This is a genomic window from Mycobacterium kyogaense (genome assembly GCF_036946525.1).
Lineage (GTDB): Bacteria > Actinomycetota > Actinomycetes > Mycobacteriales > Mycobacteriaceae > Mycobacterium > Mycobacterium kyogaense_A.
In genome coordinates this window covers 1-115,343 of sequence record NZ_JAQIIY010000020.1, presented here as the reverse complement: position 1 = coordinate 115,343, position 115,343 = coordinate 1, and the positions used below count along the sequence as shown (strand labels likewise).

The window sequence follows — 115,343 nt, the reverse complement described above, 5'->3', positions numbered from 1 at the left end:
CGATCCTCGCGGCGGGCGCGCTGATGGTCCCGGTCGGCGGCCCGACCGCCGCGGCAGACCCCGCCGTTCCCGACCCCGCTGCCCCCGGCGCCGCACCGCCCGCGCCGCTGGAACAGCACAACGTGGTCTACCGCGCCCGCGCCGACGGCACCTCGCGAGGCGCCGTGGTCGCCTACAAGCAGGACGACCAGAACGTGAACAGTGCGCAGCCGACCATGCTGCCGGGACAGACGTTCGAGGTGAACACCGTGCTGACCGACCCCAAGCTGGCCGGCATGCAGATCTCGATCCAATGGCCCTACGGGTCCAACCTGCACTGCGAGATCCTCGTCGACGACCAGATCGTGGCGCAGGCCGACCAGTTCATCGCCCCGCGGTTCTTCCGCGTCAAGGACGATCCGCTGTATGGCACGTTGCAGTGCGGCGCCCCCCTCGACATCCCGGTCGGTGGCGAGCCGGCCCCACCCGCGGACCCCGCGGCGGCCGCCGAGTTGCCCGCGCCGCCGCCGTCGACGTAGCCGTCCACAGCGGGGACTTGACCCTCACGGGACGTGAGGCACCAGCCTGGTCGACGTGACGCAGGAGATGGGTGTGGAAGAACTCACCGTCGGTGAGGTCGCGCAGCGGTTCGGCATCACCGTTCGGACGCTGCACCACTACGACGACATCGGGCTGCTGACCCCGGGACGCCGGAACGCCTCGGGGTACCGGGTGTACACACCGGCTGATCTGACGCGGTTGTCCCAGATCATCGTCTACCGACGGCTCGAGATGCCCCTCGAGGAGATCTCAAGGCTGCTGGACGAGGGCGACGAGGTCAGCCACCTGGAGCGTCAACGCGAACGCGTCATGTCCCGGCTCGAGGAGACGAGAGATCTCCTCGATGCCATCGATCAGGCATTGGAGAAAGCAATGGCGAACACCCCCATGACCGACGACGACATGCGCGAGCTGTTCGGGGACGGCTTCGACGACTACCAGGCCGAAGCCGAGCAGAGGTTCGGCGAGTCCGAGGAGTGGAAGGAGTCGCAGCGCCGCGCGAAGTCCTACGGCAAGGAGGACTGGATCCGCATCAAGAACGAGGGCGAGGCAGTGGAGACGGCGCTGTCCGGCGCGTTTCGCGCAGGGCTACCCGCCGACTCCGAAACGGCGATGGATGCTGCCGAGCAGCATCGGCTCCACGTGAACCGGTGGTTCTACGACTGCCCGCCCTCGATGCACCGCACCCTGGGCGACATGTACGTGAGCGACCCGCGCTACGTCGCGCGATACGACGAGTCGTTCGGCCTGCCGGGCCTCGCGGCGTACTGCCGCGCGGCGATCCACGCGAATGCGAACCGAATCGACGGCTGAGCGCTCAGGACTTCGGCTGCCAGCCCGACGCTTCGGCCCACGCCCAGGCGCGGTGGTACGCGTCGGCGAACCACGGCTCCTTGGCATCCGCATAGTCCCCGATGCTCGCGTGGCCCTGCCCGGCGATGCGGCGTTTGAGGTCTAGGTACTCGGCGCGTGCCGCGGGGTCGGCCGTCAGCCAGTCGACGAACAGCAGCGCGAAGCGCTGATTGGGCCAGCCGTCGACCCTCACGTGCACGTTGGTCGGGCGGCCCGGGTCGGCGGAGCAGTAGAGCCTCTTGCCCCACTGCCCGTCGACGCCGGGCTTCGCCGTGTCCTCGGGGATGTCCTTGGGGGTGTCCTCGGTGATCGCCGTGCGGACGTAGCCGGCGCCCAGCAGCGCATCGGCGAGCTCGTCGGCGACGTCCAGCGACGCGACGGTGACCTGGACGTCGATCACGTCCTTGGCGTCCAGGCCCGGTATCGCCGTCGATCCGATGTGGTCCACCCGTGACGCGTGATGCCCGCACGCGGTGCGCAGTCTGGCCAGGATCCGCTGCGCCTGGGCCGGCCAGTCGGGATCCGGCGGTACCAGTCGCGGCTCGGTCGGAGCCGGCCGGCCCGCGCGGAGGTTGTCCGCGAACGGCTGGATGCGCTCATGCCACAGCGTGCGGGCCGCGCCGGCAAGTGCGTCGGCGGTGCCCGAATTGTCCAGCCAGACATCGGCGACGGCCCGCCGGTCCGCCTCGGTGGCCTGTGCCGCGATCCGTGCCCGGGCGTCCTCTTCGGTGAAACCGCGGTGTTCGATGAGCCGCTCGACCCGGACCTCTTCGTCGGCGTGGACGATGATCACCAGCGGGAACAACGGCGCCATGTGAGATTCGACCAGCAGCGGGATGTCCTCGACGATCACCGCGTCGTCGGCCGCGGCGGCGATCAGCTCTGAACGTCGTTGTCCCACAAGCGGATGCACGATCCCGTTCAGCGTCTTGCGTTTCTCGTCGTCGCTGAACGCGATCGCGGCCAGCGCCGGCCGGTTCAGCGAACCGTCGTCGGCGAGGATGTCCTCCCCGAAAGCCTCGACCAGCTTGGCAAGCCCCTCGGTGCCCGGCTCCACCACTTCGCGGGCGATGACGTCGCCGTCGACGACGATTCCGCCGAGTTCGTCGAATGTCGCCGACACCGTCGACTTGCCCGCCCCGATGCCTCCGGTCAGTCCGATTCGCAGCACGTGCCCAGTCTGTCAGGACGACCGTGATCGAACGACGAAGGCCCCGGCTCAGTGAGCCGGGGCCTTCGATCGCGGTACTGAATTACGCGTTGCCGGCCAGCTTCTCGCGCAGCGCGGCGAGCTGCGCATCGCTGGCGAGCGAACCGCCGGTCGACTCCTCCGAGCGGCTGTTCGACGACGAAGACGTCGGACGGGCTGCCTCTTCGGCTTCGGCCGCGGCGAACTTCTCCATCTGCGCGGTGTGCATCTTGTAGCGACGCTCCGCCTCGGCGTACCGGGCCTCCCACTCGTCCCGCTGCTTCTCGAAGCCTTCGAGCCATTCGTTGGTCTCGGCGTCGAAGCCCTCGGGGAAGATGTAGTTGCCCTGGTCGTCGTAGCTGTCGGCCATGCCGTACTTCCAGGCCTCGAACTCTTCGCTGTTGTAGTCCTCGTTGGCCTGCTTGAGGCTCAGCGAGATCCGGCGACGCTCCAGGTCGATGTCGATGACCTTGACCATCGCGTCGTCGCCGACCTGGACCACCTGGTCCGGGACCTCGACGTGGCGCTCGGACAGCTCGGAGATGTGCACCAGACCCTCGATGCCCTCCTCGACGCGGACGAACGCACCGAACGGCACCAGCTTGGTGACCTTGCCCGGCACGATCTGGCCGATCGCGTGGGTGCGGGCGAAGTGGCGCCACGGATCTTCCTGAGTCGCCTTGAGCGACAAGGAGACCCGCTCGCGATCCATGTCGACGTCGAGCACCTCGACGGTGACCTCGTCGCCCACCTGGACCACCTCGGACGGGTGATCGATGTGCTTCCAGGACAGCTCGGAGACGTGCACCAGGCCGTCGACGCCGCCCAGATCGACGAAGGCGCCGAAGTTGACGATCGAGGAGACCACACCCTTGCGGATGGCACCCTTGGTGAGCTGGTTGAGGAACTCGCTGCGCACCTCGGACTGGGTCTGCTCCAGCCAGGCGCGGCGGCTCAGCACCACGTTGTTGCGGTTCTTGTCGAGCTCGATGATCTTGGCCTCGATCTCCTTGCCGATGTACGGCTGCAGATCGCGGACGCGACGCATCTCGACCAGCGACGCGGGCAGGAAGCCGCGCAGGCCGATGTCGAGGATCAGGCCGCCCTTGACGACCTCGATGACGGTGCCCTTGACGGCCTCGTCCTTCTCCTTGAGCTCTTCGATGGTGCCCCAGGCCCGCTCGTACTGAGCGCGCTTCTTGGACAGGATGAGGCGACCTTCTTTGTCCTCCTTGGTGAGGACCAGCGCTTCGACCTCGTCGCCGACGGACACAACCTCATTGGGGTCGACGTCGTGCTTGATCGAGAGTTCGCGGGAAGGGATGACACCTTCGGTCTTGTAGCCGATGTCGAGCAGGACCTCGTCGCGGTCCACCTTGACGATGGTCCCTTCGACGATGTCGCCATCGTTGAAGTATTTGATGGTCTTGTCGATGGCGGCGAGGAAATCCTCCGCGGAGCCGATGTCGTTGAGGGCTACTTGCGGAGACGTGACGGAGGGACTTGGCATGTGGTGGGTTGCTCCGGACAGGTTCAATCGTAGGGACAGAGAGTGTTTTGTTGATCGCACCCGCGAATAGAACGCACAGGTACTGGTCAAGGCTACTCGACGCGGTACACGCAGGACAAACCCGCCCCGTGCAGCCGCTACTGTGCTGGGCGTGACACGCGTTCGCCGGGTCGGCGCACCCCTGGGTCTGCTCATCGCGCTCGGCACCGTCGCCGGCCTCATCGTGATCGTGCTCACCGCCGTCAACCCGGTCGGCACCTCGATCGGTTTCGTGCTCTCGAGCATCGCGATGACCGTGGTGGTGCTGTCCTACCTGTGGCTGGACCGGTGGGAGCCCGAGCCACCCCGCCTGCTGCTCTTCGCCTTCCTCTGGGGCACCTCGGCCGCGGTCGTCATCTCCGCGGTCCTGCAGATCCTGCTCGAGGCCTGGGTGCATCCCGCGGGCTCCGGCGACATCAGCCCGCTGACGCTGGTGGTGGGGGCGCCCGTGACAGAAGAGGCCGCCAAGGGCGTGTTCCTGCTGATCATGATGACCGGCATCCGACGCAACGAACTCAACTCGCTGACCGACTGCCTGGTCTACGCGGGCCTGGTCGGGGCAGGTTTCGCGTGGCTGGAAGACATCCTCTACATCGCCAACGGCGAGTCCGTGGCCGAATCCCTGGTCACCGCGGCACTGCGTCTGATCATGTCGCCGTTCGCCCATTCGCTGTTCACCACGATGACGGCCATCGGGGTCTGGTACGCGCTGCATCGCCGCTCGGCCGCCGGCAAGGCCGGAGTTCTTCTGCTCGGCTACGCGGGCGCGGTCCTGCTCCATGCGATGTGGAACGGCTCGTCGCTGCTCGGGGCGGGCGCCTACTTCGCGGTCTACGCGCTGTGGATGGTGCCCGTGTTCGCGCTGGCGATCACGCTGGCGGTGCGGAGCCGGCGGCGCGAGCAGCACGTGGTGGCGGGCAAGCTCCCCGGAATGGTGGCCGCTGGGCTGGTCAGCCCGAACGAGGCGACCTGGCTGGGGTCGCTGAAGACCCGGAAGCTGGCCGTCGACACGGCGCACCGCTTCGGCGGGAAGCCGGCTGCGACGTCGGTGCGACAGTTCGCGCACCGGGTCGTCGAGCTGGCCTTCGTGCGCGACCGGATCGACCGGGGTTTCGGCGACCAACGCGTGACCGCGCTGCTCCACGAGGAGACCTACGCGCTGTACGCGGCCCGTGCCGGATCGCCCGCGCTACAGCACATGGCGGGTTTCCGGGCGTACTAGAGGTCCGGCGGGCGCCATACTCTGCTGGTGATCCAGCACATCCTCAATTACCTCGGCATCGCCGCCGCCGCGGCCTCCGGCGCCGTCCTCGGCGTCCGCAAGGGGTTCGACGTGTTCGGGATCGCGGCGATGGCGGTGCTGACCGGGGTCGGAGGCGGAGTCCTGCGCGACGTCCTGCTCGACATCGATCCGCCGCAGTCGCTGCAGCGCTGGCCCGATGTCACCGTGTGTCTGGCCGCCGCCGCATTGGCGACGATGTTCGCCCGCACGGTCATCAGATTGCACCATCCGGTGGCGATGCTCGACGCCGTCGGCATGGGCTTCTTCGCCACCTCGGGGGCCGCTCTGGCCGTCGACCACGGCGCCAGCTGGTTCGCCGCGGCGCTGCTCGGCATGGTGTCGGCGCTGGCCGGCACGATCATCCGTGACGTGACGGCCCGGGACGTTCCCGTCGTGATGGGTCCCGACGACATGTACGCGGTCCCGGCGATGCTGGGCTCGGTCATCTACGTCGTCATCGACTACTACGGCCCGCAGTGGATCGGAGTGGCCGTCGGCACGCTGGTGGCGACGCTGCTGCGGCTGGCGGCGATCACCTTCCACTGGCGCCTGCCGACCGGCCCGCGTGAGCTGATCGTGCGCGGAAATCCGCCGGCGTAGTCGCTACGTCTTGAAGTAGACGATTTGGTGCGTGGTGGCCAGCAGCGTGCCCGAACGGCTCCAGATCTCTGCGGACTGATCGAAATAGCCACCGGAGAACCGGTTTGCCGATGCGCAGCCGAGTACGAAATCATCTCCAGCAGAGTCGATTTCGGCGTCGGTAGCGTGGAAATAGGTGGTCAGCGAGATCGTGCCTGCCGGCGTGGGCGCCCCGAGCCGCAGGTAGACCCGCGGATAGAAGATGTCGCTGGCGGCAGTGAGCGCCGCGAAGTCGAGTGGGCGTCCCATGCGATCGCGAGCCCACAGCATCGTGGCCGACGAGTCTGCCGGCGCCGCGCCCTTGGCCGGAGCCGCGCCGTCGATGAAGCGCATGTCGTAGTTGCGGGCCCACGCGATCATCGGCGGTAGCCCCCGCTCCTCCACCTCCTCGGGCGCGGGGACGGGAGGCATGCGCTTCTCGGTATCCGACCACGTGTCGCGCCGGAGGCCGAACACGGCAGTTGCCGTCGTGGTGACGGTCCCGTCCTGGACCAGCTCGACGAACCAATGCTGATTGCTCCGGTTCGTGCGCACGGGTCGCGCGGTGACGTCGAACTCTCCGTCGGCGATGGGTGCCGCGAAGTTGACGGTGAGCGCCAGGGGCGCACCGGCGCGCTCCGGGTGCACTTCGATCGCGCGCAGCAGCACAGCCGCGGTCATGCCGCCGAAGGGACCCACCATGTTCGCCCACGAAGCAGTGGTCTTCCCACGCAGAACCCCTGCGTCGACGGGTTGGAGCCGAACCGACTCGTCGAACGAATGCTCGGCCACGTCGTTGCCTCCTGCTCAGCCCACCACATTATGTAGGTCTGCATATATAGCAGACGCTCAGTGTGCGGCGGCATCCCAGCTGCGGCCGTAGCCGACGGAGACCTCGAGCGGGACGTCGAGCGCATAGGCGCTGCCCATGTGTTCGCGCACCAACGCCTCCAACGCGTCGCGCTCTGCGTCGGCGACCTCGAACAGCAGCTCGTCGTGGACCTGCAGCAGCATGCGTGAGGTCAGCCCGGCATCCGCGATCGCGCGCTCGACATTGATCATCGCGACCTTGATGATGTCGGCGGCGCTCCCCTGGATCGGAGCGTTGAGCGCGGCCCGCTCGGCGGCCTCGCGCACATTGCGGTTGCTGCTGTCGAGCTCGGGGAGATAGCGCCTGCGGCCGAACACCGTCGAGGTGTAGCCGTCCTTGCGAGCCTGATCGACGACGTCACGCAGATAGTCGCGGATCCCGCCGAACCGGTCGAAGTACTGGTCCATCTGCTGTTTGGCCTCTTCGGTGCTGATCTTCAGCTGGGCCGACAGACCGTAGGCGCTCAGCCCGTAGGCCAGGCCGTAGGACATCGCCTTGACGCGGCGCCGCAGGTCCGCCGTCACCTCGTCGATCGGGACGTCGAACGCCCTCGATGCCACGAACGAGTGCAGGTCCTCGCCGGTGTTGAACGCTTCGATCAGCCCCGCGTCCCGGGACAGATGCGCCATGATGCGCATCTCGATCTGGCTGTAGTCGGCCGTCATCAGCTCGCTGTAGCCCGCACCAACGACAAACGCGTCGCGGATCCGGCGGCCTGCTTCGGTGCGGATCGGGATGTTCTGCAGGTTGGGCTCGGTCGAGGACAAGCGGCCGGTGGCGGCGATCGTCTGGTTGAAGGTCGTGTGAATCCGACCATCGCCGGCCACCGAGTTCAGCAGCCCGTCGACGGTCACCTTCAGCCGCGTGGCGTCCCGGTGGGCAAGCAGATGTTGCAGGAACGGGTGGCCGGTCTTGTCGAACAGGGACTGCAGCGCATCGGCGTCGGTGGTGTAGCCGGTCTTGGTGCGCTTGGTCTTCGGCATCTCCAGCTCGTCGAACAGCACCACCTGCAGCTGCTTGGGCGAGCCGAGGTTGATCTGCTTGCCGATCACCGCGTACGCCGCCTCAGCCGCGTCGCGGATCTGCCCGGCGAACTCGCTCTGCAGTTCGGTCAGCATGCCGAGATCGACGGCGATGCCCGCGGTCTCCAGATCGGCGAGCACCCGCTGTACCGGCAGCTCCATGCTGCCCAGCAGTGCCGAGGAGTCGATGCGGGCCAGTTCCTCGTCGAGCGCGTCGGCGAGATCCATCACCGCGCTGGCGCGCAGCAGCAGCGTCTGCACGGCCTGGTCGTCGACGCCGTCACTGTCGTCGAGGAGCGAAAGTTGTTGCTGCTCAGCATTATCGGCCCGCAGCTCACGCTTGAGATAGCGCAGCGAGAGGTCATCGAGGGTGAAGCTGCGCTGGCCGGGCCGCACCAGGTAGGCCGCCAGCGCCGTATCCGAGGTGACGCCTGCCAGCGTCCAGCCGCGGCCCTGCAGGTCGTGGATCGCGAGCTTGGCCTCGTGTAGCGCCTTGGGCTGCGCCGGGTCGGCGAGCCAGGCGGCCAGCGCGGGTTCGTCCTCGGGACTCAGTGCGGCGGTGTCGATGTAGCGGCCGTCGCCGTCGGGGGCGACGAGCGCGAGCGCGGTGGCGTCGCTGTCGAACGCCAGATGATTGCCGACCACCGCGACTCCGAAGCGTCCGCTGTCGGCGCGCTCGGCCAGCCATCCCGCCAGAGTGCCCGGCGCCAGGGCCTCGCCGCGCACCTCGAAACCCTCGTCCACTTCGGGATCAGCCGAAGCCAGCGTGTCGAACAGCCGGTCGCGCAGCACCCGGAACTCGAGGTCGTCGAACAGGCGGTGGATCTGGTCGCGATCCCACGGCTGCATCTTCAGCGTGTCGGGCGTCTGGGGCAGCGGCACGTCCTTCACCAGATCGGTGAGCTCGCGGTTGAGGATGACGTGGGACAGGTTGGCGCGCAACGCGTCTCCGACCTTGCCCTTGACCTTGTCGACGTTGTCGACGAGCTCCTGCAGCGACCCGTACTCGACGATCCACTTCGACGCGGTCTTCTCCCCCACGCCGGGGATACCGGGCAGGTTGTCGCTGGGGTCGCCCCGCAGCGCCGCGAAGTCCGGGTACTGCCTCGGGGTGAGGCCGTACTTCTCGACGACGGCGTCCGGGGTGAATCGCGTCAGCTCGCTGACCCCTTTCCGGGGGTAGAGCACCGTGACGTCGTCGCTGACCAGCTGAAGCGAGTCGCGATCACCGGTGACCACGAGCACCCGGTAGCCCTCGTTCTCGGCCTGGGTGGCCAGCGTGGCGATGATGTCGTCGGCTTCGAACCCCGCCTCGGCCAGCACCGTGATGCCCAGCGCCCCGAGCACCTCCTTGGTGATGTCGATCTGCCCGCGGAACTCGTCCGGCGTGGCCGACCGACCCTCCTTGTACTCCGGGTACTTCTCCTTGCGAAACGTCTGACGGGACACGTCGAAGGCGGCGGCGATGTGGCTGGGCTGCTCGTCCCGGAGCAGGTTGATCAGCATCGCGGTGAAGCCGTACACCGCATTGGTGGTCAGACCGCCCTGGGTCTTGAAGTTCTCCGCTGGCAGGGCGTAGAACGCGCGGAACGCCAGGGAATTGCCGTCCAACAGCATCAGGGTGGGTTTCTGATCGGTCGCCGATGCGGTCTTGGCTGGGCTCACGGCCTTCACTCTAGGCATCGCGGCCGACACGTCGACCGGCGGAATGGACACGCGAGGTCTGGCGCGGCTACAGCGCCGCGCCCTCGCCACGGGGTCTGAGCGCACGCCGCGCCAGCGCGCAGAATGCGCGCGCGGCCGGACCGGCGGCATCGCGGCGCCACGCCCACACCAACCGACCGCGCAGCACCGGTGTCAGCCGCAGGCCATGCAGACCGGCGTCACCGCGCGCCATCGACCGGGGAAGGATCGCGACTCCCATTCCCCGACGGGCCAGCTCGGCCAGCTCGAGCGGATTCGTCGCCTCGAAGCAAATCCGGGGTCGCACGGCGGCCGTCGCGCACGCCTCGTCGAGACGGGACCGCAGGCCCGTCCCGACGGGCAGGGAAATGAGCGGGAATTCGCACAGCTCGGGCAGGGTCAGTGACGCACGGCGTCGCAGCGGATGGTCGGGGGCGACCGCGGCCGCGATGATCTCGTCGGTGATCACCGCGCAATCCAGACCCTCGGGCGTCGCATCGGCGGCGATCGAGACGATCGCCGCGTCGAGCCGGCCATCGGTGAGCTTGTCGAGCAGCACATCGGAGTTGTCCGTGAGCAGGGTGAGCTCCACCTGCGGATGATCGCGGTGAAACTCGGCCATCAGCGCCGCGATGTCCACCGGATGCAAGGTCACCGTGCCGATCGCCACCGAGCCGCGGACGACGTCGGCCACCTCGTCGACCGCATGCTGGGCGGCCCGGACCGCGGCCAGCGCCGCCCTGGCGTGGGGCAGTAGCGCCGCGCCCGCTTCGGTCAGCCGCACCTCGCGGCTCGAGCGCATCAGCAGCTGCTGACCGACTCTGCGCTCCAGGCGACGGATCTGGGCGCTCACCGCGGGTTGTGCGACCCGTTCGCGCTGCGCGGCTCGGGTGAAGCTGCCTTCCTCCACTACGGCGACCAGATATTCGAGCTGGCGTAGCTCCATAAGCATCGATTATACGAGCAAGAACAAAGATGTATTGGACTTATGTACGGGTCGGGATCACGGTGGAGACATGACCACTGCACCCGTCGTGATCGCAGGAGCCGGAATCGGCGGCCTCACCGCCGCGCTGGCACTGCACCAACGCGGCATCGACGCGATCGTCGTCGAGCGCGCCGCACATCTGAAGCCTCTCGGCGTCGGCATCAACCTGCTCCCCCACGCCGTCCGCGAACTCGACGCGCTGGGGCTCCGTCCCGACCTGGAATCGATATCCGTTGCACCGCGAACAATCTCGTACCACGAGAGCAGCGGCAGACAACTGTTCTCCGAGCCCCTCGGACACGGCTGTGGGTACGCGTACCCGCAACGGTCCGTTCACCGCGGGCGACTGCACGACATGCTGCTCACTGCCGTGCGGGAACGACTCGGTGTCGGCGCGATCCACACCGGAACCGCACTCGAAAGCTTCACCCGCACCGAGGACGGTGTCGTGATCCACACCCCTCGCGGCGATCTCCGCGCGGCCCGGCTGATCGGGGCCGACGGCATCCACTCCGTGGTCCGCGCCGCCCTGCATCCAGGACCCGATCCGCTGATGTGGTCCGGGGTCCGGATGTACCGCGGCGCGGCACGGATACCGGCGTTTCTCGACGGCATCACGATGGCGATCGTCTACGGCGACCCGTATCAACTGGTGACGTATCCGATCGGCGACGGACTGGTGAACTGGGTGCTGCTGGCCGACGACGGAGAGCCCGGTCCCCTTCCCGAACACGCGCGGTGGAACCACCCCGCCGACGCTGCGGCGGTCGCCGCTCGTGTCGACGGGTGGCAGCTGGACTGGCTGGACGCCTCGGCTTTGCCTCGGCACAGTGCCGAGGTCTTCGAATACCCGATGATCGACCGAAACCCTCTCTCGCAGTGGGGAGATGATCGGGTCACGTTGCTCGGCGATGCGGCCCACCCGATGTATCCCGTCGGCGCCAACGGAGCCTCTCAGGCAATCGTCGATGCTCGCGTCCTCGCCGACGAGCTCGCTACCGATCCTTCCCACGGCCTGTGTCGCTACGAGGCACGGCGGCGCCCGGAGACCGCGGCAGTCGTGACCGCCAACCGGGACATGCACCGCACGGCCCGCCCGTCACCGGATGCCATCGCCCGAGCCACCGCGACATACCGCAACGCCACAGAGAGGAGCACATCATGACCACCTATGTTCTCGTGCCCGGAATGTGCCACGGCGCATGGTGTTTCGACCAATTGTCGACCTCGCTACGTGAAGCCGACCACCGCGTCGTGGCCGTCACGCTCAGCGGAGTCGCCGAACGCGCCCACGTACTGCGCGGCGGCGTCAACCTCGACACCCACATCACCGACGTCGTCGCCGCCATCGACAACGGAGCTGCCGGCGGCGATCTCGTCCTGGTCGGACACAGTTACGGCGGAATGGTGATCACCGGCGTCGCGGACCGCATCGCCGAACGCGTGGACTCGCTGGTGTTCGTCGACGCAGTGGTCCCCCGCGACGGCGAATCCTGTTGGGATCTGGTCGACGACGACGAACGGCGCTGGTACCTCGGCGTGGACGAAACCGGATTCGGGGTGCCGCCACTCCCCTTCTTCGATTCGCGGGCGACCGCGCACCCGTTGGCATCGGTGCTGCAGCCGCTGCGGTCGCGTGCCGATCTCGGCCGATTCCGCCAGCGCACCTACATCCATGCGCTCGACTGGCCGGGCGAATCCCCCCTGCGCCTGTCCTACGACCGCGTGCGCGAGGACCCGACCTGGATCACCCATGAGCTCGACGGCAAGCACAATCTGATGCGCGACAACCCCGACGAACTGCTCGACATCCTGCTCGCGACGAGCCCTCAGTAGCCTTCGAACACTCGAATTGGAACACGTTTCAGTTTTCTGGTGGAACTGGGTACGCTGACCGCGTGTCAGCATCCACGCAACCCGCCGTCGAAGGCTGGTTCGCCACCGACGGTTCTGGCGAGGCCTACCTCATCGGCGCCAAGTGCCATCAGTGCGGGACCTACGTCTTCCCGCCCCGCGAGAACAACTGTCCCAACCCCGGTTGCGACGGGGACGATCTCGCGCAGGTGCCCCTGTCCCGGCGCGGCACGCTGTGGAGCTACACCGAGAACCGATACGCGCCGCCGCCGCCGTACCCATCGCCGGATCCCTTCGAACCGTTCGCCGTCGCCGCGGTGGAGCTGGCCGACGAAGGACTGATCGTCCTCGGCAAGGTGGTCGAGGGGACGCTGGCCGCCGACCTGAAGGTCGGTATGGAGATGGAGCTCACCACGATGCCGCTCTACGTCGACGACGACGGCACCGAGCGCATCGTGCACGCCTGGAGGATCGCATGAGCCCGGAACCCGTCTACATCCTCGGCGCCGGCATGCACCCCTGGGGCAAGTGGGGACGCGACTTCACCGAATACGGCGTCGTCGCAGCCCGCGCGGCGTTGGCCGAGGCGGGGCTGGACTGGCGCGAGATCCAGCTCGTCGCGGGTGCAGACACCATCCGCAACGGCTATCCCGGCTTCGTCGCCGGCGCGACGTTCGCCCAGAAGCTGGGCTGGAACGGCATTCCCGTCACCTCGAGCTACGCCGCCTGCGCCAGCGGATCGCAGGCGCTGCAGAGCGCCCGCGCGCAGATCCTCGCCGGCCTGTGCGACGTCGCGCTCGTCATCGGCGCCGACACCACGCCGAAGGGTTTCTTCGCCCCGGTCGGTGGCGAACGGAAAAACGATCCAGACTGGCAGCGCTTCCATCTGATCGGCGCGACCAACACCGTCTACTTCGCGTTGCTGGCTCGGCGCCGAATGGATCTCTACGGGGCGACGCTCGAAGACTTCGCGAACGTCAAGGTCAAGAACGCCCGCCACGGCCTGAACAATCCGAACGCGCGCTACCGCAAGGAAGCGTCCGTCGAGGACGTGCTGGCCAGCCCCGTGGTGTCTGATCCGCTGCGGCTGCTCGACATCTGCGCGACCTCCGATGGCGCGGCCGCGATCATCGTGGCCAGCAAGGCGTTCACCGAGAAGCACCTGGGCTCGGTGTCCGGCGTTCCGTCGGTGCGCGCGGTGAGCCTGCAGTCGCCGCAGTACCCGCAGCACCTCCCCGAATTGCCCGACATAGCAACGGATTCCACCGCTGTCGTACCGGGACCCAAGCGAGTGTTCAAGGACCAGATCCTCGACGCCGCGTACGCCGAGGCAGGGATTGGGCCCGAAGATCTCAGCCTCGCCGAGGTCTACGACCTGTCCACCGCGTTGGAACTCGACTGGTACGAGCACCTGGGGCTGTGCAAGAAGGGCGAGGCCGAGCAGCTGCTGCGTAGCGGTGCCACCACGATCGGCGGCCGCATCCCGGTGAACGCCTCCGGCGGCCTGGCGAGCTTCGGCGAGGCCATTCCCGCGCAGGCCATCGCGCAGGTCTGCGAACTCACGTGGCAGCTCAAAGGACAGGCCACCGGACGTCAGGTCGAGGGCGCGACAGTCGGCATCACCGCGAACCAGGGCCTGTTCGGCCACGGCTCGTCTGTCGTCGTCGCCCGCTAGTCGCCCCGTTCGGCGAGCGCGCGTGTTTGCACGCGACACGCCGCGCCATGCTGGCATTGCGCGCGCGCTCGCGGCTGAATGAGCGGGTGGCTGATGTCATTTCGGTGCGGGTCAAGCCCGGCAGCGCCAAGGGGCCGCTCGTCGAGACGGACACCGACGGCACGCTGACGATCTACGTGCGGGAGCGCGCGATCGACGGCAAGGCCAATCAGGCCGTCATCCGGCTGCTTGCCGAGCATCTGGGTGTGCCGCGCAGTCGCGTGACGCTGGCCTCGGGTGCCACCGCGCGGCTCAAGCGCTTCCGCGTCGATTAGCGCGCGGTCACACCGCGTCGAGCGCGCGTGAAATGCCAGCAGGAGCGGCGCGTCGGTGTGCAGACACGCGCTCAGTGTCAGTGTTTTGGTTGCCGCTGCTGCGGTGGTTGGGTTGTTCCGTCTGGTGTCTGGCTCTAGACGAGCGTTTCCGCTCCCTGTCGGGGTTGGACCTTCGAGCATGTTGTCGACACCAGATGGGAAGGACCGACCGGCGTGACTTGATAGGAGCGTGGCATCGCCCCCACTGAGATGTGTCCACCGGCCGGCCCAACCTTCTACCCATCCCTGTCGATGAAAGAAGGCACTGTTGATGATTGTCCTTGGAGCCGACGTCCACAAGCGGACCCACACCTTCGTCGCGGTCGATGAACGAGGCCGCAAGATCGGAGAAAAGGTCGTCCCAGCGACCACGCAGGGGCACCTCGCCGCCCTGGCCTGGGCCACCACCACCTTCGGTGAGGACCTGCTGTGGGGCATCGAAGACTGCCGCAATCTGTCGGCTCGGCTGGAGCGAGACCTGTTGTCGGCCGGGCAGAAGGTGGTGCGGGTGGCACCCAAACTCATGGCTCATGAACGGGCCGCCGCACGCACCCGAGGCAAGTCAGATCCCATTGACGCGCTCGCCGTGGGTCGGGCGGTCCTGCGCCATCCAAACCTTCCCGTCGCAGCCCACGACGAGATTTCCCGCGAACTGAAACTGTTGGTCGATCGCCGCGAAGACCTTGTGGGACAACGCACGGCGACCATCAACAGACTGCTGGGCCGGATCCATGAACTCGACCCCACGCACGCGCCGAAGAAAGCATCGCTGGATCGGGCCAAGACCCAAACCGCCCTCGCCGCGTGGTTGGCCACCCAGGACGGACTGCTCGCCGAGCTGGCCACCGACGAACTCGGCGACATCATCCGACTCACCCTGGCCATCAAAGCCTTCGACGTCCGCATCGGCGACGCAGTCCGTGCGGCCTCACCGCACCTGCTAGCACTACCGGGCTGCGGCGAGCTCACCGCAGCCAAACTCGTCGGCGAAACCGCCGGCATCGCCCGATTCAAAAGCGAAGCCGCCTTCGCCTGCCACAGCGGCACCGCCCCGATACCGGTCTGGTCAGGCAACAACGCCGGAAGAGTACGCCTGAACCGAGCCGGAAACCGGCAACTCAACACCGCCCTGCACCGCATCGCATTGACCCAGATCCGCCTCATCGACAGCCCCGGACACGCCTACTACCGCAAGCGACTCGCCGCCGGCGACTCCACCACAGAGGCTCTCCGCTGCCTCAAAAGGCGCCTCGCACGCGTCGTCTACAACCACCTGCGCGCCGACGAACAAACACGCCCACACACGACACACCTCACCGCCGCTTGACATAGGAGAGATGCTCGCCGAAGGAGGTGAACCCTCAGCTCGCCGAGAAAAGGTCAGGCGACGCCGAGGTAGGCCGCGCGAATACTATCGTCTGCCAACAACTCTCGAGCGTTACCCGACCGGGTGACCTCGCCCGTCTCCAGGATGTAGGCCCGGTCGGAGCGACTGAGCGCCTGTTGCGCGTTCTGCTCGACGAGCAGAACCGTCGTCCCCGTCGAGTTGATCTCGGCGATGATCTTGAAGATCTGCGAGATCACCATCGGCGCCAGGCCCATCGACGGCTCGTCGAGCAGCAGCACCTTGGGCCGTGCCATCAGCGCCCGTCCGATCGCCAGCATCTGCTGCTCACCGCCGGACAGCGTGCCGCCGACCTGAGTCTTGCGCTCCGCGAGCCGCGGGAACGTCTCGAGAATCCAGTCCAACTTCTCGTCGTGCTCGGCCTTGGACCCAAATTTGCGCCCATAGCAACCCATCTCGAGGTTCTCGAGGATCGTCATGCCGGGGAACACACCGCGACCCTCGGGCGCCTGGATCAGGCCGTCGGTGACGCGCCGGTGCGCCTTCACCTTGCTCACGTCCTGCCCGTCGAACCACACCGACCCCGACGTCAGCGGCAACAGTCCCGAGATCGCCCGCATCATCGTGGTCTTGCCGGCGCCATTGGAGCCGAGCAGGGTGACGAGCTCGCCCTCGTGCACCGTCAGCGACACCGAGTGCAGCGCCTTGATCCGGCCGTAGTGCACCACGACGTCGCGGGCCTCCAGCAGCACCGGCCGGGACTCAGCTGAGTTCGTCATCGGGCACTCCCAGGTAGGCGGCGATGACCTTGGGGTCCTCGCGGATCTCGGCCGGCAGTCCGTCGGCGATCTTGCGGCCGAACTCCAGCACCACGATGCGGTCGGTCACCCCCATCACCAGGCGCATGTCGTGCTCGATCAGCAGTACGGTGTACCCGTCGTCGCGGATCTTGCGAATCAGATCGATCAGCGCCGACTTCTCGCTGGGGTTGAACCCGGCCGCGGGCTCGTCGAGGCACAACAGCTTCGGTTCGGTGGCCAGTGCGCGGGCGATCTCGAGCCGCCGCTGATCGCCATAGGAGAGGTTCTTGGCCTTCTCCTCCCCCCGGTGCGCGATACCGACGAAATGGAGCAGGGCTGCCGACCGCTCGATCGCCGAGCGTTCTTCGCGCCGGTGGCGCGGCGACCGGAAGAGCGCACCCGGCACCGACGTCCGGTGCCGCGCGTCGGTCCCGACCATGACGTTCTCCAGCGCGGTCATCTCCCCGAACAGCCTGATGTTCTGGAAGGTGCGGGCGATGCCCCGGCGGGTGATCTGATGCCGCTTGATCCGTCCGAGCACTTCGCCGTCGAACGTCACCGTCCCCGCGGTGGGCCGGTAGACACCCGTGATCGCGTTGAAGCAGGTCGTTTTTCCCGCCCCGTTGGGCCCGATCAGGCCCAGGATCTCGCCGCGACGGATGTCGAACGTCACCGAATCCAACGCGGTCAGGCCGCCGAACTGCACCGTGAGGTCCTTCGTGGCCAGCAGCACCTCGCCCTCGTCGGCAGCGATCTCGCGGTGCACACCGGCCAGGTCCTCGATGCTCATGGCGTCGACTCCTTCCCCGACGGACCGGTTCTGAGCAGATTGCGGGCGGCCTTGCCGTAGGTCAGCAGCTGCTGACGGGCGGGGAAGAAGCCCTGTGGCCGGAAGATCATCAGGACCACGAGCGCCAATCCGAAGAACAGGTATTTCAGGTTGCCCATGTCGATGCCCAGGAAGTGCACGCCCAGAAGGCGATTGGGCAGATAGACGATGATGAACGCACCGAGGATGACACCGAGCTTGTTGCCCTGCCCACCGAGCACGACGGCGCACAGGAACAGCATCGAGTTGATGATGTTGAACGTCGGCGGTGCGACGTACTGCACCTGGCCGGCGTAGAGCGCCCCGGACAGCCCGCCGATCGCGGCACCGATGGTGAACGCCCACAGCTTGAACTTGAAGGTGTTGACGCCCATCACCTCTGCGGCGTCCTCGTCTTCGCGCACCGCGATCCAGGCACGTCCGACGCGGCTGCGTTCGAGATTGCCGACCAGCAGCAGGATGATGACGATCAACAGCAGACCCACCCAGAACCACCAGGTGCCGTAGTTCGCATCGCCGGTGGAGTTCGACACCGAGAACACGCCGCGCGGGTTCTTCTCAGTCTCCAGGATGTGCGGGAAGGCCACCTCGTTGAGGCCGCGGGGCCCGTTGGTGATGTCGGCCAGGTTGTCGGCCAGCAGGCGGATGATCTCGCCGAAACCGAGGGTCACGATGGCCAGGTAGTCGCCGCGCAGGCGCAGCGTGGGGAAGCCGAGGATCAGGCCCGTCAGCGCGGTCACCGCCATCGCCAGCGGGACGCACGACAGCCAGGCCCACGGCTCGCTGAAGAAGCCCGTCGGGCTCATCCTGTTCCACGGACTCTCCGGGCTGGTCAGCAGCGCCACCGTGTAGGCGCCCACCGCGTAGAACCCGACGTACCCGAGGTCGAGCAGACCTGCCTGTCCCACAACGACATTGAGGCCGATCGCGATGATCGCGACCATCGCGAACTGCGCCATCGTGCCGCCGAAGCTGATGCCCGGGGTGTCGATGAACGGCGGGGTGAACAGCGGCGACAGACCCACGCCGAGGAACACGATGACGCCGAACACCCACTTCTGCGGACGGGACAGACCGTCCCACCAGACCGTCACCCTAGAGAGGAAGCCGCTCATGCTCGTGCCTTTCCGAGGCTCTCGCCGAGTATGCCCGTCGGACGTACCAGCAGCACCAGCACCAGCAGCACGAACGCCACCACGTCACGCCACTGGGTACCGAACACCGCCTGGCCGTAGTTCTCCATGATCCCGAGGATCAGACCGCCCAGCAGGGCGCCGCGCAGGTTGCCGATCCCGCCGAGGACGGCGGCCGAGAATGCCTTGATGCCCAGCAGGAAGCCGCCCGAGTAGATGATGCCCTGCGGGACCTTCAGCGTGTAGAGCAGTGCGGCTGCGCCGGCCAGCAGACCGCCGATCAGGAACGTCGTCATGATGATGCGCTCCCGGGACACCCCCATCAGCGTGGCGGTGGTCGGGTCCTGCGCGACAGCCCGGATGCCGCGGCCGAACTTCGTGCGGTTGATCGCGATGTCGGTCAGCACCGCCAGCACCAGCGCCGCGACGATGATGACGATCGTGACGTTGGAGACGGCCACCCCGAAGAACGTGAACTGAGTCTTGGGCTGCACCAACACAATCGGCTGCTGAGCATTGGGCCCGCCGTAGCCCGGGATCAGCTTGGGCAGGATGAACAGCACGAACTGCTGCAGCACGAACGACATACCGATCGCGGTGATGAGGAACGTCAGCGATCGGGCGTGCCGTTTACGCAGCGGCCGGTAGGCGATGAACTCGAGACCGACGGCCGCGCCGCCGGAGATCAGCATCGCGAACAGCATCGCCACGCCGAGATAGACGATGGTCAGCATCACCCCCTTGTTGTAGGCGTTGCCGCTGGGGGTGAAGCCCAGGATCATGTCCAGCGCGAAGTACGCGCCGAACATGCCGAGCATGAAGATCTCGGAGTGGGCGAAGTTGATCAATCGCAGCACCCCGAACACCAGGGTGTAGCCGACCGCCACCAGCGCATAGATGGCGCCCCAGGACAATCCGTCGATCGTGAGCTGCCAGAAGCTGTCGAACAGCGCCCCGACGTTGAAATTGATGTTGGCGGCCAAGAGCATTGGCGTGGCGAACTCCTCGGAGAGTGCAAAACGCGTCCGAGCCGTCGAGCTCGGACGCGTTTCGCGTCAACAGTTACTGAACCTCGTACATCCAGATCAGCGTCGTGGTGAGCTCACCAGCGGGGGTCCACTGGTACTTGCGAGCCACGCCCTGCCCGTCGTAGTTGCGCACGAAGTCGAGCAGCGCAGGCCGTGTGATGGCCCCCGAGTCGATGCCCTTGAGCAGGATCGTGCCCAAGTCGTAGCCCTCGGTGCTGTAGGTGCCGGGCTCCTGGTTGAACTTCTTGGTGTACTCGTCGGCGAACGCCCCGGTGGCCGGACCGCACGGGCAGGACAGCAGAGCGCCCTTGGACGACTCGCCTGCCTGCTTGACGAACTCGGGATCCTTGGTGCCGTCGGCGCTGACGAACTTGCCTTCGAAGCCGCCGTCCTTGAGCTGCTGGATGAACGGTGCCGCCTCGGCGTAGTAGCCGCTGTAGAACACCGAGTCCGGGCCCGCACCCTTGACCTGGGTGACCGCCGCCGAGAAGTCCTTGTCGCCCTTCTTGACCGAGATGTTGCACGCCGCGTCGGCCACCGGGCCGAGCGTGTCGCGGACCGCCTGAGCCAGGCCCAGGCCGTAGTCGGTGCTGTCGTCGACGACGCACACCTTCTTGTTGGCGAGCGTGTTCTTCAGGTAGTTCGCGACCGAGGGACCCTGCACACCGTCGTTGGCCAGACCGCGGAAGAAGGTCTTCCACCCGTTCTCCGACAGCGTCACGTTGGTCGCCGATGCGGTGGCGGCGACGAGACCGGCCTGGTCGAAGACGCCGCCGGTGGCTTTGGTCTCGCCCGAGAACGCCGGCCCGACGAGGCCAATGGTGTACTGGTCGTCGACGATCTGCGGCGCGATGGCCGTGGCCTTCTGCGGGTCGCCTTCGGTGTCGAACGGCTTGAGCTGAACCTGGCAGCCCGGGTTGGCGGAGTTGTGCTTGTCGATCGCCAGCTGCACGCCGTTCTTGATGTTGATGCCGAGCGCCGCGTCGGGGCCGTTGAGCGCCCCGGCCATCGCGATCGACACCGGCGGGCAGGTGGCCTTGCCGTCGCCGGCCGGGTCGGCCGGGGCCGCACCCTCAGCCGCCTTGACCTCTGCGCCGTTCTCGTCGATCTGCACCTTCTCGACGATCTTGAGATTCGCCTGCGCCGCCTGCTCCTCGGGCGCACCCTGGTTGCAGCCGGCCAAGGCCAGCACAATCAGGCTCGCTCCCCCGAGAGCAAATGCATTGCGTGCCACGCGACCGCGCACGTCCCACCTCCGGTTCATGTGTTGATCGACACCGACGTGCCTCCCCCGGACGGCGTTGGCGGCGGTGCTTCGCCGACGACCATAACCAACGCATGGCCGTGGTGCGCGATGTTGAGGAACGCGTTGCACGCATCCGGGGTCTGGATCCGATATCCGGCGGTTCCGGAAACGCAGTCTTAACGGACGGGGTGCTGCTCCGCCGTCATTCCGCGGGTGCGGCGGCCTCTGCGGCCGGCGGGTCGAGCGTCTCGAGGACGACCTCGGCGACGCGCTTCATCGTGGTGCGGCGGTCCATCGCGGCCCGCTGAATCCACTTGAACGCTTCGGGCTCGGTCATGTTCTGCTTGCTCTGCAGCAAACCCTTCGCACGCTCGACCAGCTTCCGGGTCTCCAAGCGGTCGGAGAGGGTCGCGACCTCTTTCTCCAGCTCGGTGATCTCGCTGAACCGGCTCACCGCCACTTCGATGGCGGGGATCAGGTCGGTGATGTTGAACGGCTTGACCAGGTAGGCCATCGCGCCGGCATCTCGCGCGCGCTCGACGAGGTCGCGCTGGCTGAAGGCGGTGAGGATCACGATCGGCGCGATGCGCTTGGCCGCGATCTCGGCGGCGGCGTCGATACCGTCGCGCCGGGGCATCTTGACGTCCATGATCACCAGATCGGGACGCAAGGACTCGGCAAGGTCGACGGCCTCCTGGCCGTCGCCGGCCTCCCCGACGATCTCGTAGCCTTCCTCGCGCAGCATCTCGGCCAGGTCGAGCCGGATCAGCGCCTCGTCCTCCGCGATGAGAACTCGGTGCGGCGCGGCGGCATCTGTCGGGGACGCAGTCATGCCCCACATTCTGTCCGGCGATGCCCGAATGAGCGAGCGCGGGGCCATCCTCTAAGGTGAGAGGCCGCACGGCGCCGCGGCGACGTGCCGAAAGCCCCCGTATCCCAACTGGCAGAGGAAACGGATTCAAAACCCGTCCAGTGTGAGTTCGAATCTCACCGGGGGCACCGGTACAAGAAGCCCCGCCTCCATGACGGAGACGGGGCTTCCCGGGAGAGCTGGAGCGGTCAGCTCTCCGATCCGGCGCTGTTGGTACCGGAGTCCGATGACGAAGGGGCGCCGGCAGTCTCCTGCTTCTCCGGCGCGGTCTCCTTCGTGTCCTTCTTGTCCTTCTTGGTGGTCAGTTTCTTGACCTCGGTCTTGATGCTGTCGCTGAGGTCTTTGAGGACGTTCTTTTTGACCTTCGTGGTGTCGGCGCCGTCGTCGTCGGTGTCCGGCGCGCGGTGCTTGCCCACATAGTCCGACAGCGTCTTGCGCTCGGCGGGCTTCACTGAATCTTGCGAATCATCAATCGGCACACTGACTTTCAGCGTTCCGTTGATGCTCGACGGTGCCGCGTCGGGCAGCGGGATGGTGACGATGCCCGTCTGCCACTTCTTCTTCTCGATCACGTTGTTGCGCTTGTACGCCGAATCGATGATGGGCTTGAGCATCGCGCTCATCTTCGCCAGCTGCGCCGGGTCCGCGCCGGCCTCGAGCATCGGATGCAGCAGCGGCAGGATGGGATCGTTGTACGGGATCAGGATCGTGGTCACCGTGCCGCCGTCGGCGTTCTGCTCGACCTTGTAGCGCATCGGGTCGTTCTCGAAGTCGGTGTTGAAGGCCGCGTCGACGTGAAGCAGATCGGCGCCCTGCATCGCATTGAGGACGGCGAGGATGTTGAACATGTTGTCGGGCATGTCGGCCACGCCGTCGTACTCCGCCGACACCATGTACACGTCGTACGGGGTGACGGGAATGTCTGGGCGGTACTTGACCCCGGCGTAGTAGATGCGGCTCGGCGCCCCGTAGATCATCACGTTCATGTGGTCGGCGTCGGGCACCGTACCGCCGGCCTCCCGCGTCGCCTCGAGCTGCCGGAGTGCCTCGAGTACCGAGGGCGCACCCTTGCTGACCCCACCGATGGTCAGCACGATGTCCGGGTTGTCGGTCTTGGCGGCGACGACCGCGTTGTACAGATTCGTCGCGCCTTCCGGGATTGACTTCGAGAAGTCGGCATCCCCGGGAAACGGAACGCTCACGCGCTGGTCGTAGGGGCGGAAGTACCCCCCGAACGCCGTTTCCATCTGCTCCTCACTGAGGGTGGCGTAGGACCCCTGCCCACCCACCAGCAGCGCCGTCACGCCGTTGCAGCCTTGCTCGGGACACGGAACGACATCTACTGCCTGAGCAACAGGAGCAAATATCAGAGCGCCGACGATGACGCTCCCCGCAATCCGAGTCGAGCGCCTCCTAGCGCGCGAGATAGTGACAGTGTTCCCCATGAAAACCCACCCCCGGTGAAAAAATAGAAATTCTTCCTGACTTGCAGATGTAGGACTTTAACAGCAACAAGTGACGCCGCAACGCAGATTCAGCAAATTTCGACAGCGCGCAACATCACCGCGACCGAACCGGCAGTCCGGTGGACACTCCGGACTCCGCGCTCAGGCGTTATGTGCGAGAAATCGCTATTTCAGCAAGCAAACACCAAAGCCACGCCGCTCCGTGCGGCTGGGCTCCTGCCGTCATGGACGATCGCCGCGGCTGGCACGCTGGTGACGTGCACTCTGTCCGACCGGCGACCGTGCGCCGTGCGGCCGGCCTCCTCGCCCTGGCCGTGGGCATCAGCTATCTGCTGGTCGAGGGGTTCACGGCGGCGCACGTACCCGCGTACAGCTATCTGGAGAACGTCGTGAGCGATCTGGGACGCCCGACCTCACCGCTGTCGTGGTGGATGAATGCCGCGTTCCGGGTGCAGGGCATGGCGTTCGTCGTGACCGCAGCCGCACTGGTCGCAACGTCACGACCGGCGCGCGGTGCGCTGACCTTCACGGTGTTCGCGTGCCTGTACGGGGCTGGGTCGGTCATCGTCGGCCTGATTCCCAGCGGCGGCAGCCAGCAGGCCCAGCTACTCCATGTCGCGGGTGCGACGGCGGCGATCGTCGGAGGCAACCTCGCGCTCCTCGCTGCCGGCGCCGTCGGACTCCCCGACCGCTCACGCACTTCCAGAACACTCGGCTACGGGCTCGGCACGCTCGGCCTCATCGCGGCGTGTGCGCTGATAGGCACCGACCTGCCCCGCGGACTGTCCGAACGGGTAGCGATCTACACGATCATCGCGTGGCAACTGGCAGCAAGCGTGGGCCTGCTCCTCAATAGAGGTCCAACCGACGATCGTCGAGCACGTGGACGTGCTCGGTGATGTTCTTGTCGCGGCTCAGCGACAGATCGAGGTCGGCCATTGCGACGGCCTCGCCCGGCCCCGCCTCGGCCACCACCCAGCCGTCGGCGCCGACGATCGCCGTTCCCTCCGTCCAGGCCTGACCGCGCTCGACACCGGCACGGTCGCACGCCGCGACGGCGACGTGGTTGGTTCGTGCGGTCGACATCGCGGTGATCACCTCACCGGGATGCTCCCCTTCGGGACGGGGGAACAGCGGCCAGTTGACCGGCGCGACGATGAGGTCGGCACCGTCGACGACGGCGCGGCGGGTCAGTTCCGCGAATTCCAGGTCGTAGCACAGCATCACGGCCACCATGCCGTGCCGGGTCTGCACAACAGGTGGCAGATCGCGGCCGGGGGTGAAGATCAGTTTCTCCCGGTCCCACAGGTGGGTCTTGCGGTAGACCGCCGATACGCCGCCCCCGTCGAGCACTGCCGCGCTGTTGTACAGCACGCCGTCGTCGCCCAGTTCGCAAAATCCGAGTGCGACCCACGAATCCTCAGCTGCTGCAGCCCATTCCGCGAACCGGGGATCGTCAGGGGCCTGCGCCACCGAGCGGGCCTCCGCGTCGTCGGCGAGCATGTACCCGGACGTGACCAACTCGGGCAGCACGATGATGTCGGCGCCGGCAGCCCGCGCGTCGGCGATCGCGGTGGCGATGCGTTCGGCATTGCCGTCGAGGTCACCGATCTGCGGATCGATCTGGCAGCACGCGATACCCGTCATTCGAGCAGGCTATCGCTGCGATCGGCGATAAGCTCCGCACCGTGCGCAACGTGCGATCCGTCTGCGTGCCCGAGGTGGCCATCGAAGGGCGCGTGACCTCGCTCAGCCGCCATCGGGCCGAGGCCGTGTCGCGCCGAGTCCGAGTGCTGACCATCGCCGGGTGGATCGCCGCCGCGGTCTCGCTGCTGTTCGGCTCGTTCCAGGTGGTGGTCGGCGGCGCGTACTCGTGGTTGGGCGTGGTCAACATCCTGTGCGGGCTCGCCTTCCTGAGCATCCCGCGGCTTTGCCCGCTCGGCGAGGTCGTCGCGCCCGTGACGTTCGTGGTCTTCGCCTACGTCTCCGTCTCGTTTTTCTGCTACACGATCGGCACGGACTCGGGGCTGCAGTTCTACTTCCTCGTGGCCGCGTCGCTGGTCGTCTTGGTGCTGGGCATCGAACGCATCGCGCTCGCCTCGGCGATTGCCGGTACCGGAGTCGCCCTGATCATCGTGCTCGAGCTGACCGTGCCCAACGATCGCGGTCTGGGGCCGTCGTGGTTCCTGACCGTCGGGTTCGTCTTCTCGGTCGTGTCGTCCGTCGTGATGATCGTGGCGACGCTGTGGTACACGCTGCGCGAGACCGAGCGCGCCGAGCAGGCGATGGAGGCCGAATACGAACGGTCCGAGCGGCTCCTGGCCAACATCCTGCCCGAGACCATCGCTGACAGGCTGAAAGATCCTGCGCGGTCGGTGATCGCCGACAAGTACGACGATGCGTCCATCCTCTTCGCCGACATCGCCGGGTACACCAAGCGCGCCAGCGACACCGCGCCCGCCGAACTCGTCCGATTCCTCGACCGGCTCTACACCGATCTCGATGCGCTGGTCGACAGGCACGGTCTCGAGAAGGTGAAGACCAGCGGTGACTCGTACATGGTCGTCAGCGGCGTGCCGACACCGCGCGCTGACCATCTCGAGGCCCTGGCCGCGCTGGCGCTCGACATGGCCGACGCGGTGTCGGGCCTCACTGATGCGCAGGGCCGCGCGGTCCCGCTGAGAATCGGCATGGCGTGCGGGCCGGTGGTGGCGGGCGTCGTGGGCGCCAGGAAGTTCTTCTACGACGTGTGGGGCGACGCCGTCAACATCGCCTCCCGGATGGAGACCACCGATGTCGAGGGCCGGATCCAGGTGCCCGACGAGGTCTATGAACGGTTGCGGAACCGTTTCGTGCTCGAAGAGCGGGGCCTGGTCGATGTCAAAGGCAAGGGCCCGATGCACACCTGGTATCTGGTGGGACATCGGGCCCCGGCGGTCACACCTTCCGGTTCTCCGACTTGACCAGCCAGGCGAGCTTCTCCAGCCCGTCGATCAGCTGGTGCAGGATGTCGGCGGTGCTGGGGTCCTCGTCGTCGACGGTGTCGTGCACGTCCCGCAGCGTGGTCACGACGGCGTAGATGCGCGTGGTGACGAGGTCGACGACCTCGGCGGTGCTGTGCTCGAAGGCGGGGAACTCCGGCAGCGACGTGGTCGTCGCGACGGTGTCGGACCGGCCGTCGGGCACGGCGTCGAGCGCGCGCATGCGTTCGGCCACCGTGTCGCTGGCTTCGCGCGCGAAGTCGACGACCTCGTCGAGCTGCAGATGCAGGTCGCGGAAGTTGGTGCCGACCACGTTCCAGTGCGCCTGCTTGCCCTGCAGATGCAGTTCGATGACGTCGACGAGCACGCGCTGCAGCGCCTCGGTCAGCGCGGGTGAAGCCTGGAAACCGACGATCTCGGCGTCGGTCCGCCGTGATTGAGACAGTGTGTTCATACCCATGACAACATCTCCTTTTCTGGACTCAATCCAGTCTAGTCTGTGTCGGCGGTCACCTGATCTTGACGCTCTAGCAGCCGCGCGTAACCGGCCCCCCATCCCTAGCAGGATCAGCCCGACGACGATGAACACCGCCACTCGGAACATCCCGTCGAGCGTGCCGAGGTCGAACAGGAAAAGCTTGGCCACCGCGGCACCCACGAGGCCGAGACCGCCGGCGATCGGCACCGACCGGTCGACCCGCGGCAGGCGCACGGCGTGGCCGAGAAGGGCTGCCGCCATCGCGATCCAGCAGATCGTCGCCACCATGTGGCCGGCGTAGAAGCCGCGGCCCTCACCGCCGATCAGCACACCGGCGGTGACGGTGAACGACGTGACCGCGTAGGCGACGGTTCCCACAGCGACCGCAGCCGCGACCGCCCGCTGCGGGCCCGACCACGACCACGCGATCGCGACCGCGGCGATCCCGAGCAGCACACTCGAGACGAGGATCGACGCGCCCGCGGTCTCCCGCGTGGCGACCGCGGACAAGACGGTGCTCGGCGGGGCGTAGGCGAAGTGCATCAGCGCACCGATGCCGGCGAAAAGTCCTGCGGCACAACGAGCGACGATGTCCCGCCGGCCCGCGACCGCCACCACGACAGCCATCGCGAGCAGGATCGGGCCCGCTATCGGTCCGTCGAACGCGACCGTCACCGCGATCAGGGCGGTCACTGCCGACAGCGCCGAGAACACCCGGCGGGCGATGCCCGCGACGCCCGGCAGCTGGTCACCGACCAGCACGATCGCCAACAGGATGCCTGCCAGCGCGGCGATCATCAGCGCGGCCACCACGCGATCGACGACCAACCCGACGCACAGCAGCGGCGTCACCCCCGCCGCGGTCAGCAGCGCGAAGACAGCCGCGCGACGCGAGCCGGGCAGCAAGACCACCGCCGCGACGACGGCCAGAAGCGCAGCGATCGCGCACGCACCGGCGAGCCACAGGTCGTCGCGCCCGTCGATGTGGCGCACCACGAGCGCGAACAGCAGCGGCAGCGTTGCCGCGGCGGTACGCGCCGCATGCAGCCACGCCCAGTCCTTACCCAGTTGCACCGGGAGCGAGGCGGCGGCGAGCGCCAGCATGAAGCCGACCAGCAGCAGGGTGTTTCCGTCGGCGACGACCGGGGCGAGCACCGTCAGTGGAACGAGTACGAGCAGCCCGAGCTGCTGGGAATCCCAGCGGCGGGCCAGCGTCAGGCCCGCACCTCCGACAGCCGAGGCCAACAGCAACCCCACCGCTGCGGGAGCCCATCCGTAGATGGTGGTGACGGCGATGACGTCCATGTAGCCCGCGGCAATTCCCGTGGCCGTCACCGCGATAGCGCCGACTCGACCTCCGGGACGGCCCTGAAGCCGCCACCCCACACCCACCAGCGCGACGGCGAGCACCGCCCCGCCGGCGACGCGGAACTCGGGCGCCAGGATGCCGGCCTGGGCGGCGAGCACCAGAAGAAGCACGACACCGATCAGCGTCACCGCCACCCCGGCGACCGCCAGCAGCTTGCCGATCCAGCCCTCCGAACGTTCCCGGGGAGGAGCCGGGGGTCTCCACGCCGGCGGTGGAGGGGGCATGGGCAGAGGGGCAGGCATGGGTGCAGGCATGGGTGCAGGCGCGTAGACGGGAAGCGCGGGCCGCGGCGGTACAGGCCGCGCCGAGAGAATCCGGTCGAGTTCGGCGAGATCGGCCGAGACCCGGGCCAGCTGCTGCGAGAGCGCCGTGAACTCCGCGGACAGCCGGGCGACGACAGGGGCGTGCGGTTCGGTCATGACGCCATGGTGGCAACTCCGATGCCCCCGGCGGATGAGTACAACTACTCGTCGAGCCCGTGTTCGATCGCATAGCGCGCGAGTTCCACGCGATTGGCCACCTGCAACTTGCGGAATGTGGCCTGCACGTGGTTCTCGACGGTGCGGTGACTCAGCGACAGCGCGGTGGCGATCTGCTTGGCGGTCAACCCCTTGGCGACATAGCGCAGGATCTCGGTTTCCCGCTCGGTCAGGCTCGGCTGCGTGGGGCCCGGTTCGTCGCGGGCGATGCGTCGGTACTCCCCCAGCACCAGACCCGCGAGGCCCGGCGTGAACACCGCCCGCCCCTGCGCCGTTGCCGTCACCGCGTCGGCCAGATCCTGCTTCGACGCACTCTTGACGAGGTAGCCGGTGGCCCCGGCTTTGACGGCCTCCAGCACGTCGTCACGTTCGTCGGACGCCGAGAGCACCAGGATGCGCGAGGACGGTGACACTGCCAGCACCTGCGCTGTGGCCTGAGCGCCATCGCCGTCGGCGAGCCGCATGTCCATCACCACCACCGCGGGACGTACGACGGCGGCGCGGCGCGCCGCGGCCCCCACCCCGTCCGCCGTGGCGACCACGTCGAAACCGTCGTCGGCCAGGTCGCGCGCCACCGCATCGCGCCAGATCGGGTGGTCGTCGACGACCATCACCGTGATCGCGGTACCGTCAGCTCCCATTCGACCCCCATTTCCGGTCCGGTCTGCAATTCTGCGCGGCCGCCCAGCCAATTCAACCGTCCGACAATCGATTTCGCGATACCGATGCGGCCCTCCGCCACGGCTTCGGCGAGCCTTCCGTCACGAATTCCGACACCGTCGTCCCGCACGCTCACCGTCACCGCGTCGCCGAGGTCCTCCAGCAGAACATACGCGCGGGCACCATCGCCGGCGTGCGCCTCGACGTTGTCGAGCGCGTTGCCGACCGCGGCGCTGAGCTCGTCGGCGACCGCGGAGTCGAGCAGCACCGCGTGGGCGGGCACACTCACCGACACCCGATCGGTGGCTCTGCGTCGCAGCATCGCTGCGAGGTCGGCCTGCGCACCGACGACGGCGGCCTCGTCCCCCGTCACCACCAGGCGCCGCAGCGCACGTTCCTGCTCACCGGCCAGCTCGGCCAATTGCGTTGCCTCACCGCCGATCTCATGACCCCGACGAGCCACCAGCGCCAGCACCTGCAGGACGCCGTCGTGCACCTTGCGGGACAGCCGTTCGCGTTCGGAGACCGACGCGGACAATCGGGCGGCCCGTTCCAGTTCGGCGTGCGCGCGCCGCGCGGTCTGCGCGGCCATCCCGACCGCCAGACCCACCGCCAGCTCGATGACGATCGTGGCGTTGCGACTCACGTCGACGTTGACGTACCCCTTGAGCACCGCACTGAGCGACATCACGACCAGACCGGTCAGCATGCCGCCCACCGGACCGAACAGGATGGCGGCCGAGATCGTGGCGTTGGTGGCCCACAACGTCGTCGGCAGCGACTGGTTGTCGGCGATCCACGCATCGGAGGCGACCAGCTCGGTGCACATCACCAGCGCCACCACGACCGCCAACTCGGTCAGCACCCACACCGGGCGGCGGCCGAACCCCTGCAGATAGGCGACCGCACACACCACGCTCCAGCCGACCAGCGCCGCGAACACCACCCAGCCGCCGAGCGGACGGGCCAGCTCGTCATTGACCGCGAGGCCGAAACCCAGCGCGTACAGGCAGCTGAGCAGCCGGAACACCTGGGCAGCCCGCCACAGCGGGGTGACCGGGTCCGGCGCTACATCACCTTGGAGAGAAACGCTTTGGTCCGATCGTGTTGGGGATTGGCCATGATCGTGCGCGGGTCACCCCGCTCGACGACGACGCCGCCGTCCATGAAGGCCAGCTCGTCGGCGACCTCCCGCGCGAACCCCATCTCGTGCGTCACGACCACCATCGTCATGCCCTCGGACGCCAGAGTCTTCATCACGGTAAGGACCTCGCCCACCAGTTCGGGGTCCAGCGCCGAGGTGGGCTCGTCGAACAGCATCAGCTTCGGATCCATCGCCAGCGCGCGGGCGATCGCGACCCGTTGTTGCTGGCCGCCCGACAGCTGTGCCGGGTAGGCGCCGGCCTTGTCGGCCAACCCCACCCGGTCGAGCAATTCCTTGCCACGCTCGGCGGCCTTGGCCTTGTTCATGCCCTTGACCTGGATCGGCGCCTCGATGACGTTGCCCAGCGCCGTGCGGTGCGGGAAGAGGTTGAAGTGCTGGAACACCATGCCGACCTCACGGCGCTGCTTGGCGACGTCGCTGGGCTTCATCTCGTGCAGCTTGCCGCCGCGCTCGTGGTAGCCGACGATCTCGCCGTCGACGTAGAGCCGTCCCGCGGACACCGTCTCGAGGTGGTTGATGCAGCGCAGGAACGTCGACTTGCCGGACCCCGACGGCCCGACGAGAACGAGCACCTGCCCCTTCTGCACCTCGAGGGTGATGCCCTTGAGGACCTTGAGCGCGCCGAAGTCCTTGCACACCAGCTCGGCCTTCACCATCGGCCGGGCTTCCGCTGCTTGCGTCACATCCCACCTGTACTTGCCTGCGCCTTGGCCAGCGCCTCGAGTTGCTTGGTCGTCAGCTTGCGTGACGCGCCGCGGGAGAAGTACCGCTCCAGGTAGAACTGGCCGACCATCAGGATGCTCGTCACGACCAGGTACCAGAACGCGGCCACCATCAGCAGCGGCACGGGTTCGAAGGTACGCGCGGCGATCTCGCGAGCGGTGATCCCGAACAGGTCCAGCGTGAACGGCACGGCCGTCACCAGCGACGTCGTCTTCAGCATGCTGATGACCTCGTTGCCGGTGGGCGGGATGATGACGCGCATGGCCTGTGGGAGCACGGTGCGCCGCATCGCCAGGCCCCACGACATGCCCAGTGCTGTCGACGCCTCGAGCTGGCCCTCGGGAACGCTCGTGATGCCTGCGCGGATGATCTCGGCCATGTAGGCGGCCTCGTTGAGCGCCAGGCCCAGCGTGGCGAGCAGGAACGGGATCGACAGGCTCTGCAGATCGACCTGGAAGAACGACGGGCCGAACGGCACACCCAGCCGCACCTGCTGGTAGATCGTCGGGATCAGGCCCCAGAACACCAGCTGCACGTAGATCGGCGTGCCGCGGAAGACCCACAGGTACACCCACGCCACCCAGCGGAACACCGGGTTGGGCGAGAGCCGCATCACGGCCAGCAGCACGCCCAGGGCGATGGCCAGAACCATCGAGTACACGGTGAGCTGGAGGGTGTTGACCAGCCCGACCGTCAGCACCCGCTGGTCGAACAGATACTCGGCGAACACCGACCAGCGGTAGGCCGGGTTGGTGGCCGCCCCGTAGATGAACAGGCCGGCAAGGATGAGGATGACGGCCGCCGCCACCCACCGCCACGGGTGCTTCAGCGGTACCGCGTCGATGGCTTGCGGCGGCGCGCCGACATCACTCATCAGATTTCGCTTTCGCCTAGGAGACCGCGCCGTTGATCACGGGCTTGTCGATCAGGCCTGCTTCCAGGCCCCAGTTCCCGGCGATCTCCTTGTACTTGCCGTTCTCGATCAGATGCTCGAGAGCCTGCAGCAGCGACTGCGCCAGCGGCGAACCCTTGGCGACGGGCCACCCGTAGGGCGCCGAGTCGAAGGTCTCGCCGGCCTGCTCGAGCTTGCCGTTGGTCTGCTTGATCGCATACAGCGTGACCGGCGAGTCCGCCGACATCGCGTCGGCCTGGCCCAGCACCACCGCGTTGGTAGCCGCATCCTGGCCGTCGAACGGCACGATGCTGATCGCCGGCTTGCCCTCGTCGGTGCACTTCTTGCTCTTGGCCGGCAGCTCGTCGGTCTCCTGGACCGTGGTGGCCTGCACCGCCACCTTCTTGCCGCACGCGTTGTTCGGGTCGACGCCGGCGCCGGGCTTCTGCGCCCAGGCCGTGCCTGCCGAGAAGTAGGTGACGAAGTCGACCGACTGCTCACGCTCCTTGCTGTCGGTGAACGACGACATCCCGACGTTGAAGGTGCCCTGCTGAATCGACGGGATGATCTTGGCGAAGTCGGCTTCGCGGTACTCCGGGGTGAGCCCCAGCGTCCCGGCGATGGCGTTCATCAGGTCGACGTCGAAGCCGACGATCTTGCCGCTCTCGTCCTTGAACTCGTTCGGGGCGTAAGGGATGTTGACGCCGATGACGAGCTTGCCGGAGGACTTGATGGCCTCGGGCACCGTGTTGGCGATCTCCTCGACCTTCTCCGCCGGGGCTGCGCTCGACGTCGAGCTGCCGCCGCCGCCTCCACCGGAGTCGCCGCCGCTGGCACAGCCCGACAACGCCAGGGCACCCGTTGCGGCGAACATCGCCGCGACCCGCCAGATCTTCGTCCGGCGGTCTTGCTTTTCACGCAACACTGTTGCCTCTACTTTCTCTGCGGCATGTCCAGCCAAGGACGTTAACGACCGATGGCCCGGCGCGCAGCGCCGGTAACGGAACAGTAGTAGAGCTGTAACGCTGTAGCAGGGGAACGCGAGCTATCCCAAAACCCGACACCGCTTGTGCCACACTGCGCCCATGGAAACCCCTGCTCCCCCAAGCATGCTTGCGCATTTGTGGAAAACGGCGCTGATTTCGGGCGTCCTCGCGGTGGTTCTCGGCATCTGCGTTCTCGCGTGGCCGGCCATCACCATCGTCGTCGCGGCGATCTTCTTCGGCGCCTACTTGTTGATCTCGGGCATCTGGCAGGTCGTGTTCGCCTTCAGCCTGCACGTGTCGGCCGGCGGACGGGTGCTGCTGTTCGTCAGCGGGGCGGCAGCCCTGATCCTCGCGGTGCTGTGCTTCCGCAGCCTGCAGAACTCGATCCTGCTGCTGGCCATCTGGATCGGCATCGGCTTCATCTTCCGCGGCGTGGCCACGGCCGTCTCGGCGATCAGCGATCCGACGCTGCCGGGACGCGGCTGGGCGATCGTCATCGGCGTGATCAGCCTGATCGCCGGTGTGGTCATGCTCGCGTCGCCATTCGCCTCTCTGGCCACCCTGGCGATGGTGGTCGGCATCTGGTTGGTGGTCCTGGGCGTCTTCGAGGTCGCCTCGGCGATCGGACTACGCAAGGCTGTCGCGCACGGCCCTGAGCACACAGGCCCTCAGACCAAGGTCGAAAGTCCCTAGCCGGCAGATCCCACCTCGCTACTACACTGTGTCGTAGAGTGTGGGTGGACGAGGGAGTGGCGCATGGACGCATTGGACGTGTCGCGGTGGCAGTTCGGGATCACCACCGTCTACCACTTCATCTTCGTCCCGCTCACCATCGGTTTGGCGCCGCTGATCGCCGTCATGCAGACGGTCTGGCACGTCACCGGCAACACGGCCTGGTACCGGCTCACGAAGTTCTTCGGGAAGCTCTTCCTGATCAACTTCGCGATCGGCGTGGCCACCGGCATCGTCCAGGAGTTCCAGTTCGGCATGAACTGGAGCGAGTACTCGAAGTTCGTCGGTGACATCTTCGGCGCGCCACTGGCATTCGAAGGCCTCATCGCGTTCTTCTTCGAATCGACCTTCATCGGTCTGTGGATCTTCGGCTGGAGTCGCCTGCCCCGCGCGCTGCACCTCGCGTGCATCTGGATCGTCGCCTTCGGGGTGAACGCCTCGGCGTTCTTCATCATCGCCGCGAACTCGTTCATGCAGCATCCCGTCGGCGCCAAGTTCAACCCGGAGACCGGCCGTGCCGAGCTGACCGACTTCGTCGCACTGCTGACCAACAACACCGCGATTTGGGCGTTCCTGCACGCCGTCACCGGCGCGTTCCTGACCGCCGGCGCGTTCGTGGCGGGCGTCTCGGCCTGGTTGATGGTGCGCTCGAAGCGCACTGACGGCCCCGCCGACAGCATCGCGATGTACCGGCCCGCCGCGATGCTCGGCTCGGTCGTCGCGATCATCGCGGCCGGCGGCCTGTTCTTCACCGGCGACATCCAGGGCAAGCTGATGTTCGTTCAGCAGCCGATGAAGATGGCCTCGGCCGAATCGTTGTGCCACACCGAGACCGACCCCATGTTCTCGGTCCTCACCGTCGGCACGCACAACAACTGTGACAGCGTGACCCACCTCATCGAGGTGCCCTACGTGCTGCCGTTCCTCGCGGAGAGCAAGTTCAGCGGGGTGACGCTGCAGGGCGTGCAGGATCTGCAGGAGCAGTACCAGGAGAAGTTCGGGCCTGGCGACTACCGGCCCAATCTCTTCGTCACCTACTGGGCGTTCCGCGCGATGATCGGCCTCCTCGCGGTCCCCGTCGCGTTCGCGCTCGTGACGCTGTGGCTGACCCGGCGCGGACGCATTCCCGACCAGCGTTGGTATGGCCGCTTCGGCATCCTGACCATTCCGGCGCCGTTCCTGGCGAACTCGGCCGGCTGGGTGTTCACCGAGATGGGCCGCCAACCGTGGGTGGTGGTGCCCAACCCGACGGGCGATCAGATGGTGCGGATGACGGTGCAGGACGGCGTGTCCGGACATTCCGTGGGGTTGGTGTTGTTCTCCCTGGGCACCTTCACGCTGCTCTACGGCGCGCTGGCGGTGGTCTGGTTCTGGCTGATGCGCCGTTACGTCGTCGAGGGTCCCCAAGAACACGATTCGGAACCGGCCCCGCCCGCTCCGCCGAGTTCCGACGACGTCGCTCCCCTGTCGTTCGCCTACTGAGAGGACGCGAAAACCATGGGACTGCAAGAACTCTGGTTCCTCCTCATCGCGGCGCTGTTCCTCGGCTTCCTGGTCCTGGAAGGCTTCGACTTCGGCGTCGGCATGCTGATGATCCCGTTCGGGGCCGTCGGCCACGGCGATCGCGAAAAGCACCGCCGCGCCGCGCTGAACACCATCGGCCCGGTATGGGACGCCAACGAGGTCTGGTTGATCACCGCCGGCGCGGCGATGTTCGCGGCGTTCCCCGTCTGGTACGCGACGGTGTTCTCCTCGCTCTACCTGCCACTGCTGGCGATCCTGGTCGGCATGATCCTGCGCGTCGTCGGCATCGAATGGCGCGGCAAGATCGACGATCCCCGGTGGCGTGGCTGGGCCGACATCGGCATCGCCGCCGGGTCCTGGCTACCCGCCGTCCTCTGGGGTGTCGCGTTCGCCGTTCTGGTGCAAGGCCTCCCGATCGACGCCGACGGGCGTTCGCAGGCGACACTGACCGACGTCGTCAGTGCCTACACACTGCTCGGCGGGCTGGCGACCGCGTCGCTGTTCGCGTTCTACGGCGCGGTGTTCGTCGCGCTGAAGACCTCCGGCCCGGTGCGCGACGACGCCTTCCGCTTCGCCCGCATCCTGTCCGCCCCCGTGGTCGTGCTCGCCGGCGGCTTCGGGCTGTGGACGCAAGTGGCCCACGGTAAATCGTGGACCTGGTGGGCGTTGGCGGTCGCGGTGGTCGCCTTGCTCGGCGCTGTCGCGCTGATGTGGCGCGGTGAGCGCGAGGGCCGGGCATTCGTCGCGACGATGATCGTCGTCGCCGCAGTCGCGGTGCTGCTCTTCGGCTCGATGTACCCGAACCTGCTGCCCTCCACCCTGAATCCTGACTGGAGCGTGACCATCTACAACGGCTCATCGACGCCGTACACGCTGAAGATCATGAGCTGGGCGTCGCTGACGCTGCTCCCCCTCGTCATGGGATACCAGGCGTGGACGTACTGGGTGTTCCGGCAGCGCATCACGGCCGAGGCCATCCCGGCCTCCATCGGGTTGACGAGGCAGCGGTCCTGACGACGAATTCGCGCGCCCCGATCGATCCGCGGCTGTGGCGGGTCTCGGTGGCGATGCGCCGGTTCCTGGTCGCGACGACGGCGTGTGGAGTGGTGATCGCGGGCGCGACGATCGGATCGGCGGTGTTGCTCGCCGGTCTGGTCGCCCGGATCATCACCGACCCGGCGTCCCGGACGGTCGGGGCGCTGGCCGCCCCGATCGCACTGCTCGCCGCTCTCTGGTTCGTACGGGCCGTGACGCAGTGGCAGCAGGGAAGGCTGGCACAGCACGGCGCCAGCGAGGTCATCGCCGACCTGAGCGATGAGGTGCTGCGCACTGCGACTGCGCTGCCTCCGCGCGAGCTGGCGCACCGCCGCGACGATGCGGCTTCGGTGGTCACGCGTGGACTCGACGGCCTGCGCGTGTATTTCACCGCCTACCTGCCGTCGCTGTTCCTTGCGGCGATCCTGACCCCTGCCACCGTTGCCGTGATCGCGTTCGTGGACTGGCAGGCCGCGGCGATCGTGCTCGTCGCGCTGCCGCTGGTCCCAATCTTCATGATCCTCATCGGCCTGGCCACCGAGGACCGGTCGGCGGCGGCACTGGCTGCGATGACCACGCTGCAGGCCCGGCTTCTCGATCTTGTCGCGGGCCTGCCCACGCTGCGGGCGTTCGGTCGCGCCGAGGGGGCGACCACGAAAGTCGCGGAACTGGGTGCGGCGCATCGGCGTTCGGCGATGGCGACGATGCGGATCGCGTTCCTGTCCGCGCTTGTCCTCGAACTGCTGGCTACCCTCGGCGTGGCTCTGGTCGCGGTCAGCGTCGGCATGCGACTGGTCTACGGCCACATTCCGCTGGCCACCGCGCTGACCGCGCTACTGCTCGCCCCCGAGGTGTTCTGGCCGCTGCGCCGCGTCGGCGCTGCCTTCCACAGCGCGCAGGACGGAAAGACCGCGGTGCAGGCCGCGTTCGCGTTCCTCGACTCCACCCGGCCATCGACAGTCGGCTCTCGCGTCCTCTCCGGCGGCGCGGTCACCATCGCCGTTGACGTACCCGCAATGCTCGCCGAACCGGGCCGGATCACCGTCCTGACAGGACCCAACGGATGCGGCAAGTCGACACTGCTGCACGCCGTGCTCGGACTCGATGAGGCAACGGATAGCCACGTACGGATCAACGATGTCGACGTCGCCGATCTCGAACCCGCGTCGTGGTGGAGCCATGTCGCGTGGCTGGCACACCGCCCCGTCCTGATCCCCGGCACGGTACGCGAGAACCTCGAGCTCTTCGGGCCGCTGTCCGATCTCGAGCACGCCTGTCGTGCAGCGTGTTTCGACGACGTGCTGACCGATCTGCCCGACGGTCTGGACACCGTGGTCGGGCAGAACGGGGTGGGGTTGTCGCTGGGGCAGCGCCAGCGGCTGGGGCTGGCCCGCGCGCTGGGCTCGCCGGCGTCGGTGTTGCTGCTCGACGAGCCCACCGCGCATCTGGACGAGCCGACCGAACGCGCGGTGCTGGAGGCGATTCGTACCCGCGCCGCGGACGGCGCGACAGTCGTCGTGGTCGGGCATCGCGATGCGGTGCTCGCCATCGGCGACACCGTCGTCGACATGGGGGTGCCGGCACATGTGGGTGTATGACCTGTTGCGGCCGCGACTGCCGCGCCTGCTGCTCGCGATCACTTTCGGCGTGCTCTCGCTCGGCAGTGCGCTCGCGCTGGCCGGGGTGTCGGCGTGGTTGATCACCCGCGCGTGGCAGATGCCCCCCGTGCTCGACCTGACGATCGCCGTCGTCGCCGTACGCGCGTTCGGCATCTCCCGCGGGGTGTTCGGTTACTGCGAGCGACTGGCCTCCCATGACACCGCGCTGCGGGCCGCCGCCTCGGCCCGCGAGCGCCTCTTCGCGCGGTTGGCTGCCGCCCCGGACGACGACGTGACCCGAAGTCATAGCGGCGATCTCGTCGCCCGAGTCGGTGCCGGTGTCGACGATGTGGCCGACGTGCTGGTGCGCGCCGTCGTGCCGATGTGCGTCGCCGGCGTCCTCGGGATCGCCGCCGTGGTGACCGTGGGACTGACCTCCCCGATCGCCGCAGCGGTGCTCGCCGCCAGCCTCGTACTTGCCGGCGTGGTTGCTCCGGCCGTAGCCGCGCGCGCCACACGGGACACTGAAACTGTTGTTGCGCAGCATCATTCAGGCCGCGACACCGCAGCGCTCCTCGCACTGGAGCATGCTGCCGAATTGCGGGTCGCCGGCCGGCTGGCCGGCGTCCTCGCTGACGCCGGTGATCAGCAGCGACGCTGGGGCCACGCGATCGACCGGGCGGCCGCACCAGCAGCGGTCGCCGCGGCGGCCCCGGCCGCCGCCACCGGCATCAGCGTGCTCGGGGCTCTGGTCGCAGGACTCGCCCTGGCGGACACCGTCGCTCCGACGACGTTGGCCGTCCTGATGCTGCTGCCGCTCTCGGCGTTCGAGGCGGCAGCGGCCCTACCCGCCGCCGCAGTCGCGCTGACCCGAGCGCGCGTCGCCGCCCGCCGCCTGAGGGCACTCACCGAACCGGGCGATACCGCGCGCCGCCGCCCCGACGTCGCCCCCCTGCACCTCGAACACGGAGACCGCATCGCCGTCGTCGGGCCGAGCGGCTGCGGCAAGACGACCCTGTTGATGCGCTCTGCCGGCACGTTCTTCGCCGAGGACGCCCACCTTTTCGCCACCACGGTGCGCGACAACCTGTTGGTGGCTCGCGGCGACGCGACCGACGCGGAACTGACCGAGGCGCTCACCCGGGTCGGACTCGGGCCCTGGCTCACCGGCCTGCCCGACGGCTTGTCCACGGTGCTCGTCGGAGGCGCGGCCGCGGTGTCGGCCGGGCAGCGCCGACGACTACTGCTGGCGCGCGCGTTGATTTGCGCCGCGCCGACCGTGCTGCTCGACGAGCCCACCGAGCATCTGGATAGCTCCGACGCCGCGACGCTGCTGTCCGACATCCTCGCCCCGTCAGGCATGTTCGGCGCCGAACGCACCGTCGTCGTCGCCACGCATCATCTGCCGGAATCGCTGAACGTCCGGGTAATCTCACCGGCATGAGCGACGCACCTCCCCCTCCGCCGCCGCCGTCGTACGGGCCACCCCCCTACGGACCGCCGCCGCAGTACGGGGGCTACGGCGGTTACGGGGGTTATCCCGGCGGCCCGCCGCCCGCGTCGGCTCCGAAGAACGGATTGGGCACCACCGCACTGATTCTCGCGATCATCGGCGTGGTGCTGTGCTGGTCGATCGCGGGCGGCATCGTGTTGGGACTGAGCGCAGTCATCATCGGATTCATCGCCCGCGGCAGGGTCAAGCGCGGTGAAGCGACCAACGGCGGTGTCGCGATCGCCGGCATCGTGCTCGGTGCGGTCTCCATCATCGCCGCACTGGTGTTCATCCCGATCTACATCGGGCTCTTCGATCAGGTCGGCGGAACCGACTACGTGGACTGCCTGAGCCGCGCCGGCAGCGACAATTCGGCCGTCGAGCAGTGCGCCGAGGACTTCCAGCGGCGCGTCGAAGACCAGTTCTCGGTGACGGTGACGCCTACCCGGTAGTCCGCGACGGGAAGTACTTCACGATCCCCTCCTGCACGACTGTGGCCAGCAGCTGCCCCGACCGGTCGAAGAAGTGCCCGGAGCCCAGGCCGCGCGATTCCGCGGCCACCGGCGAGGTGGTGGAGTACAGCACCCAGTCGTCGAAGTGCACCGGCCGGTGGAACCACACCGAATGGTTGGTCGTGACGGCGAAGATGCGGTCGTGGCCCCAGGACAACCCGTGGGTGGTGATGATCGAATCCAGCACCGTGGTGTCCGATGAGTAGACCAGCGCCGCAGCGTGCAGGACAGGATCGTCGGGCATGGCGCCGCGGGCGGTCATCCAGACGCGGTTGTGCGGCAGCCGATCACCCTTGTCCCGCATGATCCAGGCCGGGTCGTTGGTGTAGCGCCACTCGATCGGCCGCAGCGCGTTGGCGAAGTGCGGGACGACCTCCTCGTAGCCGCCGAGCAGCTCGTCGATCGGGGGGACGTCCAGCGGTTCGGCCACCTCGGGCGCCGTCACCCCGTGCTCGAGTCCCTTGCCGCCGGCCAGGTAGGACACCAGCGCGGTGGTCAGAAGCGCTCCGTCCTGCATGACGTCGACCCGCCGGTTGGCGAAGCGCCGCTCGTCACGCAGGCGCACCACGTGGAACTCGAGATCCTTGTCGGGATCGCCGCCGGCGATGAAGTGCACCGACAGCGTGCTCGGCGGCACGGGATGGGACAGGGTGCGGCCCGCCGCGACGAACGCCTGGGCCATCATCTGCCCGCCGAACGTGCGGACCGGGTTCTTGCTCGGGTGACGTCCGCGGAACGAGTCGTCGCCGACCCTCGTCAGGTCGAGTACTGCCAGCAGTTCATCGAAGTCTGCTGACACGCAACCCCCAGGGTCTAGACGTCGTCCTCGCCGATGCGGTGGACGTGAATGAGATTCGTCGACCCTACTGTGCCGGGAGGCGCACCCGCGACGATGACCACCAGATCACCGCGCTTGTAGCGGCCCAGCTCGAGCATCGACTTGTCCACCTGCCGGATCATGCCGTCCGTGGTCTGGATGTGCGGCACGATGAACGTCTCGGTGCCCCAGGTCAACGCGAGCTGGCTGCGCACCTCGGGCAGCGCGGTGAACGCCAGCACCGGCAGCGGGGTGTGCAGACGGGCCAGCCGGCGCACGGTGTCACCGGACTGGGTGAACGCGACGAGCGCCTTGGCGTCCAGGCGCTCCCCGATATCGCGGGCGGCGTAGGAGATCACGCCGCGCTTGGTGCGTGGGACGTGGGTCAGCGGCGGCGCGGCCACCGAGTTCTCCTCCACCGCGGAGATGATGCGGGCCATGGTGCGCACCGTCTCGAACGGGAACTTGCCGACCGACGTCTCGCCCGAGAGCATCACGGCGTCGGCACCGTCGAGCACCGCGTTGGCGACGTCGGAAGCCTCGGCCCGGGTGGGCCGGGAGTTCTCGATCATCGATTCCAGCATCTGCGTGGCCACGATGACGGGCTTGGCGTTCTCCCGCGCCATCTGGATGGCGCGCTTCTGCACCAGCGGCACCTCTTCGAGTGGCAGCTCGACACCCAGATCGCCGCGGGCGACCATGATCGCGTCGAACGCGAGCACGATGGCCTCGAGGTTGTCGATCGCCTCCGGCTTCTCCAGCTTCGCGATGACCGGGACACGCCGGCCGACCCGGTCCATCACCTCGTGGACGAGTTCGACGTCGGCCGGCGAGCGCACGAACGACAGCGCGACCAGGTCGACACCCAGGCGCAGGGCGAACTCCAGATCTTCGATGTCCTTTTCCGACAGCGGCGGCGCGGAGACGTTCATCCCCGGCAGCGACATCCCCTTGTTGTTGCTGACCTTGCCGCCCTCGGTGACCGTGCAGACCACGTCGTTGCCGTCGATGTGCTCGACCACCAGACCCACGTTGCCGTCGTCGACCAGCACCCGGTTCCCCGGTGCGGCGTCCTGGGCCAGCCGCTTGTAGGTCGTCGACACCCGGTCGTGGGTGCCTTCGCAGTCCTCGACGGTGATGCGCACCGTCTCGCCGTTCTCCCACACCGTCGGGCCGTCGGCGAACCGACCGAGGCGGATCTTGGGGCCCTGCAGGTCGGCGAGGATGCCGACCGCGTGCCCGGTGCTGTCCGAGGCCGCCCGGACACGCTTGTAGTTGGCTTCGTGATCCGGGTAGTCACCGTGGCTGAAGTTCAGCCGGGCGACGTCCATTCCCGCCTCGACGAGCTTGCGGATCGCGTCCTCCGTTGCGGTGGCCGGACCCAGCGTACAGACGATTTTTCCGCGTCTACTCACGGATGCCGAGCATAGTCGTTAATCGATTCAGATGACGGCCAGCGGGAGCGCACCAGGCCTGACCGGCGCGGGAAGGTCGGTCTCACCCATGAGGAAAGCGTCGACCGCGGCGGCGGCACTGCGCCCCTCTGCGATCGCCCACACGATTAGCGACGCTCCCCGATGCGCGTCCCCGCAGACGAACACCCCGGGTGAGTCGGTCTGCCAGTCCTGACCGCAGCGCAGCGTCCCGCGCGGGCTCAGCGTCAGACCGAGGCCGTCGAGCAGCGGCATGTGCTCGACGCCGTCGAACCCGATCGCCAGCAGAGCCAGGTCGCAGCGGATCTCCAGGCTGCCGCCCACCGGGGTGATCTGTCGCCGGCCCGACGCGTCCCGCTCGACCTTGACCTCGGCGATCTCCAGCGCGCGCAGATTGCCCTGTTCGTCACCGAGGAACCGCTGGACGGCGACTTGATAGCGACGGTCCCCGCCCTCGGCGTGCGCCGGGGAGAGTCGGGTGCGCAGGACCACGGGCCACATGGGCCAGGGTGCGCTGGATTCGTCGCGATACTCGGGCGGCTCGGGGTTGTAGTCGAGCTGGGTCACCGACGCCGCACCCTGGCGGTGGGCGGTGCCCAGGCAGTCCGCTCCGGTGTCGCCGCCGCCGATGATCACCACGTGCTTGCCCTCGGCGGAGATCGTGCTGGGACCGTCGCCCTCGCACTCTTTGTTCGCCGGCACCAGATGCTCCATGGCCAGGTGCACGCCCGCCAGATCTCGCCCCTCGACGGTGTTGTCGCGGGCCCGCAGCGCGCCGACGGCGAGCACGACCGCGTGGTACTGAGCACGCAACGCGTCGATGGTCACGTCCACACCGACTTCACACTCGGTGACGAAACGCGTTCCCTCCGCGCGCATCTGGGCCAGCCGCTGATTCAGGGTGGCCTTCTCGAGCTTGTACTCGGGGATGCCGTACCGCATCAGCCCGCCGATGCGGTCGTCGCGTTCGTAGACCGTCACGTCGTGGCCGGCGCGCGTGAGTTGCTGGGCCGCAGCCAATCCGGCCGGTCCGGAACCCACGACCGCGACCCGCTTGCCGGTCGCGATCGCCGCCGGCTGCGGTTCGACGATGCCGTCCATCCACGCCTGGTCGGCGATGGTCTGCTCGATGCGCTTGATCGTCACGCTGCCGCCGGTCTTCTCCTCGGCGATCGACAGCACGCAGGCGACCTCGCACGGGGCGGGACAGAGCCGCCCCGTGAACTCCGGGAAGTTGTTGGTGGCGTGCAGGCGCTCGCTGGCGGCGTCCCAGCGACCGCGCCGCACCAGATCGTTCCACTCGGGGATCAGATTGCCCAGAGGGCAGCCCGCGGTTCCACTGTGACAGAACGGAATTCCACAGTCCATGCAGCGCCGCGCCTGCTGGGACACCTCACCGGCGCGCTCGTGGGGGTCCTGGCGTTCGTAGACCTCCCGCCAGTCACCGACGCGTTCGTCGACGGGTCGCTTGGCGGCGTCGGCCTTCGCGACGTCCAGGAATCCGTACGGATCAGCCACGACTTGCCTCCATGATCGCTGCGTCGACGTCTCTGCCCTCGGCTTTGGCCATCCGGGTGGCTTGGAGCACGCGCTGGTAGTCGCGCGGCATGATCTTGGTGAATTGCGCACTGCGACGGGGCCAATCCGACAGCAGCGACGTCGCGACTGTGCTGCCCGTGTGCCGGGCATGGCAGGCGACGACGTCGCGCAGCCATGCGAGGTCGACGCCGTCCGGCGTTTGCAACTCGACCATGTCGGTGTTCACGCGACGCGGGTTGAGGCCGAGCACGTAGGCGATGCCGCCCGACATGCCGGCGGCCATGTTCCGGCCGATCGGACCCAGAACCACCACCCGTCCCCCGGTCATGTACTCGCACGCGTGATCGCCGACGCCCTCGGTGACCGCCAGCGCCCCGGAGTTACGGGCGGCGAACCGCTCCCCCACCCGTCCGCGCAGGAACACCTCGCCGGAGGTGGCACCGTAGAGCAGGGTGTTGCCGGCGATCACGTTGTCCTCGGGTAGGAACAGCACGTCGTCATCGGGCCGGACGATGATGCGACCGCCCGAAAGACCTTTGCCGACATAGTCGTTCGCGTCACCGATGAGATCGATCGTGACCCCCGGCGGCAGGAACGCGCCGACGCTCTGGCCGGCCGATCCGGTCAGCGTGACATGGATCGTGTCGTCGGGCAGCCCCTCGGCGCCGTAGCGACGGGTGACCTCGCTGCCCAGCAGCGTGCCCACTGTCCGGTTGACGTTACGCACCGGAAGCTCCAGTCGCACCGGGTGGGCATCCTCGAGCGCCCCCTCGCACAGCTGGATCAGCGTCCGGTCGAGCGCTTGTGCCAGCCCGTGGTCCTGGTCGCGCACGCGGCGGCGCTCGGTGTCGGTCGGTGGCACCGCGAAGATCGGGCTCAGATCCAGCCCCTTGCTCTTCCAGTGCGCGACGCCGAGATCGGTGTCGAGCATCTCGGCGTGTCCGACGGCCTCGTCGACGCTGCGGAAGCCGAGTTCGGCGAGGTGCTTGCGGATGTCCTCGGCGATGAACTGGAAGAACGTCTCGACGAACTCGGGCTTGCCGGTGAATCGTGCTCGCAGTTCAGGGTTCTGCGTCGCCACCCCGACGGGGCAGGTGTCGAGGTGGCAGACGCGCATCATGATGCAGCCCGACACCACGAGCGGCGCGGTGGCGAAGCCGAACTCCTCGGCACCCAGCAGCATGGCGACCATCACGTCGCGCGCGGTGCGCATGCCGCCGTCGCACTGCACGGTGATGCGGTCGCGAAGACCGTTGAGCATCAACGTCTGCTGAGTGTCGGCCAGCCCGATCTCCCAGGGCGCCCCGGCGTGCTTGAGGCTTGTCAGCGGCGCCGCGCCGGTCCCGCCGTCGTATCCGGAGATCAGCACGACGTCGGCGTGCGCCTTGGACACGCCCGCGGCGACCGTGCCGACACCCACCGAGCTGACCAGCTTGACGTGGATGCGGGCGTCGGCGTTGGCGTTCTTCAGGTCGTGGATAAGTTGGGCGAGGTCTTCGATCGAGTAGATGTCGTGATGCGGCGGCGGCGAGATGAGCCCCACCCCCGGTGTGGAGTGCCGGGTCTTGGCGATGTTCGGGTACACCTTGTAGCCCGGAAGTTGGCCGCCTTCGCCGGGTTTGGCGCCCTGGGCCATCTTGATCTGGATGTCGGTGGCGTTCACCAGGTAGTCGCTGGTGACGCCGAACCGTCCTGAGGCCACCTGTTTGACCGCGCTGCGGCGCATCGGGTCGTAGAGGCGGTCGGTGTCTTCGCCGCCCTCGCCGCTGTTGGATCTGCCACCGAGGCGGTTCATCGCGACGGCCATCGTCTCGTGCGCTTCGGCCGAGATCGAGCCGTAGCTCATCGCTCCGGTGTTGAACCGCTTGACGATCTCGCTGGCGGGTTCGACCTCGTCGAGCGGAACCGGCGGGCGCGCACCCTCCTTGAATGCGAACAGCCCGCGCAGCGCGCCGCCCTCGCGGGCGAGCCGATTGACCTCCTCGGAGTACTTCTCGAAGACGTCGTAGCGGCCGGTGCGGGTCGAATGCTGCAGCAGGAAAACCACTTCGGGGGTGAACAGGTGCAGCTCCCCCTCGCGACGGAAGGCGTACTCGCCGCCCACCTCCAGGCGGCGGTGCACGCGTTCGGTCGGATTCTCCGGGTACGCGCGGCGGTGCCGCAGCTTGACCTCTTCGGCGATCACGTCGAGTCCGATACCGCCGAGTTGGGTCGGGGTGCCGGTGAAATATTCGTCGATGACCTCTTTGTCGATGCCGACGGCCTCGAACGCTTGCGCGCCGGTGTAGGAAGCCACCGTCGAGATGCCCATCTTGCTCATCACCTTCATCACGCCCTTGCCGAGCGCCTTGAGGTAATTCCTGACCGCGGTGGCGGTCTCGATTCCGGTGAGTTCCCCCTCGCGGATCAGGTCCTCAATGGACTCGAACGCCAGGTAGGGATTGACCGCAGCGGCGCCGAAACCGATCAGCATCGCGATGTGGTGGACCTCGCGGGCGTCGCCGGTCTCGACCACGAGCGCGACGGCGGTGCGCTGCTTGGTGCGCACCAGGTGGTGGTGCACTGCCGACACGGCGAGAAGAGACGGGATCGGCGCCTTGGTGTGGTCGGAGTCCCGATCGGAGATGACCAGCGTCCGAGCGCCTTTGGCGATGGCATCGCAGGCGCGGATGCGGAGATCCTCGAGCGCGTCGGCGAGTCCCTCACCACCGCGCTCGACGCGGTAGAGGGACTTGAGCACGGCGGTGCGCAGCCCGGGATGCTCACCGTCGTCGTTGATGTGGACGATCTTGTTGAGCTCGTCGTTGTCGAGCACCGGCCAGCCCAGGGTGATCTGACGACACGAGGCCGCCGACGGTGCGAGCAGATTCTGCTCGGGACCCATCACACGCGACATCGACGTGACGACCTCTTCGCGGATGGCATCCAATGGAGGGTTGGTCACCTGGGCGAAGAGTTCGACGAAGTAGTCGAAAAGAGACTTGGACCGCTCGGAGAGCACCGCGGCTGGGGTGTCGGTACCCATGGAGCCCAACGGTTCACCACCTGAGGCCGCCATCGGGGTCAGCAGGATGCGCAGGTCTTCCTCGGTGTAGCCGAAGCTGATCTGGCGGCGCACCACCGAATCGTGATTGGGCGCCACGCGGACACGGTCGGGCAGGGTCTTGATGTCGAGCAACCCGGCATGCAGCCATTCGCCGTACGGTTCGGCCGTCGAGAGGTCCTGCTTGATCTCGTCGTCGGAGACGATCCGGCCGGCGCCGGTGTCGATGAGGAACATCTTCCCCGGCTGGAGCCGGCCCTTGGCGACGATCTGCGCCGACGGGACGTCGAGCACGCCGCTCTCACTGGCCAGGATCACCCGATCGTCGATGGTGCGCCACCAGCGACCGGGCCGTAATCCGTTGCGGTCCAACACCGCTCCGACGAGCGTGCCGTCGGTGAACGTGACGCAGGCCGGGCCGTCCCAGGGTTCCATGAGCGAGGCGTGGTACTGCCAGAAGGCACGCTCGGCATCGTCCATCGTGGCGCTGTTCTCCCACGCCTCGGGGATCATCATCAGCACGGCGTGCGGAAGCGCACGGCCGCCGAGGTGGAGGAGTTCGAGCACCTCGTCGAAGGATGCCGAGTCGGAGGCGTCAGGGGTGCAGACCGGGGAGAGCCGGGCGAGGTCACCAGGGATCATCGCGCTGGCGAGCATGGCCTCGCGCGCGTGCATGCGATTGCGGTTGCCGCGCACGGTGTTGATCTCCCCGTTGTGGGCGACGAAACGGAAGGGGTGCGCCAGGGGCCAGGACGGGAAGGTGTTGGTGGAGAAGCGGCTGTGCACGATCGCGATCGCGCTCGCGCAGCGCTCGTCGCGCAGATCCGGAAAGTACTGCGGCAGTTGCAGTGTGGTGAGCATGCCCTTGTAGACCATGGTGCGGCTGGACAGCGACGGGAAGTACACACTGCCCCGCTCGGCGCGCTTGCGGAGGGGGTAAACGCGACGGTCGAGGTCGATTCCGCCGGGGCGCACGCCGTTGTGCTCGGGAGCGGCGACGAAGAGATGCGCCATGTAGGGCATGCAGCCCAGCGCGGTCTGGCCGATTTCGGCACCCTCTGGATCGACGGGCACCTCGCGCCAGCCGAGGATCTCGAGTCCCTCTTCGTCGGCGATCACTTCGATAGCTGCGCGGGCTTCTTCTCGTTCGGCGAGGTCCTGCGGTAGGTAGCAGATGCCGGCCGCAAACGTGTTGTCGCCGTTGGCGTTCGGGGCAGGAAGGTCGAAATCGGTGACCTGGTCGAGCATGTCGACCGGGAGTTGGATCAGGATGCCGGCACCGTCGCCGCTGTTGGGTTCGGCGCCCGCTGCGCCCCGGTGCTCGAGGTGTTCGAGGGCGATCAGGCCGTCGGTGACGATGCCGTGGGAGCGGCGGCCCTGGATATCAGTCACCATGGCCACACCGCAGGAATCCGCCTCGCGGTCGGGGTGGTAGAGGCCTTGGGGTTCGGGCAATGCCGAGAACAGCATGAACGATGCTCCTCGCAGTCCTGATTCATCGTGGTCAGGGACTGCGGCGGCCCGTCGAGCGAGTGTATCAGCGCGGGTGGGGGGCTACCCGGCGAGAACGGTCGGGACGAGCGGGAAACCGGGCAGATTTCGGGCGACGGTCCAGGCGATGGCAGTGACAGCGACGACGACCAACAGGGGTTTGGTCGGCAACGCCTTTCCGCGGGCGCGTCGTCCGACGATGAAGGCCAGCAGGAGCGGTAATCCGATGAGGACATAGGCGTTGTCGACCCACGCCGCGGCGAGATCACCGTGCAGGAGGTCATGGGTCATTCGGAGACCACCGCAGGCTGGGCAGTTCCAGCCGGTGAGCGCCTTGAAGGGGCACGGCGGGAACACGAAGCTCGGGCTGTGCGGGTCACCGAGGCCTATGTAGGCCAGGCTGCCCAGAAGAGCTGCTCCAGTGCCAAGCCCGATGAGCAGGCGATTGTTGCCGGTTCTGCTCGGACTAGGTGCCATCGCGCAGCGGACGCCCGTCCGGGTCGCGCACCTTGTCGGTGAGGATCAGGACCGCGTCGATGATGCCCCAGATGACGGCGCCGATACCGCAGGTGATGAGTCCCACGACCAGCTGTGCGATACCGAGACCGGTGTAGCCGAGGTAGATGCGTCCGATGCCGACCAGCCCGAAGAGCCCGAGCAGCTGGAGCAGGCCTGCCACGACCTTGGACTTCTCCGACAGTGGCTCCCCCGTCATCGGGTGCCGGCCGTAGGGCGCGGAGGGATCCGTGTACGACGGCGGGTATTGCCCCACCGGCGGCGGGAATTGCCCAGGCGGCGGACCGTACTGCTGACCCGGGGGTGGGTAGCCCGGCTGCTGATATGGCGGCGGGTAGGGATTGCCGCTCTCGCTGCCACCGAATTGCGGCTCAGTCATGGCACAAGCATGCCAGACCGGCCCGTCAGAACGGGGGCGGCTCGTATGTCGCGGCGAACCTCGCCTGCCGTTGTCGCTCGAGTTCGGCATCGAGTTCGAGTCGTTGTTGCCGTTCCTGTCTGATGCGCGCTCGGCGATCCTGCTCACGGGTTCGGGTGCGCAGCGGCATCATCGCCTCCCGATCCGCAGACTCCATCGGGGTCACGGTGGTGATCGTCGCCGTCGGTGCGGCCAGACCCGGAAACAGGAGACCTCCGAACGCCTCAGTGACGTACACATGGCCCGTCGGCGACCTCAGCACGATCGACCCATCAGGACGCTGCTCGTCGGACCAGCCGTTGGCACCCGTGAAAAAGGTCTTGATCAAATGGTGCGTACGGCAAAAATGCTTGAGCCCCGACGGATGGGTCAGACCGAACGGCCACGGCGTCGTATGGTCCACATCGCACCCCACCACCCGACGATCACAACCCGGGAAACGACACGTCAAATCCCGCCACTGCAAGAAATCCCGCAGCGCCGCCGACGGCCGATACCCCGGTTCGGCATCCGCGCCGGGAACACGCACCGGCTTGATCTTCGCCGTCTTCGCTATCGTGCGCACCGACTCCGCAGGCAGCACACCGAACCCCGACAGATACCCCGGCCGATCGCTGCCGCCATCGAGCGTCTTCTGCTCAGCCAGCACATGAATCACCACCTGCGCCGCCGACTCCCGCACCGTCGCCGCAGTGCAATCTGCCGACCCGCACTGACACGGCAACGACCCCTCGAGCCGCCCCAGCGCACCAGCCGCTTCCGCACGACGCTGCCGCCTCGACCGAGGATCATTCGGACACACCGAATCAGCAATCAGGTTCAGGCGCTGATCGATGGCATCGGCATCAGCAGCACCGAGCACCCCACTAATCGTTGCCATGCCCGCCGCGTTCGGATGCGGCTCCACCTCGATATAGCGGTTCTCCTCCACAATCGGCGGAACCCGCACTCCCGCCCGATCATGCTCAGCAACCCACATATCGATGCGATCCCGCAGTTTCGGCTTCGACAGGCGCATCCACTTGTGCACCTGAGCAGCCAACGAGCGATCCAGCTCAGCCACCACCTCGTCGAGCACGTTGTCGGTGCGGGTGATGATGATTCCCACCATCCGATAGTCGATGTCCCCCCGGGCGAACACCGCCGCCACCTCCGGCAACCGCTCCCACAGCGACACCGCCTGCCGCACCTGATGAAACGCCCGATCACGACTGATGTTCTGCGCCGCCGACACCTCAGCAGCCACCGCCTCGAACACATCGGTGAACCAGAACTGAGCCTCTTCATAGTCCCGGCACCGCCGCCGATACAGACTCGCCACCGCCCCCAAACGCCGCGCAATCGCCGCCGACTCCGCACGCGCAGCCGCAGCCATCACGTCGATCAACGCCGCAGGCTTTTCCTCGAACATACGTTCGATATTACCGCGATGGGGTGACCGCGTTGACTCATCAGAAATGCGCGCGAGGGGGTGGGTCGTTGCCTCATTGGAAATGCGCGCGTACGTCCAGTGGATGGGGTTGACGTTGGCGCAGCGCAGAGCAATCACCGAGGCGGCCGCGGCCCGCTATCTGCTGGCCCGAAAGGGTGAGAAGACGCGGATCCTTGATGAGTTGTGCGCCAACACCGGCTGGCATCGCAACCATGCCCGCAAGGCGCTGACGGGGGCACTGACACCGAAGATCGTCGGCCCACCCAGACCGCGGCCCGTGACCTACGGGCCCGAGGTCATCGAGGCGTTGATTCAGTGCTGGCAGGTGCTGGGGATGCCGGCCGGCAAACGGTTGGCGCCGATGCTGGGTGAGCTGGTAGCGGTGCTGCGGCACTTCCGGGAACTCACCATCGACGCCGACACCGCCGACCTGCTGGTATCGATGTCAGCGGCCACCATCGATCGGCGCCTGGCACCAGAACGGGCCAAGTATCAGCCTCGGGGACGCATCGGGACCAAACCAGGATCACTGCTCAAAAGCCAGATTCCGGTGCGAACCTGGGCTGAGTGGGACGACGCCACACCCGGATTCGTCGAGATCGACCTGGTCTGGCATGACGGCGGCATTCGGGGCGCAGGGCACGCGTTCACATTGACGGTGACCGATATCGCGACCGGCTGGACCGAGAACCGTTCGGTGCCCGACAGAGCCGCCAAATGCGTGTTGGCAGCACTCAACGAGATCGTGCGCACGATGCCGTTTCCCATCCTTGGGGTCGACAGCGACAACGGATCCGAGTTCATCAACGAGCACCTGTTGGGATGGTGCCAAGGCCGCCAGATCACCTTCACACGGGCACGCCCGGGCAACAAGAATGACGGCTGCCACGTCGAGCAGAAAAACTGGTCAGTGGTCCGCACCACCGTTGGCTACCACCGCTACGACTCTGCTGCAGAACTGTTGCTGCTCAACGAGATCTGGACGCTGCAATCCCGACTAACCAACTACTTCTACCCCCAACAGAAACTGATCTCCAAGACCCGTCACGGAGCCAAGATCTCCAAAAAGCACGACCAAGCCACGACCCCATTCCATCGGGCAGTCGATCACCCCGGCCTCACCGTGGAGCGCATCGTGGCACTGACCCGCACCTACTCCTTGATCAACCCCGCCGCTACCCAACGCCAGCTCCATGCCCTCACCGCCGAGCTGTTCACCCTGGCCACCAGCAAAATCACACCAGGCGCCACACCCCCGATCACCAAGCGCGCACGCTCACGTGAGGCAACGAATCGGCCTACGCGCGCATCTTGACGTGAGGCAACAGGCGACACCCCTCGACGCAGATTTCTGCGCCTGTGGATAACTCGGCGGTGAGTTCAGCGATTCCTGCGGCGGCGAGCCCACTGGAGGACGCGTTGGCCCACCTCGACAGAAAGGCCCGCGGCAGTTGGCCTTTCGGTCGGCTTTGGAGTGGCGGGAGTCTCGGTAGCGGCCCGGCCGTCGCCGCTTTGGGGCTCTGTGGCGTCAGGCTCCTCGGCAGGTTCCGACTCATCGGCAGTCAAGGCCTCAGCGGCGTCCTCACCCTCGACAGCCACCTGGTGGGCAGTTTCCGCATCGCCGACAGCGTCTGCGACCTCGTCGGCATCCACCGAACCAAGACCCGCCTCCGGCTCCGTGGCGTCAGGCTCCTCGGCAGGTTCCGACTCATCGGCAGTCAAGGCCTCAGCGGCGTACTCACTCTCGACGGCCACCTGGTGGGCAGTTTCCGCATCGCCGACAGCGTCTGCGGCCTCGTCGGCATCCACCGAACCAAGACCCGCCTCCGGCTCCGCGGCGTCAGGCTCCGCGACGGGTTCCGATTCCTCGGCAGTCAGCGCCTCAGCAGCGTCCTCACCATCGACGGCCACCTGGTGGGCAACTTCAGCATCGCCGACAGCGTCTGCGGCCTCGTCGGCATCCACCGAACCGAGTCCAGCTTGCGGCTCACCCGACGTAGGCTCCTCGACCGCGTCCGCGGCAGTCAGCGCATCCGCCGCGTCTTCACCTTCGACGGCCACCGCGTGCGCGACCTGGGCCTCACCCACCGCGTCCGCGACCTCGTCAGCATCCACCGACCCGAGACCCGCTTCCGGCTCACCCGACGCAGGCTCCTCGCCCGCGTCAGACCCGTCAGCAGAGTCCGCCTCTCCGTCAGCATCCGACTCGACAGTCTCAGCCTCCGCGGCAGTCAGCGCATCCGCCGCGTCTTCTCCCTCGACAGCCCCCGCGTGGGCGACCTCAGCCTCACCCACCGCCTCCGCGACCTCGTCAGCATCCACCGAACCAAGACCCGCCTCCGGCTCCGTGGCTACAGGCTCCTCATCTGCAGTCAGAGCCTCCGCCGCGTCTTCACCCTCGACGGCAACGGCGTGCGCGACCTCAGCCTCACCCACCGCCTCCGCGGCCTCGTCGGCATCCACCGAACCGAGACCCGCCTCCGGCTCCGTGGCTACAGGCTCCTCATCCGCAGTCAGAGCCTCCGCCGCGTCCTCACCCTCGACGGCAACGGCGTGCGCGACCTCAGCATCACCCACCGCGTCAGCGACCTCCTCGGCATCCACCGAACCGAGACCCGCCTCCGGCTCCGTGGCTACAGGCTCCTCATCCGCAGTCAGAGTCTCCGCCGCGTCCTCACCCTCGACCGCCACAGCGTGCGCGACCTCAGCCTCACCCACCGCGTCCGCGACTTCATCGGTATCCACCGACCCGAGACCAGCCTCCGGATCCGCGGGCTCGTCGGCGGGATCGGTTGGCGCGACCAGCTCGTCGCCATCAGCTACTTCGTCACTGTCGACGGTCTCCAGATCGGCATCACGCTCGGCTGCGACGTCGTCGGCATCCGCTGATTCGGCGACCGACTTCTCGTCGTCCTCGGACGCGACGATCGCCGCCGCGACCACGCCGGTCGTCGACGCGCCCACCGCCACGTCCTTGACCATCTCTTCGGCCCGCGACTCGCTACCGTCCGGCGTCCCACTCAGCGACAGAGGATCTTCACGACCCTTCGGGGCGACCATGATGTAGACGACCGCGGCGACGAACACGAACGTCGACGTGAACGTGTTGATCCGGATGCCGGCGATATGCGTCGCGGCATCACTGCGCATCAGCTCGACCCAGAACCGGCCCACGCAGTAGCCGGCGACATACAGCGCGAAGAGCCGGCCGTGCCCGATCCGGAACCGGCGGTCGACCATGATCAGCGCCGCGAACACCAATAGGTTCCAGATCAATTCGTACAGGAACGTCGGGTGGACTATCTCGATCAGCTGACCGGTCGACACACCGTTCAACGAATCCGGCACACCCGCCGAGTTCACCCGCTCATAGATCTCAAGGCCCCAGGGCAGCGTCGTCTCGCGCCCATAGAGTTCCTGGTTGAAGTAATTGCCCAGCCGTCCGATGGCCTGCGCCAGAATGATTCCCGGCGCTATCGCGTCGCCGAACGCGGGCAGCGGTATTCCCCGCCGCTTGCACGCGATCCACGCCCCGACCGCGCCCAGAGCGACCGCACCCCAGATTCCGAGACCACCGTCCCAGATCCTCAGCGCGGCAGCGAATCCCGCGCCATCCTCACCGAAGTAGGTTCGCCAGTCCGTCATGACGTGGTAGAGCCGGCCACCGATCAAGCCGAACGGCACCGCCCACAACGCGATGTCGTAGATGACGCCCGGCTCCCCGCCGCGCGCCACCCAGCGCCGATCGCCCAGCACCAGCGCCGCCACGATGCCCGCGATGATGAACAGCGCATACGCACGCAACGGGAAGGGGCCGAGATGCCACACCCCTTGCGAAGGACTCGGGATGTATGCCAGCACCGTCGACGTCACGCAGTGACCCTTTGCCTTACCCCGTCAGCCAATTCTTCTGCCAGTGACCGCATCGCCGGGATGCCGTCAGTCAGCGCCGACACCAGCGCCGACCCCACGATCACGCCGTCGGCATACGATCCGATCTGAGCGGCCTGCTCTCGCGAGCGCACCCCCAGACCCACCCCGACCGGAACGTCGGAGAGCTCCTTGATGCGCCGCACCAACTCCGGCGCCGCATTCGACACCGCGTCCCGGGCACCCGTGACACCCATCGTCGACGCCGCGTAGACGAACCCGCGCGACGCATCGACCGTCGCGCTGAGTCGCTCCGGCGTGGATGACGGCGCCACCACGAAGATCCTGTCGAGATCGTGCGCCTCGGAGGCCGCCAGCCACTCGTCTGCCTCGTCGGGAATCAGATCTGGCGTGATCATTCCCAGGCCGCCCGCCGACGCCAGATCACGACTGAATGCATCAACACCCTTGCGCAACACCGGGTTCCAGTACGTCATCACCACCGCGTTGCCGCCGGCCGCGCTGATCGCCTCGACCGCCCGCAGCGTGTCCCGCACCTTCACCCCGCCGCGCAGCGCCACCTCCGTGGCGGCCGCGATGACCGGTCCGTCCATCCCCGGGTCGGAGTAGGCGATGCCGACCTCGATGATGTCGCATCCCGCCTCGACGAGGGCGACCATGGCCGCGATCGAGGTATCCACATCGGGGAATCCGGTCGGCAGATAGCCGATCAGTGCTGACCGACCCTCGTCCCGGCAGGCACCGAAAACGCTTGCCAATCGACTCATTTCGGACCGTCCTCGAACAGACCGAACCACCGCGCCGCGGTCTCGACGTCCTTGTCACCGCGCCCGGACAGGTTCACCAAGATGATCGACCCGGGGCCCAGCTCCGCGCCCAGCTTCAGCGCGCCCGCGACCGCGTGTGCCGACTCGATCGCCGGGATGATGCCCTCGGTGCGACTCAGCAGCGACAGCGCGTCCATTGCCTCGGTGTCGGTGATCGGCTCGTACCGCGCACGGCCGACGTCCTTGAGCAGCGCGTGCTCGGGCCCGACGCCCGGGTAGTCCAAACCCGCTGAGATCGAATGGGATTCGATGGTCTGACCGTCTTCGTCCTGCAGCAGGTACGAGTAGGAGCCCTGGAATGCGCCCGGCGAGCCACCCGTGAAGGTCGCGGCGTGCCGTCCGGTCTCGACACCGTCACCGGCCGCCTCGTAACCGACCAGGCGGACCGCCGGATCGTCGATGAACGCGTGGAAGATGCCGATCGCGTTCGAGCCACCGCCCACGCATGCCACGACCGCGTCGGGCAACCGACCAGCCTGGTCGAGCATCTGGGCGCGCGCCTCGAGGCCGATGACGCGCTGGAAGTCACGGACCATCATTGGGAACGGGTGCGGGCCCGCCGCCGTCCCGAAGGCGTAGTACGTGTTGTCGGCGTTGGTCACCCAGTCGCGGAACGTCTCGTTGATCGCGTCCTTGAGCGTCTTCGAGCCGGACTCGACCGCCACGACCGTGGCACCGAGCAGACGCATCCGTGCGACGTTGAGTGCCTGACGCGCGGTGTCGACCGCACCCATGTAGATCACGCACTCCAGGCCCAGCAGCGCGCACGCGGTCGCCGTCGCGACCCCGTGCTGACCGGCTCCGGTCTCGGCGATGACGCGGGTCTTGCCCATCTGCTTGGCCAGCAGCGCCTGCCCGAGCACGTTGTTAATCTTGTGAGAACCCGTGTGGTTGAGGTCTTCTCGCTTCAGGAAGATCCGCGCACCACCGGCATGCTCGGTCAGTCGCTCCGCCTCGTACACCGGTGAGGGCCGCCCGGTGTAGTGGCGCTGCAACCGATCCAACTCGTCGAGGAATGTCTGGTCCCCGCGAGCCTTCTCGTAGGCGGCGGTCACTTCTTCGATGACGGCCATCAGAGCTTCGGGCACGAAGCGTCCGCCGTACACCCCGAAGTGGCCGCGGGCGTCGGGATCGTGGGAGGTCGGCTCGGCCACTGCGGCGCTGGCGCGCGGCAGTTCCGGTTCCAGGTGGGTGGTCACTTAGCGCGCGGGTTTCGGGCACGACGGATGCGTGCCGGCGGTGACGAGGTCAGCGACGGCACTGCGAGGATCTCCACTGGTCACCAGGCCTTCGCCGACGAGCACGGCGTCGGCGCCGGCACCGGCGTAAGCCAGCAGGTCCGCAGTCCCCCGCACACCCGACTCGGCGACACGGATGACGTGGCTCGGCAGCCCCGGCGCGATACGTGCGAAGCAGTCCCGGTCAACCTCGAGCGTCTTGAGGTCACGGGCGTTGACGCCGATCAACGAGGCCCCCGCCTGCAGCGCGCGATCGGCTTCCTCCTCGGTGTGGACCTCGACGAGCGCGGTCATCCCCAAGGATTCGGTGCGTTCGAGCAGCGACTCCAGCGCCGGCTGCTCGAGTGCGGCGACGATCAGCAGCAGCAGATCGGCGCCGTGGGCCCGCGCCTCGTGGATCTGGTAGGGCCGAACGATGAAGTCCTTGCGCAGCACCGGGATCGACACCGCCGCGCGCACCGCGTCCAGGTCGTCGAGGGAGCCGTGGAAACGGCGCTGCTCGGTCAACACGCTGATCACGCGCGCACCGCCGTCTTGGTAGGCCCGAGCCAACTCCGCCGGATCGGCGATCGAGGCCAGCTGACCCCGCGACGGGCTCGCGCGCTTGACCTCGGCGATCACCCCGATGCCCGGCGCCCGGAAGGCTGCCATCACGTCGAGAGGCGCAGGCGCCCGCTGTGCCTTTTCCTTGACCTCGGCCAGGCTGACGACGGCCTCGCGAGCGGCGACGTCAGCCCGCACCCCATCGAGGATGGAGTCGAGGACGGTCGCCGAACCCATAGCTGTCGTTTCCCTTCCCCTGACGGCCGTTTGATTCTTAACGAAGGGTAGTCGCCACGACACCACAGCCCGTCACCGCCCCTTCTTGTCCGTCGTGGTCGGGTCGTTCCCGGCATCGAGCGCGTCCCAGATCATCCGCTCCGACATCGCATCGCCGGTGTCCGCGGTCTCGGCCGGTCGGCGCGCGTAACGGGCGGTGTCGCCGGCGGCACGAGTCGACGAGCGCAGCAGCAGAACCGCCCCGAGCAGCGACAGAGCTGCCGCCACCAGCGTGAGCACCGCACCCGTGGAGTGTCGTTCGGTGCCCACCAGTGCGGTGATCGGCACCTCCGCCAGACGCGCGGCGCGGGCGCCGACATCGGGCACCACCCACAGGCTGATCGCCAGGTAGCCCATCGCCGCGCTGGCCCCGGCGACGAGGACCGCGAGGATGCGCATCGGCCAGCCCCGCACCGCCAACGCCGCCACCGCGGCCGCCAACACCACCAGGGCGAGCGGTATCAGCGCCGTCGACCACGTCGCGCCCGTCAGATCGTCGGTCTTCGGATGGGTCAGCCCGTCGAACGAGGAGACCTGCACCCACGTCAGACGGGAGGCCCCCCACAGCGCCACCGCGGCCAGAATCAGCGCGAGCTGCCCGAGACGCGTCACGGCTCGCTCAGCGTCTCGGCCGCGGCGACAGCGTTGAGCACAGCGCGGGCCTTGTTCGCGGCCTCGTTGTACTCGTACGGGCCGTTGGAGTCGGCGACGACGCCGCCGCCTGCCTGCACGTAGGCGGTGCCGCGCCGCATCAGCGCGGTGCGGATCGCGATCGCGAAGTCGGCGTCGCCGGCGAAGTCCAGATATCCCAGCACCCCGCCGTAGAGGCCGCGCCGGGTCTTCTCCACCTCTTCGATCAACTCCATCGCGCGGACCTTGGGCGCACCCGAGAGCGTGCCCGCCGGGAAACAGGCCGTCACCGCGTCCAGTGCCGTCTTGCCGTCGGCCAGCAGACCGGTCACCGTCGACACGAGGTGCATGACGTGGCTGTAGCGCTCGACGTGGCTGTAGTCCTCGACCTTGACCGTGCCCGGGCGGCACACCCGGCCCAGATCGTTGCGGCCGAGGTCGACCAGCATCAGATGCTCCGCGCGTTCCTTCTCGTCGGAGAGGAGTTCCTTCTCGAGAAGGACGTCCTCCTCCTCGGTCTCACCGCGCCAGCGGGTCCCGGCGATCGGGTGCGTGGTGGCCCGGCCGTCCTTGACCGTCACCAGGGCTTCGGGGCTCGAGCCGACGACCGAGAAGTCCAGCTCGCCATCGCCGTCGGGAACGTTGAGCAGGTACATGTATGGGCTGGGGTTGCTGACCCGCAGCATCCGGTAGACGTCCAACGGGTCGGCGTCGGTGTCCATCTCGAAGCGCTGCGAAGGCACCACCTGGAAGGCCTCACCCGCCTCGATGTCACCGACCAGCTTGTCGACGATCGCGGTGTACTCCTCGACCGTGCGCTGCGAACGGTGCAGCGGGGCGGGCCGGGAGAACGTGGCCACCGTCGAGGCCAGCGGTTCGGCCAGCGCCGAGGTCATGACGTCCAGTCGGGCGACGGCGTCGTCGTAGGCCTCGTCGACACGCTCGTCGGTGCCGTTCCAGTTCACCGCATTGGCGATCAGCGTGATGGTGCCCTCGTGGTGGTCCACCGCGGCGATGTCGGTGGCCAGCAGCAACACCATGTCGGGCAACCCGAGATCGTCGACCACGAGTTCGGGCAGCCGCTCGAGCCGCCGCACGAAGTCGTAGGCGAAGTACCCGACCAGACCTGAGGACAGCGGGGGCAGACCGGGCAGCGGCGCGGTCTGCAGCAGAGTCAGCGTCGAGCGCAGTGCCTCCAGCGGATCGCCGCCCGACGGGGCGTCCTGCGGGGTGACGCCCAGCCACGCCGCCTTGCCGTCGCGCACGGTCAACGCCGACGGCGCGCCCGCGCCGATGAACGACCACCGCGACCACGACCGTCCGTTCTCCGCGGACTCCAGGAGGAATGTTCCGGGGCGGTTGGCGGCGAGCTTGCGGTACGCCGAGAGCGGCGTCTCGCTGTCCGCGAGCACCTTGCGGGTCACCGGCACCACACGATGCTCGGCGGCCAGCACCCGGAAGTCCTCACGCGATGTCGTCACAGTGAGACTGGCGGTGGACTGCACGTGGGCATTCTCCCAGACGTAGGTTGTAAACCATGAATCGTGGCGACACCGTGGCCGAGTTCTCCCTGCCCGACCAGACCGGCTCGACGCGGTCGCTGACCGAACTGCTCGCCGACGGGCCGATCGTGCTGTTCTTCTATCCCGCCGCGATGACGCCCGGATGCACCAAGGAGGCGTGCCACTTCCGCGATCTGGCCGCCGAATTCGCCGCCGTGGGCGCCACCCGCGTCGGCATCAGCGCCGACGCCGTCGACAAGCAGGCGCGCTTCGCCGACCAGCAGAAGTTCGACTACCCGCTGCTCTCGGACACCGACGGCACCGTCGCCGAGCAGTTCGGGGTCAAGCGTGGGTTGCTGGGCAAGTTCCTACCCGTCAAGCGCACCACGTTCGTGATCGACACCGACCGCACCGTGCTCGACGTGATCGCCAGCGAGATCAGCATGGACAGCCACGCCGACAAGGCGCTGCAGACCCTGCGCAAACGTCAGTCGGCCTGACCCAGCAGCAGATCGGCGTCGAAGCACGTGTGATCGCCGGTGTGGCACGCCGCGCCGACCTGGTCGACTTCCAGCAGCACGGTGTCGCCGTCGCAGTCCAGGCGCACCGAGTGCACCCGCTGCGTGTGGCCCGACGTCGCGCCCTTGATCCACTGCTCGCCACGCGAACGCGAAAAGTACGTCGCCTCACGGGTTTCCAGCGTGCGAGCTAGAGCGTCGTCGTCCATCCACGCGACCATCAGCACCTGACCGGTGCCGCGCTCCTGCACCACGGCGGCGAACAGGCCGTCGGCGTTGCGCTTGAGCCGCTGCGCGATCTCGGGGTCCAGAGCGCTCATCGCTGCCCTTTACTCTTCGCGCAAGCGCTCATCGGACCGTGATACCTTCCGCCTTCATCGCCGCCTTCACTTCGCCGATGGTCAGCTGCTTGAAGTGGAACACGCTGGCCGCCAGCACGGCGTCGGCGCCTGCAACAACCGCGGGCGCGAAATGTTCCACGGCACCGGCACCGCCGCTGGCGATCACCGGCACCGACACCGCCCCGCGCACCGCACGCAGCATCGTCAGATCGAATCCGGCTTTCGTGCCGTCGAAGTCCATGGAGTTCAGCAGGATCTCCCCGACCCCGAGTTCGGCACCGCGGGTCGCCCATTCGACCGCGTCGATACCCGTCCCGCGGCGCCCGCCGTGCGTCGTGACCTCCCAGCCCGACGGCGTGGGCTGCGAGCCCTCCGGCACGGTGCGCGCGTCGACCGAGAGCACGATGCACTGCGAACCGAACTGCCGCGACAACTCCGAGAGCAACTCCGGGCGCGCGATCGCGGCCGTGTTGACCGACACCTTGTCAGCGCCGGCACGCAGCAGCATGTCCACGTCGGCGACCGAGCGCACGCCGCCGCCGACGGTCAGCGGGATGAACACCTGCTCGGCGGTGCGGCGCACCACCTCGAGCATCGTGGACCGCCCCGACGACGACGCCGTGACGTCCAGGAACGTCAGTTCGTCTGCGCCCTCGGCGTCGTAGACCGCGGCCAACTCCACGGGATCGCCCGCATCGCGCAGGTTCTCGAAGTTCACACCCTTGACGACGCGGCCGGCATCGACGTCAAGGCACGGGATCACGCGGGTCGCGACGTCACCGCCGGTGCTCACAGATAGTCCTTGGGGTCGCCGGCCGAGCTGATGATGTCGAGCATCTCCTCGTGCACGCCCGGCGCCGCGACCAGCGCCGACGGGGACGTCACCGTCCACGGCTCCCCCGCCAGATCGGTGACGACGCCGCCCGCGGCGCGCACCAGCGCGACACCCGCGGCGTGATCCCAGATGTGGTGACCGAAACTCATGGCTCCGCCGAGGATTCCCGCCGCGACGTAGGCGAGATCGATACCCGTGGCGCCGTGCATCCGCATGCGCGAACACTGCCTGCTCAGGTTGGCCAGGACTGTCGCCCGGTACCGGCCCGGATAGCGGCCGCGCGATTCGACGTTGAAGGTGCCGGTGCCGACGATCGCGTCGTCGAGGCCGGCGCGGTCCAGCCGCGGCAGTTCCTGGCCGTTGCAGCGCGCCGGTCCGCCGACCACCGCGGTGTAGCGCTGCCCCATGAACGGCAGCCACGTCAGCCCCAGTGCCGGCTCACCGTCGACCAGCAGACCCAGCAGCATCGCCGCCATCGGCGATCCCGCCGCGTAGTTGAACGTCCCGTCGATGGGATCGAGGACCCACACCATCTCCGAATCGATGGACTCGCCGCCGAACTCCTCGCCGTGCACCCCGATCCCGGTGAGCCGCTGCAGCTCGGCGACCACGCGGCGCTCGATCGCGAGGTCCACCTCGGTGGCGAAGTCGTTGCCCTTCTTGGCCACTGCGGAATCGGCGCCGTGACCGGCGATGAACTGTGCCGAAGCGCCGTCGAGAACCCCCGCGGCCGTGTCGAGCAGCTCGCCGAGCTGGCGCGCGTCGACCGTCACGTGCCGACCGCGGCCAGAGCCTCAGGCAGCGTGAAACGGCCTGCGTACAAGGCTTTTCCGACGATTGCCCCTTCGACGCCGGTTCCGGTCAGCGTCGCGATCGCGCGCAGGTCGTCCAGACTGGACACCCCGCCCGACGCGATCACCGGCGCGTCGGTGCGCTCGCACACCGACGAGAGCAGCTCGAGGTTCGGCCCGTTCAGCGTGCCGTCCTTGGTGACGTCGGTGACGACGAAGCGTGAGCAGCCCTCGCGGTCGAGGCGCTCGAGCACCGTCCACAGATCGCCGCCGTCGGTCTCCCAGCCACGGCCGCGTAACCGGTGCTCACCGTCAGCGATCAACACGTCCAGGCCGACGGCTACCTTCTCGCCGTGCTCGGCCACCGCGCGTGCGCACCACTGCGGGTTCTCCAACGCCGCCGTACCGAGGTTGACGCGGGCGCAGCCGGTGGCCAGCGCCGCCGCGAGCGACTCGTCGTCCCGGATGCCGCCGGAGAGTTCGACCGCCACGTCGAGCGTGCCGACCACCTCGGCGAGCAACTCCCGGTTCGAACCACGGCCGAACGCGGCGTCCAGATCCACCAGATGGATCCACTCGGCGCCGTCGCGCTGCCACGTCATCGCCGCATCGAGTGCTGAGCCGTATTCGGTCTCGCTGCCGGCCTGACCCTGCACGAGGCGCACAGCGCGCCCCTCCACCACGTCGACGGCGGGCAACAGGACCAGTTTCGGTGCATTCACGCCGGTCAACTTAGCGCCCCGATCCAGTTGGACAGCAATTCGGCACCGGCATCCCCACTCTTCTCGGGGTGGAACTGCGTGGCCGACAACGGACCTGCCTCGACGGCCGCCAGGAACGGCACGTGGTGGGTGGCCCACGTCAGGACCGCATCCGGGTCGCCCTCCCACTGCTGGGCCGCATAGGAGTGCACGAAGTAGAAGCGGGTCGCGGGGTCCATGCCCCGGAACAGCACGCTGTCGGCGGGGGCGTCGACGACGTTCCAGCCCATGTGCGGGATCACCGGCGCGTCGAGGCGGACCACCGCGCCCGGCCACTGCCCGCAGCCGGTCGATTCGACGCCGAACTCGACGCCGCGGGCGAACAGAATCTGCATCCCGACGCACACGCCGAGCACCGGCCGCCCGGCTGCGACGCGGTCGGCGATGATCTTCTCGCCGCCGACCGCACGCAGCCCGGTCATGCAGGCCTCGAACGCCCCCACGCCGGGTACCACCAGACCGTCGGCGGCCATCGCGGCGCCGGGATCAGCGGTCACCTCGACCTCTGCACCGACCCGCTCGAGCGCCCGCTGAGCCGACCGCAGGTTTCCCGAACCGTAGTCCAACACCACGAGTTTCGTTGTCACAGTGTCACTCTCACAGCGTCACTCTTACAGCGTCCCTTTGGTCGACGGCACGCCGCTGACCCGCTCGTCGTACTCGACGGCCTCACGCAGTGCGCGCGCGACGGCCTTGTACTGCGCCTCGGTGATGTGGTGCGGATCGCGCCCGTACAGCGTGCGCACGTGCAGCGCGATGCGCGCGTTGAAGGCCAACGATTCGAAGACGTGCTGGTTCACCACGGTGTGGTACGGCGCCTGCGAGCCAGCGATCGTGAAGCTGACCATGAACTCCGGCTCCCCGGTGTGCACGAAGTACGGCCGGCCCGAGACGTCGACGGCGGCATGCGCCAGAGACTCGTCCATCGGGATGAACGCGTCTCCGAAACGGCGGATACCGCTCTTGTCGCCGAGCGCCTGACCGAGCGCCTGACCCAGCACGATCGCGGTGTCCTCGATCGTGTGGTGGCCCTCGATCTCGATGTCTCCCACGGCTTTCACCGTGAGGTCGAATCGGGCGTGGGTGCCCAGCGAGGTCAACATGTGGTCGAAGAACGGCACACCGGTGTCGATGCTCACCTGCCCGGTGCCGTCGAGGTCCAACTCGACGACGATGTCGGATTCCTTGGTCTTGCGTTCGACCTTCGCATACCTGTGGGGACGGCTCACTTCACTCCTTGTCGGGCACTGGCGTTCAGCAGTGCGTCGTTCTCGTCGGCCAGGCCGATCGTGGTGCGCAGGTATCCGGGGATGCCGACGTCGCGGATCAGCACCCCGGCCTCGAGGTAGGACTGCCAAGTCGCGGCAGCATCGGCGAACTCGCCGAACAGCAGGAAGTTGGCGTCGCTGGGGATGACCCGGAAACCCATGTCCGTCAACGCCGCAGCGACCCGCTCACGTTCGCTGATCAGCGTCGCGACACTGCCGAGCGTGTCGTCGGCGTGGCGCAACGCTGCCCGGGCCGCGGCCTGGGTGAGCGAAGACAGGTGATACGGCAGCCGGACCAGCAGCATCGCGTCCACGACTGAGGGGGCCGCCACCAGGTAACCCAGCCGGCCGCCCGCGAACGCGAACGCCTTGCTCATCGTGCGCGACACCACGACCCGGCTCGGGTATTCGTCGATCAGTGCGAGCGCGCTGGGCTGCGAGGAGAATTCGCCGTAGGCCTCGTCGACGATCATCACGCCACCGGCCATCGCGTCGAGGAGCAGGCGCAGGTCGTCGAGCGAAACACTCTGCCCGGACGGGTTGTTCGGGCTGGTGACGAACACGACGTCGGGGCGGTGCTCCTTGATCGCGGTGGCCGCGACCGCGGCATCGAGGCCGAAATCATCGGCGCGGTGCGCGGCCAGCCACCGCGTCTGGGTCCCGTCGGAGATGATCGGGTGCATCGAGTAGGACGGCACGAATCCGATCGCGCTGCGGCCCGGCCCACCGAACGCCTGCAGGAGCTGCTGCAGGATCTCGTTGGAACCGTTTGCGGCCCAAACGTTCTCGACTCCGACGGCGACACCCGTCTGAGCCGTCAGGTAGGCGGCGAGATCGGTGCGCAGCGCCACGGCGTCGCGGTCGGGGTAGCGGTGCAGTTCGGCGGCGGCCTCACGCACCGATGCGGCGACGTCGTCGACGAGCGCTTGGGTCGGCGGGTGCGGGTTCTCGTTGGTGTTCAACCGCACCGGCACGGAGAGCTGCGGCGCCCCGTACGGCGACTTGCCGCGCAGGTCTTCGCGCAGCGGCAGGTCGCCGAGCGTGGTGGTCTGGCCGGGGTTCACCTCTCGAACCTCCGCCGCACCGCTTCCCCGTGGCTGGGCAGGTTCTCCGCGTTGGCGAGTGTGATGACATGTCCGGCAACGTCTTTGAGCGCTGCCTCGGTGTAGTCCACGACGTGGATGCCGCGTAGGAACGTCTGCACCGACAGCCCGCTGGAGTGCCGTGCGCAACCGGCCGTCGGCAGGACGTGGTTGGAGCCGGCGCAGTAGTCGCCGAGGCTCACCGGAGACCAGGCCCCGACGAAGATCGCGCCCGCGGAGCGGACCCGCGCGGCGACGCCGGCCGCGTCGACGGTCTGGATCTCCAGGTGTTCGGCAGCGTAGGCGTTGACCACGCGCAGTCCGGTGTTGATGTCGTCGACCAGCACGATCGCCGACTGCTGACCGCTCAGCGCCGTGCCCACGCGCTCGCGGTGCACCGTCGTCTCCAGCTGGCGGGCCACTTCGGCGTCAGTGGCATCGGCCAGCGCGATGCTGTCGGTGACGAGCACACTGGCGGCCATCTCGTCGTGTTCGGCCTGGCTGATCAGATCGGCCGCGACATGCACCGGGTCTGCGGTGTGGTCGGCCAGGATCGCGATCTCGGTGGGGCCAGCTTCGGAGTCGATGCCGACCAGCGAGCGACAGATCCGCTTGGCCGCGGTGACGTAGATGTTGCCCGGCCCGGTGATCATGTCGACCGGGGCCAGGTCGCCCCCGTCGGTGTCCGTGCCGCCGTAGGCCAGCAGCGCGACCGCCTGGGCGCCGCCCACGGCCCAGACCTCGTCGACGCCCAGCAGGGCGGCGGCGGCCAGGATCGTCGGATGCGGCAGCCCACCATGATCTTTCTGCGGTGGGCTGGCGATCACGAGCGACTCGACACCGGCGGTCTGCGCCGGCACGACGTTCATCACCACACTGGACGGATAGACGGCATTTCCGCCGGGCACGTAGAGGCCCACCCGCTCGACGGGCACCCAGCGCTCGGTGACCGTCGCGCCCGGGCCGAGCGTGGTCGTGGTGTCGGTGCGGCGCTGATCGGCGTGGACGGCGCGAGCCCGCTCGATCGCGACCTCCAGCGCGGTACGGACGTCGGCGTCGAGCGCGTCGAGGGCAGCCCGCAGCTGTTCGACGGGCACGCGAACCCGGTCGGGCCGCACGCCGTCGAACGAGGCGCCGTACTCGAGCGCGGCGTCGGCGCCGCGTTCGGCGACGGCCTCCACGATCGGCCGGACCTTGGGCAGCACGGCGTCGACGTCGACGCCGCCGCGGGGCAGCGCGGTCCGCAGGCCGGCTGCCGACAGCGTCGCGCCACGCAGGTCGATGCGCCGCAGGAGCCGTGGCGATACATTCACGCTGACCATTGTCCCAGAGCACACAAATCAGAATCGGAGGCGTCATGCCGGACCGGCCGAGCAGGAGCAGCCACCCCAACAACGCGCCCGGTGTTCCGATGATCTTCCCGCCGTGGTTCGAAAGACTGCAGATCAAGTACATCAACCCGCTGCTGCGGCCGCTGTCGAAGCGGATGCCGGGGCTCGGGGTGATCCACCACCGCGGACGCACCTCCGGCACGGAGTACGAGACGATCGTCACGCCGTACCGCAAAGGATCGGTGCTGGCGATCGGGCTGGCGCACGGTAAGACCAACTGGGTCAAGAACGTGCTGGCCGCCGGCGAAGCCGACATCCGCATCGGCAGTACCACCCACCATCTGGTGCGGCCACGGGTGCTGCCGGCCGGCACCACCGATCCCTCGCTGCCGCGGATGGCGCAGATGGTCGCCAAGCGGTCCGGGGTCTTCGTCGCAGACATCGCATCGTGAGAAGCGCGACATGACCTGGCAGATGTGGCTGGCGTTCTTCGGCGCAGCGATCCTGATCGCGATCTCCCCCGGCGCCGGCGCCATCCAGTCGATGGCCACCGGTCTCACGCACGGGGTGCGCCGGGGCTACTGGAGCATCCTGGGTCTCGAGATCGGGCTGATGCTGCAGCTGACGCTGGTCGCGATCGGACTGGGCGCCGCGGTCGCGAATTCGATCCTCGCGTTCACGATCATCAAATGGCTGGGCGTGGCCTACCTGGCCTATCTCGCGTTCCGGCAGTGGCGCAGCGTCGGAGTGGATCTGCGCGCACAGGTCGACCAGGTGGTCGCCGGCAGCCGCCGGGCGCTGGTTGTGCGCGGCTTTTTGGTCAACGCAACCAATCCGAAGGGGCTGCTGTTCTTCCTCGCGGTGATGCCCCAGTTCGTGGTGCCGACCGCGCCGCTGCTGCCGCAGTACGTCGCGATCGGAGTCACGATGGTCGCCGTCGACCTGGTGGTGATGGGCCTCTACACCGGCCTGGCGGTGCGCCTGCTGACGTGGCTGCGCACCCCGCGGCAGCAGACCGTGCTCAACCGTGTGTTCGCCGGCCTGTTCGCTGCCGCCGCCGTCGTGCTGTCACTGCTGCGCCGCGGCCCGATGCCGGCCTGAGGATCAGCGGCAGCGGTTGCTGACGGCGGCGCTGGCCGCCTCCGCCGCCTCGAGACGTTTGGCCTGCGCCGGATCGGTGTTCGGGGCGCCCGCGGTGGCGGCCGCGCCGATGTCCATCAGGGTGTCGGCGAACGTCCGGACCGTGTCGGCGAGATCGGCCGGCGTGGCCGGGTCCAGCCGGGCCAGCAGGTACAGCCCGCCGTCCGTCAAGGCCAGGCGCGCGTTGGCGGCGGCGGCCAGCGAACCGCTGATGTCCTGCGGTGCGGTCACGTTGGTGTTGGTCGCCACACCCGCGCGCACGGTGTCGAACGCCGTGCAGATCCGTGCCGTCGCCGCGGAGCGCTGCTCGTCGGTGTAGTCGGGATCGCGGTCCAGCGTGCGTACCAACGCGGCCGCCGATATGCCGGTCGACAGCAGCGCCACCGCGAGAGCCAGGGCCGGTGAGACACGCATCGGCTACAGGTCCAGACCCAGATCGAGCACCCGCACCGAATGCGTGAGCGCCCCCACCGCCAGATAGTCGACGCCAGTACCTGCATAGTCGGCGGCGCTCTCCAGCGACAAGCCGCCCGAGGACTCCAGCATCGTGTGCGGCGAGCGCGTCGCCCGCCGCTGCACCGCGATCTGCGTCTGCCACACCGGGAAGTTGTCCAGCAGCACCAGTTCGACGCCCTCGGCGAGCACCTCGTCGAGCTGCTCCAAGGAATCGACCTCGACTTCGCATGGCAGATCGGGCGCGACCTCGCGGACCCTGCGCAACGCCTCTACGACCGATCCCGCAGCGGCCACGTGGTTGTCCTTGATCAGCGCCGCGTCGCCGAGCCCCATGCGGTGGTTGACGCCACCGCCGACGCGCACCGCGTACTTCTGCAGCGACCGCATCCCCGGAAGAGTCTTGCGGGTGTCTCGGATCCGAGCCTGTGTGCCCGCCACCGCATCGACCCATGCCGCGGTGGCCGTGGCGATGCCCGACAGGTGGCAGAGCAGGTTGAGCATGGTGCGCTCGGCAGTGAGCAGCCCGCGCGTCGGGCCCTCGACGATCAGTGCGGCCTCGCCCGGCTGCAGCCGGGTGCCGTCGGGCACCTGGTGGGTCACGCGGTAGCCCTCTGGGCCGAGCACGTCGTCGAACACGATCAGTGCGAGGTCACCGCCGGCGATGACGCCCGTTTCGCGCGCCACGACCGACGCCGTCGTGGTGGCGTCGTCGGCCACGGTGGCCAGCGTGGTGACGTCGGCCCCGTAGCGCAGGTCCTCGTCGAGTCCACGGGAGATGATCGACCGCGCGTCGGCCTCCTCCGCGGCCGTGAGCATCGGGGCCATCACCGGCATCCTGACGCGACCGGGCCGCAGACGATGCTGACCGCCTGGGCCGGATCGGTGTCGGGGTGATCGCTGCGGTGATGGCAGCCGCGGGTCTCGGTGCGCGCCCGCGCCGCCGCGCCGACGACACCGGCCACCGCGGTGAGCGCGGCGTCCTCGAACGTGCTGCGCGAGGCGATCATCCGCGGTTCCGCCGTGTCGAGCTGTGCGGCCAGCCGGATCAACCCGTCCTCGTCGCGGACGACGGAGGCGTAGGTGCTCATCGCCTGCTGCAACGACGGGCGCGCGAGCACCGGCCGCAGCGGCTGGTCTGCAGCGACCACCCGGGGCGGCCCGGCCACCTCGGCGTGCTCGGCGGCGGCGATGCCGGCACGCCCGCCGACGACAAGGCCTTCGAGCAGGCTGTTGGACGCCAGGCGGTTCGCGCCGTGCATGCCGGTACGGGCCACCTCTCCGGCGGCGAACAATCCGTCGATCGCGGTGCGCCCGTGCACGTCGGTGACGACCCCGCCGCAGCTGTAGTGCGCGCCGGGGACCACCGGAATCGGCTGCAGCGCAGGGTCGATGCCCGACGCGAGGCAGGCAGCCGTGACGGTCGGGAACCGGCGTGCCACATCCGCGACGTGGCGGGCGTCGAGGTAGACACACGGGTCGCCGGAGGCGGCGAGACGAGCCTCGATCGCTGCCGCCACGACATCGCGCGGTGCGAGATCACCCATCGGGTGCGCACCGGCCGTCACCGGATCGCCGTGGCGGTCGATCAGTCTCGCGCCCTCTCCACGGAGCGCTTCGGTGATCAGCGGCCGGCGGCCGGTGGCAGCGCCGGTGTAGAGCATGGTCGGATGGAACTGGACGAACTCCACGTCGGCGACCGGCAGTCCGGCCCAGATCGCCAGCGCGACACCGTCTCCCGTGGAGCCTTCAGGGTTGGTCGTGGCCCGGTAGAGGTGTCCGAGCCCGCCGGTGGCGAGGATGACCGACGGTGCGTAGATGGTTCCCGGGCCGTCCTCGCTGAGCACCGAGACGCCGGCGACGGCGCCGCCGTCGATCAGCAGGTCGAGCGCGACGTGGTTGCGGCGGATGTCGAGCGTCGCGGCGGCGTGGTCGAGAGCGCGCTGCACCTCCGCGCCGGTGGCGTCACCCCCAGAGTGGATGATGCGCCGACGGGTGTGCCCACCTTCGCGGGTCAGCGCCCATCGGCCCGGCTCCGACTCGTCGAATCGGGCTCCGGCACCGACCAATTCGGCGACCGCGCGGGCCCCGTCGGCCACGATCGAGCGCACGGCACCGGCGTCGCACAGCCCGGCACCCGCGGCGAGGGTGTCGGCCACGTGCGCGTCGACCGAGTCGTCGCCGTCGGGCAGGACCACGGCGATCCCACCCTGGGCGTAGAACGTCGCCGTCTCAGCCGCCTTGCTCAGCAGTATCACGGTGCGGCCGGCGCGGTGCGCGGCCAGCGCGGCGGCCAGACCGGCCACCCCGGTTCCGACGACGACGACGTCAGCGCGCAGGCGCCAGCCTCCGGAGCCGCCGCAACCTGCACCGTTGACGGTCATTCCCCGCCGCCGGGCTGCCCGATCTCGATCATCCGCGTGACGCTGGCACGCGCTCGCGCGGCGGTCTCGGGATCGACGTGCACTTCGTCGGCGCCCTCGACCAGGCAGCGCAGCATGGCCGCGGGGGGTGATCATCTTCATGTACCGGCACGACGCCCTGTCGTTGACGGCCTGGAAGTCGACATCCGGTGCGGCACGGCGCAATTGGTGCAGCATGCCGATCTCGGTTGCGACCAGGACTTGCCGCGCGCCGGTCTCCCGCGCAGCGTCGAGCATGCCGCCGGTGGACAGGATCTTGACGCGCTCCTGCGGGTAGGCACCCTCGCCGGCGAGGTAGAGAGCCGATGTCGCGCATCCGCATTCGGGGTGGACGTACAGTTCGGCGTCGGGATGGGTGCGCGCCTGCTCGGCGAGTTCGTCCCCGTTGATGCCCGCGTGCACGTGGCATTCACCGGCCCAGACGTGCAGGTTCTTCCGTCCGGTCATGCGGCGAACGTGGGCGCCGAGGAACTGGTCCGGGCAGAACAGGACTTCGCGGTCGGCGGGGATCGAGGCGACCACCTCGACGGCGTTGGACGACGTGCAGCAGATGTCGGTCTCGGCTTTCACCGCGGCCGTGGTGTTGACGTAGGAGACGACCACCGCGCCGGGGTACTCGGCCTTCCAGGCCCGCAGCTCGTCGGCGGTGATGGAATCGGCCAGCGAGCAGCCGGCCCGCTGGTCGGGAATCAGCACCGTCTTGTCCGGCGAGAGGATCTTGGCCGTCTCCGCCATGAAGTGCACCCCGGCGAACACAATCGTGTCCTCGGGCGCCTCGGCGGCGATGCGCGACAGAGCCAGGGAGTCACCCACGTGATCGGCGACGTCCTGGATGGCCGGCAGCTGGTAGTTGTGAGCCAGCAGCGTGGCGCCGCGCAGATCGAGCAGTCGACGCACCTCGGCCGCCCATGCGGCGTCCCCGTCGACACCGGTGTAGCCGTCGGGGCCGTCGACGATGCGGTCGGCACTGTCGGTTGCGAGCACGGTCATCGCCGTCTCCTTACCTTGATCGAGGTTTTCGACTTACAATCGAAAACATGCCACATCGTAGCACCCAGCACGAAGTCCTCGCCGCCGTGTTTCAGGTTCGCGACAGCGCGCTGCACGTCCTGCTGTGGCAGCGAGCCCTGGACCCGCAGCGCGGACGCTGGGCGCTGCCCGGCGGCCGGCTGGGCCACGACGAGACGCTGACCGACTCGGTGCGCCGTCAGCTCGCCGAGAAGGTCGATTTGCGGGAACTCGCCCACCTCGAACAGCTGGCGGTCTTCTCCGAACCCGATCGGGTGCCCGGCGACCGCACCATCGCCTCCACATTCCTGGGCCTGGTGCCCTCCCCCGCCACCCCCGAATTGCCCCCCGACACCCGCTGGCACCCCGTCGGCGCCCTGCCGCCGATGGCCTTCGACCACGGTCCGATGGTCGACCACGCGCGCACCCGTCTGGTCGCCAAGCTGTCGTACACGAACATCGGATTCGCTTTGGCTCCAGGGGAATTCGCACTGTCGACCCTGCGCGACATCTACAGTGCCGCCCTGGGGCATCCGGTCGACGCCACCAACCTGCAGCGCGTGCTGGAGCGTCGGCATGTGATCACGCGGACCGGCACCACGGCGCGCTCGGGACGCAGTGGAGGCCGTCCGGCGGCGCTCTACCGGTTCGCCGACGCCCGGTATCGGGTCACCGACGAATTCGCTGCGTTGCGCCCGCCCGGGTGAGTCGACTGGCTTCTTAGCGCATTCTTAAGTAACAATGCCGGGATGGACTTGGGCAGCGCGGCGCGGGCGACAGGGGCCGATTGGATCGGCCAACCCCACCATGAGGCGCTTCGCCCCAGGCAGCGACCGGCGGTGCCGTCCGACGATCCGTTCTACGAGCCGCCCGAGGGGTACGAGCACGCCCACCCCGGCACCGTGCTCCGCTCCCGCGAGGTCGAGCTGGCATTCCTCGGCCTGATCCCGCAGAAATTCAGTGCCACCCAGCTGCTCTACCGCACCACCGACTTCCAGGGCGATCCGCAGGCCAGCGTCACCACGGTGCTGATCCCGACCGAGCGCGACCACACGCGGCCGCTGCCGGTGGTGTCCTACCAGTGCGCCATCGACGCGGTGGCCAGCCGGTGCTTCCCGTCCTACGCGCTGCGCCGCGGCGCCAAGGCCGTCGGCGCCGTGGCCCAGTTCGAGTTCCTGCTGATTGCCGCCGCGCTCGCGGAGGGCTGGGCGGTGTCGGTGCCCGATCACGAGGGCTCGACCGGCATGTGGGGCGCGCCCTACGAGCCCGGCTACCACATCCTCGACGGCATCCGGGCCGCCATCAACCACCCGACGTTCCGGCTGGCCGCCGACTCACCTGTCGGACTGTGGGGCTACTCCGGCGGCGGACTGGCCTCGGCGTGGGCTGCAGAGGTACAGGCCGCCTACGCGCCGGAACTCAACGTGGTCGGCGCCGTACTCGGCTCGCCGGTCGGCGACCTGGGCCACACGTTCCGCCGCCTCAACGGCAGCATCTACGCGGGCCTGCCTGCGCTCGTCGTCGCCGCGCTCTGCCACATCTACCCCGACCTGGACCGCATGATCGCCGAGCACGCCACGCCGGAAGGCAAGGCACTGCTGGAGCGCATCCAGACGATGACCACTGCGCAGGCGATGGTCACGTGCGCGGGCCGGGACATGGCCGACTTGATCGATCGGCCGCTCGAGGAGATCCTGCTCAGCCCCGAAGTGCAGCACGTGTTCGACAGCATCAAGCTGGGCACGGCCGCTCCGTCGGTTCCGGTACTGATCGTGCAGGCCGTCCACGACCGCATCATCTCCGTCGACGACATCGACGAGCTGGCGCACACCTACGTGCGCGGCGGTGCGCATGTCACCTACCACCGCGACCTGTTCAGCGAGCATCTCCTGCTGCACCCGATGTCGGCGCCGATGACGCTGCGCTGGCTGCGGGACCGATTCGCCGGGAAGCCATTGCGCGAGAACATCAAGCGCACCAAGTGGCCGACGCTGCTGAACCCGTCGACCTACCGGGGCATGTTCACGCTGGGCAAGATCACGGTGAAGGTGATGACGGGGCGACGGGTGGAGCGTCAGCCGCTGTCGCGGTTCGACCAGTAGCCCCAGGAGCCCCGGCACTCGGCTCGACCGGAGGCCAGCCCCCGAGATCGTCGCGGGTGGTCGACACCGCGCCCAGCACGTACACCATCGCCGCGACGGCTGCCGGCAGCAGCAGTGTCAGCGCCACCTGCAGGGGCGTGTGGCCGAAGAACACCGACGGCGCCTCGACGACGTAACTCACCCGGTTCTGCTCGGTGACGTCGACAGCGGCCACGTCGAGGTGTCCGTAGCGCACTCGTGCCAGGGCAGCGCCGGAACCGACCGCGGCGGCCGACGCCACGATCGTGCCCACGCCCAGGGCCGCCATCATCACCGGTCCGCGCTGGGTCCGCCACTGCCACACGGCGACCGCGGCGATCACGGCGAGCACCGACAGGAACCCGACCATCAGGAACGCGGCGGTGAAGAAGTGATCGCCCTCGTTGCCGAGGTACGCCTTGACCCGGTCGTTGCTACGCGTCAGCGCGACGACGCTGTGGATGGGTGGCGCCAGCCACGCCCACACTGCACCGCACAGCGCCCCGGCGACGGCCAGCGCGACGATGACCCGCAGCGCGGCGTGGACGCGGGAGACCGGCTGGGTAGGAGCTCCGGTCACCGGTAGAGCTCCAGATCCTTCGAATCCACCTGGCCGTGCCGTGAGCACTTGGCCCACCACCCGTCCGGGCGCACCTGGACGACCATCCGGCGGCCGCAGTCGGCGCAGAACCGCGGGGGTTCCAGACCGAGCGCCGCGGCCGTGGGCACCGTCGATCCCGCGGGTTCGCCGGTGTAGACGTTGAAGACGCCGGCGCCCACCGGCGCGGGCAGCTCGTGCACCATCACAGGCTTGCGTTGAGTGCCTTGATCGGCATCTGCAGATCCTCCAGCAGCTCCAGATCTGCTTCGGCGGGCCGACCCAGGGTGGTCAGGTAGTTGCCGACGATGACGGCGTTGATGCCGCCGAGAATGCCCTTCTTGGCGCCGAGGTCGCCGAGCGTGATCTCCCGGCCGCCGGCGAAGCGCAGCATCGTGCGCGGCAAGGCGAGCCGGAACGCGGCGACGGCCTTGAGTGCCTCGGCGGCGGGCAGCACCTCGAGATCACCGAACGGGGTGCCCGGGCGCGGGTTGAGGAAGTTCAGCGGAACCTCGTGCGGGTTCAATTCGGCCAGATTGGCAGCGAATTCGGCGCGCTGCTCCAGCGTCTCCCCCATCCCGAGGATGCCGCCGCAGCACACCTCCATACCGGCCTCACGCACCATCTGCAGCGTCTCCCAGCGCTCCTCCCAGGTGTGGGTGGTCACCACGTTGGTGAAGAACGACTGGGCCGTCTCGAGATTGTGGTTGTAGCGGTGAACGCCCATGTCCCGCAGGCGATCCACCTGCTCCTGGGTAAGCATGCCCAGCGAGCAGGCGATCTGGATGTCGACCTCGTTGCGGATCGCCTCGATGCCGGCAGCCACCTGGGCCAGCAGCCGCTCGTCGGGTCCACGGACGGCGGCCACGATGCAGAACTCGGTGGCGCCGGTCTTGGCGGTCTGCTTGGCGGCCTCCACCAGGCTCGGCACGTCGAGCCACGCGCTGCGCACCGGCGAGGCGAAAAGTCCTGACTGCGAACAGAAGTGGCAGTCCTCGGGGCAGCCTCCGGTCTTGAGGCTGATGATGCCCTCGACCTCGACGTCCGGGCCGCAGTGGGCCATGCGGACCTCGTGGGCCAGCGCGAGCAGCTCGTCGAGACGGTCGTCGGAGAGCTGCAGTACCTGCAGCGTCTGGTCCTGGTCGAGGCCGACACCCCGCTCGAGCACCTGTTCGCGTGCCACCGCCAGAATGTCGCTCATTCACTTCTCCTCGTCGCCCTGTTGAACACCGTCGGCGAAGCCGACAATTGAACGGTGTTCAGGTTAGGGTACTGGCGTGCAGCTCCACAAACGCGACGTGGTCGCGGCGGCCACCTCGCTGCTCGACGATTACGGGCTCGCCGATCTGTCGATGCGGCGGCTGGCCCGCGAGCTCGAGGTGTCGCCGGGAGCGCTCTACTGGCACTTCGCGAACAAGCAGCAGCTGCTCGGCGCGGTCGCCGACCACATCCTGGCCCCGGTCACACACCCCGCCGGCGACTGGCGCACCCGGATGGCGACTCTGTGCCGACAGACACGTGATGCGCTGCTGTCTCACACCGACGGCGCCGAACTGGTCTCGGCGAGCTTCGCCGCCGCACAGTCGGCGGTCATGACCGAGGTGCTGGGTCACCTGACCGATGCCGCCGTCGAGGCCGGCGTGCCGGCGACGAACGCCGACCTGACCGCCCGCACGGTCGTCTACTACGTGCTCGGATTCACCGTCGACGAGCAGTCCCGCCGGCAGTGGGACGCCGCGGGCGCGGACCTACCCCACGCGTCGCTGCTCGCCGACGATCAGGACACCCGGTTCGACTTCGGCGTACGCCTGCTGATCGACGGCATCCTGGCGCGCGGCGAACAGCCGGTCCAGATCCTCTAGAAGCCCCGGTAGTTCGCGATGTCGGTCATCCATCGCGGATCGCCGGTGTCCAGCGATGCGTTGAGCGCCCACATCTGGACCCCCTGCTCGTAGCCGGAGACCAGGGCGAACCCGAGCTGCCGGCGCGCCTCGCTGGGGCCGGGACGGATGACGACCTCGACGATCTTGCTGGTCCTGCCCTCGGCGGTGACGCCGGCGAACTCGCCCTGGGTGTAGGTGGGACTCTGCGCGACGACGATGTTGTCGGCCTTGGGGGTCTCGTTACCGCTGCCGACGAGCGCCTCCACGTCGGGGTAGCGCTTCTGCGGGTCCATCGTCAGCACCGGCGCGTAGATGCAGGAGAGCAGGTTCTCGCCCTCATCGGTGGGTGCCAATTTCTCGGCGTAGTTCACCACCGCGAGATAGGTGTTGACGATCGCCTGACCCGCGGCAGCGGCGTCGCCGAGTGCGGCGAACGGCACGGGCGGCTTCTGGTGTGCGCCGCCACTGGCGTCGAGCGCCGCGCGCCACCGGTCCTGCCACGAGGCGAGGTTCTCGGCGATGTGGGGCACGCACCGGTCGATCCGGTCCGAGTAGCTCAATTTCATGAACTCGGAATGACCCGAGGAGATCGTGGTCGGCGGCGCGCTGGGCTGATAGAAGAAGTTCATCACCAGGGAGATGCCGCCGACGATCGCCCCGATGATCGCGATCGAGGTGGTGGTCCACCAGTGCGCGCGGCCAGGGCCCCAGTCGGACGACCGGCGGGGCTTCTCGTCGTCGGATCGCGTGGCCACCGAGGGGGAAGCTACCGCAGATCAGGTGATCCAGTGCTCCTCTTTGGCGTTGCCGTCCCAGTGGCGCAGCGCGGTGATCTCGGCATCGATGTCACGGGCGATGTCCGGTATCGCCAGCGCGAGAGGCACGAGAGCAGGCGGGATGCGCCGGCCGAGCGTGACATGTGGCGTCCACCTGCCCGGATTTGCATGCGGCAGAACACCTTTCGGCATGTAGGGCGCGCACACCTCGTGGATGTCGGCGTGCAGGGCCAGCAGGTCGGCCGACGGCACCACCAGTCGCACCAGCGTGACGGTGCGCCCGCCACCGAACAGCATCGGCGCGCCGATCACGCACGGCAGGGGCAAACGGTCCACCAGCGGCGCCAGCGCACGATCCACCGCGTCGTCCATCTGCTCGGCCACCGTCAGCGTGACGTGCGGCCGGTTACTCGGTGCGGTGTGGCCCGCCTGGCTGGGCACCCCCGCGGTCGCCAGTCCGTCCCACAGGCCCCGCACCGACGTCTGAGTGGCGACGTCGAACAGCGCCTCGACAGAGTGCACCACTAGATCAGTCCGGCAACCCAGCCCGGGTCGAACGCCCGCGCGGTGATCTGCTCGAAGTCGGAGGCGCCGAGCGCCCCGAGCCCGGCGGGCAACGCCGCCCGCACAGGAGCCAGCCGCGCCAGCGCATCCCGATTGTCGATCTCGGCGACCCCGGGTTGGGCCGGCCAGGAACCGATCACCAGACCGGCACACGAAACATCATGCGCGGCAAGCGCTTCTACCGTCAGAGCGGTGTGGTTGAGGGTGCCCAGTCCCGCGGCGACCACGATCAACACCGGCGCGGCCAGTTCGGCGGCCACATCACGCAGTGTCACGCCGCCGTCGGCAAGCTCCACGAGCAGCCCACCGGCACCTTCCACCAGCGTCAGGCGGCCGGGTGCATCCGCTCGCCGCACCAGCTCGATCAACTCCGCGCTTGTGGGCAGCGCGGCGCCGGCCCGCGCCGCGGCCGCCAGCGGCGCGAGAGGTTCCGGATAGCGCCATCCCGAGAACAGCTCGGACACCCCGGCCTGCCTGCCGATCTCGGCCAGGTCGTCGTCGCCGTCGGCGGTGCCCGTCTGCACCGGCTTGCACACCGCCACGTCCAGGCCGGTGAGCCGCGCATGACAGGCCAGCGCCGCGGTCGCGACGGTCTTGCCGACCCCTGTCCCGGTGCCGGTGACGACGAGCACGCTCACCGCGCCAGCACGTCCGTCAGGACCCGGCGGGCCAGGGCCATCTCGTCGTCGGACAGGGACGCCCGGGCAGTCAGCCGCAGCCGCGAGGTGCCGGCGGGCACGCTCGGCGGCCGGAAGCAGCCGACTCGCACGCCCAGCTCGAGGCAGGCCGCCGCGGCGGCGAACGCCACCTCCGGTTCGCCGAGGATCACCGAGACCACGGCCGAGGTGGGGGTGTCGGCCACACCGCAGATGTCGGCCAGCGCGGCGGCGTGCTCCAGCACTCGGCGGGCTCGCCACGGTTCGTCGATCAGCACGCCGAGTGCCGCGTGCGCCGCGCCGACGGCAGCCGGCGCCAGCCCGGTGTCGAAGATGAACGGTCGCGCCGAGTCGATCAGGTGCTCGCGCACGGCGGCCGGGCCGAGCACCGCGCCGCCCTGGCTGCCCAGCGCTTTCGACAGCGTCGTCGTCATCACCACGTCGGGCGCTCCGGCCAGCCCGACCTCGTGCAGGAGCCCGCGGCCACCCGAGCCGCGCACGCCGAGTCCGTGGGCCTCGTCGACGATCAGCAGCGCGCCCTGCCGGCGGCACGCGTCGTGCAGCGCGGTCAGCGGGGCCAGGACACCGTCGGCGGAGAACACCGAGTCGGTGATCACGACGGCACGGCCCTCGGTGCGTCCGGCCAGGGCAGTTTCCACCGCCGCGACGTCGCCGTGCGGGGGTGACGACCACCCGGGCCCGCGACAGGCGGCACGCGTCGACCAGCGAGGCATGGGTCAGCGCGTCGGACACCAGTAATGTGCCCGGACCCGAAAGCGCCACCACCGCACCGAGATTGGCGGTGTACCCCGAGGAGAAGACCAGCGCCGACTCGGCGCCGACGAACGCGGCCAGGTCGCGCTCGAAGTCCTCGTGCAGTTCGGTGTTGCCGGTGACCAGGCGGGACCCTGTGGACCCGGCGCCCCAGGTGCGCAGGGCCGCCACGCCACCGTCGAGCACCCGGGGGTGCTGGGCGAGGCCGAGGTAGTCATTGGAGGCGAGATCGAGTTCGGCGCCGACGGGCGGGCGGGCGCGCAGGGTCCGGCGCAAGCCCGCGGTGCGCCGCTGGGCTGCGACGTCGTCGAGCCAGGCCAGCGGATCCAGACCGACGCGCGTCACCGGCGCTCCTCTTCGAACAGGGCTATTGAACACCGTTCAGGTTAGAGCACGAGTGACCGCGATCATCGCCGAGGTGATCTGGCCGATCTCCTCAGCGGTACAGATGTAGGGGGGCATCACGTAGACCAGGTTGCGGAACGGCCGCAGCCACACCCCGTGCTCGACGGCCACCGGCGTCGCGACGCGCAGATCGACCTCCCGGTCGAGTTCCAGGACGCCGATCGCGCCGAGCACCCGCACGTCGACCACGTTGGGCAGCTCGGCTGCGGGCGCCAGGCCGGAGTGCAGCCCGGCCTCGATCCCCTGAACCTGGGAGCGCCACTGCCCGGTGCCCAGCAGTTCCAGCGACGCGACGCTGACGGCGCAGGCCAACGCGTTGGCCATGAAGGTCGGCCCGTGCATCAGTGCTCCAGGTGGGTGCCCGCTGATCGTCTCGGCGACCTCGCGGGTGCACAGCGTCGCCGCGAGCGTCAGGTAACCGCCCGTCAGCGCCTTGCCCACGCACATGATGTCGGGGCTGACCCCGGCGTGGTCGGCCGCGAACAACGCGCCGGTGCGACCGAACCCGGTGGCGATCTCGTCGAAGATCAACAGCACACCGTGCTCGTCGCAGATGCGGCGCAGATCGGCGACATAGCGCGGGTCGTGGAAGCGCATCCCGCCAGCGCCCTGGACGACCGGCTCGACGATCACCGCGGCGAGTTCGTCGGCATGGCGAGCGAGCTGTTCGGCGAAGGCCGCACTGTAGGCCGGGTCGTACTCGGCGGGCACCGCCGGGGCGAACACCTGGTCGGCCAGCAGGGAGTGCGCGCCGGTCCACAGCGTGTGCATGCCGCCGTCCGGATCGCAGACGCTCATCGGCGTGAACGTGTCGCCGTGATAGCCACCGCGCCAGGTCATCAGCCGGCTCTTGCCGGGCCGACCGCTGCTGCGCCAGTACTGCAGCGCCATCTTGACGGCGACCTCCACCGACACCGATCCCGAATCACTGAAGAACACCGTCTCCAGCCCGGCCGGACTCATCTCGACGAGCAGCTGTGCCAGCCGCGCCGCCGGCTCATGGGTCAGGCCGCCGAACATGACGTGGTTCATGGTCGCGAGCTGACGGGTGATCGCGGCGTCCAGTGCCGGGTGGCCGTGCCCGTGCACTGCCGTCCACCACGACGCCATCGCGTCGAGCACCTCGACCGCGCGGCCGTCCCGATCGAGCGTGAGCCATGCGCCCCGCGCCCCCGTCGCGACCACCGGCGCCATCGCGTCAGGTCCGATCGGGCTGTACGGATGCCAGATGTGAGCCGCGTCGACCGCGCTGATCTCGATAGGCGTCATCGCAGACACCTTCGGTAGATTAGCCGTCGATCATGAAGACCCTCGCCTCCGCCCGGCCCGCCGCGACGGCTCCGGTGACCCAGATGGGGACGCGGAGCGCCGGGTTCTACCGCCACGACCTCGACGGGTTGCGCGGTGTCGCGATCGCGCTGGTCGCGGTGTTCCACGTGTGGTTCGGGCGGGTGTCCGGCGGCGTCGACGTCTTCCTCGTGTTGTCGGGATTCTTCTTCGGCGGCAGGCTGCTGCGCGGCGTGCTCACCCCGGGGCCCGCTCCGCGGCCGGTGCCCGAGATCACCCGGCTGATCCGCCGACTGCTGCCCGCGCTGGTCGTCGTGCTCGCGGTGTCCGCGGTGTTGACGATCCTGATCCAGCCCGAGACCCGGTGGGAGACCTTCGCCGACCAGAGCCTGGCGAGCCTCGGCTACTTCCAGAACTGGGAGCTCGCCAACACCGCGTCGAACTACCTGCGCGCCGGCGAGGCGGTCAGCCCGCTGCAGCACATCTGGTCGATGTCGGTGCAGGGCCAGTTCTACATCGCGTTCCTGGCGCTGATCCTGGGCGCGGCCGTGGTGTTCCGACGGATCTTCGGCCGCCACATGCGCGCCGCCTTCGTCGTGCTGCTGAGCGCCTGCGCCATCGCATCATTCGTCTACGCGATCATCGCCCACGACGCCGACCAGGCCACCGCCTACTACAACAGCTTCGCCCGGGCGTGGGAACTGCTGCTCGGCGCGCTCGTCGGGGCGATCGTGCCGTCGCTGCGCTGCCCGATGTGGCTGCGCACGCTGGCCGCCCTCATCGGGCTCGGCGCGATCCTCGCGTGCGGTGCGCTGATCGACGGCGTGAAGGAATTCCCGGGACCATGGGCGCTGGTGCCCGTGGGCGCCACGCTGCTGTTCATCCTCTCGGCCGCCAACCGCTACGCCGACCCGCACACCGACGGCCGCCTGCCCGCGCCGAACCGACTGCTCGCCAGCGCCCCGTTCGTCGCGCTCGGTGCGATGGCCTACTCGCTGTACCTGTGGCACTGGCCGCTGCTGATCTTCTACCTGTCCTACACCGGGCGCCCCGCGGTGAACTTCGTCGAAGGCGCCGGAGTGCTGCTGGTGTCCGGGGTGCTGGCGTGGCTGACCACCCGCTACGTCGAAGAGCCGCTGCGCAGCGGCCGCAGCCAGCCCGCGCGACCCAAGGCGCCGCGGCTGCCGCTGCGCACCCGGTTGCGCCGCCCGACGATCGTCCTGGGTTCGACCGTCGCCCTGCTCGGCGTCGCCCTGACCGCGACGTCGTTCACGTGGCGCGAACACGTGACGGTGCTGCGCGCCAACGGTCAGGAGCTCCTGGAGCTCTCCCCGCGCGACTATCCGGGGGCCCGCGCCCTCCTCGACCACGTCCGCGTCCCCGATCTGCCGTTCCGCCCCACCGCGCTCGAAGCCAAGAACGACATCCCCGAATCGACCACCGACGGCTGCATCAGCGACTTCGACAACGTCGGCGTCATCAACTGCACCTACGGCGACAAGGCCGCCACCCGCACCATCGCACTGGCCGGCGGCTCCCACGCCGAACACTGGATCACCGCGCTGGACCTGCTCGGCAGGCTGCACCACTTCAAGGTCGTCACCTACCTGAAGATGGGCTGCCCACTGACCACCGAAGCTGTCCCGCTGGTGATGGGCAACAACGACCCCTACCCCAAGTGCCACCAGTGGAATCAGCGGGTGATGGCCAAGCTGATCGCCGACAAACCCGACTTCGTGTTCACCACCTCGACCCGGCCCTGGAACATCAAAGCCGGTGACGTCATGCCGTCCAGCTATCTGGGCATCTGGAAAGAATTGTCCGACAACAAGATTCCGATCCTCGCAATGCGTGACACACCCTGGATGGTGCGCGACGGCGAACCGTTCTTCCCGTCGGACTGTCTGGCCGACGGAGGTGACGCCATCTCCTGCGGAATCAAGCGATCCGAAGTACTGTCGGACCATAACCCGACGCTTGACTACCTCGCGCAGTTCCCGTTGCTCAAGCCGCTCGACATGAGCGATGCGGTGTGTCGTCCGGACTACTGCCGAGCCGTGGAGGGGAACGTGTTGATCTATCACGACGCTCACCACATCTCGTCGACCTACATGCGAACCATGACCGGTGAACTCGGCCGGCAGGTGGGTGCCGCCACCGGATGGTGGCCCGCCAGATGACCATCGTTTGGCCCGGCACCCCCTATCCCCTGGGTGCCGCTTACGACGGCGGCGGCACCAACTTCTCGCTGTTCTCCGAAGTGGCCGAGCGGGTCGACCTGTGCCTGATCGCCAAGGACGGCACCGAGCAGCGGATCGAGCTCGACGAGGTCGACAGCTACGTGTGGCATGCCTACCTGCCGGGGGTCAACCCGGGGCAGCGCTACGGATTTCGCGTACACGGGCCCTGGGATCCCGCCTCCGGTCACCGGTGTGATCCCAGCAAGCTGCTCCTCGACCCGTACGGCAAGGCGTTCCACGGGGACTTCGCGTTCTCCCAGGCGCTGTACTCCTACGATCTCGAGGCCGACGACCTGGCAAGCGGAGGTGTCCCGCCGCGCATCGACTCGCTGGGCCACACGATGACCAGCGTGGTCATCAACCCGTTCTTCCAGTGGGGCAACGATCGCGCTCCGGGCACGCCGTACCACGAGACGGTGATCTACGAGGCCCACGTCAAGGGCATGACGCAGCAGCATCCGGGCATTCCCGAGGAACTGCGCGGCACCTACGCCGGCCTGGGACACCCCGCGATCATCGACCACCTCAAGTCGCTCAACGTCACGGCCATCGAGTTGATGCCGGTACACCAGTTCATGCACGACCACCGGCTCCTCGACCTGGGGTTGCGAAATTACTGGGGCTACAACACGTTCGGCTTCTTCGCCCCGCATCACCAGTACGCGGCCGCCAAACACGCCGGCGGTGCCGTCTCCGAATTCAAGACGATGGTGCGCGCGTTCCACGAAGCCGGCATCGAGGTGATCCTCGACGTCGTCTACAACCACACCGCCGAAGGCAACCACCTCGGCCCCACCGTGAATTTCCGCGGCATCGACAACGCCGCCTACTACCGCCTACTCGACGAAGACCGCAGGTATTACAAGGACTTCACCGGCACCGGCAACAGCCTCAACGCCCGCCACCCCCACACACTGCAACTGATCATGGATTCGCTGCGCTACTGGGTGCTGGAGATGCACGTCGACGGCTTCCGCTTCGACCTGGCCGCCACGCTGGCCCGCGAGTTCTACGACGTCGACCGCCTCTCGGCGTTCTTCGACCTGGTCCAACAGGACCCGGTGGTCAGCCAGGTGAAGCTGATCGCCGAGCCGTGGGACATCGGCGAAGGCGGCTACCAGGTCGGCAATTTCCCAGGTTTGTGGACGGAATGGAATGGGAAGTATCGCGACACTGTGCGCGATTACTGGCGGGGCGAGCCCGCAACCCTGGGTGAACTTGCGTCCCGTCTGACCGGGTCGTCCGATCTCTACGAGGCGACCGGCCGCCGGCCGAGCGCCAGCATCAACTTCGTGACCTGCCACGACGGCTTCACGCTGAACGACCTGGTGTCCTACAACGAAAAGCACAACGCCGCCAACGGCGAGGACAACCGCGACGGTGAGAGCCACAACCGGTCGTGGAACTGCGGTGTCGAAGGCCCCACCGATGATCCCGAGATTGTCGCGCTGCGCGGCCAGCAGATGCGCAACATCCTGGGCACGCTGATGCTCTCGCAGGGCACCCCGATGATCGCCCACGGTGACGAGATCGGCCGCACGCAGAAGGGCAACAACAACGTCTACTGCCAGGACTCCGAGCTGTCCTGGATGGACTGGTCGCTGTGCACGACCAACGCCGATCTGCTCGAATTCACCCGCAAGGTGGTCAGATTCCGCAAGGAACACCCCGTGTTCCGCCGCCGCCGGTTCTTCGAGGGCAAGCCGATCCGCACCGGCGACCAGGTGCGCGACATCGCGTGGCTGACCCCGTCGGGCAAGGAGATGGACTACGCCGACTGGGAGACCGGCCTCGGCCAGTGCGTGGCGGTCTTCCTCAACGGCGAGGCGATCCCCGCGCCCGGCGCCCGCGGTGAGCGGATCGTCGACGACTCCTTCCTGCTGTGCTTCAACGCTCACGGCGAGAAGCAGGATTTTGTTGCGCCGCAGGATGATTACGCCAAAGAGTGGGTGGCCGACCTCGACACCGCAGATCCGCGCGGCGCCGCCGAGGTGACAGTCGCGGCGGGCGAGAAGATCACCCTCGCCCCCCGTTCGCTGCTCGTGCTGCGTAAGACCGCCTGATGGCCGTTCTGTCCACCTACCGCCTGCAGATGCGCGGCGCGGCCAGCGGCGAGGCGTTCACGTTCGCCGACGCGGAGAAGCTGGTCGACTACCTCGCCGACCTCGGGGTGTCCCACCTGTACCTGTCGCCGATCCTGACCGCGGCCGAAGGCTCGACGCACGGCTACGACGTCACCGACCCCACCACGATCTCCGCCGAACTCGGTGGACCCGAAGGGTTCTCGCGGCTGGTGTCGAGAGCGCGCGACGCGGGCCTCGGTGTGGTCGTCGACATCGTGCCCAACCACGTCGGCGTCGACGTGCCCCGACAGAACGCCTGGTGGTGGGACCTGCTCACCCACGGGCGCGAGTCGCGCTACGCCTCTTACTTCGACATCGACTGGACGCTGGACCCCGACGGCCGGATCGTGTTGCCGGTGCTGGGTTCCGACGACGACGTCGATAACCTGACCGTGGACGGGGACACGTTGCGGCTCGGCGATCTGGTCTACCCGATCAGTCCCGGCACCGCCGACGACGGGGCCTCCGGCGCGCAGGTGCACGACCGGCAGCACTACAAGCTGATCGGCTGGCGCCACGGCATCTGCGGATACCGCCGCTTCTTCTCCATCACCTCGCTGGCCGGCCTGCGGCAGGAAGACCGCGCGGTGTTCGACGCCACGCACGCCGAGGTGAAGCGCTGGTTCGACGAGGGCCTCGTCGACGGTATCCGGATCGATCATCCGGACGGATTGTCCGATCCCACAGGCTATCTCGGATGGCTACGGGAGCTGGCGGGCCCACAGGCGTGGATCGTGATCGAGAAGATCCTCGCCGTCGACGAGCCGCTGGATCCGAGCCTGCCCGTCGCCGGCACCACCGGGTACGACGCACTGCGCGAGGCGGGCGGCGTGTTCGTCGACCCCACCGGCGAGCAATCGTTGACCGAACTGATCGCTTCGGCCGGCGTCGACTACGCCGGGATGGCCGACGAGGCGCGCCGGCTGAAAACCGACGCCGTGACGGTCACGCTCGCCAGCGAGCTGGCGCGGCTGCGCCGAGCCGTGGTGGCGGGTACGGGGCGCGATCACGACCTGCTGCCCGAGGCGATCGCCGAACTGCTCAGCCACATCGGCGTCTACCGCTCCGACTACCTCTCACTGCCCCTGGTGTTGCCGGCTGCGCTCGCCGAGACCGCGGTGGCTCGGCCCGACCTCGCCGAGCCGCTCACGCTACTGACCGCGGCGTTGGCCCCCGGCACGGAAGCCGGTGTACGGCTGCAGCAGCTGTGCGGCGCAGCGACCGCGAAATCGATGGAGGACTGCCTGTTCTACCGCGACGCCCGCCTCGTCTCGCTCAACGAGGTCGGCGGCGAACCCGAGCACTTCGGGGTCAGCGCCGCAGAGTTCCACACCAGGGCGCAGGCGCGCGCGACCCTGTGGCCGTCGGCGATGACCACCCTGTCCACCCACGACACCAAACGCGGCGAAGACGTACGGGCCCGCATCGGCGTGCTCTCGCAGGTGCCCTCGCTGTGGACCGAGATGGTGCAGGGCTGGGAACGCACCACCCCCTCCCCCGACCCTCTGACCGGGCTCTTCCTGTGGCAGAACGTCTTCGGGGTATGGCCGGTCGACGGGGCCGTCACCGACGAGCTGCGGGAGCGGTTGCACGCCTACACCGAGAAGGCGATCCGCGAAGCGGCCTTGCACACGACATGGAACGATCCGGACACCGACTTCGAATCCGCGGTGCACGGCTGGCTCGACAGCGTGCTGGACGGGCCGGTGGCCACCGAGCTGACCGCGCTGGTGGCACGACTGGACCAGCACGCCCGCGGTGATGCGTTGGGCCAGAAGCTGATCGCGCTCACCGGGCCTGGCGTCCCCGACGTCTACCAGGGCACCGAACTGTGGGAAGACAGCCTCGTCGACCCCGACAACCGGCGCGCGATCGACTACCCGGCCCGGCGCGCGGCGCTGGCCGACGGTGACCACCCGAAGATGCGGGTGGTGACCGAGGCGCTGCGCCTGCGTCGGGAGCGTCCGGAGACGTTCCTGGCCGGTGGCTACCGGCCCGTACCCGCCGACGGCACCAACGCCGCACACGTCGTCGCATTCGGCCGGGGCGAGGACGTTCTCGTCGCCGTCAGCCGATGGACCGCACGGCTCACCGAATGGGGGGACACCGCAGTGACACTCGCCGATGGAACGTGGACCGACCGGCTCAGCGGGCGCACACATTCCGGCACGGTCGGAGCAACCGAGTTGTTCGGTGACCTGCCGGTGGCGCTGCTGGTGCGCACCGATGCCTGAGCACGAGTTCGCGGTATGGGCGCCGCGCCCCGACCGGGTCCAGCTCGACCTCGACGGCACGCTGTACCCGATGGAGCGGTCTGACAACGGTTGGTGGACAACAACTTTGGACGCCGCCCCGGATGCCCGCTACGGGTTCGTGCTGGACGACAACACGAAGGTGCTGCCCGACCCCCGCTCGCCGCGTCAGCCAGACGGTGTACACGAACGCTCACAGCTGTGGCAACCCGCGGCCGATGCGTGGTCCGACGGCGAGTGGGCCGGCCGCTCGATCGAGGGTGCGGTGATCTACGAGCTGCACATCGGCACCTTCACCCCCGCCGGCACGTTGGACGCGGCGATCGACAAGCTCGACTACCTGGTCGACCTCGGCGTGGACTTCGTCGAAGTCATGCCGGTCAACGCATTCGGTGGCACTCACGGCTGGGGCTACGACGGCGTGCTCTGGTACGCCGTGCACGAACCGTACGGCGGCCCGGACGCGCTCATCCGCTTCGTCAACGCGTGCCACCAGCGTGGCCTGGGCGTGCTCATCGACGCGGTGTTCAACCACCTCGGCCCGTCGGGTAACTACCTGCCCGAGTTCGGCCCGTACCTGTCGTCGGGATCGAACCCGTGGGGGGAGTCGATCAACATCGGCGACGCCGGTGCTGATCAGGTACGCCGCTACATCCTCGACTGCGCCCTGCGCTGGATGCGCGACTTCCACGCCGACGGTCTGCGCCTGGATGCCGTACACGCCCTCGTCGACACCACCGCGATCCACATCCTCGAGGAGATGTCGGCCGAAACCGACGCTCTGTCAGCTGATCTGGGCCGTCCGCTGTCGCTGGTCGCCGAGAGCGACCTCAACGATCCCCGGCTGATCACCCCGCGTGACCACGGCGGCCTTGGCATGACCGCGCAGTGGGACGACGACATCCACCACGCGATCCACACCGCGGTCTCCGGTGAGCGGCAGGGATACTACGGCGATTTCGGCACGCTGGAGACACTCGCACAGACGCTGCGGCACGGCTACTTCCACGCCGGGACGTTCTCGTCGTTCCGGCAACGCCGCCACGGCAGGCCACTCGACACGGCCACCATCCCGGCGACCCGGCTGCTGGCCTACACGCTCACCCACGACCAGGTGGGCAACCGGGCCATCGGCGACCGGCCATCGCAGAACCTGACCACCGGCCAACTGGCCGTCAAAGCCGCGCTCGCTCTCGGATCGCCCTACACCGCAATGCTTTTCATGGGTGAGGAGTGGGCGTCGTCGTCCCCGTTCCAATTCTTCAGCAGCCATCCCGAACCCGACCTCGCGCGGGCGACAGCAGAGGGGCGCAAGAAGGAGTTCGCCGATCACGGGTGGGACGCCGACGAGATCCCCGACCCTCAGGACCCGGCGACATTCGAACGCTCGAAGCTGACGTGGGACGAGGTCGACGAGGGCGACCACGGCCGGCTGAGAACGTTCTACAAGAGCCTGATCGCGCTGCGCAAAGCCGAACCCGACCTTGCCGACCCGTGGCTCGACCACCTGAAGATCGACTACGACGAGGACGCGCGCTGGTTCGTGATGCACCGGGGCAACATCGCCATCGTCTGCACCCTCGGAGACGGTGAGGTCGACGTCCCGGTCACCGGTGACGCGGTGTTGAGTTGGGGCACACCAGAGGTCGGTACGGATTCAACTCGGATGGGCGGGCATTCTGTCACGATCCTGAAAGCCCCGCGCTAGTCATCCACAGGCCACCGGCCCTGGGGATGAACGAATCCCCGACAGCCGTCCTCGCATCGATGATGGCGGGATGAGACACACCGAGCTCATTGCGATTCCGGCGATCGAGACCGCGACGGACCCGATCCACTCGGCCGCTGATCTGCGCCAACGATGGCGGGCGCTGATGGGCCCGCTCGGCTTCGCTGAGCGGTTGCTGCGGTTCGTGCTCGTCGGGCCGGATCGCCGGTTCCTGAAGGTGATGAGCGATGTCGAGATCGCGTCCGCGCCGGATCCCGCATTCGTGGCCGAACTGATGGCGGCACTGTCCGACCTGCTGGCTGGATTCGAACCGGGCACCACTGTGGCCTTCTGCCTCACGCGCCCAGGCATTGGCAGCGTGTCGCGGATCGACCGACGCTGGGCATCGGTGATCACCGAGTGCGCCGCCGACTTCGAAGTGCCCGTCGAACCGTTCTTCCGCGCCAACGACGAAGCGTTGATCGAGGTTGCCGCCTGACCGTCAGGTCAAATAGCGGTACGTCGGCGAACCCGGCTCGAGCAACTCGACGTGGCATTCCGATGTCGTCATCCGGTCGATCAGACCGTCCAGGTCCGACGCCGAGCCCATCTCGATGCCGACCAGCGCCTCGCCGGTCTCCCGGTTGTTGCGCTTGACGTACTCGAACAGCGTGATGTCGTCGTTCGGACCCAGCACCTCGTCGAGGAAACGACGCAGCGCGCCCGGCTCCTGCGGGAAGTCGACGAGGAAATAGTGCTTGAGGCCGAGATGCACCAGCGACCGCTCCAGCACCTCCCCGTAGCGGGACACATCGTTGTTGCCGCCCGAGATCAGACACACCACCGTCGAGCCGGGCTCGATGTCGGCCTCCACTAGCGCCGCCACCGACAGCGCGCCGGCGGGCTCGGCGATGATGCCCTCGTTCTGGTACAGGTCCAGCATCGCGGTGCACACCGCGCCCTCGTCGACCGTCGTGATCGACACCATGTCCCCCGCGGCCGAGAGCGCGGCGAACGGCAGCGCGCCGACGCGGGCCACCGCGGCGCCGTCGACGAACTGGTCGACGTCGGTCAGCGTCACCGGCTCCCCGGTGGCCAGGGCAGCGACCAGCGCCGCGGCACCGGCCGGCTCCACGCCTAGCACCGACGTCGTCGCGGTGCGCTCGGCCAGATACGTCGTCACGCCGCTGATGCAGCCGCCGCCACCCACCGGGACGATCACCAGGTCGGGTTCCGCGCCCAACTGATCGAGCATCTCGACGGCGATGGTGCCCTGCCCCGCCATCGTGCGCAGGTCGTCGTATGGGGGCACCAACGTGGCCCCGGTGCGGGCGACGTCGTCGAGGGCGGCCTGGGCGGCCATGTCGTAGGTCTTGCCGCCGACGATGAGCTCGATGAACTCACCACCGTGGTAGCGGATGCGGTTGCGCTTCTGCTTCGGGGTCTTGGCCGGCACGTACACGCGGCCGTGCACACCCATCGAGCGGCAGGCCAGCGCAAAGCCCTGCGCATGGTTGCCCGCCGACGAACACACCACGCCGGCGGCCTTCTCCTCCGGGCTCAGCTGCATCAGCAGGTTGTAGGCGCCACGCAGCTTGTAAGAGCGCACGGCCTGCAGGTCTTCGCGCTTCAGGTAGACCTGCGCGCCGGTCAGGGTCGAGAGCCGGTCGCTGAATTGCAGCGGGGTTTGTGACACCACACCCGAAATTCGCCGAGCGGCCTCGTCGATGTCCGCGGCGCGCAACGGCGAGGCGGGATCGATTCGGGGGCTCTGACTCAGCTCGGTGGACACGCGACCATGGTGCCACCGGACCCTCCCGCAGCGGAAATGCGAAAGTTTCGGCTAGCCGAAACCTCGCGTACGGGTTATCGTGGTCTACATGACCACCGCGCAGGAATTCGGCAACATCGAATTCGGCAACGCCGTGAACCGCCCCGCCGGCACGGTCTCGATCGCCGGCGTGCCGTGGCCCACCTACAAGGTGGTGGCGCTGCTGGTCGGAGTGATCGTCTTCGCCGCCGTGGCCGTGCTGACCACTACCGCCGCAGCCGCCGTGCTCAGCGGCGCCGGCGCCGCCACCGTGGTGTGGCTCGGCGCAGCTCTGCTGCACCCGTCGAAGAACTAGGCGCCGTCCGGCCGGGCCGCACTCACCCCCCGAGACATCCCGGCCCGAGCAGCTCCTTGAGGTCTCCCATCAGTGCCGACGACGGCGTCACCCGCAGGGACTGGTCGAGCTCCAGTGTGGTGATTCGCTCGCCGCTGATCAGCCGCAAATGCACCTGAGCGGTCCCCGGATGACGCGCGAGCACCTGCTTGAGCGCGCTGACCTTGTCGACGGTGCATTGGCGCGTCGGCAAGCTCACCGCAACCGGCCGATTGGCCTGCGCACTGGAGAAGTCCGGCACGATCAGCTCGTTGGCGATCAGTGAGATCCGGTCGTCGCGCTTGGCCACCTTGGCACCGATCAGAACCACCACGTCGTCGGCGATCTCGGCGCCGAACATCGAGTACGTCTGCGGGAAGAACAGCACCTCGATACCGCCGGAGAGGTCTTCGATCTGCGCCGACGCCCAGGGCAGACCGTTCTTGTTGACCCGCCGGTTGACCGAGGCCAGGATGCCGCCGACACGGACCTGGGTGTCGTTGGCGATATCGCCTTCCAGGATCGCCGGGATCTGGGTGTCGACCTGCGCCGCCAGCAGATGCGCGATCCCGTTGAGCGGATGCCCGGACACGTAGAGGCCCAGCATCTCGCGTTCGAGCGCGAGCTTGTGCTTGTCCTCCCACTCCTCCTCGGGCACCTTGATCGTGAACACCGACTCCGTCTCCGAGTCACCACCCCCGAACAGGTCGAACTGACCCATCGCCTCGGCCTTCTTGGTGCCGAGCACCGAGTCGACCGCATCGGTGTGGACGAGGAACAGGCCCTTGCGCGGATGCCCCAGTGAATCGAAGGCGCCGGCCTTGATCAGCGACTCCGTCACCTTCTTGTTGCAGGCCGTGATGTCGATCTTGTTGAGGTAGTCCGAGAAGTCGGCGTACTTGCCCCGCTCGGCACGCGTGTTCACCAGTGAGGCAACGACGTTGGCGCCCACGTTGCGCACCGCGCCGAGCCCGAAGCGGATGTCGTCACCCACCGACGCGAAGTTCTGCACCGACTCGTTGACGTCCGGCGGCAACACCGTGATGCCCAGGCGGCGGCAGTCAGCCAGGTAGACCGCGGCCTTGTCCTTGTCGTCGCCGACCGAGGTGAGCAGGCCGGCCATGTACTCGGCGGGATAGTTCGCCTTGAGGTATGCCGTCCAGTACGACACCAGCCCGTAGCCGGCGGCGTGCGACTTGTTGAACGCGTACCCGGCGAACGGAAGGATGGTGTCCCACAACGCCTTCACCGCGGCGGCGGAGAACCCGTTGGCCGTCATCCCCTCGAGGAAGCCCTTGTACTCGGCTTCGAGCACCTCCAGCTTCTTCTTGCCCATGGCCTTGCGGAGCGCATCGGCCTTGCCCATCGAGTAGCCGGCGACCTTCTGCGCGATGAACATGATCTGCTCTTGGTAGACGATCAGGCCGTAGGTCTCGGCCAGGATCTCCTTGAGCGGCTCCTCGAGCTCAGGGTGGATCGGCTTGATCGCCTGGCGGCCGTTCTTGCGGTCGGCGTAGTCGTTGTGGGCGTTCATGCCCATCGGGCCGGGCCGGTACAGCGCGAGCACGGCCACGATGTCGTTGAACTCGGTGGGCTGCATGCGGCGCAGCAGGTCACGCATCGGCCCGCCGTCGAGCTGGAACACCCCGAGAGTGTCTCCGCGGCCCAGCAATTCGTAGGCCAACGGATCGTCGAGTGCGAGCGATTCGAGGTCGACGTCCTCGCCGCGGTTGGCTTTGATGTTCTCGATGCAGTCGCCGATGATCGTGAGGTTGCGCAGACCCAGGAAGTCCATCTTCAGCAGGCCGATGGCCTCACACGACGGGTAGTCCCAGCCGGTGATCACCGCCCCGTCCTGCGGGCGCTTCCAGAGCGGGATCGCCTCCATCAGAGGCTCGGAGCTCATGATCACCGCGCACGCGTGTACGCCCGCGTTGCGGACCAGGCCCTCCAACCCACGTGCGGTCTCGTAGATCGTCCGCACGTCGGGGTCGGTGTCGATGAGCGCGCGAACCTCGGCGGCCTCTTTGTACCGCTCGTGGGTCGGATCGGTGATGCCCGAGACCGGGATGTCCTTGGCCATGATGGGCGGCGGCAGCGCCTTGGTGATCCGGTCGGCGATCGCGAAACCGGGTTGCCCGTAGTGAACACGCGCCGAATCCTTTAGCGCCGCTTTGGTTTTGATGGTTCCGAAAGTGATGACCTGGGCGACCCGGTCGCTCCCCCACTTGTTCGCCGCGTAGCGGAGCATCTCGCCGCGCCGACGGTCGTCGAAGTCGATGTCGATATCGGGAGCCGACGGGCGTTCGGGGTTGAGGAACCGTTCGAACAGCAGTCCGTGCGGAATGGGGTCGATGTTCGTGATGCCCATCGCGTAGGCCACCAGCGAACCCGCGGCCGAACCACGGCCCGGGCCGACCCGGATGCCCACGGAGCGGGCGTAGTTGATCAGGTCGGCGACGATGAGGAAGTACGCCGGGAAGCCCTTGTCACAGATGACCTTGATCTCGTACTCGGCACGGTCGAGGTACTCCTGCGGGACCGGCGCGCCAGCGAACCGTCGCTCCGCCAGGCCCGTCATCACCTCGTGGGTGAGCCAGGACCCCTGGTCATGACCCTCGGGCACCGGGAACACCGGCATCCGATCCTTGGGCGCCCACACCTCGGTGTAGGGCTGCACCCGCTCGGCGATCAAGAGTGTCGAATCGCAGGCGCCGGGCACCTGGTCGTCCCACAGCGCGCGCATCTCGGCCGCGGATTTCAGGTAGTAGCCATCGCCGTCGAACTTGAACCGCGTCGGATCCGAGAGGGTCTTGCCGGTCTGGATGCAGAGCAGCGCCTCGTGGTTCTGGGAGGCATCGCGGGTGACGTAATGGCAGTCGTTGGTCGCCAGCGGCCGGATGTTGAGCTTCCTGCCGACCTCCAGCAGGCCTTCGCGGACCCGGCGTTCGATGTCGAGACCGTGGTCCATCAGCTCGAGGAAGAAGTTCTCCTTACCGAAGATCTCCTGCCACTTGGCGGCGGCCTCGATCGCCTCCTGGGTGTGGCCCAGGCGAAGTCGCGTCTGCACCTCACCCGACGGGCAGCCCGTCGTGGCGATGATGCCTTCGGCGTGTTCGGCGATGATCTCGGCGTCCATGCGTGACCACTTGCCGAGCTGGCCCTCGAACGAGGCCAGCGACGACAGGGTGAAGAGATTGCGCAGACCCGTCGCGTTCTCCGCGACCATGGTCATGTGCGTGTAGGAGCCGCTGCCGGAGACGTCGTCGCTCTTCTGGCTGGGGTCGCCCCACAGCACGCGCTTGGTGTCGAAGCGGGACGCGGGCGCGATGTAGGCCTCGATGCCGATGATCGGCTTGATGCCGGCATCGGTCGCCGCGTTGTAGAACTCGCTGGCGCCGAACATGTTTCCGTGGTCGGTCATGCCGATCGCGGGCATCTCGAGGCGTTGGGCCTCGGCGAGCATCGGCTTGACCTTCGCGGCGCCGTCGAGCATCGAGTACTCGGTGTGATTGTGGAGATGCACGAATGACCCGCTCATAGGCAGGCCAGTCTATGACCGCGCACCGACACCGTTCGGCGTGTCTCTTGGCGTGTCCCCGTGCGTGTCTCGAGATGGTTTCGGCGCGCTGGTCAGGATGCCTTGTTCTGCGACGTCAGCAATTCGTCGTCGAAGACCGTGTGCAGTTGCCTGGCAACGATGGACGCCTCACCGCTACACGCCACGAAACCGGCGTGGAACGCGACTCCCCAGAACACCGAGGCCAGCAACTCCGTCAGCCCGCGACGGTCGTCGACCGGGGCGGCATCGGCCAGCGACGCGTAGAAATCGTGAAGTGCTGCGATGACCGCTCCCGCCGTGGAACTGCTGTGCACACCCCGGCGCTGCTCTACCTGCACGGTCACCAGAAAGCGCAGCGCGCCCGGGTCCTCGTCGCACACGCGCTCGACCGCCTGGGTGAACGCAACGAGCTGACTGCGCGGTCCCACGTGCCGGCGCGCCTCGGCGATGAAGCCGGCGATCTGCGTGTTCACCGCCGCCACCAGCGTCTCGTAGATCTGGTCGCGTGCCTCGAAGTAGTAGTGCAGCGTCGGTCTGCTGATTCCGGCACGCAGCGCGATCTGCTGAAACGTCGCCGCGGGATACCCGGACTCGGCGATCACGTCGCGGGCGGCGCGAAGGATCACCTGTTTGGTCCGCTCGGAGTCCGCACCCACGGGGCGGCCGCGGCCCCTCGTTCCCGTCGCGCAACCCACGAGCAAACGCTAGGGCATTGCTGCCAGGCGGTCAATCAGCAAATCGGCAAAACTATGGTGCCGACGGCTGCGCGGCGCGCCGGTCGGAACGGGAGCGCCGCACCGCGTCGAGCGTGAACACCGCGAGCGCCACCCAGATTAACGCGAAGCCCAACCAGCGGGCCGGCGGCATCGGTTCGTGGCCGACGAGCACGCCCCAGGACAGCTGCATCGCGGGGGTCAGATAGAACAGCAGCCCCAATGTCACCATCGGCAGTCGTTGCGCGGCGGCGGCGAACAACAGCAGCGGAAGGGCGGTCAGCAGCCCCGACAGGATCAACAGCAGCGCGTGTGACGCACCCTGGTTGCCGAAGGTCGCGTGGCCGGCGAGCGTCAGCACCACCACGTAGGCGAGCGCGAACGGCGTCGCCAGGCCGGCTTCCACGCCGACACTGACGCGCGGGTCGGTCGGCACCAGCTTCTTCACCGCGCCGTAGAGGCCGAAGGACAGCGCCAGCCCCAGCCCGATCAGCGGTGGCGACCCCACCTCGACCGTCAGCACCACGACCGCCACCACCGCGATCGCCAGCGCCCCGATCTGCCAGCGGTTCAACCGTTCCCGAAAGATGATCAGGCCCAGGGCGATCGAGACCAACGGGTTGATGAAGTAGCCGAGGGCGGCGTCGACGACGTGCCCGTTGTTGACCGCGTAGACGTAGATCAGCCAGTTCATCGAGATCAGCGCGGCCGCGGCGGTCAGGAGCAGCCACACGCGGCCGGTGATCTGCCGAAGATCACCGAACCGGCGCACGGCGGCGACCACCACCACCATCAGCAGGAAGCTCCAGATGATGCGGTGGGCGAGCACCTCCACCGCGCCGGCGGGCTTGAGCAGCGGGAAGAACGCGGGGAACACGCCCCACATGCCATAGGCGCCGACGCCGAAGAGCAGGCCCGACCTCACCGGCCGGGACCGCGCAGGACATCCAGTGCGGATTGGAGATCGGCCGGATACGGGCTGGTGATCTCGATCTGGCGACCGTCGGCGGGATGGGCGAAGGACAGCGAACGCGCGTGCAGCCACTGCCGGGTCAGCCCCAGCCGGGTGGCCAGTGTCGGGTCGGCTCCATAGGTCAGATCCCCGCAGCAGGGGTGGTGCAGGGCGGCGAAGTGCACCCGGATCTGATGCGTGCGGCCGGTTTCGAGATGGATGTCGAGCAGGCTGGCGGCCTGGTGGGCTTCCAGCGTGTCGTAGTGGGTGACGCTGTTGCGGCCACCCTCGACGACTGCGAACTTCCAGTCGTGACCGCGGTGGCGCCCGATCGGGGCGTCGATCGTGCCGCTGGACGGATCGGGGTGGCCCTGCACCAGCGCGTGGTAGCGCTTGTCCACGGTGCGCTGTTTGAACGCGCGCTTGAGCAGCGTGTACGCCCGCTCGGACAGCGCGACCACCATCACCCCCGACGTGCCGACGTCGAGCCGGTGCACAATGCCCTGGCGTTCGTGGATGCCCGAGGTGCTGATCCGGAACCCGGCAGCCGCCAATCCACCGAGCACCGTGGGCCCATGCCAGCCGACGGTGGCATGCGCGGCCACCCCCGGGGGCTTGTCGACGGCGACGATGTCGTCATCGGAGTAGAGGATCGTCATGCCCTCAATGTCCTGCGGCACGTTCTCGACCGGCGCGGGCGCCTCCGGCAGCCGCACCTCCAGCCACGCGCCGGCGACGAGCTTGTCGGACTTCCCCGCCGGCGCCCCGTCGAGTTCCACCCCGCCCTCTTCGGCCAGCGTGGCGGCCGCCGTCCGGGACAACCCCAGCAGCCGCGCGAGGCCCGCGTCGACGCGCATCCCGGCGAGGCCTTCCGGCACCGGCATCGAGCGTGTGCTCATGAATCCCCGTCAGCGCCGGCGCGGCGCCGACCGGTCGTGTCGAAGTCGAACCCGAACAACGAGAGCACCACCAGGAGGATCGCCCCACCCACCACCGAGGGATCGGCGACGTTGAACACCGGCCACCACCCGACCGACAGGAAGTCGACGACATGGCCGCGCAGCGGCCCGGGCGACCGGAAGAACCGGTCCACCAGGTTACCCATCGCGCCGCCCAGGATCATGCCCAGCCCGAGCGCCCACCAGGGCGAGACGAGACGACGCCCCATCCAGATGATCCCGATCACCACACCCGTGGCCACCAGCGTCAGCACCCACGTGTAGCCGGTGGCCATCGAGAACGCCGCCCCCGAGTTGCGGACCAGCGTCCACGTCACGGTGTCGCCGATGATCGACACGGGCTGGCCGGGGGTCAGCAGCTCGACGGCGAGGATCTTGGTGACGATGTCGGCCACCAGGACGACCGCGGCCACTCCCAGGAGCATGCGCAGCCGCCGGCGCGGGGGTGCGTCCGCCGCCGGCGGCTCCACTGCGTCGCCGGTCGCCGGTTCGGCCGGGCTGGAGGATTCGTCAGTCACGCCGTCCATCATCGCAAAAGGGCGATGGGTAAGAATTCAGCCATGGCCCGCCTCGTCGTGATCGCCACCGGCGGCACCATCTCCACCAGTGCCGATGCCGAGGGTGTCAAACGCCCCACCCGTTCCGGAGCAGAGTTGACGACGGGTCTGCCCGTCGATGTCGTCGAGGCGATGCGCAAGGACAGCTCCCAGTTGGTCCCTGCCGACTGGGACGTCATCGGCGCCGCGGTGCGCGACGCGTCGCGGTCCGCCGAGGGCATCGTCGTCACCCACGGCACCGACTCCCTGGAGGAGACCGCGCTGTGGCTGGCGCTCACCTATGCCGGCGACGCGCCGGTGGTGCTGACCGGCGCCCAGCGCAGCGCCGACGCCCCCGACGCCGACGGCCCCGCCAACCTGCGCCAGGCGCTGGCCGTGGCGGCCGATCCTGCGATGCGAGGCGCCGGCGTGGTGGTGTCGTTCGCTGGTGAGGTGTTCGCCGCACTCGGGCTGACGAAGGTGAGCACCGACAGCGACCAGAGTTTCGCGGGGCGTACGCCGGACGTGCGCCCGTTCCTGGGGGCGTTGCGCGCCGCCGACGCGCCACGGGTGGACATCGTGGCCGCCTACCCCGGCGTGGACAGTGCCGCACTCGACGCGTCTGTGGCGGCCGGGGCGCGCGGTGTGGTGATCGAGGCGCTGGGCGCGGGCAACGTGGGCACCGCGCTGATCGACGGTGTGCGACGGCACTGCGCGGACGGTGTCGAAGTGGCGGTGTCGACGCGGGTGCCCGGCGGCCGGGTCAACGCCGGCTACGGGCCGGGCCGCGACCTGGTGGCCGCGGGCGCGGTGCTGGTGCCGACACTGCGGCCGCCGCAGGCCCGGGTGCTGCTGATGGGGGCGCTGGCCGCCGGGTCACCGGTCGCCGAGATCTTCGCCCGCTGGGGCTGACTCGGCGCCGAGCCGGGCCACGACGTCCGGCCAGTCGAGGCTGTCCACGGGGTTGGCCCGCGACAGCGCCGGGTCGTCGCCGCGGAAGGTGCGGGCGATGCCGGGGCCGTGCGCGCGGGTCTCGAAGCGCACCGTCATCACGCCGTGGCCTGCGCCCTGGACCCAGCCGTGCCCGAACTCGGTGTGGGTCACGTCGTCGCCGATCCGCCACGCCGGGGCGGCGGCCGCCACATCGGAGAGGGTGGCCGGTACGCCTCCGTCGGAGGTCTCCTCCATGGCCAACTCCGGATCGGCGAACAGTGGCTCCTGCCGCACCTCGGTGAGTCCCGAAAAGCCCACGCCGACAAGGCGAACCGGGCCGATCTCCACCGGGTCGAGCAGCAGCTTGCGGGCGGTGCCGATCAGCGTCGCGGCTTCGGTGGTGGCATACGGCAATGTGGCCGACCGCGTGAGCGTGCTCATGTCCGAGCGCTTCAGCTTGACGGTGATGGTGCGCGCGCCGCGGCCGTCCTTCTCCAGCCGACGGTGGGCGTGATCGCCGATCGGCCCGATGGCCTCGCGCAGCTGCGACAGCGTGATCAGGTCCTCGGCGAACGTCGACTCGGCACTGATCTGTTTGGCCGGGGCGTTCTCGGCCACCGGACGATCGTCGACACCGCGCGCCAGCCGGTGCAGCGCAGGCCCGACCGTGGCACCCAGGACGTCGGCCACCTCCGCGTCGGTGAGCGCAGCCAGCGCCCCGATGGTGTCGATGCCCAGTCGGTGCAGCCTGTCCTCGGCCACCGGGCCTATCCCCCACAGCCGGCGCACCGGCAGACCGGCCAGCAGCGACACCTCCTCGTCGCGGTCCACCACCCGCACGCCGTCGGGCTTGGCCAGGCCCGACGCGATCTTGGCGATCTGCTTGCCCGAGCCGGCGCCCACCGAGGCCACCAACCCCGTCACCGCGCGCACGTCGGCCCGCAGCCGCTGGCAGAACGACTCGACGTCGGCTGCGCCGGCGCCCGCGAGCTCGACCGGCTCCCCGAACGCTTCGTCGTACGACAGCTGTTCCAGGACAGGCACTTTCGCACGCACTGTCTCGAACACCCGACGGCTGGCCAACCCGTAGACCACTCCGCGGGGTGGCAGCACCACAGCTCCTGCGCCGACGAGACGGCGCGCCTGGTGCATCGGCATCGCCGACCGCGCCCCGAACCGGCGCGCCTCGTAGCTGGCGCCGGCCACCACCCCGCGCCCGCCGAGACCGCCGACGAGCACAGGTCTGCCGCGCAGCGTGGGTCGCGTCAGCTGCTCAACGGACGCGAAGAACGCGTCCATGTCCAGGTGCAGGACCCATCGCGCGCCCACACCGCTGACTGTAGGCGGCTAGCGTGGGACGTGTGCACGACGTACCGATCCGCGACGAGACGATCCGCCTGGGCCAGTTCCTGAAGCTGGCGAACCTGATCGACACCGGCGCCGACGCCAAGGGCGTGATCGCCGACGGACTGGTCTCGGTCAACGACGAGGTCGAGACGCGCCGCGGCCGACAGCTGCGCGCCGGCGACGTGGTCATTTTCGGGGGGCAGAGCGCGCGGGTCGGCTGACCGTCAGACCTTTTCGAGGCTGACCCGCACGCCGTCACCGATCTCGGCGGCGTCCACCGGCTCACCGAACGAGAACTCCGTCGCCAAGATCTCGCCGGCGATCAGCTCGGCGTGCGCGCGCGCCCACTGCTCGTTGTCGGCGGGCACGGACATCACGACCCTGATGCGGTCGGAGACGTCGAGGCCTGAGGTCTTGCGCAGTTCCTGCAGCTCGCGAATCCGGTCCTTGGCCCAGCCCTCGGCTTCCAGCTCCGGGGTGAGCGTTCCGTCGAGCACCACCAGGCCCGCGCCGTCGGGCAGCGCGGCGGTCCACTCCGGATCGGCCGCCACCAGCCGCGAGGTGAACTCCTCGGGCAGCAGCACCGCCGGCCCAGCGGTCAGCGTGCCGTCGGCATTGAGCACGCCCTCCCCCGCCTTGACCGCCTTGATGGCCGCCTGCACGTCCTTGCCGATGCGGGGGCCCGCTGCCCGGGCATTGACGGCCAGCTCGAAGCGGCCGTGCGCGGCGATATCGTCGGTCAGTTCCACCGCCTTGACGTTCAGCTCGTCGGCGAGCAGTTCCCGATAGGCCGTCAGCCGCTGCGGATCGTCAACGGCGACAGTCAGTTTCGGTAGCGGCAGGCGCACCCGCAGCTTCTTTGCCTTGCGCAGCGAGGACCCGACGGAGGCGACCTCACGCACGAGATCCATGTCGGCGACCAGTTGCGGGTCGGCAGGCAGTGGGTCCGCCTCCGGCCAGTCGGTCAGGTGCACCGAGCGCTCGCCGGTGAGGTCGCGCCAGATCCGCTCGGTGGCCAGCGGCAGCAACGGCGCGGCCAGCCGGCACGTCACCTCCAGCACGGTGTGCAGCGTGTCGATCGCGTCGCGGTCCTCCTCCCAGAATCGCGAACGCGAGCGCCGCACATACCAATTGGTCAACGCCTCGGTGAACTGGCGAAGCTGGTCGCAGGCCACCGAGATATCGCAGACGTCCAGCGATGCCGTCAGCTCGTCGCGCAGCACGGCGAGCTTGGCCAGGATGTAGCGGTCGAGCACGTTCGTGGAGTCGGTGCGCCACGTGCCCTTCTGCGGCGCGTAGAGCGCGAGGAACGAATACGCGTTCCACAGCGGGAGCAGCACCTGCCGCACGCCTTCTCGGATGCCCTGCTCGGTGACCACCAGGTTGCCGCCGCGCAGGATCGGCGACGCCATCAGGAACCAGCGCATCGCATCCGAGCCGTCCCGGTCGAACACCTCGGTGACGTCGGGATAGTTGCGCAGCGACTTGCTCATCTTCTGACCGTCGTTGCCGAGCACGATGCCGTGGCTGACGCACGTGCGGAACGCCGGCCGGTCGAACAGGGCCGTGGCCAGCACGTGCAGCGTGTAGAACCAGCCTCGGGTCTGGCCGATGTACTCGACGATGAAATCGCCGGGGAAATGCGACTCGAACCAGTCCTGGTTCTCGAACGGATAGTGCACCTGCCCGTAGGGCATCGACCCCGAGTCGAACCACACGTCGAAGACGTCCTCGATGCGCCGCATCGTCGAATTGCCGGTCGGGTCATCGGGATTCGGGCGGGACAGCTCGTCGATGTAGGGCCGGTGCAGGTTGTCGGGGCGCACCCCGAAGTCGCGCTCGATCTCGTCGAGGCTGCCGTAGACGTCGACGCGCGGGTAGGTCGGGTCGTCGGACTTCCACACCGGGATGGGGCTGCCCCAGTAGCGGTTTCGGGAGATCGACCAGTCGCGGGCGCCGGACAGCCACTTGCCGAACTGCCCGTCCTTGACGTGCTCGGGATACCAGGTGATCTCCTGGTTCAGCTCGACCATCCGATCCCGGATCTCGGTCACCTTGATGAACCACGAGGACACCGCGCGGTAGATCAGCGGATTCCGGCAGCGCCAGCAGTGGGGGTAGGAGTGCTCGTAGGTGTCGTGGCGCAGCAGCAACGCGCCGTTGGCGGCGGCCGGGCCGGTGCCGTTCTTCAGATCGCGGATGATGTGCGGGTTCGCCTCGAAGACGTGCTGACCCTGGTAGTCGGGCACGGTCGCGTCGAAGCGTCCTCGCGCGTCGACCGGGGTGACGGCCTCGATCCCGCCGGCCGAGGCGGTGGTCATGTCGTCCTCGCCGTAGGCCGGGGCCATGTGCACCAGGCCGGTGCCGTCCTCGGTGCTCACGAAATCGGCGGGCAACACGCGAAATGCGTTGGGCGAGTCCATGAAATACGGGAACGGCGGGGTGTAGGTGACGCCCAGCAGGTCGCGGCCCAGGTAGGTGGCGAGCACCGCGGGCTCCTCACCGAGTTCGCGCGCGTAGGCGCCCAGCCGAGCCTCGGCGATCACGTAGCGCTGCCCGTCGTGCTCGACGACGACGTAGGTCACCTCGGGATTCACCGCGACGGCCTGGTTCGACGGCAATGTCCACGGCGTGGTGGTCCAGATCAACAGGTGAGCGCCTGACAGGTCGTCGATGGGCCCGCCGGTGATACGGAAACCCACGGTCAGCGCAGGGTCCTGCCGGCTCTGGTAGACGTCGTCGTCCATCCGCAGCTCGTGGCTGGACAGCGGCGTCTCGTCGTTCCAGCAGTATGGGAGCACGCGGTAGCCCTCATAGGCCAGCCCCTTGTCCCACAGCTGCTTGAACGCCCACAGCACTGACTCCATGAAGCCCAGATCGAGGGTCTTGTAGTCGTTGTCGAAGTCCACCCAGCGGGCTTGGCGGGTGACGTAGCTGCGCCATTCACCGGTGTACTTGAGCACCGAGGCGCGGCATGCGTCGTTGAACTTCTCGATGCCGAGCTCTTCGATCTGCGCCTTGCTGCTGATCCCGAGCTGGCGCTGCACCTCGAGTTCTGCGGGCAGCCCATGGGTGTCCCAACCGAACCGCCGCTCGACCTTGTATCCGCGCATCGTCCGGTACCGCGGCACGATGTCCTTGACGTAGCCGGTGAGCAGATGGCCGTAGTGCGGCAGTCCGTTGGCGAACGGGGGCCCGTCGTAGAACACGTACTCCGGTGCGCCGTCGCGGCGCTCGATGCTGGCACGAAACGTGTCGTCCCGATCCCAGTAGTCGAGGACGCCGAGTTCCAGGCTCGGGAAGTCCGGCGATCCACTCGCCGGCTTGGGGTACGCGCTCACCGTCTGTCTCCTGTGCCACAACAAGGCACGGGGACGACGTCGCGCGGTGCGCGAGCGCCGCGGTACCACCCCGCTTGCGCACCGGAGGTGCGCCGCTCGTTCGCAGGCTGTGACGGGCCCGCCCGTTCGGGTCTAGTGAGCGCTGTCCGCGCCGTTCTTCCGAAGGCTCCCCGGTGATGGCCGGATCGACACCGATGACCGCAATTCTAGCGGGGGCAGTTACAGAGGCGCGCCGGCGTCGGAGGTGATCTCGATCAACGCGTGACCGAACTGCTCAGCCATCTCGTCGACCGAATAGCCGTCGAGCCGGGCCGTGTCGTAGGTCCACTCGACCTGCAGGGCGCCGTCGAGACGACCGACGCGAACCTGCAGAGCGGCAGCGTCGGCCGCTGCCTCGTCCAGCGTCAGTGAGATCTCGGCGGGCGAATGCGGATGACCGGCGCCGGGTAGTAGCGAGTTGTGCGCCCCCTGGAGCATCTCGCTCGGGCCCATCGGCAGTCCGGCCGCGCACAGCAGCGTGACCGGGTGAACAGGGGCCACCGCCGCGCTGCTGACGGCCACCGCGACGGCGCCGTCGCCGCGGGTGCGGCCGAACGTGCGCCCCAGGGCGGCGAGCAGGATCTCCTCGACCCGCACACCGAGCCACTCCGCTGCTCCCTCGAGCTCGGCAGCGAGTTCGCTCGACGGAGCGACCGCGTGGGTGCAGAGCCGGGTCGGCGCTGAGGGCACCGGGGCGCGGTCGAAGACGTCCAACGCTATCGGCGCCGCAGTGAGCACGGGGTGCTTGACCTCGTCAGGCAGGAAGGGAGCGACCATGCAGCTAACCGTAGCGCGGATGTCCCAGAATTGGGAGACTGCTCCCAAAACTGTGACGGCCGTGTCAATTAAGAAAACTCTGATCTGTTTGCTCACAGGGCTGACCCGGCGGCCACCTTCGGTTTACAGTGTTCAGGTGCCCAGGACAGACGAGAACGGCAGACAGCTGAAGGCCTTGCTCGACTACCTGCTGGACGGGGAGATCGACGCGAAAGACATCTACGACGCTCTCGGTACGTCCAGCAGCACGTACTACCGGCGCATCAAGGAGCCCGATTACCCGAACGCCGAAGAGCTGCGCCGCGTCGCCGATCGCTTCGACCTGAGCTACCCGGATCTCCAGATCCAATTCGGTCTCATGACCCGGCAGGAGATCTTCACCTACGTCGAGTCGGCCCGCGCTGCAGTGGCGACCCGACAGACGGTAACCCAACAGACGGTGGCACCCGCATCCACGCAGCGCAGGACTCGGCTGTCCGAGCTGACGCCGCGCCTCGACGCCCCACCCCTGTAAAGACAGTCCCCGATGGCCATTGCAACTCTCATCGCGATCACCCTGCTGTGTATCGCATGGAGCTTGTGGATCCGGCGTGTCACCTGGTCCTCCCGCTGGGAGGTGGCCGCGACACTCAACATCGCCCTGCAGGGCGTCGCCGTGGTGCTGATGTCGCCGTGGGCCTCCGAGACCGTGGGCCACTGGCTCTACTCACTGACCGGCAAGTGGAACCTCGAGGACTACATCGGCCACGACGCCTACATCGTGGCGGCATCGGCAGTCGTCTACAACACTCTTGGGCGGCTCGAATCCGACCACGCCATGCACCTGCGTTTCAAGCAGTTCGTCGAGCGGCCGGCGACGCTGTGCATACCGCTGCTGCTGGCCGCGTTCTGGATGGGCAACGGCGCGGCGATCTACCGGCCCGACTTCTTCGACGTGCCCACCGACCTGTGGCTGAACCTCTACTGGCTGCTGCTGTGCGGAATGCTGATCTACCTGCTCATCTACGGTTCGCGGGCGCTGCTGATCCTGCGCACCGATCCGCGCTCCCGACACGTCGCCAACATCTACCTGTTCGCGTCCGGGATGGGGATCATCGCCTGCGTGGTGCGGGTCGTGACAGCGCTGATCCCCACCCTGCAGACCGTGCAGGGCACCACGCTGGTGTGGGTGTTCGCGTGTGCGTGTGGCGCCGGCTTCGCGCTGACGTCGGCGCATTCGTGGCGGCTGCGCACGAAATGGTTCACTCGCGCCGGGACCTGACGGCGTCGCGAGCACGCAGCAGGAACTCTGCCGCCGTGTCGTAATCCGGCCGAGGTCCGTCAGCGCGCCACTCGTCGACGATCGCGCGAGCGACCTCGCGCAACTTGAGATTGCTGTTCTGCGACAACGATTTCATCAGCTCGAACGCATCGTCGGCGGTGAGCCCGAACGCCGACATCAGCATGCCCTTGCACTGTTCGATGGCCGGCTGGCTGGCCAACCGGTTGTGCAGATGACTGATCTTCGCCTGCAGATCGGCGATCACCGCGGCATCGGCAGCCGGGGCAGCCGGTGACTCGATGCGCACATGGGACAGGCGCTCATCAAACGCTTCGACCGCCGACGTCCGGACCAGCAGGGTGATCGACCTGCCGTCACGCCGGGCCGCCCGGTCCAGGCGTAGCACGCACTCGGCGGCGAGGTGGTCGGCGCCGCCGGCGTCCACGGTCACCGAATCACGGCTCGCCTGCGGCAACGCCGCGTTCACCGCGTCCACGACTGCGGTGGCATGCTCGGCATCCACCTCACCAGCGACCGCGACGTCGGCGTCCGGTGCCGCGAAAACGCGGTATGCGCCGCCATCGTGACTGACGAACGGATTGACGAACGGGTGCAGGCAGACAAGGTCTGCCGCCCCGTCCAGTTCAGCCAGGTCGTAGGCGCACAGCGCCGAGACGGGGAATCGCGCCATCTGCTGGTCGACGAGAATCTCGAAGCGCGCGAACGCCTCACGCTGGGCGTCGGTGCGCGCGACGGCGGTGGCGTCCACCACCGCACGAAAACCGGTGTAACCGTCGGCGACGGCCCGTTCAGTAGCAGCGACCCGCTCGGCCACCGACGTCTCCGGGTCGACGACGTCGGTGCCGGGAACGTAGCTGTAGAACTGTTCGACCGAGATGACGGTCACCGACGAATCGGCGACATCGGCACTCATCGCCTTCCGAACCGTGGCCAGTTCCGCGGTCAGCGATCGGGGGCTCCTGTCGCCCACGAACACCGCGAACTGCCCCTGACGCAACCCGTCGGTGAGGTACTCGCCGGCGCGGCGGTGGAAGTCGTGTCGGTCGCGGAACCCCCAGCCGAGGTGACCGAACGGGATCAGGCCGGCGGCCGAGGTGACGACACCGTGAGGCCGGCTTGTCATAGCCTCACCTCCATAGCCGCACCGCACTGAAGCTGTCCGCGGGTCGACGATGGCGGCTGGCCGCAGAACCCGCGTCGATTCCCGAGTCTAATGAAAATGTCGCGCCTCCCATCGCGCGCAGACGACGGGTCGAATGTTGGCGCGATGGGATCGGCAAACCCGTGGCAGTTACGTCAAAAATGACATGGGAACCGGCCTGCCGCCTATCCGCTGAGCGAAAACGGCGACACCATGACCCGGGCATCGGACGGGGAATGGTCGCTTCCGCACCGGCGCCCGGCGACGGTGCGGACCGCGATTGCAGTGTTCAGCAAACAGCACTGACCCGCGTCGCCACCCCTGTGGATCGGGTCAGACTGCCGTGGCGGTGACGTCGGAGAACGGCGCCCCGAAGTCAGGAATCGGTCGGTATCCCCTGCTGCGGGCCACCGCGGCACCCCGCCGGATCAGCGCCGCCGTCGTGACGAAGCCGGCCTGGTCGCTGACCACGAACGGAGTCAGCAACCGGTTGTGGACGAAGCCGAAGGCCAGCCCGCGTTCCGGATCCGCCCACCCCAGCGAGCCGCCCAGACCGACGTGCCCGAACCCCGGCAGGATGCCGAACAGCGGGAGGCCGTGATACCCGAGATGGAACGACAGCGGCATGACCAGGCTGTGATCGGGGCGCAGACTGCGCCTGCCCACGAGCGCTGCCGCAGTCTCGCGGGACAGGAACTGCGTGCCGTCGATGCGCCCCTCGTTGGCGATCGCGCCGTACATGCGCGCCAGCGCGCGAGCCGTGGCCACGCCGTTGGCAGCGGGGATCTCCCCGTCCAACAGCGGGGTGTCGCCCTGCACGAATGCCTTGACGCCCGGGAAGTACATCGCGCCGAAGCCCGCCGAGATCGGCAGGGCCGCCACATACGGCGCGACGCGGTTGAACAACGGATTCTGCAGTTTGCTCTGCGGGCCGATGATGCGGGCCGGTTGCGTCGGGGCGTGCACCGGGGGGCGTCCCAGGTGCAGCCCGTCGGTGTTCAGCGGTGCCGCCACCTCGCTGCGAATCAGCTCCCGCATGCCGGTGCCGGTGACCGACCGGGCAAGCCCGGACAGCAGCCAGCCGAAGGTGAACGCGTGGTAGGCCGGTCGGCCCATCAGCCAGCTCGCCGGGGCTGCGGCGAGCCGCTCCTCCATGGCGAAGTGATCCATCAGGTCAGTGCCGGCGGCCCCATTGAGTTGCGACAGACCTGCCCGGTGACGCATGGCATCGCGCACCGTGATCGTCGACTTGCCGTTGGCGCCGAACTCCCGCCAGTACTCCGAAACCGGTGCGTCGTAATCGATGAGGCCGCGATCGGCGAGCCGGTGGATGACCGTGGCGGCCACCCCCTTGGTCGCCGAGAACACCATGGGCGCCGTGTCGGCGGTCCAGTGCCGCCGCCCGCGGCGGTCCGAGTAGCCGGTCCAGACGTCCACGACGGGCTCACCGTTCAGGTAGACCGCCAGAGCGCCGCCGCCGAACCGGCGATGCGGGAACATCTGCTTGAACGCCCTGACCGCCCACGAGAAAGCGGGGTCTGCAGCTCCCTGCACCCCGTGGGGAAGCGCGCCGTCGCGCTCGCCTAAATTGACGCCCGTCACAATGCAACGAACATACTCCTCGGCGTGGCAAAGCGGCGCGGAGTTACCGATTCGTTAATCTAACGGTTTGCCGGTCGCTCGGCGGCGTCCAGGATCCGCTGCGCTGCGAGTGTCGGGGTGAGTTCCCCGTCGCGCACCGCGCGCTCGACCTCTGCGCGGGTGGCGCGGACCTCGGGGTGCGACAACACCCGGTCGAGGACCGCGTCGCGCACCATCGACCACGTCCATTCCACCTGTTGAGTGCGCCGCCGCGCCTCGAACTCCCCTGCCTCGGTCAACACATCTCGGTGCCGCAGCACTGTTGCCCACATCTCCTGGAGACCGGTGCCCTCCAGCGCGCTCATGGTGAGCACGGGCGGGCGCCACAGGGTTTCGCGGGGATAGAGCAACCGGATCGCGCCGGCGAGCTCACGTGCGGCGGCCTTTGCCTCGACCGCGTGCTCGCCGTCCGCCTTGTTCACCACGACGACGTCGGCTAGCTCCAGAACCCCCTTCTTGATGCCCTGCAGCGAATCCCCGGTCCGCGCCAGCGTCAGGAAGACGAACGTGTCCACCATGTTGGCCACGGTCACCTCGGACTGCCCGACTCCGACGGTCTCCACCAGGATCACGTCGTACCCGGCCGCCTCCAGCAGCACGATGGTCTCCCGGGTTGCCTTGGCGACCCCACCGAGCGTCCCCGAGGTCGGCGACGGACGGATGTAGGCATCCGGATGCACCGCCAACCGCGCCATGCGGGTCTTGTCGCCGAGAATCGAACCACCGGTGCGTGTCGACGACGGGTCGACGGCCAGCACCGCGACCCGGTGGCCCTGCTCGATCAGGTACATGCCCAGCGCTTCGATGGTCGTCGACTTGCCAACCCCGGGAACGCCGGTGATGCCGACGTGCAACGCGCTGCCGGCGTCGGGCACGAGCTCCAGCAGCAGCTCCTGCGCGCGTTCCCGATGGTCGGCGCGGGTCGACTCGACCAGCGTGATCGCCCGCGCGAGCGCGGAGCGGTCACCGCCGCGCAGTGCTGCAGCGAGTTCGGCGGGTGAGCTCATCTAGCTCAGCGTGTAGCCCAGGCGCTCGCCGAGCTTGTTCAGCAGACCGATCGCGGCGTCGGCGATCACGGTGCCCGGCGGGAAGATCGCCGTGGCACCGGCGTGGTAGAGCTCGTCGAAGTCGCCCGGCGGGATGACCCCGCCGACCACGATCATGATGTCGGGCCGACCGACCTCGGCCAGTGCGTCGCGCAGCGCGGGCACCAGTGTGAGGTGTCCCGCCGCCAGCGACGACACCCCGACCACGTGCACGTCGTTGTCGGCGGCTTGGCGGGCCACCTCGTCCGGTGTGGAGAACAGCGAACCGACGTCGACGTCGAAGCCGATGTCGGCGAACGCCGTCGCGATCACCTTCTGCCCGCGGTCGTGTCCGTCCTGACCCATCTTGGCGACCAGGATGCGGGGCCTGCGGCCGTCCGCCTCGGCGAACTTGGCCACCAGCTCGGTGGCACTGCTGACATTGCTGGCCATGCCCACCTCGTCCCGGTACACGCCGGCGATCGTCCGGATCTCGGCCTGGTGCCTGCCGTACACCTTCTCCAACGCATCGGAGATCTCACCGACGGTCGCCTTAGCGCGGGCGGCGTCGATGGCCAGGGCCAACAGGTTGTTGCCCAGGCCGTCATCGCCGGCACGACCGGAAGCCGCTGCGGCACGCGACAATTCGTCGAGGGCTGCCTGAGTGGCGGCGTTGTCCCGCTCGGCTCGCAGCGACTCGAGCTTGGCTATCTGCTCGGCGCGCACCCTGCTGTTCTCGACCTTGAGGACCTCGATCTCGTGATCCTCGTCGACCTGGTACCGGTTGACGCCGATCACCGTCTGCTGGCCGGAGTCGATACGCGCCTGGGTGCGCGCGGCGGCCTCCTCGATGCGCAGCTTCGGGATGCCCTCGTCGATCGCCTGCGCCATACCGCCGTGCTCGGCGACCTCACGAATGTGCCCACGCGCCTTCTCGGCGAGCTGGTGGGTCAGCCACTCCACGTAATAGGAGCCGCCCCAGGGGTCGATCGGGCGGGTGGTGCCCGACTCCTGGGCCAGCAGCAGCTGGGTGTTACGCGCGATGCGCGCCGAGAAATCGGTGGGCAGCGCGAGCGCCTCGTCGAGGGCGTTGGTGTGCAGCGACTGGGTGTGTCCCTGCGTGGCCGCCATCGCCTCGACGCACGTGCGGGCGACGTTGTTGAACGGATCCTGGGCGGTCAGCGACCAGCCGGAGGTCTGCGAATGCGTGCGCAGGGAAAGGGATTTCGAGTTCTGGGCATCGAATTGCGCGACCAGCTCGCTCCACAGCAGCCGCCCGGCGCGCAGCTTGGCGACCTCCATGAAGAAGTTCATCCCGATGCCCCAGAAGAAGGACAGCCGCGGCGCGAACTTGTCGATGTCGAGGCCGGCGTCGAGGCCGGCCTTGAGGTACTCCACACCGTCGGCCAGCGTGTAGGCCAGCTCGAGATCGGCTGTGGCCCCGGCTTCCTGGATGTGGTAACCCGAGATCGAAATGCTGTTGAACTTGGGCATTTTCACGCTGGTGTAGCCGAAGATGTCGGAGATGATCCGCATCGAGGGCTTCGGCGGGTAGATGTAGGTGTTGCGGACCATGAACTCTTTGAGGATGTCGTTCTGGATGGTCCCGGCGAGCTTCTCCGGCGGCACCCCCTGCTCCTCGGCGGCCACCACGTAGAGGGCGAGGATCGGAAGTACCGCACCGTTCATCGTCATGGACACCGACACCGACCCCAGGTCGATGCCGTCGAAGAGCTGGCGCATGTCCAGGATGGAATCGATGGCCACGCCGGCCATCCCGACGTCACCGGCCACCCGCGGGTGGTCGGAGTCGTAGCCGCGATGGGTGGCCAGGTCGAAGGCCACCGACAGACCCTTCTGGCCCGCGGCGAGGTTGCGGCGGTAGAACGCGTTTGATTCGGCGGCTGTGGAGAACCCGGCGTACTGCCGGATGGTCCAGGGCTGGTTGACGTACATCGTGGGGTAGGGCCCCCGGACGAACGGCGGCAGGCCCGGCAGGCTGCCCAACGGGTAGCCCGCCGCGGCGACGTCGTCGCGATCGGCGGCGATGTAGACGGGTTTGACGTCGATGCCCTCGGGCGTGGCCCAGTCCAGCTGGTCGGCGGTGTAGCCGTGCGCTTGCGCAGCCGCGACGGTCGCCTCCGTGACCTGCTCGGGGGTGGGTGCCGCGACATCGCCGTCGGCGTGCAGCGGTACGTCGGCGAAACTCCCGATGATTGTGCGCTTTTCAGTAGCGGTCACGTCATGCCCCCAATCGGGTCAGCAGATCCGACAGAACGGACACCGCATCGATCTTCGCGGTCACGAAGCCATCGGGTTTCGGGTCGGCGTCGGCGACCGCCTTCTCCGGCCCCGCCAGCAGGATGTGACGCACCCCGGCCGCGCGGGCTGCTGCCACGACGGCCGCGACCTCCTCGCTGTAGCGGGCGTCGGTACCGCACAGGATCGCGACGTCGGTCGAGCCCACCGTGGTCAGCGCGGCGGCCACCCCGTCGGCGGTGACCGTTCCGGGGTTCACCACGTCGATTCCGCCGGCGGCGAGCAGATTCGCGGCGAACGTGGTGCGGATGTTGTGCTCGGCGAGCGGACCCAGCGGCAGGAGCACGGCGGCGGGCCGGGCCCCGGTGCTGGCCAGGTACGCATCCGAGCGATCACGCAGCGCTTCGAAGTCCGCGGCGTACCGGTGCACGGTGGGCAACGGATTGCCCTGCGGCAACGGCACTTCAGCGAGATTGGGGAACTCGTTGACGCCGGTCACCGCGGTGCGGCGATGGGCGATGTCGACACTGCGGTCACGGGCGACGTCGGCGATGCGGGCGCGCACCAGCTCGCGCGCGGCCTCGAAACCACCGCCGGCTTCGATCTCCTGGAAGTTGCGCCACGCCGTCTCGGCGACGCTGCGGGTCAGGTCCTCGACGAACCACGAGCCGCCAGCCGGGTCCAACACGCGCCCGAGGTGGGATTCCTCGAGCAGCAGCAACTGGGTGTTACGCGCGATGCGCCGCGCGAACGTCCGTGCGGTGCCCGGATATCCGCCGTCGATCGCGACGTCGAACGGATGCACCAGGACGGTGTCCGCTCCCCCGACACCGGCACCGAACGCCGCGACCGTGGTGCGCAACATGTTCACCCAGGGATCGCGCTGAGCCATCATCGGCAGTGACGTGACCGCATGTACCGTCGCGGCACCGGCCTCGGGCGCGCCGGCCACCTCGGCCACGCGGGCCCAGAGTTGGCGCAGGGCACGCAGTTTGGCGATCGTCATGAACTGGTCGTCGTCGGCGGCGACACGGAAAGCGATCTGGCCCAACGCGCTCTCCACCGGCAGGCCGGCGTCGAGCAACGCCCGCAGGTACGCCACGCCCGCGCCGATCGCGGCGCCGAGCTCCCAGGATGCGTTCGCGCCGAGACCGTGGAGCACCGTTGCGTCGACGGTGACCGCGCGCACGTGCCCGTCGAAATCCCGGGCAGCAGCCGCGGCGACGGCGGTCACGTCGGCCATGGTGGGCGCGGCGCGATCGGCCAGTGGTGCGATGAGCGGATCACCGCCGAGATCCACCGACAGGTGCGACCGCTGATCCTTGTCCAAGCCGGCCAGCATGCCGAGCAGAGCCTCGGCGCTCGCCCGGTACGCGTCGCCGGCGCCGTCGGCCAGCTCCACGACGACAGGCACCAGATCCAGGTAGACGCCGGAGAGGACGCCCGCCAGGTCGGCGGGATCGATCGCGTTTCGGCCTGAGTCCGGACCGCCCACGCGTAGCGACAACGCGCTCACGCCTTCGGTCAGCCCGAGCAGGATCGCACCGTTAATCTGCTCGACGCCCGACATCTCGGCGGGGAACGCCTCGGTGACCTTCCAGCCCGCCTTGACGTCACGCAGCGCGTCGCCGCCGCGGACGAAGGGCCAGCGACCCGGGAGCGCCGCTTCGGCCAGCTCATCGGCCTCGGTGTAGAGGGGGCGAATCGCGAAGCCCTCGTAGGTATCAGAGTCGAGCGCCCGCTCCGGCTCAGCACCCAGCTCGGCCGGATCGCGGCGGCTGGCCTTGGCCAGCACACCCGCTACCGCAGAACGCCATCGGTCGACATCGCCCGTTGTCTGCACAGCCATCAGGCTAAATGATGTTCCTCACGTCGGTGCCGAGAGGTGATCATGGCCCTACCCGTAGGGTGGAAACCCGTGAAAACCGTCGTCAGCGCGCTACGCACCGTGCCGGCGACCGTGTTCGCCACCCTGCGCACGATGCCTCGGACCCGCCTGCTGGCCATGATCGGCACCGCTGTGATTCTCGTCGCAGTTGTGGTGCTGGTACCGCTTCCCACCGCGGTGCAGCTGCGCGACTGGGCGACGTCGCTGGGCGCCTGGTTCCCGCTGGCGTTTCTGGCCGCCCACATGGTGGTGACCGTGTTTCCGTTCCCCCGTACGGCGTTTCACGCTCGCAGCGGGCCTGCTGTTTCGGGCCCTACCTCGGCATTCCGCTGGCCCGTCGTGGGCGAGCACGCCTGAGCGCGGTCCCTCGCGGTTGCTGCTGGGTGCGCGCCGCGGGGCTGGCAGCTCAAGCGCGCTCGTCAGCCACCCGAAAGTCGACGCGCTGGACGCCCGGCTGCGGGAGCGCGGCTGGGTCCGCGGTGATGGGCGATGCGGATGATCCCCCGCGGTCCCCGTTCTCGGTGGCTGAAACTACGCGGGCGGGCGCCTCGGCGGTGGCGGGCTGATGCCCCTACACGCTGGCCACGATCGTGGGGCCCTGCTGCCCCGGCCACCGCGGGCGGTGGTCATCCTCGGCGGACGCCCTTGACCGGCAACGTCAGCCCGCTGCTGTTTCGTGGTGTCGCTGTGCACCGCCGCACTCGGGGGTGGGCCGGACCTCATCTACGAAGTGCGGTCCCCATCGGCGCGCTGCGGGGGGCCCCCTGCACCGTCCATCGCCGAGAACAGAGCCAGCAGCGGACGACGCCCGCCACCAGCCCCGGACTCCAGTCCTTCGCCCTGATGTGGGCCGCCGGCGGCCAACGTGAAATAGACCGTCAACATGAAGGTGGGTCAGCCGCGCCAGCGCCGGGAAACCGGTACACCGACAGCAGCCCGACCGCGGAATGCGGCTTTTGACGACGGGCAGCACAGGCCGCACGTTCTCGGGCAGGGCCCCACGGCGTCGAGGGGCCCGCCCGTACCGGTGGGGATAGGGGCCGATGCAGGCCCACCGCGTCACCGGCCTGCATCGCGGGCCAGCGCCGCGTAGGTTCCCGCCGCGAATGCAGCACGGGACGCCACGGTCACTGCTCGCCAGCGCCGTGCCGCGGCGCTGCCGGCTGGGTGTAAGTCCGGTCGCCGGGGGCGGCGCCTGTTTGCGACAGCGGCGGATACTGCGGCCCCGATCCGAGCGAGCCGGCGACCGGTGGTGCGCGCCTCGGCGACCGCCCTGGGGCCCACCGCCTGCGCGATCTCCGGATCGGTCTGGGTGTTGAACCACTCGGCCCACCTCGGCCGAGGTCGTCCCTCCGGCTTGTCCAGGCCATCCTCCACCGGCGGACGGCTGGTAGCGGAAACACGCCGTCGTCGCCGGGGGGCGCCGAGCAGCTTGGTGAAACCCTGCAGCGCCGAAACCGAAGGTCGCTGGGCACGGACCCCACACCTTGTTGGCCTCGCCCCTTGGCCATCAGCGGCAAGCGTCCTGCAGGTACTGGTAGGCCAGCAGCTCGGGGGGTGGGCCGGGCCCCGCCTTGATGGCGGCGAACGTCTTTCTCGATCGCTTTTCGCCTGGCCCTGGGCCTGCAGGTACTGCGCAGCGCGTTTCACCTTGCGCGCGCAGCATGCGGGACTGGACGGTCGGGCCTCGGCGGCCCAGGATCGCGGGCCTGCTTGGCGCCCCTCGGCCCGCGAGGATCTGCGCCCTGCTTCTGGACCTTCGGCCCTGCTTGATCGAGGGCCTCCCGATTGCCTTCGGCCGTCAGGATCATCGCGCGCTTTCTCCCGGTCGGCGCGCATCTGCTTTTCCATCGAGGTCCCTGAATGGGACGGCGGCGGATCGATGCTGCGCAGTTTCCACCCCGGGCGACCGCGCAGCCCCCCACCGGCCGGTGGGCCCTCGTCGAGCACGCCGCGCAGCTGCCCGTTGATCGAGTCGCGGGGGACGTCCAGAGTCTGCTCCAGGGTCCATGCCGCCGACGACGTTTGCGCAGCGTGGTGGTGGTGAGCTG

101 protein-coding genes, 1 tRNA gene and 3 pseudogenes are annotated in these 115,343 nt (G+C 68.3%); 38 read left to right on the top strand and 67 right to left on the bottom strand.

Annotated features, from left to right (window positions below):
• Positions 1–23 precede the first annotated feature (23 nt).
• Together PGN37_RS18030 and PGN37_RS18025 are read left to right on the top strand one after the other, a co-directional pair.
• Positions 24–518, top strand: a complete 495-nt coding sequence (locus PGN37_RS18030) for a hypothetical protein (RefSeq protein WP_335332393.1) — start codon at positions 24–26, stop codon at positions 516–518.
• A 73-nt stretch (positions 519–591) separates the two neighbouring features.
• Positions 592–1,353 (top strand): MerR family transcriptional regulator, encoded by a 762-nt coding sequence (locus PGN37_RS18025; protein WP_335332392.1) that lies wholly within the window; start codon positions 592–594, stop codon positions 1,351–1,353.
• A 4-nt stretch (positions 1,354–1,357) separates the two neighbouring features.
• On the opposite strand, the gene coaE is transcribed toward PGN37_RS18025, so the two are convergent.
• Both coaE and rpsA read right to left on the bottom strand, forming a co-directional pair.
• The gene (coaE, locus tag PGN37_RS18020; protein ID WP_335332367.1) at positions 1,358–2,563 is read right to left on the bottom strand and encodes a dephospho-CoA kinase; all 1,206 of its coding nucleotides are present in this window, start codon (positions 2,561–2,563) and stop codon (positions 1,358–1,360) included.
• Between the two features lie 82 nt (positions 2,564–2,645).
• A complete protein-coding gene (gene rpsA, locus PGN37_RS18015) occupies positions 2,646–4,091 on the bottom strand; it encodes a 30S ribosomal protein S1 (RefSeq protein ID WP_335332366.1) in 1,446 nt (481 codons plus the stop codon).
• 151 nt (positions 4,092–4,242) lie between these two features.
• Between rpsA and PGN37_RS18010 the strand changes: the two genes are divergently transcribed.
• Positions 4,243–5,352 carry a PrsW family intramembrane metalloprotease gene (locus PGN37_RS18010; RefSeq protein WP_335332365.1) on the top strand — a complete coding sequence of 370 codons (1,110 nt, stop codon included), beginning with the start codon at positions 4,243–4,245 and terminating at the stop codon, positions 5,350–5,352.
• A 27-nt stretch (positions 5,353–5,379) separates the two neighbouring features.
• A complete protein-coding gene (locus tag PGN37_RS18005) occupies positions 5,380–6,012 on the top strand; it encodes a trimeric intracellular cation channel family protein (protein ID WP_335332364.1) in 633 nt (210 codons plus the stop codon).
• Positions 6,013–6,015: 3 nt separating this feature from the next.
• On the opposite strand, the gene PGN37_RS18000 is transcribed toward PGN37_RS18005, so the two are convergent.
• From PGN37_RS18000 to PGN37_RS17990, 3 genes are read right to left on the bottom strand one after another with little or no spacing between them, the layout of a single operon-like run.
• The gene (locus PGN37_RS18000; RefSeq protein ID WP_335332363.1) at positions 6,016–6,822 is read right to left on the bottom strand and encodes an acyl-CoA thioesterase; all 807 of its coding nucleotides are present in this window, start codon (positions 6,820–6,822) and stop codon (positions 6,016–6,018) included.
• A 57-nt stretch (positions 6,823–6,879) separates the two neighbouring features.
• Complete coding sequence (polA, locus tag PGN37_RS17995) at positions 6,880–9,606, bottom strand: DNA polymerase I (protein WP_335332362.1); 2,727 nt, start codon at positions 9,604–9,606, stop codon at positions 6,880–6,882.
• A 49-nt stretch (positions 9,607–9,655) separates the two neighbouring features.
• Positions 9,656–10,552: a LysR family transcriptional regulator gene (locus PGN37_RS17990; RefSeq protein WP_335332361.1), complete on the bottom strand. Its 897-nt coding sequence runs from the start codon at positions 10,550–10,552 to the stop codon at positions 9,656–9,658.
• A gap of 70 nt (positions 10,553–10,622) precedes the next feature.
• On the opposite strand from PGN37_RS17990, the gene PGN37_RS17985 reads away from it, so the two are divergent.
• The 6 genes from PGN37_RS17985 to PGN37_RS17960 all read left to right on the top strand — a co-directional run bounded on the left by PGN37_RS17985 (position 10,623) and on the right by PGN37_RS17960 (position 15,803).
• Positions 10,623–11,759 carry an FAD-dependent monooxygenase gene (locus PGN37_RS17985; RefSeq protein WP_335332360.1) on the top strand — a complete coding sequence of 379 codons (1,137 nt, stop codon included), beginning with the start codon at positions 10,623–10,625 and terminating at the stop codon, positions 11,757–11,759.
• A complete protein-coding gene (locus PGN37_RS17980) occupies positions 11,756–12,430 on the top strand; it encodes an alpha/beta fold hydrolase (RefSeq protein ID WP_335332359.1) in 675 nt (224 codons plus the stop codon). The genes PGN37_RS17985 and PGN37_RS17980 overlap by 4 nt, the downstream gene beginning before the upstream one ends.
• Before the next feature lie 62 nt (positions 12,431–12,492).
• Entirely contained in the window at positions 12,493–12,927 is a 435-nt protein-coding gene (locus tag PGN37_RS17975) for a Zn-ribbon domain-containing OB-fold protein (RefSeq protein WP_335332358.1), read from the top strand.
• Positions 12,924–14,123 (top strand): lipid-transfer protein, encoded by a 1,200-nt coding sequence (locus tag PGN37_RS17970; protein ID WP_335332357.1) that lies wholly within the window; start codon positions 12,924–12,926, stop codon positions 14,121–14,123. The genes PGN37_RS17975 and PGN37_RS17970 overlap by 4 nt, the downstream gene beginning before the upstream one ends.
• Positions 14,124–14,170: 47 nt before the next feature.
• Positions 14,171–14,437: a DUF167 domain-containing protein gene (locus PGN37_RS17965; RefSeq protein WP_442932957.1), complete on the top strand. Its 267-nt coding sequence runs from the start codon at positions 14,171–14,173 to the stop codon at positions 14,435–14,437.
• 310 nt (positions 14,438–14,747) lie between these two features.
• Positions 14,748–15,803, top strand: a complete 1,056-nt coding sequence (locus tag PGN37_RS17960; protein WP_335332356.1) for an IS110 family transposase — start codon at positions 14,748–14,750, stop codon at positions 15,801–15,803.
• Positions 15,804–15,856: 53 nt separating this feature from the next.
• Here the strand turns inward: PGN37_RS17960 and PGN37_RS17955 are convergent, their stop codons facing one another.
• From PGN37_RS17955 to PGN37_RS17930, 6 genes are all read right to left on the bottom strand, one after another.
• Complete coding sequence (locus PGN37_RS17955) at positions 15,857–16,600, bottom strand: ABC transporter ATP-binding protein (protein WP_335332355.1); 744 nt, start codon at positions 16,598–16,600, stop codon at positions 15,857–15,859.
• The gene (locus PGN37_RS17950; RefSeq protein WP_335332354.1) at positions 16,584–17,411 is read right to left on the bottom strand and encodes an ABC transporter ATP-binding protein; all 828 of its coding nucleotides are present in this window, start codon (positions 17,409–17,411) and stop codon (positions 16,584–16,586) included. Before PGN37_RS17950 ends, PGN37_RS17955 begins: the two co-directional genes overlap by 17 nt.
• The gene (locus PGN37_RS17945; RefSeq protein ID WP_335332353.1) at positions 17,408–18,565 is read right to left on the bottom strand and encodes a branched-chain amino acid ABC transporter permease; all 1,158 of its coding nucleotides are present in this window, start codon (positions 18,563–18,565) and stop codon (positions 17,408–17,410) included. The genes PGN37_RS17950 and PGN37_RS17945 overlap by 4 nt, the downstream gene beginning before the upstream one ends.
• Entirely contained in the window at positions 18,562–19,572 is a 1,011-nt protein-coding gene (locus PGN37_RS17940) for a branched-chain amino acid ABC transporter permease (RefSeq protein WP_335332352.1), read from the bottom strand. The genes PGN37_RS17945 and PGN37_RS17940 overlap by 4 nt, the downstream gene beginning before the upstream one ends.
• A 73-nt stretch (positions 19,573–19,645) precedes the next feature.
• Positions 19,646–20,857: a branched-chain amino acid ABC transporter substrate-binding protein gene (locus tag PGN37_RS17935; protein ID WP_335332351.1), complete on the bottom strand. Its 1,212-nt coding sequence runs from the start codon at positions 20,855–20,857 to the stop codon at positions 19,646–19,648.
• Between the two features lie 202 nt (positions 20,858–21,059).
• Complete coding sequence (locus PGN37_RS17930) at positions 21,060–21,689, bottom strand: ANTAR domain-containing response regulator (RefSeq protein WP_335332350.1); 630 nt, start codon at positions 21,687–21,689, stop codon at positions 21,060–21,062.
• Between the two features lie 93 nt (positions 21,690–21,782).
• On the opposite strand from PGN37_RS17930, the gene PGN37_RS17925 reads away from it, so the two are divergent.
• Positions 21,783–21,856 (top strand) — tRNA-Leu (locus tag PGN37_RS17925).
• A gap of 60 nt (positions 21,857–21,916) precedes the next feature.
• Here PGN37_RS17925 and PGN37_RS17920 read toward each other — a convergent pair.
• On the bottom strand, positions 21,917–23,032 hold the full coding sequence (locus tag PGN37_RS17920) for a PE-PPE domain-containing protein (protein WP_335332349.1): 1,116 nt from the start codon (positions 23,030–23,032) through the stop codon (positions 21,917–21,919).
• Between the two features lie 419 nt (positions 23,033–23,451).
• Between PGN37_RS17920 and PGN37_RS17915 the strand changes: the two genes are divergently transcribed.
• Positions 23,452–24,093 (top strand): DUF998 domain-containing protein, encoded by a 642-nt coding sequence (locus tag PGN37_RS17915; protein WP_335332348.1) that lies wholly within the window; start codon positions 23,452–23,454, stop codon positions 24,091–24,093.
• On the opposite strand, the gene PGN37_RS17910 is transcribed toward PGN37_RS17915, so the two are convergent.
• Positions 24,044–24,841, bottom strand: a complete 798-nt coding sequence (locus PGN37_RS17910) for a nitrilase-related carbon-nitrogen hydrolase (protein WP_335332347.1) — start codon at positions 24,839–24,841, stop codon at positions 24,044–24,046. The genes PGN37_RS17915 and PGN37_RS17910 overlap by 50 nt on opposite strands.
• A gap of 50 nt (positions 24,842–24,891) precedes the next feature.
• Between PGN37_RS17910 and PGN37_RS17905 the strand changes: the two genes are divergently transcribed.
• The gene (locus PGN37_RS17905; RefSeq protein WP_442932959.1) at positions 24,892–26,157 is read left to right on the top strand and encodes an adenylate/guanylate cyclase domain-containing protein; all 1,266 of its coding nucleotides are present in this window, start codon (positions 24,892–24,894) and stop codon (positions 26,155–26,157) included.
• Here the strand turns inward: PGN37_RS17905 and PGN37_RS17900 are convergent.
• From PGN37_RS17900 to PGN37_RS17870, 7 genes and pseudogenes are all read right to left on the bottom strand, one after another.
• The gene (locus tag PGN37_RS17900) at positions 26,132–26,629 is read right to left on the bottom strand and encodes a Dps family protein (protein ID WP_335332390.1); all 498 of its coding nucleotides are present in this window, start codon (positions 26,627–26,629) and stop codon (positions 26,132–26,134) included. The genes PGN37_RS17905 and PGN37_RS17900 overlap by 26 nt on opposite strands.
• Positions 26,630–26,667: 38 nt before the next feature.
• Positions 26,668–28,441 (bottom strand): annotated as a pseudogene (locus PGN37_RS17895) (DUF2339 domain-containing protein).
• A 44-nt stretch (positions 28,442–28,485) separates the two neighbouring features.
• Positions 28,486–29,142 carry a response regulator transcription factor gene (locus PGN37_RS17890; protein ID WP_335332345.1) on the bottom strand — a complete coding sequence of 219 codons (657 nt, stop codon included), beginning with the start codon at positions 29,140–29,142 and terminating at the stop codon, positions 28,486–28,488.
• A complete protein-coding gene (gene macS / locus PGN37_RS17885) occupies positions 29,112–30,191 on the bottom strand; it encodes a MacS family sensor histidine kinase (RefSeq protein WP_442932956.1) in 1,080 nt (359 codons plus the stop codon). Before macS ends, PGN37_RS17890 begins: the two co-directional genes overlap by 31 nt.
• Positions 30,192–30,229: 38 nt before the next feature.
• Complete coding sequence (locus PGN37_RS17880; RefSeq protein WP_335332388.1) at positions 30,230–30,982, bottom strand: amino acid ABC transporter ATP-binding protein; 753 nt, start codon at positions 30,980–30,982, stop codon at positions 30,230–30,232.
• A gap of 23 nt (positions 30,983–31,005) precedes the next feature.
• The gene (locus PGN37_RS17875; protein ID WP_335332344.1) at positions 31,006–31,923 is read right to left on the bottom strand and encodes an amino acid ABC transporter permease; all 918 of its coding nucleotides are present in this window, start codon (positions 31,921–31,923) and stop codon (positions 31,006–31,008) included.
• Between the two features lie 16 nt (positions 31,924–31,939).
• Entirely contained in the window at positions 31,940–32,815 is an 876-nt protein-coding gene (locus PGN37_RS17870; protein ID WP_442932958.1) for an ABC transporter substrate-binding protein, read from the bottom strand.
• Positions 32,816–33,026: 211 nt separating this feature from the next.
• Between PGN37_RS17870 and PGN37_RS17865 the strand changes: the two genes are divergently transcribed.
• The 6 genes from PGN37_RS17865 to PGN37_RS17840 all read left to right on the top strand — a co-directional run bounded on the left by PGN37_RS17865 (position 33,027) and on the right by PGN37_RS17840 (position 39,760).
• Positions 33,027–33,620, top strand: coding sequence for an HdeD family acid-resistance protein (locus PGN37_RS17865; protein WP_335332342.1), 594 nt, complete (start codon positions 33,027–33,029; stop codon positions 33,618–33,620).
• 63 nt (positions 33,621–33,683) lie between these two features.
• Complete coding sequence (locus PGN37_RS17860; protein WP_335332341.1) at positions 33,684–35,141, top strand: cytochrome ubiquinol oxidase subunit I; 1,458 nt, start codon at positions 33,684–33,686, stop codon at positions 35,139–35,141.
• Positions 35,142–35,156: 15 nt separating this feature from the next.
• Complete coding sequence (gene cydB / locus PGN37_RS17855; protein ID WP_335332340.1) at positions 35,157–36,197, top strand: cytochrome d ubiquinol oxidase subunit II; 1,041 nt, start codon at positions 35,157–35,159, stop codon at positions 36,195–36,197.
• A gap of 53 nt (positions 36,198–36,250) precedes the next feature.
• Complete coding sequence (gene cydD, locus PGN37_RS17850) at positions 36,251–37,816, top strand: thiol reductant ABC exporter subunit CydD (protein WP_335332387.1); 1,566 nt, start codon at positions 36,251–36,253, stop codon at positions 37,814–37,816.
• Positions 37,803–39,260, top strand: coding sequence for an ATP-binding cassette domain-containing protein (locus PGN37_RS17845; protein ID WP_335332339.1), 1,458 nt, complete (start codon positions 37,803–37,805; stop codon positions 39,258–39,260). Before cydD ends, PGN37_RS17845 begins: the two co-directional genes overlap by 14 nt.
• A complete protein-coding gene (locus PGN37_RS17840; protein WP_335332338.1) occupies positions 39,257–39,760 on the top strand; it encodes a DUF4190 domain-containing protein in 504 nt (167 codons plus the stop codon). Before PGN37_RS17845 ends, PGN37_RS17840 begins: the two co-directional genes overlap by 4 nt.
• Here the strand turns inward: PGN37_RS17840 and PGN37_RS17835 are convergent.
• The 7 genes from PGN37_RS17835 to PGN37_RS17805 form a co-directional block, all read right to left on the bottom strand.
• Positions 39,750–40,619 (bottom strand): acyl-CoA thioesterase II, encoded by an 870-nt coding sequence (locus tag PGN37_RS17835; RefSeq protein ID WP_335332337.1) that lies wholly within the window; start codon positions 40,617–40,619, stop codon positions 39,750–39,752. The genes PGN37_RS17840 and PGN37_RS17835 overlap by 11 nt on opposite strands.
• A gap of 14 nt (positions 40,620–40,633) precedes the next feature.
• The gene (gene pyk, locus PGN37_RS17830; protein ID WP_335332336.1) at positions 40,634–42,052 is read right to left on the bottom strand and encodes a pyruvate kinase; all 1,419 of its coding nucleotides are present in this window, start codon (positions 42,050–42,052) and stop codon (positions 40,634–40,636) included.
• 27 nt (positions 42,053–42,079) lie between these two features.
• Complete coding sequence (locus tag PGN37_RS17825; protein WP_335332335.1) at positions 42,080–43,588, bottom strand: glutamate synthase subunit beta; 1,509 nt, start codon at positions 43,586–43,588, stop codon at positions 42,080–42,082.
• The gene (gene gltB / locus PGN37_RS17820) at positions 43,581–48,122 is read right to left on the bottom strand and encodes a glutamate synthase large subunit (protein WP_335332334.1); all 4,542 of its coding nucleotides are present in this window, start codon (positions 48,120–48,122) and stop codon (positions 43,581–43,583) included. Before gltB ends, PGN37_RS17825 begins: the two co-directional genes overlap by 8 nt.
• 84 nt (positions 48,123–48,206) lie before the next feature.
• Positions 48,207–48,620: a DUF2752 domain-containing protein gene (locus PGN37_RS17815; RefSeq protein WP_335332333.1), complete on the bottom strand. Its 414-nt coding sequence runs from the start codon at positions 48,618–48,620 to the stop codon at positions 48,207–48,209.
• Positions 48,610–49,038, bottom strand: coding sequence for a TM2 domain-containing protein (locus PGN37_RS17810; RefSeq protein WP_335332332.1), 429 nt, complete (start codon positions 49,036–49,038; stop codon positions 48,610–48,612). Before PGN37_RS17810 ends, PGN37_RS17815 begins: the two co-directional genes overlap by 11 nt.
• A 25-nt stretch (positions 49,039–49,063) precedes the next feature.
• The gene (locus PGN37_RS17805) at positions 49,064–50,488 is read right to left on the bottom strand and encodes an HNH endonuclease signature motif containing protein (RefSeq protein ID WP_335332386.1); all 1,425 of its coding nucleotides are present in this window, start codon (positions 50,486–50,488) and stop codon (positions 49,064–49,066) included.
• A gap of 103 nt (positions 50,489–50,591) precedes the next feature.
• On the opposite strand from PGN37_RS17805, the gene PGN37_RS17800 reads away from it, so the two are divergent.
• Positions 50,592–51,824, top strand: a complete 1,233-nt coding sequence (locus PGN37_RS17800) for a DDE-type integrase/transposase/recombinase (RefSeq protein WP_335332331.1) — start codon at positions 50,592–50,594, stop codon at positions 51,822–51,824.
• A gap of 65 nt (positions 51,825–51,889) precedes the next feature.
• Here PGN37_RS17800 and lgt read toward each other — a convergent pair whose 3' ends face one another.
• The 6 genes from lgt to PGN37_RS17770 form a co-directional block, all read right to left on the bottom strand.
• A complete protein-coding gene (lgt, locus tag PGN37_RS17795; protein ID WP_335332330.1) occupies positions 51,890–54,382 on the bottom strand; it encodes a prolipoprotein diacylglyceryl transferase in 2,493 nt (830 codons plus the stop codon).
• Positions 54,379–55,167 carry a tryptophan synthase subunit alpha gene (trpA, locus tag PGN37_RS17790; protein ID WP_335332329.1) on the bottom strand — a complete coding sequence of 263 codons (789 nt, stop codon included), beginning with the start codon at positions 55,165–55,167 and terminating at the stop codon, positions 54,379–54,381. The genes lgt and trpA overlap by 4 nt, the downstream gene beginning before the upstream one ends.
• A complete protein-coding gene (trpB, locus tag PGN37_RS17785; RefSeq protein WP_335332328.1) occupies positions 55,164–56,426 on the bottom strand; it encodes a tryptophan synthase subunit beta in 1,263 nt (420 codons plus the stop codon). The genes trpA and trpB overlap by 4 nt, the downstream gene beginning before the upstream one ends.
• Positions 56,427–57,245, bottom strand: coding sequence for an indole-3-glycerol phosphate synthase TrpC (gene trpC / locus PGN37_RS17780; protein ID WP_335332327.1), 819 nt, complete (start codon positions 57,243–57,245; stop codon positions 56,427–56,429).
• Between the two features lie 72 nt (positions 57,246–57,317).
• On the bottom strand, positions 57,318–57,896 hold the full coding sequence (locus PGN37_RS17775; protein ID WP_335332326.1) for a TIGR02234 family membrane protein: 579 nt from the start codon (positions 57,894–57,896) through the stop codon (positions 57,318–57,320).
• Positions 57,893–59,419: an anthranilate synthase component I gene (locus PGN37_RS17770; RefSeq protein WP_335332325.1), complete on the bottom strand. Its 1,527-nt coding sequence runs from the start codon at positions 59,417–59,419 to the stop codon at positions 57,893–57,895. Before PGN37_RS17770 ends, PGN37_RS17775 begins: the two co-directional genes overlap by 4 nt.
• A 32-nt stretch (positions 59,420–59,451) precedes the next feature.
• Between PGN37_RS17770 and PGN37_RS17765 the strand changes: the two genes are divergently transcribed.
• Positions 59,452–59,916, top strand: coding sequence for a peroxiredoxin (locus PGN37_RS17765; protein WP_335332324.1), 465 nt, complete (start codon positions 59,452–59,454; stop codon positions 59,914–59,916).
• Here PGN37_RS17765 and hisI read toward each other — a convergent pair.
• The 8 genes from hisI to hisD are packed head-to-tail and all read right to left on the bottom strand — an operon-like array spanning position 59,904 to position 66,334.
• On the bottom strand, positions 59,904–60,254 hold the full coding sequence (gene hisI / locus PGN37_RS17760) for a phosphoribosyl-AMP cyclohydrolase (RefSeq protein ID WP_335332323.1): 351 nt from the start codon (positions 60,252–60,254) through the stop codon (positions 59,904–59,906). The two genes, PGN37_RS17765 and hisI, sit on opposite strands and share 13 nt — an antisense overlap.
• A 28-nt stretch (positions 60,255–60,282) precedes the next feature.
• Positions 60,283–61,068 carry an imidazole glycerol phosphate synthase subunit HisF gene (gene hisF / locus PGN37_RS17755; protein ID WP_335332322.1) on the bottom strand — a complete coding sequence of 262 codons (786 nt, stop codon included), beginning with the start codon at positions 61,066–61,068 and terminating at the stop codon, positions 60,283–60,285.
• Positions 61,065–61,883 (bottom strand): inositol monophosphatase family protein, encoded by an 819-nt coding sequence (locus PGN37_RS17750; RefSeq protein ID WP_335332321.1) that lies wholly within the window; start codon positions 61,881–61,883, stop codon positions 61,065–61,067. The genes hisF and PGN37_RS17750 overlap by 4 nt, the downstream gene beginning before the upstream one ends.
• On the bottom strand, positions 61,880–62,608 hold the full coding sequence (gene priA / locus PGN37_RS17745; protein ID WP_335332385.1) for a bifunctional 1-(5-phosphoribosyl)-5-((5-phosphoribosylamino)methylideneamino)imidazole-4-carboxamide isomerase/phosphoribosylanthranilate isomerase PriA: 729 nt from the start codon (positions 62,606–62,608) through the stop codon (positions 61,880–61,882). Before priA ends, PGN37_RS17750 begins: the two co-directional genes overlap by 4 nt.
• A gap of 20 nt (positions 62,609–62,628) precedes the next feature.
• The gene (hisH, locus tag PGN37_RS17740; RefSeq protein WP_335332320.1) at positions 62,629–63,249 is read right to left on the bottom strand and encodes an imidazole glycerol phosphate synthase subunit HisH; all 621 of its coding nucleotides are present in this window, start codon (positions 63,247–63,249) and stop codon (positions 62,629–62,631) included.
• A 24-nt stretch (positions 63,250–63,273) separates the two neighbouring features.
• A complete protein-coding gene (gene hisB, locus PGN37_RS17735) occupies positions 63,274–63,891 on the bottom strand; it encodes an imidazoleglycerol-phosphate dehydratase HisB (protein ID WP_335332319.1) in 618 nt (205 codons plus the stop codon).
• Entirely contained in the window at positions 63,888–64,994 is a 1,107-nt protein-coding gene (locus PGN37_RS17730; RefSeq protein WP_335332318.1) for a histidinol-phosphate transaminase, read from the bottom strand. Before PGN37_RS17730 ends, hisB begins: the two co-directional genes overlap by 4 nt.
• Positions 64,991–66,334 carry a histidinol dehydrogenase gene (gene hisD / locus PGN37_RS17725; protein ID WP_335332317.1) on the bottom strand — a complete coding sequence of 448 codons (1,344 nt, stop codon included), beginning with the start codon at positions 66,332–66,334 and terminating at the stop codon, positions 64,991–64,993. The genes PGN37_RS17730 and hisD overlap by 4 nt, the downstream gene beginning before the upstream one ends.
• Positions 66,335–66,369: 35 nt before the next feature.
• On the opposite strand from hisD, the gene PGN37_RS17720 reads away from it, so the two are divergent.
• The gene (locus tag PGN37_RS17720; RefSeq protein ID WP_335332316.1) at positions 66,370–66,795 is read left to right on the top strand and encodes a nitroreductase family deazaflavin-dependent oxidoreductase; all 426 of its coding nucleotides are present in this window, start codon (positions 66,370–66,372) and stop codon (positions 66,793–66,795) included.
• 10 nt (positions 66,796–66,805) lie between these two features.
• Positions 66,806–67,444 carry a LysE family transporter gene (locus PGN37_RS17715; RefSeq protein ID WP_335332315.1) on the top strand — a complete coding sequence of 213 codons (639 nt, stop codon included), beginning with the start codon at positions 66,806–66,808 and terminating at the stop codon, positions 67,442–67,444.
• 3 nt (positions 67,445–67,447) lie between these two features.
• Here the strand turns inward: PGN37_RS17715 and PGN37_RS17710 are convergent, their stop codons facing one another.
• The 4 genes and pseudogenes from PGN37_RS17710 to nadA all read right to left on the bottom strand — a co-directional run bounded on the left by PGN37_RS17710 (position 67,448) and on the right by nadA (position 71,349).
• Positions 67,448–67,897, bottom strand: coding sequence for a hypothetical protein (locus PGN37_RS17710; protein ID WP_335332314.1), 450 nt, complete (start codon positions 67,895–67,897; stop codon positions 67,448–67,450).
• A 3-nt stretch (positions 67,898–67,900) separates the two neighbouring features.
• Complete coding sequence (nadC, locus tag PGN37_RS17705; protein WP_335332384.1) at positions 67,901–68,755, bottom strand: carboxylating nicotinate-nucleotide diphosphorylase; 855 nt, start codon at positions 68,753–68,755, stop codon at positions 67,901–67,903.
• Between the two features lie 8 nt (positions 68,756–68,763).
• Positions 68,764–70,320, bottom strand: coding sequence for an L-aspartate oxidase (locus PGN37_RS17700; RefSeq protein ID WP_335332313.1), 1,557 nt, complete (start codon positions 70,318–70,320; stop codon positions 68,764–68,766).
• A pseudogene (nadA, locus tag PGN37_RS17695) lies at positions 70,317–71,349 on the bottom strand (quinolinate synthase NadA). The gene PGN37_RS17700 and the pseudogene nadA overlap by 4 nt, the downstream one beginning before the upstream one ends.
• A 47-nt stretch (positions 71,350–71,396) precedes the next feature.
• Between nadA and PGN37_RS17690 the strand changes: the two are divergent.
• Together PGN37_RS17690 and PGN37_RS17685 are read left to right on the top strand one after the other, a co-directional pair.
• Positions 71,397–72,074: an NUDIX hydrolase gene (locus PGN37_RS17690; protein WP_335332312.1), complete on the top strand. Its 678-nt coding sequence runs from the start codon at positions 71,397–71,399 to the stop codon at positions 72,072–72,074.
• 42 nt (positions 72,075–72,116) lie between these two features.
• Positions 72,117–73,469: a lipase family protein gene (locus tag PGN37_RS17685; protein ID WP_335332311.1), complete on the top strand. Its 1,353-nt coding sequence runs from the start codon at positions 72,117–72,119 to the stop codon at positions 73,467–73,469.
• On the opposite strand, the gene PGN37_RS17680 is transcribed toward PGN37_RS17685, so the two are convergent.
• The 3 genes from PGN37_RS17680 to bioB are packed head-to-tail and all read right to left on the bottom strand — an operon-like array spanning position 73,405 to position 75,286.
• The gene (locus PGN37_RS17680) at positions 73,405–74,067 is read right to left on the bottom strand and encodes a DUF2567 domain-containing protein (RefSeq protein ID WP_335332310.1); all 663 of its coding nucleotides are present in this window, start codon (positions 74,065–74,067) and stop codon (positions 73,405–73,407) included. The two genes, PGN37_RS17685 and PGN37_RS17680, sit on opposite strands and share 65 nt — an antisense overlap.
• Positions 74,064–74,291: a biotin synthase auxiliary protein BsaP gene (gene bsaP, locus PGN37_RS17675; RefSeq protein ID WP_046364696.1), complete on the bottom strand. Its 228-nt coding sequence runs from the start codon at positions 74,289–74,291 to the stop codon at positions 74,064–74,066. The genes PGN37_RS17680 and bsaP overlap by 4 nt, the downstream gene beginning before the upstream one ends.
• Positions 74,291–75,286 (bottom strand): biotin synthase BioB, encoded by a 996-nt coding sequence (gene bioB / locus PGN37_RS17670; RefSeq protein WP_335332309.1) that lies wholly within the window; start codon positions 75,284–75,286, stop codon positions 74,291–74,293. Before bioB ends, bsaP begins: the two co-directional genes overlap by 1 nt.
• 76 nt (positions 75,287–75,362) lie before the next feature.
• On the opposite strand from bioB, the gene PGN37_RS17665 reads away from it, so the two are divergent.
• Positions 75,363–75,947 (top strand): TetR/AcrR family transcriptional regulator, encoded by a 585-nt coding sequence (locus PGN37_RS17665; RefSeq protein ID WP_335332308.1) that lies wholly within the window; start codon positions 75,363–75,365, stop codon positions 75,945–75,947.
• Here PGN37_RS17665 and PGN37_RS17660 read toward each other — a convergent pair.
• The 5 genes and pseudogenes from PGN37_RS17660 to PGN37_RS17640 all read right to left on the bottom strand — a co-directional run bounded on the left by PGN37_RS17660 (position 75,944) and on the right by PGN37_RS17640 (position 80,412).
• Positions 75,944–76,723, bottom strand: coding sequence for a hypothetical protein (locus tag PGN37_RS17660; RefSeq protein ID WP_335332307.1), 780 nt, complete (start codon positions 76,721–76,723; stop codon positions 75,944–75,946). The two genes, PGN37_RS17665 and PGN37_RS17660, sit on opposite strands and share 4 nt — an antisense overlap.
• Before the next feature lie 21 nt (positions 76,724–76,744).
• Positions 76,745–77,269, bottom strand: a complete 525-nt coding sequence (locus PGN37_RS17655; protein ID WP_335332306.1) for a 2'-5' RNA ligase family protein — start codon at positions 77,267–77,269, stop codon at positions 76,745–76,747.
• The gene (gene bioD, locus PGN37_RS17650; RefSeq protein WP_335332305.1) at positions 77,269–77,946 is read right to left on the bottom strand and encodes a dethiobiotin synthase; all 678 of its coding nucleotides are present in this window, start codon (positions 77,944–77,946) and stop codon (positions 77,269–77,271) included. Before bioD ends, PGN37_RS17655 begins: the two co-directional genes overlap by 1 nt.
• A pseudogene (locus PGN37_RS17645) lies at positions 77,943–79,083 on the bottom strand (8-amino-7-oxononanoate synthase). Before PGN37_RS17645 ends, bioD begins: the two are co-directional and overlap by 4 nt.
• Before the next feature lie 36 nt (positions 79,084–79,119).
• Positions 79,120–80,412: an adenosylmethionine--8-amino-7-oxononanoate transaminase gene (locus PGN37_RS17640; protein ID WP_335332304.1), complete on the bottom strand. Its 1,293-nt coding sequence runs from the start codon at positions 80,410–80,412 to the stop codon at positions 79,120–79,122.
• A gap of 32 nt (positions 80,413–80,444) precedes the next feature.
• Between PGN37_RS17640 and PGN37_RS17635 the strand changes: the two genes are divergently transcribed.
• The 5 genes from PGN37_RS17635 to PGN37_RS17615 all read left to right on the top strand — a co-directional run bounded on the left by PGN37_RS17635 (position 80,445) and on the right by PGN37_RS17615 (position 89,252).
• Positions 80,445–82,610 carry an acyltransferase family protein gene (locus tag PGN37_RS17635; RefSeq protein ID WP_335332303.1) on the top strand — a complete coding sequence of 722 codons (2,166 nt, stop codon included), beginning with the start codon at positions 80,445–80,447 and terminating at the stop codon, positions 82,608–82,610.
• A complete protein-coding gene (glgX, locus tag PGN37_RS17630) occupies positions 82,607–84,733 on the top strand; it encodes a glycogen debranching protein GlgX (protein ID WP_335332302.1) in 2,127 nt (708 codons plus the stop codon). The genes PGN37_RS17635 and glgX overlap by 4 nt, the downstream gene beginning before the upstream one ends.
• Entirely contained in the window at positions 84,733–87,027 is a 2,295-nt protein-coding gene (gene treY / locus PGN37_RS17625) for a malto-oligosyltrehalose synthase (RefSeq protein WP_335332301.1), read from the top strand. Before glgX ends, treY begins: the two co-directional genes overlap by 1 nt.
• Positions 87,020–88,753 carry a malto-oligosyltrehalose trehalohydrolase gene (gene treZ / locus PGN37_RS17620; protein WP_335332300.1) on the top strand — a complete coding sequence of 578 codons (1,734 nt, stop codon included), beginning with the start codon at positions 87,020–87,022 and terminating at the stop codon, positions 88,751–88,753. Before treY ends, treZ begins: the two co-directional genes overlap by 8 nt.
• Positions 88,754–88,823: 70 nt before the next feature.
• Positions 88,824–89,252, top strand: a complete 429-nt coding sequence (locus tag PGN37_RS17615; RefSeq protein ID WP_335332299.1) for a hypothetical protein — start codon at positions 88,824–88,826, stop codon at positions 89,250–89,252.
• A 3-nt stretch (positions 89,253–89,255) separates the two neighbouring features.
• On the opposite strand, the gene ilvA is transcribed toward PGN37_RS17615, so the two are convergent.
• Complete coding sequence (ilvA, locus tag PGN37_RS17610; RefSeq protein WP_335332298.1) at positions 89,256–90,545, bottom strand: threonine ammonia-lyase IlvA; 1,290 nt, start codon at positions 90,543–90,545, stop codon at positions 89,256–89,258.
• A gap of 88 nt (positions 90,546–90,633) precedes the next feature.
• Between ilvA and PGN37_RS17605 the strand changes: the two genes are divergently transcribed.
• Positions 90,634–90,879, top strand: coding sequence for a hypothetical protein (locus PGN37_RS17605; protein WP_335332297.1), 246 nt, complete (start codon positions 90,634–90,636; stop codon positions 90,877–90,879).
• A 22-nt stretch (positions 90,880–90,901) separates the two neighbouring features.
• On the opposite strand, the gene dnaE is transcribed toward PGN37_RS17605, so the two are convergent.
• The 5 genes from dnaE to lspA all read right to left on the bottom strand — a co-directional run bounded on the left by dnaE (position 90,902) and on the right by lspA (position 97,601).
• Positions 90,902–94,438 carry a DNA polymerase III subunit alpha gene (dnaE, locus tag PGN37_RS17600; protein ID WP_335332296.1) on the bottom strand — a complete coding sequence of 1,179 codons (3,537 nt, stop codon included), beginning with the start codon at positions 94,436–94,438 and terminating at the stop codon, positions 90,902–90,904.
• Positions 94,439–94,530: 92 nt separating this feature from the next.
• Complete coding sequence (locus tag PGN37_RS17595; protein WP_335332295.1) at positions 94,531–95,115, bottom strand: TetR/AcrR family transcriptional regulator; 585 nt, start codon at positions 95,113–95,115, stop codon at positions 94,531–94,533.
• 91 nt (positions 95,116–95,206) lie between these two features.
• Complete coding sequence (rarD, locus tag PGN37_RS17590) at positions 95,207–96,097, bottom strand: EamA family transporter RarD (RefSeq protein ID WP_335332294.1); 891 nt, start codon at positions 96,095–96,097, stop codon at positions 95,207–95,209.
• Positions 96,094–97,023 (bottom strand): RluA family pseudouridine synthase, encoded by a 930-nt coding sequence (locus PGN37_RS17585; RefSeq protein WP_335332293.1) that lies wholly within the window; start codon positions 97,021–97,023, stop codon positions 96,094–96,096. Before PGN37_RS17585 ends, rarD begins: the two co-directional genes overlap by 4 nt.
• Positions 97,020–97,601, bottom strand: coding sequence for a signal peptidase II (gene lspA / locus PGN37_RS17580; protein ID WP_442932955.1), 582 nt, complete (start codon positions 97,599–97,601; stop codon positions 97,020–97,022). The genes PGN37_RS17585 and lspA overlap by 4 nt, the downstream gene beginning before the upstream one ends.
• A 42-nt stretch (positions 97,602–97,643) precedes the next feature.
• Between lspA and PGN37_RS17575 the strand changes: the two genes are divergently transcribed.
• Positions 97,644–98,531, top strand: a complete 888-nt coding sequence (locus PGN37_RS17575) for an asparaginase (RefSeq protein WP_335332291.1) — start codon at positions 97,644–97,646, stop codon at positions 98,529–98,531.
• Here the strand turns inward: PGN37_RS17575 and PGN37_RS17570 are convergent.
• The gene (locus tag PGN37_RS17570; RefSeq protein ID WP_335332290.1) at positions 98,496–99,881 is read right to left on the bottom strand and encodes a DNA polymerase IV; all 1,386 of its coding nucleotides are present in this window, start codon (positions 99,879–99,881) and stop codon (positions 98,496–98,498) included. The genes PGN37_RS17575 and PGN37_RS17570 overlap by 36 nt on opposite strands.
• A 32-nt stretch (positions 99,882–99,913) precedes the next feature.
• Here PGN37_RS17570 and PGN37_RS17565 point away from each other — a divergent pair, with 32 nt between their 5' ends.
• Positions 99,914–100,120, top strand: coding sequence for an RNA-binding S4 domain-containing protein (locus PGN37_RS17565; protein WP_442932954.1), 207 nt, complete (start codon positions 99,914–99,916; stop codon positions 100,118–100,120).
• Positions 100,121–100,123: 3 nt separating this feature from the next.
• Here PGN37_RS17565 and ileS read toward each other — a convergent pair whose 3' ends face one another.
• Together ileS and PGN37_RS17555 are read right to left on the bottom strand one after the other, a co-directional pair.
• Positions 100,124–103,261, bottom strand: coding sequence for an isoleucine--tRNA ligase (gene ileS, locus PGN37_RS17560; protein ID WP_335332288.1), 3,138 nt, complete (start codon positions 103,259–103,261; stop codon positions 100,124–100,126).
• A 198-nt stretch (positions 103,262–103,459) separates the two neighbouring features.
• Positions 103,460–104,056: a hypothetical protein gene (locus PGN37_RS17555; protein WP_335332287.1), complete on the bottom strand. Its 597-nt coding sequence runs from the start codon at positions 104,054–104,056 to the stop codon at positions 103,460–103,462.
• A gap of 136 nt (positions 104,057–104,192) precedes the next feature.
• On the opposite strand from PGN37_RS17555, the gene PGN37_RS17550 reads away from it, so the two are divergent.
• Together PGN37_RS17550 and PGN37_RS17545 are read left to right on the top strand one after the other, a co-directional pair.
• On the top strand, positions 104,193–104,570 hold the full coding sequence (locus PGN37_RS17550; RefSeq protein ID WP_335332286.1) for an XRE family transcriptional regulator: 378 nt from the start codon (positions 104,193–104,195) through the stop codon (positions 104,568–104,570).
• Between the two features lie 12 nt (positions 104,571–104,582).
• Positions 104,583–105,317: a hypothetical protein gene (locus PGN37_RS17545; protein WP_335332285.1), complete on the top strand. Its 735-nt coding sequence runs from the start codon at positions 104,583–104,585 to the stop codon at positions 105,315–105,317.
• Here PGN37_RS17545 and PGN37_RS17540 read toward each other — a convergent pair.
• The 5 genes from PGN37_RS17540 to mutA form a co-directional block, all read right to left on the bottom strand.
• Entirely contained in the window at positions 105,298–106,461 is a 1,164-nt protein-coding gene (locus tag PGN37_RS17540) for an MEDS domain-containing protein (protein ID WP_335332284.1), read from the bottom strand. The genes PGN37_RS17545 and PGN37_RS17540 overlap by 20 nt on opposite strands.
• 351 nt (positions 106,462–106,812) lie before the next feature.
• Positions 106,813–108,081 (bottom strand): serine hydrolase domain-containing protein, encoded by a 1,269-nt coding sequence (locus PGN37_RS17535; RefSeq protein ID WP_335332283.1) that lies wholly within the window; start codon positions 108,079–108,081, stop codon positions 106,813–106,815.
• A 59-nt stretch (positions 108,082–108,140) separates the two neighbouring features.
• Positions 108,141–109,127 (bottom strand): methylmalonyl Co-A mutase-associated GTPase MeaB, encoded by a 987-nt coding sequence (gene meaB / locus PGN37_RS17530; protein ID WP_335332282.1) that lies wholly within the window; start codon positions 109,125–109,127, stop codon positions 108,141–108,143.
• Positions 109,128–111,386: a methylmalonyl-CoA mutase gene (gene scpA / locus PGN37_RS17525; RefSeq protein ID WP_335332281.1), complete on the bottom strand. Its 2,259-nt coding sequence runs from the start codon at positions 111,384–111,386 to the stop codon at positions 109,128–109,130.
• 1 nt (position 111,387) lies between these two features.
• Positions 111,388–113,253, bottom strand: coding sequence for a methylmalonyl-CoA mutase small subunit (gene mutA / locus PGN37_RS17520; protein WP_335332280.1), 1,866 nt, complete (start codon positions 113,251–113,253; stop codon positions 111,388–111,390).
• Between the two features lie 69 nt (positions 113,254–113,322).
• On the opposite strand from mutA, the gene PGN37_RS17515 reads away from it, so the two are divergent.
• Positions 113,323–113,649 (top strand): hypothetical protein, encoded by a 327-nt coding sequence (locus tag PGN37_RS17515; protein WP_335332279.1) that lies wholly within the window; start codon positions 113,323–113,325, stop codon positions 113,647–113,649.
• A gap of 1,506 nt (positions 113,650–115,155) precedes the next feature.
• A partial coding sequence (locus PGN37_RS27350; RefSeq protein ID WP_442932953.1) for a hypothetical protein occupies positions 115,156–115,343 on the top strand: 188 nt, incomplete at its 3' end.

Excerpts from the sequence above, each read along its gene's own strand:
- PGN37_RS17965 (WP_442932957.1), top strand. The coding sequence starts at position 14,171 with ATGCTGGCATTGCGCGCGCGCTCGCGGCTGAATGAGCGGGTGGCTGAT.
- PGN37_RS17840 (WP_335332338.1), top strand. The coding sequence starts at position 39,257 with ATGAGCGACGCACCTCCCCCTCCGCCGCCGCCGTCGTACGGGCCACCC.
- trpA (WP_335332329.1), bottom strand. The coding sequence starts at position 55,167 with ATGAGTCGATTGGCAAGCGTTTTCGGTGCCTGCCGGGACGAGGGTCGG.
- PGN37_RS17955 (WP_335332355.1), bottom strand. The coding sequence starts at position 16,600 with ATGACGAACTCAGCTGAGTCCCGGCCGGTGCTGCTGGAGGCCCGCGAC.
- PGN37_RS17765 (WP_335332324.1), top strand. The coding sequence starts at position 59,452 with ATGAATCGTGGCGACACCGTGGCCGAGTTCTCCCTGCCCGACCAGACC.
- PGN37_RS17575 (WP_335332291.1), top strand. The coding sequence starts at position 97,644 with ATGGCCCGCCTCGTCGTGATCGCCACCGGCGGCACCATCTCCACCAGT.
- PGN37_RS17845 (WP_335332339.1), top strand. The coding sequence starts at position 37,803 with ATGTGGGTGTATGACCTGTTGCGGCCGCGACTGCCGCGCCTGCTGCTC.
- PGN37_RS17990 (WP_335332361.1), bottom strand. The coding sequence starts at position 10,552 with ATGGAGCTACGCCAGCTCGAATATCTGGTCGCCGTAGTGGAGGAAGGC.
- trpC (WP_335332327.1), bottom strand. The coding sequence starts at position 57,245 with ATGGGTTCGGCGACCGTCCTCGACTCCATCCTCGATGGGGTGCGGGCT.
- rpsA (WP_335332366.1), bottom strand. The coding sequence starts at position 4,091 with ATGCCAAGTCCCTCCGTCACGTCTCCGCAAGTAGCCCTCAACGACATC.
- PGN37_RS17815 (WP_335332333.1), bottom strand. The coding sequence starts at position 48,620 with ATGGCACCTAGTCCGAGCAGAACCGGCAACAATCGCCTGCTCATCGGG.
- PGN37_RS18030 (WP_335332393.1), top strand. The coding sequence starts at position 24 with ATGGTCCCGGTCGGCGGCCCGACCGCCGCGGCAGACCCCGCCGTTCCC.
- PGN37_RS17635 (WP_335332303.1), top strand. The coding sequence starts at position 80,445 with ATGAAGACCCTCGCCTCCGCCCGGCCCGCCGCGACGGCTCCGGTGACC.
- mutA (WP_335332280.1), bottom strand. The coding sequence starts at position 113,253 with ATGGCTGTGCAGACAACGGGCGATGTCGACCGATGGCGTTCTGCGGTA.
- PGN37_RS17540 (WP_335332284.1), bottom strand. The coding sequence starts at position 106,461 with ATGACAAGCCGGCCTCACGGTGTCGTCACCTCGGCCGCCGGCCTGATC.
- PGN37_RS17970 (WP_335332357.1), top strand. The coding sequence starts at position 12,924 with ATGAGCCCGGAACCCGTCTACATCCTCGGCGCCGGCATGCACCCCTGG.
- dnaE (WP_335332296.1), bottom strand. The coding sequence starts at position 94,438 with ATGAGCGGGTCATTCGTGCATCTCCACAATCACACCGAGTACTCGATG.
- PGN37_RS17805 (WP_335332386.1), bottom strand. The coding sequence starts at position 50,488 with ATGTTCGAGGAAAAGCCTGCGGCGTTGATCGACGTGATGGCTGCGGCT.
- PGN37_RS17945 (WP_335332353.1), bottom strand. The coding sequence starts at position 18,565 with ATGAGCGGCTTCCTCTCTAGGGTGACGGTCTGGTGGGACGGTCTGTCC.
- PGN37_RS17605 (WP_335332297.1), top strand. The coding sequence starts at position 90,634 with ATGACCACCGCGCAGGAATTCGGCAACATCGAATTCGGCAACGCCGTG.
- PGN37_RS17640 (WP_335332304.1), bottom strand. The coding sequence starts at position 80,412 with ATGACGCCTATCGAGATCAGCGCGGTCGACGCGGCTCACATCTGGCAT.
- polA (WP_335332362.1), bottom strand. The coding sequence starts at position 9,606 with ATGCCTAGAGTGAAGGCCGTGAGCCCAGCCAAGACCGCATCGGCGACC.
- cydD (WP_335332387.1), top strand. The coding sequence starts at position 36,251 with ATGCGCCGGTTCCTGGTCGCGACGACGGCGTGTGGAGTGGTGATCGCG.
- PGN37_RS17890 (WP_335332345.1), bottom strand. The coding sequence starts at position 29,142 with ATGGGAGCTGACGGTACCGCGATCACGGTGATGGTCGTCGACGACCAC.
- PGN37_RS17900 (WP_335332390.1), bottom strand. The coding sequence starts at position 26,629 with ATGAACACACTGTCTCAATCACGGCGGACCGACGCCGAGATCGTCGGT.
- PGN37_RS17950 (WP_335332354.1), bottom strand. The coding sequence starts at position 17,411 with ATGAGCATCGAGGACCTGGCCGGTGTGCACCGCGAGATCGCTGCCGAC.
- PGN37_RS17810 (WP_335332332.1), bottom strand. The coding sequence starts at position 49,038 with ATGACTGAGCCGCAATTCGGTGGCAGCGAGAGCGGCAATCCCTACCCG.
- PGN37_RS17585 (WP_335332293.1), bottom strand. The coding sequence starts at position 97,023 with ATGAGCACACGCTCGATGCCGGTGCCGGAAGGCCTCGCCGGGATGCGC.
- hisD (WP_335332317.1), bottom strand. The coding sequence starts at position 66,334 with ATGGTCAGCGTGAATGTATCGCCACGGCTCCTGCGGCGCATCGACCTG.
- nadC (WP_335332384.1), bottom strand. The coding sequence starts at position 68,755 with ATGCTCACGGCCGCGGAGGAGGCCGACGCGCGGTCGATCATCTCCCGT.
- hisI (WP_335332323.1), bottom strand. The coding sequence starts at position 60,254 with ATGAGCGCTCTGGACCCCGAGATCGCGCAGCGGCTCAAGCGCAACGCC.
- PGN37_RS17710 (WP_335332314.1), bottom strand. The coding sequence starts at position 67,897 with ATGCGTGTCTCACCGGCCCTGGCTCTCGCGGTGGCGCTGCTGTCGACC.
- PGN37_RS17865 (WP_335332342.1), top strand. The coding sequence starts at position 33,027 with ATGGAAACCCCTGCTCCCCCAAGCATGCTTGCGCATTTGTGGAAAACG.
- treY (WP_335332301.1), top strand. The coding sequence starts at position 84,733 with ATGGCCGTTCTGTCCACCTACCGCCTGCAGATGCGCGGCGCGGCCAGC.
- PGN37_RS17980 (WP_335332359.1), top strand. The coding sequence starts at position 11,756 with ATGACCACCTATGTTCTCGTGCCCGGAATGTGCCACGGCGCATGGTGT.
- PGN37_RS17800 (WP_335332331.1), top strand. The coding sequence starts at position 50,592 with ATGGGGTTGACGTTGGCGCAGCGCAGAGCAATCACCGAGGCGGCCGCG.
- bioB (WP_335332309.1), bottom strand. The coding sequence starts at position 75,286 with ATGAGCGACATTCTGGCGGTGGCACGCGAACAGGTGCTCGAGCGGGGT.
- PGN37_RS17715 (WP_335332315.1), top strand. The coding sequence starts at position 66,806 with ATGACCTGGCAGATGTGGCTGGCGTTCTTCGGCGCAGCGATCCTGATC.
- meaB (WP_335332282.1), bottom strand. The coding sequence starts at position 109,127 with ATGAGCTCACCCGCCGAACTCGCTGCAGCACTGCGCGGCGGTGACCGC.
- PGN37_RS17700 (WP_335332313.1), bottom strand. The coding sequence starts at position 70,320 with ATGACCGTCAACGGTGCAGGTTGCGGCGGCTCCGGAGGCTGGCGCCTG.
- PGN37_RS17545 (WP_335332285.1), top strand. The coding sequence starts at position 104,583 with ATGGCCATTGCAACTCTCATCGCGATCACCCTGCTGTGTATCGCATGG.
- PGN37_RS17960 (WP_335332356.1), top strand. The coding sequence starts at position 14,748 with ATGATTGTCCTTGGAGCCGACGTCCACAAGCGGACCCACACCTTCGTC.
- PGN37_RS17880 (WP_335332388.1), bottom strand. The coding sequence starts at position 30,982 with ATGGTGAAGGCCGAGCTGGTGTGCAAGGACTTCGGCGCGCTCAAGGTC.
- PGN37_RS17690 (WP_335332312.1), top strand. The coding sequence starts at position 71,397 with ATGCCACATCGTAGCACCCAGCACGAAGTCCTCGCCGCCGTGTTTCAG.
- PGN37_RS17930 (WP_335332350.1), bottom strand. The coding sequence starts at position 21,689 with ATGACTGCGTCCCCGACAGATGCCGCCGCGCCGCACCGAGTTCTCATC.
- glgX (WP_335332302.1), top strand. The coding sequence starts at position 82,607 with ATGACCATCGTTTGGCCCGGCACCCCCTATCCCCTGGGTGCCGCTTAC.
- PGN37_RS17910 (WP_335332347.1), bottom strand. The coding sequence starts at position 24,841 with ATGACGGGTATCGCGTGCTGCCAGATCGATCCGCAGATCGGTGACCTC.
- PGN37_RS17985 (WP_335332360.1), top strand. The coding sequence starts at position 10,623 with ATGACCACTGCACCCGTCGTGATCGCAGGAGCCGGAATCGGCGGCCTC.
- PGN37_RS17940 (WP_335332352.1), bottom strand. The coding sequence starts at position 19,572 with ATGCTCTTGGCCGCCAACATCAATTTCAACGTCGGGGCGCTGTTCGAC.
- PGN37_RS17555 (WP_335332287.1), bottom strand. The coding sequence starts at position 104,056 with ATGGTCGCTCCCTTCCTGCCTGACGAGGTCAAGCACCCCGTGCTCACT.
- PGN37_RS17615 (WP_335332299.1), top strand. The coding sequence starts at position 88,824 with ATGAGACACACCGAGCTCATTGCGATTCCGGCGATCGAGACCGCGACG.
- PGN37_RS17720 (WP_335332316.1), top strand. The coding sequence starts at position 66,370 with ATGCCGGACCGGCCGAGCAGGAGCAGCCACCCCAACAACGCGCCCGGT.
- PGN37_RS17860 (WP_335332341.1), top strand. The coding sequence starts at position 33,684 with ATGGACGCATTGGACGTGTCGCGGTGGCAGTTCGGGATCACCACCGTC.
- PGN37_RS17685 (WP_335332311.1), top strand. The coding sequence starts at position 72,117 with ATGGACTTGGGCAGCGCGGCGCGGGCGACAGGGGCCGATTGGATCGGC.
- cydB (WP_335332340.1), top strand. The coding sequence starts at position 35,157 with ATGGGACTGCAAGAACTCTGGTTCCTCCTCATCGCGGCGCTGTTCCTC.
- PGN37_RS17870 (WP_442932958.1), bottom strand. The coding sequence starts at position 32,815 with ATGTTCGCCGCAACGGGTGCCCTGGCGTTGTCGGGCTGTGCCAGCGGC.
- bsaP (WP_046364696.1), bottom strand. The coding sequence starts at position 74,291 with ATGGTGCACGAGCTGCCCGCGCCGGTGGGCGCCGGCGTCTTCAACGTC.
- gltB (WP_335332334.1), bottom strand. The coding sequence starts at position 48,122 with ATGCTGTTCTCGGCATTGCCCGAACCCCAAGGCCTCTACCACCCCGAC.
- treZ (WP_335332300.1), top strand. The coding sequence starts at position 87,020 with ATGCCTGAGCACGAGTTCGCGGTATGGGCGCCGCGCCCCGACCGGGTC.
- PGN37_RS17875 (WP_335332344.1), bottom strand. The coding sequence starts at position 31,923 with ATGAGTGATGTCGGCGCGCCGCCGCAAGCCATCGACGCGGTACCGCTG.